Here is a 112,478-nt window from a genome sequence, read left to right on the forward strand (position 1 = left end):
GATCTGCAGCTCGGCACTGGGGCTGCCAAAGTGCGGGCCTCCGCGCCCGGAACAGCTCACGTACACCGCACCGGCAATGCGCCGGGCCGGGTGCGGTGCGGCATCGGGTTCTGAGGCGGCCAGCGCCGTGGCCATGGACAGGCTCAGCTCTTCCGGCTCCAGTTCTTCGCGCACCTCGGCGCACACCCGCGTCAGGTCGGCCCGGGCGGCCTGGACGTTGCGCTCGCAAAACGCCAAGCGGGTGCCCACAGGCGCCAGGTCGGCAATGGCCACGCCGCGCCGGCCAGGATCCAGACCAATCAGGTGGCGCACGATGACCTCCGGCCCAAACTGGCCGCGCCGTGGCGCCGCCACGCTATCTGCCGCATCGCCCGTGGGCAGCGTAAGGCCCACCAAGGTGGCGCGCAGGCGGGGCATGGCCAGCTCCGGCAGGTCCAGCGAAATGTCCAGCTCGCGCAACAGCACGTCCAGCGCCGGCTCGCCATCCAGCGTCAGCACCAGATTGCCGTCGGCTTCGGTCACGGTGCGCTCGCGGTCCACCGGCTGCGCGCCCTGGGTCACGCGCGACACCATGCCCACCGCCGGCCCAAACGCCACACCACTCAAGCCCCCATGAAACACACCGCTGGCCGCGCCCTGGCCGCTCAGGTTGCCGGTGCTGCTGAAGGCAAATTGCACCGTACTGCTGCGGCTGGCCGACAGGCCGCCAAACACATAGCCGCTGGCGGTGCGGTCGGCCACCTCGGCAATCAGTTCGGCCAGTTCGGGCGTGTTGCCGTCGGCATGCACCAGCGCGGTGTGGGCCACAAAACCGTCGGGGCCCGCCACGCGGCCACTGGCCGCCAACGGCGCCACGCCACTGAACACGCGGTACTGGTCGGGGCTTAGGTCACACAGCATCACGGCCATGGCGGGTTCGTCGAAGTACTCCACGTTGTTGGCCGCCACACCCACGCCCACAGTGCCGGTCCAGTCGGTCACCTCAGGCAGTTCAGCGCTCAGGTGGGCCAAGATGGCCTCGGCCTCGCTGGCGTAGTGGTCAGTGATATAGAGCAGCGCCAGCGACGGCGCCTGGGCGTGGTCGGGCAGCGCCATCTGGGCGCGCAACTGCGCGAGCACCAGCGCAGCGGCCATGCGCCATTGGGGGTGGGTTGCGTGGGCGTAAGGAAAGAGTTTCATGGGTGATCGACCGCGCCACGGTCCGGTGGGTTCCGTGGTGTCAGCGGCGCCGGCTGGGCGGTGACGATTTTTTGGCTGCGGCTTTTTTGGCAGCAGGTTTCTTGGCCGTTGGGGCTGACGCTTTTTTCTTTGGACTGGCCTTTTGCGGCGTCTCGGCCCCGCCTAGCGAAAAGCCGGGCACCTGGAAAAACGCGTTCGGCATGGTCCAGTCGCCCGGGGCCATGGGCTGGGCTGCAGCGCGCGCTTTTGGGGTGGCTGCCGGCTTGCGCGCCGCCGCCTTCTTGGCCGGCGGCTTGGCTGCAGCCCGGGGGGCTGGCTTTGCAGGTGGTTGGGGTGTGGCCTTGCCGGGTGTCACGGCGCGCGCAGCCGCCTTGCCCACACCGGCGGCCATACCCACGTTGCGTGCCACCGTGTCGGTGAGCCCCCGGGTGACTTTGCCGGCCATGCCGGTGGCCGTTTTAACGGCTTGCTCGGTCAGGCCGCTGGCCACTTCGCGGGTGCTGTCCAGCGCGGTTTGTTTGGCCACGTCCTTCATGGCGTTGGTGGCGATGTGCTGAAACTGCTGCGACAGGGCGCCCCACCACTGCATCGGGTCTACCACGCCACCGGCCGGGGCGCCCGCAGGCGCGTTGCCGCGCGGCTTGCGCGACGCGTCCTTGCCCGGCGGTGGCGCTGGCTCGTCTTCGGGTTCGTCTTCGTAAGCCTCGTCTTCCGCATCATCGCCGGCGTCAGCCTCCGGCTGCGCGGGCGCGGGTGTGCCATAGGTGCGCGGTGGAATTTCAAGGCCGGCAAACTGGGTGGTGGCCGGTGCCGGGGGCTGGCTGGCGCCAGTAAACCCCGCAAAGGTTTCGGCAGCTTTCACCTTCAGCGCATTGGCCACATCGCCCATGCTGAAGTTCATGTTTTGCAGCGTGGCCAGGGTCATTTTTTGCACCTCCAGCGCCTGGATGGTGGCCGCCAGGGCCTTGGAATTCTGGTCGAGCCAGAAATGCACCGCCTTCAATTCCTCGATGCGCTTTTCCAGGTCTTCCACGCTGAACGTGGGCGCCACCCAGTTGCCCAGGTTGGGCAACTGCGGGATGCTCTGGCCGAGCCCCTGCGCCACCCCACCGGCCGCCTGGCCCGCCAGGTTTTGCAGAAACTCAAAGCCCGGCACAAATTTGCCGAATCCACTGCCCGATGCGTCGCTCATGGCTTGTCTCCTGGAAGTTGTTTTGAAGGCCGGCCCACGGCCCAGTGGCTTACCCAGCGCTGCCGTCGCTGTCCACGCCGTAGCGGGGTGCCCGGCGCTCTCGCAAGGATGCCACACCTTCGCGCACATCGGGGCCGGCAAAACCCATGAATTCCAGCGCCAGCGAGGTGTCAAACGCCGGCCCAGCCTGGCGCAGCCAGTTGTTAAGCGAGTACTTGGTCCAGCGGATCGCGGTCTGGCTGCCGCTAGCCAGCCGGTCGGCCACTTCAAAGGCTTTGTCGATAAGGGCGTCGTCTTCCACCGCCAGCGAAACGAGGCCAATGCGCTCGGCCTCTTCGCCGCTGATGGGGTCGCACAGCATGAGGTAGTACTTGGCCTTGGCCAGGCCGCACAGCAGCGGCCAGACAATGGCCGCGTGGTCGCCGGCGGCCACGCCCAGGCGGGTGTGCCCATCCACAATCTTGGCGCTTTTGGCGGCAATCGAAATGTCGGCCAGCAAACCCGCCACCAGACCCGCGCCCACGGCCGGGCCGTGCATGGCGCTGACGATGGGTTTGTCGCAGTTGATCACGTTGTAGACCAGGTCGCGCGCTTCTTTCCACACCCGGGTGCGCACATCAAAGTCGGTGGCCATGTCTTGCACCAGCGCCAGGTCGCCGCCGCCTGAAAAGCCCAGGCCACTGCCGCGCAGCACGGCGCAGCGCACGCTGTCGTCGCGGCCTACGTCGCGCCAGATCTCGCTCAGTTCCCAATGCCCTTCGTGGCCGGCGGTGGGTAACTTGCCGTTGCCGCCGGGTCCGTCGGCGCGCATCTGGATGTCGAGCACCGACGGGATACCGCCCACCAAAGGGCCGCGGCGGGTGATGGCAAGGGTCTGGTAGCGGCTGTAGTCCACGGTCTGCATGGGGTCTCCTGTTGTTGAAGGCATTGGGGTGAGGGGTCTGCTCGCTGCGGCCAGCCAGCGGCTGGTCGTCGTGCGGCACACACCACCTGATTTTCGTCTCAATCGAAGAAGGTTTCATCGACTGTTTTCAGGGTGGTTTTTGATCACTTTGCCCTCGCTACCGCACGTGTCGCGCGCGCAGATCTGGCACGCATTGACGTGCGTCAAAACCCCGCACAGCGGGCGGGGGGATCATGTTGGGGAGGTTTGCAGCCATTTGCTGCAAGCGTTTCGACACCCGAGGACAGACCATGAGCCAGAACATTTCAGACAGTTTTGCCGAGCAATTGAAGCAAATGCGCCATGAGACTTTGGCCCAACTGCACGCCCAGCGCGGCGGTGCGGTGGGCAGGGCAGAGGCCGCAGCCAACCTGCGGTCTACCGAAAGCGACGACTGGGCGCAAGCCGGCTCCGAACGCGATCTGGCCTTTGCGCTGGACGAGCGCGAGTCGGCTGAGCTGGTGGCCATTGACGCGGCATTGAAGCGTATTGCCGATGGCAGCTACGGCCTGTGCCTGGACTGCGGCGTGGGCATTGCCACGGCCCGCCTGCATGCCAATCCCACCGCCATGCGCTGTGTGGACTGCCAGAGCAAGCTGGAGCAGGCCCAGGGCGGTGCCCGCCCAGCCACGATGTAATTTTTTTCAAAACCACCGGAGAAACCCTTGACCACTTTTCACGCCGTTGTCTGGATCGATCACAGCGAAGCCCATGTGGTGATGTTTGATCGTGAACACGTTGAAGCACAACGCATCAAATCGCGCAGCCACCACAAAGCCAAAGGTGGGCATGTGGGTTCACACCAGCTCAAGCACGGCCGCGGCCCGGCCGCCAGCGGCAGCCACACGCCCCAGGGAGGCCACGCCACGGTAGACGATGCGTTCTATCACGAGGTGGCCGAGGCATTGACCGGGGTGCATGAGATTCTGGTGACCGGCCCGGCCCAGGCCAAAACCGAGTTTCGGGCCCACTGCCACCGGCACGACCCGGCGGTGGACAAAGCCATCGTGGACGTGGTGACCAGCGACCACCCGAGCGACGGACAGCTGGTGGCCATGGCCCGCCAGTATTTTCTTAAGTACGACCAGACCACCGCAGACCCTTCGCAGCGCTGAGACGATGCTGAACAAGTCCCCGCAAATACGTGCGGGCCTTGTTCAGGGTTGCCTCAATTCACTGGGTCTTGAACGCCACCGTTTTCTGGACCGCCATGCCGTCTACCGAGCCCGTGAGGGTGAATTCGTACCAGGTGCCGAACCCCAGCGGCTGGACTGGCTTGAACAGCACAGCACCGGTACCCTCGCTTTTCCAGGGCTCAACGGCCACAACGGCGCCCGTGGTCTGCTCGCGCAGATCGAAGCTGGTCACCATCACCCGACCTGCCAGCGAACCAGAAACGGAAAGAGTCACCGAGGTGTACACCGCCTCCTGGCCGTCGTAAGGAAAGGTCGCGGCGACGCGACGCATGTAGCCCCCTGAACGCCCCAGTACCGTGGTGAGTGGTGTGCCACCCACACCGAACTCGTCCAGGTCCGACGCGAGCAGGTACGCGCGATGCCCAGGTGAATACAGCAATGCATCAAGGTAGCTGCGCCCTTCTTCGTAGGTGGTCGCGTTGCCGTGGATGATGGTTTCGCCCATGGCGTGCGGGTAACCCACGTGGTTGGCCCGCTCCCAGTAGCCGGCACCCGTGAAACCGGCGAGGGCGGGGTCTTCGGCGTGGCCAACGACCCCGTGCTGGGTCAGGTAGTTGGCGTGGTTCTGGGCTGCTCGTGCGAGCAGGCCATCCCAGCTCATCGGTGGCAGGCCAATGCGCGCGCGGATCTCCTGGAGTCGGTCAACATGACCAGCCACCGGACCCGCAAGAGATGCGGGAGCGGCCGCGGGGTATTCCCGCTCGGCGTCGGCACCGTCCGATCCACCGCCACAGGCGGTCAGCACCGCCAACACTGCACTGGCCACAGCCCAGCGCGCAAAAGACGACAAAGCGGTAAGGCGTGTTTTCATCGGGCACTCCGTGAAAGCCGGACTGGCTTCCTTGTCAGATGTATCGGCACCCCCCCGCACCAACCTAAGCCCCGAAATGGCCGCTTTCCCCCAAGCAGTTCTTTCTTTGACGCAGCGCAACCCGATCGACCTGGCGAAGCCGTGAACCGCCGCAGCGCATGCCCTTTGCGTATCGGCTTTGCTATGCTGCGCACATGAGCACAAGCCCGCCTACCACCCTGCCCGCCCGCAGCCTGTTTCACTTTGCCTTTCATGTGACCGACCTCGACGAGGCGCGCCGCTTTTACGACGGTGTGCTGGGGTGCACCGAAGGACGCAGCACCGACACCTGGGTCGACTTTGACTTCTTCAGCCACCAGATTTCGCTGCACCTGGGCGAGCCGTTCAAGACCAGCCGCACAGGCCGGGTGGGCGACCACCTGGTGCCCATGCCGCATTTCGGCCTGGTGATGTTGCTGCCGGCCTGGCAGGCACTGGCTGAGCGGCTGCAAGCCGCTGGCGTCGACTTTGTGCTGCCGCCGCAACTGCGCTTTGCGGGGCAACCCGGCGAACAATCGACGATGTTTTTCTGCGACCCGTTCGGCAACCCGATCGAAGTCAAGGGCTTCGCGTCGCTCGACGGGGTGTTTGACATCTGACACCCACAGGGCAGGCTGCTGACGCCGAAGGTTGTGCCGCCTGCGCTCAGAAAATAGGTGTGATGTGTGCGCCAACTCACATTCAGCAGCCTCCATCCAACGGTTCCAACGCTACCAACGGTCGCATCGGCGAACCCAACGGCGCCGCGCCGCGCACGGGCTGCACCAGAATCAGGGCGCAAGACACATTCGAAACCTACCGGCCCTGCCGTTTTTTGTGCCCCCTATGCCAAGCTTGTCCACGCCGTCCTCTCAACCCGCACCGGCCCGCGGTCTTTCGCGCCGCCAGTTCACCACCTGGGCTGCCGGTGCGGCGGTCTTGGGCGCCCCGGCGCTGAGAGCGCAGCCAGCCAACCGCCTGGTGCTGGGGCAGTCGGCCGCCTTCAGCGGGCCCGCGGCGCAGCTGGGTATTCAGTTCCATGCCGGTGCCAAGCTGTTCTTTGACCAGCTCAACGCCAAGGGCGGTGTGAACCAGACCCTGGTGGACATCAGCACGCTGGACGATGGCTACGAGCCCGATCGCTGCGCAGCCAACACCCGCAAGCTGCTGGACGACGACGTTTTCGCCCTGTTCGGCTACATCGGCACGCCCACCAGCGTGGCTGCCCTGCCGCTGGCCACCCAGGCGCAAACGCCGTTTTTCGCCCCCTTCACCGGTGCCATGGGCTTGCGCCAGCCCTTCAACCGCATGGCGTTTCACATGCGGGCTTCGTACAACGACGAGACCGCCCTGATCGTCAAGCAGCTGACCAACTTGGGGCTCAAGAAAATCGCGGTGTTTCACCAAAACGACGCCTACGGCAAAGCCGGTCTCGATGGCGTCACGCTGGCGCTGAATGCGATGCAGCTCAAGCCTGTGGCGGTGGCCACGGTAGAGCGCAATTCGGTGGACGTGGCGCAGGCGGTGAGCACACTCAACGCGGCGAAGCCCGATGCCGTGGTGCAGATCAGCGCTTACACCTCGTGCGCGGCCTACATCCGGGCGGCACGGGCCGCGGGCTACGGTGGCACGTTTTACAACGTGTCTTTTGTGGGCACACAGGCCCTGGCCGACGCCCTGGGCAAAGAGGGCGCGGGCGTGGCCGTTTCACAGGTGGTGCCCACGCCCTACAGCACCTCGCGCCCCATCACCCGCGAGTTTCTGGCGGCCATTGCGCAAGGCGGCAGCAAAGTGCAGGCCAACTTTTCCAGCATGGAAGGCTTCATGGCGGCCAAGTTGTTTGCCGAAGGCATGCGCCGAGCCAGCGGGCGCCTGACGCGCGACAGCCTGATTGGCGGACTGGAAAGCATCCGCGACTATTCCATCGGCGGCTTCAACGTGTCGTTCAGCCCCAGCAACCACGTGGCGTCGAAGTTTGTGGAGCTGTCCATGCTGACGGGCGACGGCCGCGTGCGCACCTGAAGCGCCGCCCGGCCGCACCCGGTCAATCGCTCAGCCTATCAGGCGCCTAGCGGCGCGATGGTCTGGTCAATGGCACCAAAGATGGTCTGCCCGTCTTTGCCCTTCATCTCAATGCGGATGGTGTCGCCAAATTTCATGAACGCGGTGGACGGCTGGCCGTCCAGAATGGTTTCAATGGCGCGCTTCTCAGCGATACAGCTGTAGCCCTTGGGCCACTCTTTGCGGCCGTCCACTTCAACCGCCTTGTTGCTCACCGTGCCGCTGCCCACGATGGAGCCGGCGCGCACGTTGCGCGTCTTGGTGATGTGGGCAATGAGCTGGCCGAAATGGAAGGTCATTTCGGGGCCGGCCTCGCACATGCCCACCTTGCGGCCATTCCAGGTGCTTTGCAGCGTGAGGTGCACGCGCCCGCCCTGCCAGGCGTCACCCAGCTCGTCGGGCGTGACCGCCACCGGACTGAAGGCGCTGGCCGGCTTGCTCTGGAAGAAACCAAAACCCTTGGCCAGCTCGGCTGGAATCAGGTTGCGCAACGAGACGTCGTTGACCAGCATCAGCAAGCGAACGCCATCCAGTGCCTGAGCGGGCGTGGCACCCATGGGCACGTCGCCCGTCACCACGGCAATTTCGGCCTCGAAGTCGATGCCGAAGTCTTCGCTGGGCACCACCACGTCGTCGCAGGGGCCCATGAAGTCGTCGCTGCCACCCTGGTACATCAGCGGGTCGGCGTAAAACGACGTGGGCACCTCGCTGTTGCGGGCTGCGCGCACCAGCTCCACATGGTTGATGTAAGCCGAACCATCGGCCCACTGGTAAGCCCGCGGCAGCGGCGCCATGCACATGGCCGGGTCAAACGGGAACGCATGGCGCGCCTTGCCCTGGTTGAGCGTCACGTACAGGTCGTGCAACTGCGGGCTGATGAAATTCCAGTCGTCCAGCGCCTGCTGGAGCTTGTTGGCGATGCCGGTCGCATAATGCGCGGTCGAGAGGTCGCGGGAAACCACCACCAGTTGTCCGTCGCGCGAGCCGTCTTTGTAAGTGGCGAGTTTCATGCATTTCTCCTGCTAAAGCTTCATTGATTGGCCATGATGGCACCCCGGGAACCTGAGCAGCACCATCGTGCAAAAATTACGAATAGTGAAACAAGTTCACCTATTCGTAAAATTTGAATTTTAGACCAAAGCCCTGTCCACCGTTGACCGATCTTCCAACACCATGCCCGTAGCCACGCCCTCCAGCGCCGACACCCCCCGCCACACACCGACGGCCACCGACAGCCCGGAAGACGGCGAGCACCTGCGGGCCGGCATCCAGTCGGTCGAGGTCGGGTTTGAGCTGCTGAACGCGCTGTCCAACGCCCCCGGCGCGCTGATGCTGCGCGACCTGGCTGCGGCGGCCGGCATGAGCGCGGCCAAAGCACACCGCTACCTGGTGAGCTTTCAGCGCATGGGCTTGGTCATGCAAGACCCGGTGAGCACCCGCTACGACCTGGGGCCAGCCGCGCTGCGCCTGGGCCTGGCCAGCCTGAGCCGCATCGACGCCGTGAAGCTGGCGCGCGAGCGCGTGCCCGCGCTGCTGCTGGAAACCGGCCACACGCTGGCCATTGCGGTGTGGGGCAACCAAGGGCCCACCATGGTGCACTGGGCCGAAGCGCCGCAAACCGTCCCCGTGACGCTGCGCCTGGGCGACGTGATGCCGCTGCTGACCTCGGCCACCGGCCGCTGTTTTGCCACCTTTATGGGCACCGAGGGGCGCGACGCCGAGCGCATTGCGCCCATGATCCGTGACGAACTGGCCCGCCTGAAAAAGCTGCCCAACAACGCGATGCCGCTGCTGGACGTGCCGCAGTCGCAGCAGGCCGTGCAGGCCATGTTGAACGAGACCCGCCAGCAAGGGCTGGCGCGCGTGGTGCACAGCCTGGTACCGGGCGTGGGTGGCTTTTGCGCCCCGGTGTACGACGCGCAGGGGCGTCTGGCGCTGGGCCTGGTGGTGCTGGGCTCGGTGGCCACGCTCGACACCCAATGGGACGGTGCGCCAGCCCAGGCCTTGCTGCGCTGCGCCCGCCAGCTCAGCGCCGACCTGGGGCACCAGCCCCAGACCTGACACCCCGTGAGCCAGCCACCTCCACGCACCACCGCCACACCACGCTGGACCACCTTGGCCCTGCTGGGCGCCGCGGTGCTTGGCCTGCACCTGCTGCTGTTGTCGGGTGGCTGGACGCCACTGGCCGAACCCTGGCCCAACGGCACCACCACTTCCCTGAGCGCGCCCGAAGCACACGACTCCACGCAAGCGGCAACACCGCTATCGCCACCGCCTGCGACCGCAGCACCACCGCGCGCCACCGTCAGCACGGTGCGCTGGATCGTTGCGGCTCCCGCAACAACAGCCCCCGTCGCCAAGCCCCGGCCCGCAGAAAAGCCAACACCCGCCGCAAAGCCGCTGCCGGCTGCGCCGCCCCCGCGACCGCAGCGCCCAGTGGACGCAGTGATCGCTATCGCCCCCCTCGATGAAACCCCGGACGCCGCCCAGGCGGTTCGGGTTGAAGAGCCCGCCGCTGGCAGCGCACTGCAGCCCGAGCCGGAACGCGCTGAGGCAGCACCCACAGCGGAGGTTCTGGCCAAGGCTGCACCCGAAACCGACCCAGGACCGCAAGCTCTGCCCCAGCCCTCAGACGCGAGCACCCCACCCGTACCACCCGAAACCGCAGCGGTGCGCGGTGAAAACCTCCCGCCGGCGAGCCTGCCCGCCAGCACGCAACTGGCGTACGACGTGTCGGGCACCATCAAAGGCCTGAATTACCGCGCCAGCGGCGCGCTGACCTGGACCCTGGCCGACGGCCGCTACGGTGCCCGCATGGAATTGCGCGTGCCCTTGCTCGGCAGCCGGGTGCAAACCAGCGCCGGGCGCGTGGAAGCCAGCGGTCTGCTGCCTGACCGCTTTTCTGACAAAAGCCGCAGCGAGCGCGCCGCCCATTTCGACCACGCCCAGCAAACCATCCGTTTCAGCAACAACCGGCCCGAAGCCGCCCTGCAGCCGGGTGCCCAGGACCGGCTCAGCCTGTTCATGCAACTGGCCGGCATGCTCCAAGCCCAGCCCGCCGCGTACCCCGCCGGGCAGCTGATCAGCCTGCAGGTGGCGGGCACCAGCGACGCTGAAACATGGCGCTTTCGGGTCGGCGAGGAGGAGACTCTGGCGCTGCCGGCCGGCAACCTGCCAGCCCGCCGGCTGGTGCGCGAGCCGCGCGAGCCCCGCGACAGCCGCATCGACATCTGGCTGGCGCCCACACTGGCTTACCTGCCGGTGCGCATCCGCATCACACAAGACAGCGGTGACCGCGTGGACCAGCAGCTCAGCCAGATGCCCTGAAACTGCGGCCCGCTGTGCCAAAAATGACACGCATCTTGAAACCACCCGGAACGTATCCACTTAAAAGGCAGTCTGAACTCCATATCGGCGACCGATTGCCGATATAAGGTCATCAGGAACACAGGTTTCTCTCTTAGAAGGATATTTCAGTCATGCACATGCTTTACGACTCGGATGCCTTTGCCGTGGTCCACATCCTGGCCAACGCGCCCACCGACGGTGACAACGTCATTACTGACGGTCCCCAGATTCCCCGCCACGGTTTTGAAATCGTGGACAAACGCTCGGGCAAAGAGGTGTACCTCGACGGCTCCTGGGCAGAAATGTTCCAGATCCAGATCACCGCCTGGCAGCAAAGCACCCCTTCGCAAGAAGAGGTGGAAGACACGCTGGAAGGCTACGCTTCGCTGGCGCAGATGCCGGTGGTCATGCACTAGACGCTCCCCCCGCGCCGCGCCCAAGGACGCGTCACCCCCAGAGGGCTGCGCTGGCGGCTTGGCAAGGCCAGCTCCGCGGCGCCCTCGGTTGGACCACCCGTCGCGCCCCCGTTGCATCTCCCGCTCGCCCGGCACTTGCCGGGCTTCGTTTTTTCAGGTGGCTCTTTTCGCCTGCAGCCACAGGAACACCGGCTCGGCCAGTACCAGCACCGCCACCAGCCGGCACACCTGAAAAGCGGTGACCACGGGCACGCCCAGTTGCAGCACCTTGGCGGTGATGGCCATTTCAGCAATACCGCCGGGCGATGTGCCCAGCACCAAGGTCGCGGGATGCAGTCCGGTCAGGGCAGCAAGCACCCAGGCAAAGACCGCACACAAACCCATCATCACCCCGCTGGCCAGCGCCACCGAAGCCATCCAGCGCGGCGCGGTGTGCACAAAAGCGGGCGTGAAGCGAACCCCCAGGCTCACCCCGATCACCAACTGGGCCGCGTTGGTCAAGCCAACGGGGATGGCCGTCAACGCCACACCCGACAAGGTGATGCCCATGGTGACCAGCAAAGCCCCCATGAACCAGGGGTTGGCGCGGCCCAGGTGCCGCATCAGCAGCGCACCCGCCAGCGTCAGCCCCGCCAGCCAGAGCAAGCCCTGCGCATGCACTTCACGCAGCGCATCCGGCAAGCGGTCAATGCCCTGCACGCCCCAAAATTGCAAGGCAAACGGAATCGTCAGCGTAACCATCAGCACCCGCAGGCTGTGGGCGGCGGCCACCAGGTCGGTGCGGGCACCGTGGCGCTCGGCGATCAGCGTCATTTCAGAAGCACCGCCAATGGCAGCCGCAAAGTAGGTGGTGCTGCGCAGCTGGGCCGGGGTGAGCGACGACAGGTGCGCGCCGTGCTGGTGGCGCAGCCAGGCGCCAAACCCTAGCCCGAGCGCCAGCGCCCAGGCAATGCCCAGCGCAATCGCCCACCACAGGCCCGCCACCAGGGCGCCCACGGCAGGCGTGAAATACAGCCCCAAAGCGGCTCCAATGACCCACTGCCCCGCGTTGCGAAACGGCACCCAGCTTTCGGTGCGAGCGCCCAGCACCGACACCAGCGAAGTCGCCACCAGCGGGCCGATCATCCAGGGGATTGGGGTTTGCAGCCAGACACACAGACGTGCCGACGCGTAGGCCAGCAGCAGGGTCAGGGCCACGCGGCGCCAGGATGTGGGCGGGTGAGGAAACAAGGGCGGCACTCGGGTTTTGAAACAGGGCGACCGCCGTTCAAAGCGGGCCGCGTAGTATCCCTGCATGAACTGTCGACGCGCTGTCACACAGCCCTGCAAAAAGATCGCCATCGGCATCCTGCTCGGCGCTGCGCTGGCGGGCTGCGGCAGCACCACTCACCCTGGCGGCACAGCGCCTGCTGCGTCGGTGCAAGTCAAGCAGTTGCCGGCTGCGCCCTTGCTGCTGCTGGGTGAGCAACACGACGCGCCCGAGCACCAGGCCCTGCAGCGTGAAACCGTGGCGCTGCTGAGCCAGCGCGGCCAGCTGGCCGCCGTGGTGATGGAGATGCTGGAGCAAGGCCGCCAGACCACCGGCCTGCCCCCCAGCGCCACCGAAACCGAGGTGCGCCAGGCTCTGCACTGGAGCGGCGAAGCCAACAGCGGCTGGCCCTGGGCGGTGTACGGCCCAGTGGTGATGGCGGCGGTGGCGGCGGGTGTGCCGGTGCTGGGTGGCAACCTGCCTCGTGCCAACATGCGCACCGCCATGAGCGACAGCACGCTGGACCAGCGGCTGGCGCCAGAGGCCCTGGTGCAGCAGCAAAGCAACATTCGCGAAGGGCATTGCCACCTACTGCCCGAACGCCAGATTGCGCCCATGACCCGCATCCAGATCGCCCGCGACCGCAGCCTGGCCCAAGTGGCGGTGGCCGCGCTGCAGCCAGGCAAAACGGTGCTGTTGGTGGCCGGCAATGGCCATGTGCGACGCGACCTCGGCGTGCCCCAGCACCTGCCTGCAGGCGTGGACCACCATGTGGTGATGGCGCAAGCTGGGTCCAACCCCGCGAGCGAACCCGGTAACCACGCCGACACGGTGTGGACCACGCCCCCGCGCCCACCCACCGACCACTGCGCCGAGATGAAGACGCAAATGGGGCGCTGAAAGCGTCCCTGTCAGGGTCGAATCAGCCGATCAAGCCACGCGCTTGATGGCGTCGGCCAGCACGCCGACCATGGTCTCAATGTGCGGCTTTTCCACAATGAAGGGCGGCGCGAACACCAGGTTGTCGCCCGCGTTGCGCACCAGCACGCCTCGGTGGTAGCAGTCCATGAACACATCGAACGCGCGTTTGCCCGGCAAGCCTGGCAGCGGCGCCAGTTCCACCGCGGCCGCCAGCCCCAGGCTGCGGATGCTGATCACGTTGGGCAGGCCTTTGAGCGCGCTGTGCATGGCATCGCCCAGCACCGGGCCCATGGCGCCCGCGCGCTCAAACAGCTGTTCTTCGCGGAACAGGTCCAGCGTGGCGATGGCCGCCGCGCAGGCCACCGGGTGGCCCGAGTAGGTGTAGCCGTGGAAGAACTCGATGGCGTGCTCGGGCGCGCTGCCGTGAGCGCCCATCATGGCGTCATAAATGCGGTCGGTGCAGACCACGCCGCCCAGCGGAAACACGCCGTTGGTGACCGCCTTGGCGAAGTTCAGCATGTCGGGCTGCACGCCGTAGTAGTCGGACGCGAAGGCGGTTCCCAGGCGGCCAAAGCCGGTGATCACCTCGTCAAAAATCAGCAAAATGCCGTGCTTGTCGCAGATCTCGCGCAAGCGCTTCAGGTAGCCCTGCGGCGGCACGTACCAGCCCGCGCTGCCAGCCACCGGCTCCACGATCACGGCGGCAATGTTGCTCGGATCGTGCAGCGGCAAGATGCGGTTTTCCAGCTCCAGCAGCAGGTCTTCGTTCCACACCGGCTCGGCGTTGTGGATGTAGGCATGGTTCACCGGGTCGTGGATGAAGCGCATGTGGTCCACCCGCGGCAGCAGGCTGGTGCCATACACCTTGCGGTTGGCCGGAATGCCGCCCACGCTCATGCCCCCAAAGCCCACGCCGTGGTAACCGCGCTCGCGGCCAATGAACATGTTGCGGTGGCCCTCGCCGCGTGCGCGGTGGTAGGCCAGCGCCACCTTCATGGAGGTGTCTGCGGCCTCTGAGCCCGAGTTGCAAAACAGCACCTTGTTCAGGTCGCCCGGCGCCATGGCCGCAATCATTTCGGCGGCGCGAAACGCTTTGTCGTTGCTCACGCTGAACGCCGTGGCGTAGTCCAGGGTGTCCAGCTGCTTCTTGATGGCTTCGTTGATGGGCTTGCGGTTGTGGCCGGCGCCCACGCACCACAGGCTGGAAATGCCGTCGATCACCTGGCGCCCGTCGTGGGTGGTGAAGTGCATGCCGTCGGCGGCCACAAACACCCGGGGGTCTTTCTGGAAGCTGCGGTTGGGGGTGAAGGGCAACCACTGGTTGTCCATGCGTAGCGTGTTGTTGTCCATGGTGTTGGCTCCTGTGCTGCCCTGTGAAGCTCGGGCGATCCGCGATTTTGGCACCACACGCCATGGCCGGTGGCTCCACTGCTCAAGGCGCCGGCAGGCCCACCGGCAGCCATGCTGCGACAATCAGCGCGCCATGCAACACACCTACGTCCTCACCCTTTCCTGCCAGGACCGCCCTGGCATCGTGCACGCCGTCTCGGGTTTCCTGCTGGAAAACGGCGGCAACATCGAAGAAGCAGCCCAATACAACGACCCGGCCACCGGCCTGTTTTTCATGCGGGTGCAGTTCGCCTGCGGCCAGCTCACCCAGGACGACCTGCGCTTGCGCCTGAAGCTGTTTGCCGAGCCCTTTGCCATGCAATGGACCCTGCACCCCATGGCCGAGCCGGTGCGCACCGTCATTTTCGTCAGCAAAGAAGGCCACTGCCTCAACGACCTGATGTTCCGCTGGAAGAGCGGCCTGCTGCCGCTGGACATTCGCGCCATCGTCAGCAACCACCGCGACTTTTACCAGCTCGCGGCCAGTTACAACGTGCCGTTTCACCACATCCCGGTGACCGGCGCCACCAAGGCCCAGGCCGAAGCCAAGCAGCTGGAGATCATCCGCGGCGAAGGCGCCGAGCTGGTGGTGCTGGCGCGCTACATGCAGATTTTGAGCAACGACCTGTGCCGCGAGCTCTCAGGCAAAGCGATCAACATCCACCACAGCTTTCTGCCCAGCTTCAAGGGCGCCAAGCCTTATTACCAGGCACACGACCGGGGCGTGAAACTGATCGGCGCCACCGCCCACTATGTGACGGCCGACCTGGACGAAGGCCCGATCATCGAGCAGGACGTGGCCCGTGTAGACCACACCGACACCGTGGAAGACCTGACCGCCCTGGGCCGCGACACCGAAAGCCAGGTGCTGGCCCGCGCTGTGAAATGGCACAGTGAACACCGCGTGCTGCTCAACGGGCACAAGACCGTGGTGTTTAAATGAGGACGCCCCCCGATGCAGCCTTGCAGGCTGCTTCCCCCCACTGGGGGGCGCACGTCCGCTTCGGGGCGGCCGTGCGCGCCGTGCCCGGATCACTTCCCCTCAGCCGCAGCGTTTAAGGTGACGCCATGACGATTCGCATCCCGCCGATTCAATGCCTGCTGACCTTTGAGGCGCTGGCGAGGCTGCGCAGCGTCACCCAGACCAGCGAAGAGCTTTGCGTCACGCCCAGTGCGGTGAGCCATCGCATCAAGCAGCTGGAACAAATCTTGGGCACCAAGCTGTTTGGCCGGGCCGACTTTTCGCTCACCACCGAAGGCAGCGAATACCTGGCCCATGTGCGCGAGGGCTTGGCCACCTTGCAGAAGTTTCCCAGCCACGTGGCCACGCCGGGGCGGCGCAAGCTCAAGCTGGCGGTCACGCCCACGTTTGCGCGCTCCATTTTGCTGCCGCGCCTGAAGCAGTTCAGCGAAACCTACCCCGAGATCGACCTCACGCTGCAGGTGAGCATTCCGCTGCTGGACGTGGTGGCCGAAGACGCCGACCTGACCATCCGTTTCGGCACCGGCCGCTACGCCGACGTGGAACACGTCTGCCTGATGAAGGACGAGGTAACCCCCCTGGCCTCGCCTGCGTTTGCACGCGAACACGGCCCGTTTGACGCGCCGGAAGACCTGGAAGGCGTGCCGCTGCTGCGCAGCCCGCTGGAGCCCTGGCGCACCTGGTTTGCCGCCCACGACCTCGACTGGCCCGAGCCCGTGGACGGCTCGCAGTTCAACGACATTGGCCTGATGTGCGATGGCGCTGCCGCCGGCATGGGCGTGGCGCTGGTGCGGCTGAAGCTAGCCGCGCCCTGGCTGGAGCACGGCACGCTGGTGCCGCTGTACGAGCGCCATGTGCCCAGCCCGCACGCCCACTACCTCTGCTGGCGCACCGGCACCATGGACCGGTGGGAATGCGCGGCTTTTGCGGAATGGCTGAAGAAGGCGGTGGGCTGACGGCGGTCCAGACCCGCGTTTGGGTGCGGCGGGCGGGATAGGCGCGAAACCCTTCACTGCCCAAACCCAAAACCCAAAACCCCAAACCCCAAACCCCAAACCCGCTCACAACCTGCTGCAAGTTTCTTCAAACGCGGCAAACCGCTTTGGCCTAAACTGACCCTCAGCCCAGCCAACGCACCCAACGAGCCGCCATGAACGCACCCACCGCCCCCGCAGAAGTTGCCCAGTTCAACCGCGCCAGCCGCCAGGCCGAAGTGGTTCGTGCCCTGAGCGCGGTGGTGCCGGCCCACGCCCTGCTCTGGCAGTCCGAAGACACCGTGCCCTACGAGTGCGACGGCCTCACTGCCTACCGCGAGCGCCCGCTGGTGGTGGTGCTGCCCGAAACCGAAGCGCAGGTGGCCGGCGTGCTCAAGGCCTGTCATGCGCTGGACGTGCCGGTGGTGGCGCGTGGAGCCGGTACCGGCCTCTCGGGCGGCGCCATGCCCCATGCCCTCGGTGTCACGCTGTCGCTGGCCAAGTTCAACCGCATCCTCAAAATCGACCCCCGTTCGCGTACGGCGCTGGTGCAAGGTGGCGTGCGCAACCTCGCCATTTCTGAAGCGGCCGCACCGCATGGCTTGTATTACGCCCCCGACCCGAGCAGCCAGATCGCCTGCACCATTGGCGGCAACGTGGCCGAAAACTCCGGCGGGGTGCATTGCCTGAAGTACGGACTGACCGTGCACAACGTGCTGGCCGTGCGCGGCTACACCATTGAAGGCGAGCCGGTCACGTTTGGCGGCGAGGCGCTGGACACGCCCGGCCTGGACCTGCTCTCGCTCGTGATCGGCAGCGAAGGCATGCTGGCCGTGACCACTGAAGTGACCGTCAAACTCGTGCCCAAACCCATGTTGGCGCGCTGCATCATGGCCAGCTTTGACGACATCCGAAAAGCCGGCGACGCGGTGGCTTCGGTGATCGCGGCCGGCATCATTCCAGCCGGCCTGGAGATGATGGACAAGCCCATGACCGCGGCCGTGGAAGACTTCGTGCATGCCGGCTACGACCTGTCGGCCGAAGCCATCTTGCTGTGCGAAAGCGACGGTACGCCCGAGGAAGTGGAAGAGGAAATTGGCCGCATGAGCGACGTGCTGCGCCGCTGCGGCGCCACCGCCATCGCCGTGAGCAAAGACGAAGCCGAACGGCTGCGCTTCTGGAGCGGGCGCAAAAACGCGTTTCCGGCCAGCGGGCGCATCAGCCCCGACTACATGTGCATGGACTCCACCATTCCGCGCAAGCGGCTGGCCGACATCCTGCTGGCCATTGCCGAGATGGAAAAGAAATACCAGCTGCGTTGCGCCAACGTGTTTCACGCCGGTGATGGCAACCTGCACCCGCTGATTTTGTTTGACGCCAACGACCCCGACCAATTGCACCGTTGCGAGCTGTTTGGCGCCGACATTCTGGAAACCAGCGTGGCCATGGGTGGCACTGTGACGGGTGAACACGGCGTGGGTGTGGAAAAACTCAACAGCATGTGCGTGCAATTCAGCGCGGCAGAAAATGAGCAGATGTTTGCCGTGAAGCGGGCTTTTGATACCAAAGAGCTACTCAACCCCGGCAAGGTCATCCCCACACTGCAACGTTGTGCTGAATACGGGAAGATGCTGGTGCGTGGTGGTCGCCTCTCGCACCCGGAATTACCCCGGTTTTAACTGTCAACTTTCACAGTTGCACCTTGACACACTGGGGTACAGTGGTGCGACATGAAGGCGTTTTACCCCCTGAACGATGCGCCCCCGCCGCCTTTGACGCGTGACGGGGAGCTTTCTGCACGTGAGCAGGAACTGCTGCGCCAGATCCAGGCGCTGCGCGAAGAAAACGCCCACCTCCGGGCTGGTTACGCAACCAGTCTCGCCCAAACACGCACCGAGGAACACACCTCGCCATCCGCAGCCCAGTTGCCTCTGGGGCTCAACACATCACTGGGCGAACTGAGTACCGCTCCCACCACCGTGGCGGCGCGGCTGGAGTACGAGGCGCTGTTCGAGGCGCTGGCCAGCGTATTTCCGATTGGCATTTTTCGCATCGACCACGCGGGTGTGCTGACCCACGTGGACGACAAATTGCAGCAGCTGTTCGGCCTGACGCGGCCAGACTTCCCCAATTTCGGCTGGCTCTCGCGGGTGCACCCAGACGATCTGGAGCAAGTGCAACAGCACTGGGTGCAAGGGGTTTCACAAGGCAAAGCGCTCAATGTCGAATGCCGACTGATGCGCCCAAACCAGCCCATTTGCCACGTATTGGTGCGCAATGTGCCGCAATACGATGCCAGCGGCAACATCACTGGCCAACTGGGGTTTGTGCAAGACATCACCCTCCTGCGCACACTGGAAGCCGACGCGCGGCTGAAGGAAGACCTCAACCGACAAATCATTGCCAGCAGCCCCGATTGCACCAAAGTGCTGGATCTGCAGGGTCGCGTGCTGCAAATGACGGCCAAGGGCTGCGAACTGGTCGAGGTGGACGATTTCGAACAGGTGCGACTGAGCGACTGGACCCAATGGTGGCCCGAAGACAGCGTCCCGCTGGCTGTCGCGGCCATCGAGGCGGCCGTGCGCGGCGAAAGCGCGCGCTTCCTGGCACCGGCGGACACCTTCAAAGGCACGCCCAAGTGGTGGGACACCGTGGTGTCCCCCATCTGCGACGTCCAGGGGCAGCCGGTGATGCTGTTGGCTGTCTCGCGCGACATCACCGAAAGCCGGCAGCAGCAGGACGAGATTCACGAGCTGAACGTCCAGCTCGAAACGCGGGTGCAGATGCGCACCCAGGAACTGGCCAACGCCAACCAACGCATCCGCGTCACGCTGAATGAGGCCCAAACGCTCTACAACCAGGCGCCCTGCGGTTACCACTCGGTGAACGCCCAAGGCGCCTATGTGTTGATCAACCAGACCGAACTGGACTGGCTGGGCTACACCCGCGAAGAGGTGGTCGGCCAGCAGCATTTCCGCGACCACGTCTTGCCCGAATACAAGGAGGTGGTTCGAGACCGGCTGGCCCGTCTGAAGCGCCACGAAAAACTGGAGACGGTGGAAGTCGGCATGCGGCGCCGGGATGGCAGCCAGTTTCGCGTCCTGCTCAGCAGCACCGCCGTGTACGACGACGAAGGAGCGTTTGTACGCACCAACAACACGCTGGTCGACATCACGGCCCGCAAAGCGGCAGAGCTGGCGCTGGAAGCCCAGCGCAACTTCCTGCAAGCCATCACCAACTCGGTACCGGTACAGCTCGCGTTTTACGACACCGACCTGATCTGCCGCTTCGCCAACGCCAGCTACGCACGCTGCCTCAACGACCACCCCGAGCGCCTGATAGGTCTGCACCTCAGCCAGGTCGCACCGGCCGAAAATTTCAACAACGGTCTGCCCCGGCTGAAAGCCGCTTTGGCTGGCGAGACCCAGCGCTTTGAGGGCCGGCGAGTCTTCCCAACCGGCGGAACCTTTTACGCCAGCATCGAATACACGCCTTACCGCCAAGACGGTGCTGTAACGGGCATCATCATTCAGTTGGTGGACATCACCGAGCGCAAAGCCGCCGAAGACCACGAACGCGAGGTCAATAGCCAGCTCAACGAAGCACTGGGCCAGGCTCAGGCGCTCTACCACCAAGCGCCTTGCGGCTACCACTCCCTGGACAAAGATGGCTTCTACGTGTCCATCAACGACACAGAGCTGGCCTGGCTGGGATACAGCCGCGAGGAAGTGGTCAACCAAAAACGGTTCGCCGACTTCATTTCGCCCAAGCACCACCACCTGCTGGAAACCCGGATGCAGGAGGTGCTGGAAGACAAAGCGATTGAGGGTGTGGAGTACGAAATGCGCCGCCGCGATGGCAGCGTCTTCTTCGCACTCCTGTCGTCCACGGCTGTGCGCGACGATCAGGGCCGCTTCCTGCGCAGCAACACCACGGTGGTCAACATCACCCACCGCAAGCAGGCCGAAATGGCCCTGCACGACAACCAGCGTTTCTTGCGCACCATCACCGAACACGTGCCGGGCTTGATCGCCTACCTCGATGCCATGCTGCGGTTCCGGTTTGCCAATGCCGAGCACCTGCGCGTGTACGGCATGGACCCCCAACACATCACGGGGCTGCACATCAGCGAATGCCTGCCCCCGGAAGTCTGGGCCGAAACCGCACCCCGCATGCGTGCCGCGCTGGGTGGCCAGAAACAGCAGTTTGAAGCCTGGCGCCGAACGGTGGACGGCACACCCATCTTCATCAACGCGACCTACCTGCCCGACGTCCATGAGGGACTGGTGCAAGGTGTCTTCGTGCAGATCATCGACATCACCGAGCGCAAGCGCATTGAAGAACGGGTGAGCCAGCTCAACGACGAACTGGAGCGGCGCATCCAGGAGCGCTCGGCCGAGCTGCTGGAGAGCGAACAGCGCTTTCGCCTCATGGTGGACAACCTGCGCGAATATTGCATCTTCTTTTTGGACGCCGACGGGCTCATTACCGACTGGACCGACAGCGCCCAGCGCCTTGAGGGTTACTCGCCGACCGAAATGCTGGGGCGCCATTACGCTTTGCTGTTCGACCGCAGCAACCCCGAAAAAGGCCTGGCCAAGGCGACCCAGACGCTTCGGCTCGCCGCTTCGCGTGGCCAGCACGAACTGAGCGACTGGCACACCCGCAAAGATGGCTCGCAGTATTGGTCGCACTCGCTGCTGATTGCGCTGCGCGACGACAGCGGCGAACTGCGCGGGTTCGCCAAGATCAACCGCGACATGACCGACGCCAAACGGCTCGACGACCTGATGCGCAACATCAACGACGAGCTGGAAAACCGGGTGGCCGAGCGCACCGAACAGTTGCTGGCCGCGAACAAAGACCTGGAGTCTTTTTCGTATTCGGTCTCACACGATCTGCGTTCACCGCTGCGCCATATTTCCAGCTTTGTGAGCCTGCTCGAAGAGCACCTGGGCCTCCAGTGCGACGAAGTCAGTGCGCGCTACCTGAGCACCATTGGCAGCTCGGCCCGGCACATGAGCCAACTGATCGACGGCTTGCTGGCTTTTTCTCGGCTGGGGCGCTCGGCCGTGAACGTGGCACCGGTGGACTTTGCCCTGTTGGTGGGCGACGTGGTCAGCCAGCTTGCTCACGACACCGAAGGACGCGTCGTGGACTGGCTGGTCGCTCCCGACCTGCCACTGGTGCAGGGCGACGCCTTGTTGTTGCGCGAGGTCTGGGCCAACTTGCTGGGCAACGCCTACAAATACACGCGGCCCAGGGAGCGTGCACTCATCGAGATCGGCTGGAGCGTCGACCCAGCGGTGGGCTACACCTTCTTTGTCCGTGACAATGGCGTGGGTTTTGATACAAAATACGCAGGTAAACTTTTTGGTGTATTTCAGAGGTTGCACCGAGCTTCTGAATTCGAAGGAACTGGCATCGGGCTGGCGCTCACGCGCCGTATCGTAGAGCGCCACGGCGGCAGCATCTGGGCTGAAAGTCAGCTGGGTGAAGGCAGTGTGTTTTACTTTTCGCTACCTTTTGAGAACATGCAGTCACCGGACGTCACCAAGGATTCGCTGTACGCGTCTCTGGAACCATGAACAAAAACGCCAACGCCATTCTTCTTGTTGAAGACAACCCCGATGACGCAGAGTTGACCCGGCTGGCGCTCGAGCGGCACGGTCTGGACGGCCGCGTCACCCATGTGTCCGATGGCATGCAGGCCCTGGACTACCTTTACAGGCGCGATGCCTATGCCAACCGCCCAAGCGGCAACCCCGTGCTGGTGTTGCTGGACCTGAAAATGCCTTTGCTGGACGGCATTGGTGTGCTCAAGGAAATCAAGGGCTCGGAGCACTTGCACAACATCCCCGTGGTCGTGCTCACGTCGTCCACAGAGCCCAGCGATCTGCAACGGGCTTACGACGCTGGCACCAACGCCTACATCGCCAAGCCCACCGAGTTTTCGCAGTTTCTCAGCGCCATGAAGCATGTGTGCGAATTCTGGATCAACATCAACCAGACCGCGCCCCAAACCTCACATGCGGGCGTGCGCACCTCTGGGTTTGGCGAACTGATGTGACAGCTGGCCTGCGCCAAGCACGCGGGCACACGCTGCACCCCATGCACCGTTAAACAAACCCCCAGCTCGGATCGCTTGCGCCTAGGCTGGCGTGGGCCATGCTACCAGGTGTCAACAAAGCGGCTGGCACCATGGGGCCTCACCCGCGCACTGGCCAGCCCGCGCACCAGCCAGGTCCGGGTCTCAGCCGGGTCAATCACGGCATCAATTTCCAGCGTGGCGGCCATCTGTGTCGCTGCGCCATTGGCGTATTGCTGAGCCAGCAAGCGTTCAAACAAGGCTTCGCGCTCAGGGCCTTGGGGCAGCGCCTCCAGCTCCTTGCGAAAGCCCAGCCGGACCGCCCCCTCCAGCCCCATGCCACCAAATTCGCCCGTGGGCCAGGCCACTGTGAAAGCCGGTGCATGGAAACCACCCGCAGCCATGCCCATGGCGCCAAGCCCGTAGCCCTTGCGCAACACCACGCAGAAGGTGGGCACGCGCAAATGGGCCGCCACCACAAACAAGCGGCTGACATGCCGCACCTGGGCTTGCGCTTCCGCAGCCGGACCCACCATGAAACCAGGTGTGTCCACCAGGCTGACAATGGGCAAGCCGTGCGCATTGCACAACTGCATGAAGCGCGCGGCCTTGTCGGCTGCATCGGCGTCGATGGCGCCGCCAAGATGCGCCGGGTTGTTGGCCAGCAGCCCCACCGGGCGCCCCTCGATGCGCGCCAGTGCCGTGTGAATCCCGACACCGAACGCGGTGCGCAGGGGCAGCAAGCTGCCACAGTCCACCAAGCCGTCCATGGCCGCGCGGGTGTCGTAAACGCGCAAGCGATTTTCGGGCACCACCGCGCGCAAGGCCATCGAGTCGGGCGGCTGCCAGCTCGACACCGTGCCCTGAAAAAATGACAGGTAGTGGCGGGCCACTGCGGTGGCTTGCGCCTCATCGTCCACCAGCACATCGATCACGCCGTTGGCATGCTGAACGGCGCTCGGCCCAATTTCCTCCGGGTGAAACGTCCCCAGACCGCCCCCTTCCACCATGGCTGGCCCACCCATGCCAATGTTGCTGTTGCGGGTGGCGACGATCACATCGCTACACCCCAGCAGCGCGGCGTTGCCCGCAAAGCAACGGCCACTGGCAATACCCACCACGGGCACTTGGCCGGACAAACGGGCGAAGGACGCAAATGTCGGCACATGCAGGCCGGCCACGATGGGCATGTCGGTATCCCCCGGCCGACCGCCGCCACCCTCGGCAAACAACACCACCGGCAACTGGTTTTCAAGCGCAATGCCGAGCAACCGGTCGGTCTTGGCGTGGTTGCGCATGCCCTGGGTGCCCGCGAGCACCATGGCGTCGTAGGCCATCACAACCACGCGGCAGGCCTGAGCACCATCGGGCGCGACCGACGCGCTGCCGAACAGCGCCGCATTGACCGAACCGATGCCGGTGACCATGCCATCGGCCGGGGTGTTGGCGATCAAGTCCTCTTCGGTGCGGCGGCTGCGCTGCGCGGCCACGGCCAGGGCGCCGTATTCCATGAAGCTGCCCGCGTCGCAGAGGTCGGCAATGTTCTCTCGGGCGGTGCGCTGCCCCTGCCTGTGCCGCCGTGCCACTGCGGCAGGGCGTGCCGCATCGAGCGTGAGAGCCTGGCGGGTCAGCAGGCGCTGGAGGTCGGCGCGGGGCGCGGGCGGGCCAGAAGGATCTTGCGCAGCCTGTGCCAAGCCCAAAGCTTCGGGAGCGATGCCCTCGGCCTCGGACGGGCTCGCGTTGGCGGGCACGGGTGCGGTGTGCAACAACACATCGCCCATCTGCACCGTTTCATCCACGCCAAACAACAGCGCCACCACGCACGCATCGGCCTCGGCCCGCAGCTCGTGTTCCATTTTCATGGCCTCCACGACCACCACCACGGCACCCGCGCGCACCAGGTCGCCAGGTGCGACCTGCCATTGCACGATGCGGGCTTGAAGCGGGGAGCGCAGGTCTTTCATGCGCGGATTCTGCAGCGGCGTGTGGGTTCAGCCCGGTCAATCGGGCGACAGCCGCGCGCAACGCACCTCTGCCGAGGTGGCAAAGGTTACTCGTACAGGTTGGAGTCTGCCCACTGCGAGGAAGGGCCAGGGTCTTCGGCGGTGACCGGCACGTTGAGGTTCAACACAAACACGACTTCACCACCAAAACGCCCGACACCCAGCGTTTTCATGAGCTGCTTCTCTTGCTCAGGGTGCTCCATGCGCAGAAAGCAGATGGCCTGCTTGGTGCCTTCGTGCATGGCCGTGAGGATGTCCAGCCGTGTGATGCGGCCGAACTCACTGCACAACTGGTACAGGGCGGATTTCAGGCTGCTCACATCGCTGTGCTGCCGGAGTTCTGACAGTGCGCTCACGTTCACCCCCTATGAATTTCAGTCCGGCTCCACGCCATTGGATCGGCGGTTGCGGTCTGACTTTGTATGGACTGCGATGGTAGTACAGATGCTACAAATGATAACAAGTTTGTTACAAAATACCTTTTCAAGCGCCCTTCAATTGCCCAGAAGTTCCTAAAAGCCAGGAACAATGCCACGTTTTCCCAGGCAAGTTGTTACAGGTGGAGCGGTATGCTCGAACCCCACACCGACGAAAGCGGATGCCCCATGCCACACGGATACCGTGCCGAAGATTTCGAAGAAGCCGCGCCCTTGACCAACTCCCTGCAGGCCGCACAACCGAGCATGGATTGGGCGCAACTGGCGCAGCTGGCCACCCATTTGGGCCCGGTACCGTCAGCCCTGTGGGTGCAAGCCCTTCCCAGCGGCCCAGTGGTGTTGGGCGCCTGCGGCCTGCCGCCCGATCAGCAGGCCGCTACCCTGGCGCTGTGCACCCAAGTAGCGGCAGACACCGCGCTGAAAGGCTGCCTGCTGGACGCCGCAGCGCATCCCGCCTGGGCGGTCCACCCTCTCGTGCGTTTGCAGCCCCCCGCCCGGTTTTGCCTGGTGCTGCCACTGCCTTGCAGCAGCGCGCCCCACCCCATCTGGCTTGCGCTGCTCGACCCGGCGCCCCGCAGCCCAGAGGCACTGGCGGCGCGCTTGCCGGGCTTGCAAGCGCTGCTCAACCACGCCGGGCGGCTGTTCGATCAGAGCTGCGAGCAACAGCGCTCGGCCCACCTGACGCAAGGGCGGGAAGAACGCTTGGGCAAAGCGCTGCACGAGAGCGAAAGCCGCCTGAACCTGACCGAACACACGGCGGGTGTGGGCAGCTGGTCGGTCAACATCGCCTCCGGGCAAATTCAGCATTCGGACGAATACGCCAACATTCTGGGCCTGGAGCCCGGGGAATCCGTGGGCACATTGGCGGCCATGGTGCAGCGTTACACGCCGGAATGGCGCGCCGGCATCCAAGACCGGCTGGAGCGCTGCGCCCAAACCGGCGAGGCGTTCGACGAAGAAATACAGGTGCAGGTCCCCGGCATGAGCCCCAAATGGGTTCGCACGGTGGGCAACGCGGTGCGCGATGCCGCCGGAAACATTCTGCGCATTCAGGGCGCGGTACAAGACATTTCAGCGCAAAAACAGGCGCAACAGGAAACCCTGCGCCTGGCCATGCGCCTGACCACCACGCTGGCCAGCATCACGGAGGCCTTTGTGACGCTGGACCGGCAATGCTGCTTCACCTACCTGAATCAGGAGAGCGAACGCCTGCTGCAAAAAACCACAGCCGACCTGCTGGGCCTGGAACTCTGGCACGACTTCAGCGAGGGTCTGGCACAGCGGCTGCGCGAGCAGCTCAGGCGTGCGCTCAAAAGCAACCGCCGTATCGAGCTGGAAGATTTTTTTCCCTCGCTGGGCAAATGGCTGGAGGTGCGCGCTTATCCGTTCGCCGAAGGTTTGGCGGTGTACTTTCGCGACGTCACCGAACGCCGCCGCTCACAAGAACAGCTCATGCTGCTGGAAACCAGCGTGGCCCGACTCAACGACATCGTGGCCATTGCGGAAGCGGGCTCAGGCCCGGACGACGAACCACGCATGGTGTTTGTGAACGATGCATTTGAAAAACAGACCGGCTACAGCCGCGACGAGGTGCTCGGCCAGACGCCCCGCATGCTGCTGGAACTGGACCCGGCGATGCTCAAGCTGCGGGACATGGCCAAAGGCCTGCAAGAAGCCCGCCAAGCGCGCACCGAACTCATGGTGTACCGGAAAAACGGCGCCTCGTTCTGGGTCGAGCTGGAGGTGGTTTCGGTGCAGGCCAGCGCCGAAGAGGTGACGCACTGGGTGGCGGTGGGGCGTGACATCACCCAGCGCAAGACAGCCGAAGACATGATCCGGCACCTGGCGTTTTACGACCCGCTGACCGACCTGCCCAACCGCCAGCTGCTGCTGGACCGGCTGCAAAAGGCGTTGTCGCAAAGTGCCCGCACGGGCCAGCACGGCGCCCTGATGTTCATTGACCTGGACAACTTCAAGATCCTCAACGACACGCTGGGCCACCACATGGGTGACCAGTTGCTGCAGCAAGTAGCCCTGCGCCTGACCAAGAGCGTGCGCAAGACCGACACCGTGGCGCGCCTGGGCGGCGACGAATTTGTGGTGATGGTGGACGACCTCAGCACCGACCCGGAGGCAGCGGCCTACAAGTCGCGCGCGCTGGGCGAAAAGGTGTTGAACATGCTGCGCGAGCCGTTCCAGATTGCCGGGCACCAGCACTTTGCCACGCCCAGCATTGGCGTCACCGACTTCAATGGAGACCAGAGCGATGTGAGCGAACTGCTGAAACAGGCCGACCTGGCCATGTACCAGGCCAAAGGCCTGGGCCGCAACACGCTGTGCTATTTCGACCCCGACATGCAGGCCACGGTGAGCGCCAACGCGGCGGTGGGCGCCGCGCTGCGCGTGGGCCTGCGCGAGAAACAGTTTGTGGTGCACTACCAGCCGCAGGTGGACCGCCAAGGCGTGATCACGGGTGTGGAAGCCCTGGTGCGCTGGCAGCACCCCGAAAAGGGGCTGGTCAAACCGGCCGACTTCATCCCGGTGGCCGAAGACACGGGGCTGATTCTGCCGCTGGGCATGTGGGTGCTGGAGACCGCCTGTGAACAGCTCGCCGCCTGGGCCGACTGGCCCCAGACCGCCAGCCTGAGCATTGCCGTGAACGTGAGCGTGTACCAGTTCCGCCACCCCAACTTTGTGGACATGGTCATGGCCTCGATTGCGCGCACCGGTATTCGCCCGCACAAGCTCAAGCTGGAGCTCACCGAGAGCCTGCTGGCCGACCGCATGGAAATCACCATCCAGAAAATGGGCATGCTCAAAGACCTTGGGGTCACGCTGTCGCTGGACGATTTCGGTGTCGGCTATTCGTCGTTGTCGTGCCTCAAACGCCTGCCGCTGGACCAGCTGAAAATTGACAAGGGCTTTGTGGCCGATGTGCTGACCGACCCGAACGATGCGGCCATTTCACGCGCCATCATTGCGCTGGCGCAGAGCCTGAGCTTGCAGGTGGTGGCCGAGGGCGTGGAAACGCACGAGCAGCGCGACTTTCTGGCCTACCAGGGTTGCGACCAATTCCAGGGCCATCTGTTTGCGCCCGCGCTGCCCATCGAAACGCTGGACGCGTTTTTGCGCAACCCCTCGTCCGGCATGATGGTGGCGGGCTGAAGCGGCGAAGGCTCTCCGCTGCACAGTCTCAGCCGATGGCGTTCAATGCGCCGGTCCGGCAAACAGCGCCACATTGCCGCCCGCAGCGGTGGTGTTGATGGTCAGGGTCTGCTCGGCGCAGAAGCGCATCAGGTAGTTCGGTCCGCCCGCTTTGGGGCCGGTGCCGCTCAGGCCCTCGCCACCGAAGGGCTGCACACCCACCACGGCGCCAATCATGTTGCGGTTCACGTAGACGTTGCCCACCCGGGCCGCAGTGGCTAGCGCTTGGGCGCGGCTGTCGATGCGGGTCTGGATACCCAGCGTGAGGCCGTAGCCCAGCGCGTTGATCTGCTGCATGACGGCCATCGGGTCGCCACCCCAGCGCACCACCTGCAGCACCGGGCCGAAGATTTCGGCCTGCACGTCGGCGATGGCGTTCACCTCGAACATCTGCGGCGGGATCAGGTTGGGCAGCGCCGAAGCCGAGGTGGCGGCAGGCAGCAGCGGCTTCGCCTCGGCGTGCAAGCGCTGCAGGTGGCGGCCGATGCCGTCAAATGCCTCTGTGTCGATCACCGGCCCGAGATCGGTGGCCAGCTCGGCGGTAGCGCCGGCCACCAACTCTTTCGCGGCGCCCTGGACCATCTCGATCACATGGTCGGCAATGCCTTCGTGCAGACACAGCAGTCGCAGCGCCGAGCAGCGCTGCCCCGCGCTGCGAAACGCGCTTTGCACCACCGCGTCGGCCACCTGCTCGGGCAGGGCCGTGCTGTCCACCAGCATGGCGTTGATGCCACCGGTCTCGGCAATCAGCGGCACGATGGCGCCGTCTTTGGCAGCCAGCGCGCGCTGGATGATCTTGGCCACCTGCGTGGAGCCGGTGAACACCACGCCCGCAATGTCGGGTTGCGCCACCAGCGCAGCGCCCACGGTTTCGCCCGGGCCGTGCAGCAGTTGCAGCACGTTGGCTGGCACACCGGCGGCGTGCAGCAGCTTCACCGCTTCGAGCGCCACCGCCGGCGTTTGCTCGGCGGGCTTGGCCAGCACCGTATTGCCGGTGGCCAGCGCGGCCGCCACCTGGCCCATGAAGATGGCGAGCGGGAAGTTCCAGGGGCTGATGCAAACCCAGGCACCCCGGCCCTCCATGCGCAGCGTATTGCTCTCGCCGGTAGGTCCGGGCAGGGTTTGCGGTGCCATCACGCGTTCGGCATCGTTCGCATAAAAGCGCAGAAAATCCACCGCTTCCCGCACCTCGGACACGGCGTCGCCCCAGGTCTTGTGGGCTTCTTTCACCAGCAACGTACAGAAACGCGGCAACTGCTGCTGCAGCGCATCGGCCGCCTGGCGCAGCACGGCGGAGCGGTCGACCGCGGGGGTGTGGTTCCAGCCGGCAAAAGCGGCCATGGCACGGGCGCAAGCCGCTTCGGCGTCGGCGGCTGTCGCTTCCTGCACGGGCACCACCAGGGTGCTGGCCAGCGCAGCCAGCAAGGTGTCGCGGTGGGCGACCACCGCCAGATCGAGGCCCTGGCTGTTGGGGCGCTGCGGGCCGTACAGGTGCAGCGGCAAAGGCAGGGCGGGTTGGGGCTCCAGGCGCAGCGGCGAAATCAGCAGCTCGTCCATGCCCACCGACTCGTCGGCCAACTGGTGCACGAAAGACGAGTTGGCACCGTTTTCCAGCAGGCGGCGCACCAGGTAGGCCAGCAGGTCGCGGTGAGCGCCCACCGGCGCATACACGCGGCAGGCCACCATCGGATTCTTCAGCACCTCGCGGTAAATGCCCTCGCCCATGCCGTGCAGGCGCTGCAGTTCAAAAGGCACGCCCTGACGGGCTGCCAGCTGCAGGATGGCTGCAATGGTGCCGGCGTTGTGCGTGGCGAACTGCGGGAAAATTGCGTCGGGCGCGGCCAGCATGGCCCGGGCGCAGGCGAGGTAGCTCACGTCGGTGTGGTGTTTGTGGGTGAACACCGGGTAGGTCGGCAAACCCATTTCTTGCGCGCGCTTGATCTCGGCGTCCCAGTAAGCGCCCTTCACCAGGCGGCACATGAAGCGGATCTTGTACTGGCGGGCCAGCGCAGCCACGTGCTCGATCAGCTCCACCGCGCGGGTCTGGTAGGCCTGCAAGGCCAGGCCCAGGCCGGTCCACTGCGGGCAGTGCTCGGCCACCAGCTGGGCCAGCGCCTCGAACACGTCGAGCGACAACTCCAGCCGGTCCACCTCTTCGGCGTCAATGGTGAGGTTCAGGTTGGCCGCCGCTGCGGCGCGGCACAGCGTCCACACACGCGGCACCAGTTCTTCCATCACCCGCTCATGCTGCACATCTTCGTAGCGTGGGTGCAAGGCGCTGAGCTTGATGGAAATGCCGTCGTTTTTCACCGGTGAGGCTTTCGGGTCAGCTCCCCGGGCAATGGCAGCCAGGGCGTTCTGGTAGCTGGCCAGGTAGCGCAGCGCATCCGCGTCGGTGCGGGCGCCCTCGCCCAGCATGTCAAAACTGAAGCTCAGGTTGCCCTGTTTCTTGCGGGCTGAAACCGCTTCTTTCATGCCCTCCTCAATCGTCTGCCCCAGCACAAACTGCCGGCCCAGCAACTGCACCGCCCGCAGCGTGGCGGCCACCACGGTCTTGGCACCCAGCTTGGCCATCAGGCCGGCTTCGCCGTCCGACTCGGGCAAAAACTTCTTCGACATCGCGATTGCTGTAGACGACAGGCGCGCCAGCGTCGAATCCGCCGCACCGTCAAAGTCCGCCCGGCCCAGCTGGTCTGCGGTCAGCGCAATGGCCGTTTCGGCGTCGGGCACGCGCAGCAGCGCCTCGGCCAGGCGCATCAGTGCCAGACCTTCAGCGCTGGAAATGGGGTATTCCTTGAGCAGGCTTTCCATGGCCCAAAACGGCGGCGGGTTGTTGCGCACCGCACGCACCCAGGGCGCCGCCACCGTGGCGGCTGCGGCCCAGTCCAGCGCGGCTTGCAGCGCAGCCAGCCGCTGGGCAACGATGGCGTTTTCGGGCCGGTAGGGAAAGGGCAGTCGGTCTGTGGTGCGGGGCATGTCGGTCTCCGAAAATCGGGGGTATTGGTGAATACCGAGATATTGACCTCCTCCCTGCCGAATTTTTATCGGTATTTTTTGCTTTAACCGGATAATTCACCAACCATGACCGACACCAGCCACGAACTCGACCGCATCGACCTGCGCATTTTGAAGGTGCTTCAAGCCGACGGCCGCATCGCCAACCTGAAGCTGGCCGAAGCGGTGGCGCTCTCGCCCACCGCCGTGCTCGCCCGCACCCAGCGCTTGCAGCGCGACGGCTACATCTTGGGCTACGAGGCCCGGCTCAACCCGCTCAAGCTCGGCCGCGGCATGATGGTTTTTGTGGAGGTGTCGCTGGACCGCACCACACACAACGTGTTTGACGAGTTCAAGGCCGCGGTACAGGTGCACGACACCATCATGGAATGCCACATGGTGGCCGGCGGCTTTGACTACCTGCTCAAGACCCGCATGGCCGACATGGCCGCCTACCGCGACTTTGCCGGCAGCGTGCTGTGGCAACTGCCCGGCGTGCGCGAAACCCGCACCTACGCGGTGATGGAAGAGGTGAAGAACAGCACACGGCTGCCGCTCTGAGGCGGCGCTGTCCAAGCGGGCAAACGGAGGGCAGGTCAGGCGCGTGCGGCCCGGCTGCCAAAAATCGCCCGCCCCACCCGCACCATCGTCGAGCCGGCCGCCACCGCCGCATCCAGGTCGTCGCTCATGCCCATGGACAAGGTGTCCAGCCCCAGGCCTTGGGCGTTCAGGTGGTCAAACAGGGCTTTGGCCTGCAAAAACACCGCCCGCTGCGCTTCAAAGCCGTCGGCTGGCTCGGGTATACACATCAAGCCACGCAGCTTCAGGTGCGGTAACTGCGCCACCGCCTCGGCCAGCGCGGGCAGCTCGGCGGGCGACACGCCCGATTTGGTGGGCCCCCCGTCCACATTCACCTGCAAACACACCTGCAACGGCGGCAACTCTGGCGGGCGCTGCTCGCTCAGCCGCTGGGCAATCTTGAGCCGGTCCACCGACTGCACCCAGTCAAAATGCGCCGCCACCAGGCGCGTCTTGTTGCTTTGAACCGGCCCGATGCAATGCCACTGAAAAACTGCGCCGGGGTGCGAAACACGCAGCGCCTGGATTTTCTCCACGCCTTCCTGGATGTAGTTTTCCCCAAAGGCGTGCTGCCCTGCGGCCAGCGCCTGGGCCACCGCATCGGGGCCAAACGTCTTGGAAACCGCCAGCAACGTGACGGCGTTCACGTCCCTGCCCGCCTGTGCACAGGCGGCTGCCATCTGGCGGTGTACCTGTTGGAGATTGTCTTCAATCGTCGTCATAATCAGTCCGTCTTACCAATACAGCACGGGACCCCGGGATGGATATCACGCAACTGCTCGCCTTCAGCGTCAAGAACAAAGCATCGGATCTTCACCTCTCGGCCGGTCTTCCGCCCATGATACGGGTGCATGGTGACGTGCGCCGCATCAACGTCGAGCCGCTGGACCACAAGATGGTGCACAGCATGGTGTACGACATCATGAACGACAGCCAGCGCAAGCAATACGAAGAGTTTCTGGAATGCGACTTCTCGTTTGAGATCGAAGGTCTGGCGCGGTTTCGGGTCAATGCCTTCAACCACAACCGCGGCGCCGGTGCGGTGTTCCGAACCATTCCCAGCAAGATCCTGACGCTGGAGCAGCTCAACGCGCCCAAGATTTTTGGCGATCTGGCGCTGCGTCCGCGTGGCCTGGTGCTGGTCACCGGCCCCACCGGTTCGGGCAAGTCCACCACGCTGGCGGGCATGGTCAACCACCTCAATGAAACCGAATACGGGCACATCCTGACCGTGGAAGACCCGGTGGAATTTGTACACGAGTCCAAAAAATGCCTGGTCAACCAGCGCGAAGTGGGCCCGCACACGCTGAGCTTTTCCAACGCCCTGCGCTCGGCGCTGCGCGAAGACCCCGACGCGATTCTGGTGGGTGAAATGCGCGACCTGGAAACCATTCGCCTGGCCATGACGGCGGCCGAAACCGGCCATCTGGTGTTTGGCACGCTGCACACGTCGAGCGCAGCCAAGACGATCGACCGGATCATTGACGTGTTCCCGGCGGAAGAAAAAGACATGGTGCGCGCCATGTTGTCCGAATCACTGGTGGCCGTGATCTCGCAGACGCTGTGCAAGGTCAAAGACGGTAGTGGTCGCGTGGCGGCGCACGAAATCATGCTGGGCACCAGCGCCATTCGCAACCTGATCCGCGAAGCCAAGGTGGCTCAGATGTATTCGGCCATCCAGACCGGCAACGGCGTGGGCATGCAAACGCTGGACCAAAACCTTTCCGAACTGGTCAAGCGCAACGTCATCAGCCCGGCTGAAGCGCGCAGCAAAGCCAAGATACCTGAAAATTTCCCGGGGTGAACATGCCCCACCCCCGTCGCTTGCCCACTGCGTGTGGCCGCATCCCCCCTCAAGGGGGCAACGCGAGTGGCCCGGCAAAGCCGGTTCCACCGCGTTCTGGGTTGGCGTGTTTGCTTCCAGCATCTCCCTCTCTCCGGAGCAAGGGTCTCGAATTTCTCACAAGGTAGCTCTTCATGGAACGCGACCAGGCATCCAAGTTCATCAACGATCTGCTCAAGCTCATGCTGAGCCGGGCCGGCAGCGACCTGTTCATCACCGCCGACTTCCCGCCCGCCATCAAGGTGGACGGCAAGGTGGTGAAGGTGTCGCCGCAGCCGCTGAACGCTTCGCACACCCTGGCGCTGGCGCGCGCCATCATGAACGACAAGCAGGCTGCAGAGTTCGAGCGCACCAAAGAATGCAACTTCGCCATCTCGCCACCGGCCATCGGCCGCTTCCGCGTGAGTGCTTTTATTCAGCAAGGCAAGGTCGGCATGGTGCTGCGAACCATTCCTGCGGTGCTGCCCACCATCGACAAGCTCGGCCTGCCCCAGGTGCTGAAGGACGTGGTGCTGTCCAAGCGCGGGCTTTGTATTCTGGTGGGCGCCACCGGCTCGGGCAAATCCACGTCGCTGGCTGCCATGGTCGACTGGCGCAACGAAAACACCCACGGCCACATCATCACCATTGAAGACCCGGTGGAGTTTGTGCACCCGCACAAGAACTGTGTGATCACGCAGCGCGAAGTGGGCCTGGACACCGACAGCTGGGAAGCCGCCCTGAAAAACACACTGCGCCAGGCGCCCGACGTGATTCTGATGGGTGAAATCCGCGACCGCGAGACCATGGAACACGCGATCCAATTCTCGGAAACCGGTCACCTGTGTCTGGCCACGCTGCACGCCAACAGCGCCAACCAGGCGCTGGACCGCATCATCAACTTCTTCCCGGAAGACCGCCGACCGCAACTGTTGATGGACCTGTCGCTCAACCTGCGCGCGCTGGTGTCGCAGCGGCTGATACCACGCCAGGACAACAAGGGCCGCCACGCTGCCGTGGAAGTGATGCTGAACTCGCCCCTGATCTCCGACCTGATCTTCAAAGGCGATGTGGCCGAGATCAAGGAGATCATGAAGAAGAGCAACAACATGGGCATGCAGACCTTTGACCAGGCGCTGTTCCATGCGTTTGAGGCCAACCTCATCACCTTTGAAGACGCGCTGCGCAACGCCGATTCGCTCAACGACCTGCGTCTGCAAATCAAGCTCAACAGCCAGCGCGCGAAGACGCAAGACCTCGCCGCTGGCACCGAGCACCTCACGATCGTTTGACCCCCCGCGCCGCGCCTGCGGCGCGTCACCCCCCACGGGGGCAACGCGACCGACCCGGCAACGCCGGTTCCATCGCGTTCTGGAGCAACTCCCCCTCTCTCTTGCAGGACCCTTCTGATGAGCAGCATCGCATCCAAAACCTACGAATCCGCCCCGCTGAAAAAAGTCGCGTTTCTGGGGCTCGGCGTCATGGGCTACCCCATGGCCGGTCACCTCGCGCGGGCCGGGCATGCCGTCACGGTCTACAACCGCTCGCCCGCCAAGGCCCAGGCCTGGGTTGCCGAGTTCGGTGGCGCCGCCAAAAGCTCACCGCGTGAGGCCGCAACGGGCGCCGACATCGTGTTTTCTTGCGTGGGCAACGACGACGACCTGCGCTCCATCGTGCTGGGCGCCAATGGCGCTTTCGCCGGGATGCAGCCGGGCGCCGTGTTGGTGGACCACACCACCGCCTCGGCCGACGTGGCGCGTGAACTGCATGGCGCCGCCAAAAACCTGGGGCTTTCGTTCATCGACGCGCCCGTGTCGGGTGGCCAGGCCGGTGCACAAAACGGCGCCCTGACCGTGATGTGCGGCGGCGATGAGACAGGTTTTGAAGCGGTCAAGCCAGTGGCGCTGGCGTTTTCACGCGCGTTCACCCTCATGGGCGCCAGTGGCTCGGGGCAACTGACCAAAATGGTCAACCAGATCTGCATTGCAGGGCTGGTACAAGGCCTGTCCGAAGCCATTGCGTTTGGCCAAAAAGCCGGCCTGGACATGAACCAGGTGCTGGACGTGATTGGCAAGGGCGCCGCGCAAAGCTGGCAGCTCGACAACCGCGGCAAGACCATGGTGGCCGACCAGTTCGACTTCGGTTTTGCGGTGGACTGGATGCGCAAAGACCTGGGGCTGGTGCTGGATGAAGCCAAGCGCAACGGCGCCCGCTTGCCCGTGACGGCGTTGGTGGACCAGTTTTATGCCGACGTGCAAGCCATGGGCGGCAACCGGCTGGACACATCCAGCCTGATCAAACGGCTGAAGTAAAGCCCCCCCCGCGCCGCCGGCGGCCTCACCCCCAAGGGGGCGGCGCTGGTGGTCCTTACTTGGCGGGCGCTGCTTTTTCGCTTTCAGCTGGCTTGGGCAGCAGACGCGCCAGCTCTTCTTCGCTGATGATTTCCAGCACGCGCACCACACGCTGCACGCCTTGGGTGTTGCGGGTGATTTCGGTGGCGCGGTCGGCTTCGCGCTGGGTCAGGCGCCCCATCAGGTACACCGTGCCGCGGGTGGTCAGCACCTTGACCGCCGACGCGGGCAAATCGCGCGCGTCAATCATGGCGGCTTTGACACGGCCAGTGATCAAGGTGTCTGACGAACGCTGGGTGAGCGACGAAGCCCCCAGAACATCCAGCTCATTGACGACACTGCGCACGTTTTCCACGCCCGCCACGGTGGTTTCTGCCAGCGCTTTGTCTTGCTCGCTAGCGACCTCGCCGGTGAGCAGCACCTGGCGGTTGTAGCTGGTCACGGACACGTTGCCACGCTGGCCAATTTGTTCACGCAGGCGGTTGCCCGCGCGCAGCTCGATACCCTGGTCTTCCACCTGGGCGCCTGAGGTGCGGCGGTCGGTTGCCATCAAGGCACCGGTCATGGCGCCACCCACGATGAGCGGTGCGCAGGCAGACACCGCCGCCCCCAGCAACACAGCGCTCAGGGTGGTGGTGGCAACGCGGCGCCAGCGGTTTGGCTTCAAAGACTTCATGCGGGGTTCTCCTGTTCGTTGCTGACCGCGTCGGGCAGGCCCAGCAACTGGGCGTCCACACCGTCGCAAATACAGTGCAACACCATGTGGTGCACCTCCAGAATACGGGCCGGCACCTCGTGAGGCACACACACCAACACATCGGTGTCGCGGAGCATTTGGGCCAGGCGGCCACCGCGCCCACCGGTGAGGGCCACCACGGTCATGTCACGTTCGTGCGCCGCTTCCACCGCCGCCAGCAAATTGCCCGAATTGCCGCTGGTGGACAGCACCAGCAACACGTCGCCGGCCTGACCCAGCGCACGCACCTGGCGGGCGTACACGGCACGGGCATCGAAGTCGTTGGCAATGCCGGTGAGCACGGCGGCGTCGGCCGAGAGCGAAAACGCGGCCAGCTCGGGGCGCTCGCGGTCGTAGCGGCCCATGAAGCTGGCGGCAAAGTGCTGTGCCGCAGCGGCAGACGGGCCGTTGCCACAAGCCAGCACCTTGCCGCCGCCCGTGACGCTGACCAGCACTGCGGTGGTGGCGGCTTCGACCACCGGGGCCAACGACTGCGCGCACTGGTATTTCAGGTCGGCGCTGTCGATGAATTGTTGTTGTATTCGTTGCAAAAGCATGGGGCGATCATAGCGGTCAGGGGGTGTATCAAAAGCTTGCGGATGCATCAAAAGCCGCACGCAGCCAGTCGATGTGCAGGGGCTCTGGCGCTTCGGCTGGCTGGGCCAGCCGACCCTGTATCAGCACCACATCAAACCGGCATGGGGGTTCTGATCCGAGTTGCAGCAAAAAGTGCCGCGCCGCCAGCACAATGCGGCGCTGTTTGGTGGCGGTGATGCTGGCAGCGGCGCCGCCCTGGCGGGCGCTGGCGCGCTGGCGCACCTCCACAAACACCAGCGTGCCATCGGCCTCGCGCATAATCAAATCGACCTCGCCGCCGCCCCGGCCCGGGGTTTTGAAGTTGCGCTGCACCAGCGCCAAACCGTGGCGCTGCAAATGCGCCAGTGCCATGTCTTCTGCGGCGTCGCCCAGGCCCTTGGTTGTGGGCTGGGCGGGCACCGGTGCCACCTGTTTTCTGGAAAACCACATTGTCTGCAAGCACTCCATCCCTGTTGGCCGCCGCGCGCGAGGCAGCCGCTCACCAGCATTATCCGCAGGGCGCGCTCTATATGGTCGCCACCCCCATCGGCAATCTGGCTGACATTGGGCTGCGCGCCTTGCAGGTGCTGTCGCTGGCCGACACCGTGGCCTGCGAAGACACGCGCCACACCGCTGGCCTGCTGCAAGGCTACGGGCTGCACAAGCCGCTGATGGCACTGCACGAACACAACGAAGCCGAGGCCGCACAAACCGTGGTGCAGCGCCTGCAAGAAGGCCAGCGCGTGGCCTATGTGAGCGACGCTGGCACCCCTGGCGTGAGCGACCCTGGCGCGCGCCTGGTATCGGCCGTGACGGCCGCGGGCCTACGCTGCGTGCCCATTCCGGGCGCGAGCAGCATCACCGCGCTGCTGAGCGTGGCGGGCTCACCGCGCACCGGCGGCTGGGACGGCCGGTTTGTCTTTGCCGGTTTTTTGTCGCCCAAGGCGGCCGAGCGGCAGCGGGAAGTTCAGCAGATGGGCGGCGACGCACGGGCCTGCGTGCTGCTGGAAGCACCCCACCGCATTGAAGCACTGGCCAAAGACCTGGCCGCCCTGGGCGAGCGCATGCTGACCGTGGGGCGCGAACTGACCAAGCAGTTTGAAGAGGTGGCGCACCTGAGCGCGGCATCGTTTCCGGCCTGGCTGCAGGCCAATGCCCACCGCACGCGGGGCGAATTTGTGTTGCTGGTGCACCCGCAAGCGGCCGACAAGGCCGACACGGGCACGCTGGACGCTGCCACCCAGCGCACGCTGGACGTGTTGCTGGCTGAGTTGCCGCTGAAAACCGCCGTGAAACTGTGTGCCGAGATCACCGGCCAGCCGCGCAACACCTTGTACGAAACGGCCCTGGCGCAGCGCAAAAGCCGGCAGGCTGAAGAAGACTGAAGGGCCGCAAGTCGTGTGCGGCGCATCAAAGCACCGCACACACCGCCGTTTCAAGGCAGCATGCGCGCCATGGGGTCGTTGCCCGAGCGCGGTGCGCCAGTGGTGCCAGGCGCGGCGGCCTCGGGCACTTCGTGGGCCTGCACGTCCACCACATCACCCAGGTCGGCCCCACGCGCAGCGGGGTGGCCGGCGCCCGCGCGGCCTGGCCACACACCGCCCGCGTAGCGCTGCGAGGTTTGCCGAAAGTGGTTGAACATGACCACGGGCGCTGGCTTGCGCCCGGTCACCAAGGCCCATAGCGAAGCCACCAGCACCACAACCAGCACCGCCAGCAAGAGGCTCAGCACAAAAACGGCGAGCGCCAGGCCCAACGCCAGTTTGAAGATGCCGCTGACCACACGGCCCAGAAAATCAGAAAAACCATTCATAGTAGAAAGAGCCCGACGGGCCAGTGGAGTTCCACAAGGATCGGCACAAAGCGAGCCGATTTGTCCAACAATGGACCGCTCAGAAGCCCAAACGGGTATTACATGGGGACAAGCGCCCCGGTTGCAAGCATTTTCTGGAATCTGCCATGGCCCTTGCCCACCCCGAACGCCTTTACCGGCCACTGTTGCTGCTGGCCTTGGCCCTGCCCCTGGCGGCCCAGGCGCTGGAACTGTCCGACGTGGCGCTGGAAGGCGAGTTGCGCTTTTTGAGCGAACGCCCCGATCCCGGCGCCTACCACTACGCCTCGCAGGTGCAGATCAGCGACGACAGCCTGTCCAGCGGCGTGGTGCAACTGACCACCTGCCACCACCAGCTGGACCCCAACGCCAAGATCGTGATCGCCTTCAACCCCCAGCGGGTGCAGCGCATTGAAATTGCGTCCACCGAGGGCGTGGAGCGTGCGCAGGTGCAAGGCCACATGGTGGAACTGACCCAGGTCAAACGCGGCGGCAGCGCCTGCATCAACCTCACGTCCAAAGCCCTGGAGCAGGTGGACGCACACACCTGGCGCCTGCACGCCGGGCCACTGATGCGGCGCTACCTCGACGGCTACCTGCCCATGCAGGCCCGCCTGGCCTTTCAGTGGCCCGACGGCCTGCTGCGCCTGAAAGGCACCCAACCTGCCGGACAACCCGGCGTCACGGTGAACAACAGCAGCACCGGCGCGCAGCTCGACCTGGTGTTTGCCGGGCGCATGACCGCCACCCTCGACCTGGTGCGCGGCACACCCTGAACACGCCGCGCTGCGGCGTGTCATGCGGTTGCGGGTGCCGGCTGCTATGCTGAGAAATGCCGCACGCATTCGACGTGTGGCTTTTTACTGCCCGTCATGAAACCGATTTACCAATACTTCTTCCGCGGCCTGATCACGTTTTTGCCCTTGGCACTGACGATCTACGTGCTGTTCCTGTTTGTCACCTGGACCGAGGGCGTGGCCATGGCCCTGATCCGCCCCGTGATTGGTGACTTTTACCTGCCCGGGCTGGGCATTGTGCTGGGCGCCGGACTCATCATCGGCTTGGGCTTTCTCATCTCGCAGCCCTACACGTCGCGCCTGCTGTCGTGGGTGGAACTGCCGTTCACCAACCTGCCGGTGGTGAAAAGCATCTATTCGTCGCTGAAGAACTTTGCCGACTATTTCGCCCCCCACGAAAAAGACGCCCAGCAAGTGGTGCTGCTGCGCATGCCCGGCGGTGAACTCTCCACCGTGGGTCTGGTCACGCGCCAGTCCATGAAAGGCCTGGCCCGGGGGCTCAACGAACTGGAAGACCACGTGGCGGTGTACCTGCCCATGGGCTACATGATCGGCGGCTACACCGTGTTTGTGCCGCGCAGCTGGACCACGCCCATTGACATGACGGTGGAAGAAGCCATGCGCTCGGCGCTGATCGCCTTCATGTCGTCCAACCGCAGCGAAAAAATCGCCGACAAAACACCTATCCAGGAAAGCGCCCAACCATGAGCATCCGCCACCTCGACGCCCTGTTTGCCCCCGCCTCGGTGGCCGTGTTTGGCGCCTCCGAGCGCCCGGGCAGCGTGGGTGGCACGGTGTGGCGCAACCTGCTGGGCGACGGCACCAGCGGCTACCGCGGCCGGCTCTACCCGGTCAACCCCAAGCACAGCCACCTGAACGGCAGCACCGCCTACCCCAACGTGGACGCACTGCCCGAGGCGCCCGACCTGGCCGTCATTTGCTCCCCACTGGCCACCGTGGCGCCGCTCATTGCAGCGCTGGGCGCGCGTGGCACGCGGGCGGCCATTGTGGTCACCGCCGGGCTCAGCCAAGCGCAAAAGCAGGCCATGCTGGACGCGGCCAAGGTGCACACGCTGCGCATTCTCGGCCCCAACTGCATCGGCATGCTGGTGCCCCACCTGGGCCTGAACGCCAGCTTTGCCCACATCGGCGCGCTGCCGGGCGACCTGGCTTTTGTGTCGCAGTCGGGCGCGCTGGTCACGGCCATGCTCGACTGGGCGGGCTCGCGCGGCATCGGGTTTTCGCACTTTGTCTCGCTGGGTGAACGCGCCGACGTGGACTTTGGCGACATGCTCGATTTTTTGGGCACCGACCCCAAAACCCGCTCCATCCTGCTTTACATCGAAAGCATCGACGAGGCACCCAAATTCATGTCGGCAGCCCGCGCAGCCGCCCGCAACAAGCCGGTGATCGTGGTCAAGGCCGGGCGCTCGGCTGCTGGCCAGCAGGCCGCTGCCTCGCACACCGGCGCGCTCGCCGGTTCTGACGCGGTGTTTGACGCGGCCATTGCCCGCGCCGGCATGCTGCGCGTGGACACGCTGCACGAGCTGTTTCTGGCCGCTGAAACCCTCTCGCGCTTTCGCGACGGTCCTTCTGGCCAACTGATCGTGCTCACCAACGGCGGCGGTGCCGGCGTGATGGCGGCCGACGCCGCGGCCACCGAAGGCGTGCCGCTCGCGCCGCTGGACAGCGCCATGCTGGCCCGGCTGGACGCCGTGCTGCCCGCCAACTGGTCGCGCGCCAACCCCGTGGACATCATTGGCGACGCACCCGCCGCGCGCTACCAGGCCGCGCTGGAAGCGCTCTCGCACGAGACCGACAGCGCCGTGCTCTTCATCCACGCGCCCACCGCCATCGTGCCCAGCGCCGAGATTGCGCAGGCACTGCTGCCGCAAGTCACCGCGCAGCCCCGGCGCGTGCTGGGCTGCTGGCTGGGCGACGCCGCCGTGGCTCAGGCCCGCCACACCTTTCGCCAGGCCGGCGTGCCCGACTTCAACACCCCCGAAGAAGCGGTGCGCGCGTTTTCTTTTCTGCGCACCTACCGCCTGCACCAAGAAGCGCTGCTGCAAACCCCACCGGCACGCAGCGCCGCCCAGCCGGTGGACTTGCCGCGCCTGCGCGCCATCGTGGACGCCGTGCTCAGCAGCGGGCGCGAACTGCTGACCGAGCCCGAAGCCAAAGACTTTCTGGCCGCCGCCGGGCTGCCGGTGGTACCCACCCAAATCGTCGGCACCGACCCCACTGAAGCCGTGGCCGCCGCCGACGCCATGGGCTACCCCGTGGTGGTCAAAATTTTGTCGCACACCATCAGCCACAAGAGCGACGTGGGCGGCGTGCGCCTGAACATTGGCAGCGCCAACGAACTGCGCGAGGTCTGCACCAGCATGCTGGCCCGGGTACGCGAACTGCGGCCCGACGCCGACGTGCAAGGCTTCACAGTGCAGCCCATGGTGCGCAAAAAGCACGCCCACGAACTCATCATCGGCGCCAGCGTCGACCCCATTTTTGGCCCCGTCATCTTGTTTGGCGCCGGCGGTACGGCGGTGGAAGTGCTGGCCGACCGCGCACTCGCCCTGCCCCCGCTGAACACCCCGCTGGCGCTGGCGCAAATCAACCGCACCCGCATCGCCAAGCTGCTGCAGGGCTACCGCGACGAACCCGCCGCCGACACCAACGGCATCGCCCAGGTGCTGGTGGCCGTGTCGCAGTTGCTGGCCGACGTGCCCGAGCTGGCCGAACTCGACATCAACCCCCTGCTGGCCAACCACGAAGGCGCCGTGGCGCTGGACGCGCGCGTGCGGGTGTCGGCCGCGCGCCCGGCGGGTGCGGCCCACTTCGCCATCCAGCCCTACCCGCAGCATCTGGTGGAAAGCTGGGCCTGGCAGGGTGAGGCGATCACGCTGCGCCCCATTCGCCCGGAAGACGAAGCCCAGCACCGCCGTTTTCTGGAGCAGCTGGACCCGGAAGACATTCGGCTGCGCGTGTTTTACAGCCGCCGCAGCATCGAACACAGCGAGCTGGCGCGACTCACGCAGATTGACTACGCCCGCGAAATGGCCTTCATTGCCACCCGGCCCCTGTCCGATGGCAGCGAAGAAACGCTGGGCGCGGTGCGCGCCTCGGTGGACCCGGACAACGAAACGGCCGAGTTCGGCGTCATCGTGCGCTCCGACCTGAAAGGGAGCGGCCTGGGCCACCGGCTCATGAGCAAAATGATCGAGCACCTGCGCGCGCGCGGCACACAGCGCCTGGTGGGCACGGTGCTGCGCGTCAACACCGGCATGCTGGAACTTGCGCAGTCCCTGGGCTTCCAAGAACGCAGCGACCCTGGCGACCCGGACGACCACCAGGTGCGCTACGTGTCGCTGGAACTGCAAACCAACACGGAAGCCCGCGCTGTTTGAACCTGAACGGCCGCGGTGAAACCCATTGAAGGAGCCCGCCATGCCGACATTGCCCAGCCCCTCGCGCCGCCACCTGCTGGTGGGTGGCGCTTCCGTGCTCGCCGCCACGGCCGCACCCGTCTGGCTCACGCCTGCACTGGCACAGCCCAGCTTGCGGCCCACGCCCAGCCAGACCGAAGGCCCGTTTTACCCCGTGGCCCTGCCCGCCGACAACGACTTTGACCTGCTGAGCAACGGCCGCGCCGCCTACGGCAAAGGCCAGCCCGCCTGGGTCGAAGGCCTGCTGACCGACACGCGCGGCGTGCCCGTGTCGGGCGCCGTGGTGCAAATTTGGCAGTGCGACCAGGCCGGCCACTACCACCACCCCGGCGACGGCAGCAAAGCCGACCCCGCCTTTCAAGGCTTCGGCCAGGTCACCGTGGGGCGCGACGGCCGCTACCGCTTTCGTACCCTGCGCCCCGCGCCGTACAGCGGGCGCACGCCGCACATCCACTTCAAGGTGCAACTGGACGGCCAAGACCTGCTCACCACCCAGCTTTATGTGGCCGGCGACCCCGGCAACGAACGCGACTTTCTGTGGCGCCGCCTCAATGCCGAAGGCCGCGCCGCCTTGACGGTGCCGTTTGTGCCCGGCGATGACGGCGCGCGGGCCACGTTTCCCATCGTGGTGCAGGCTTAGGGACTCCCCCCGCGCCGCCTGCGGAGGTTCTATGCTTTTGTCAAGTGCAGGCAAGCACCCGCGAAGGATCAAACGGCTTGCCGGTGCGCCATATGGCAAAGGCAATGTGCAACAGCTTGCGCGCCAAAACCACCAAGGCCTCTGTCGTCTTGAGTCCCCGATCCCGCAGCCTGCGGTACGTCGGCGCAAAGGTCTTGGTGTGACAAGCAGACATTGCCGCGAGGTACATCTGCCACCTCAGCGCTGGTTGCCCTCTCTTGGACAGCCGCCGGCGCCCCTTGCTGCGCCCCGAATCACAAGCCCGCGGGTCCAGTCCGCTGTAGGCCACCAAGGCCTCGGCACTGGCAAACTCCAGCTGCGCGAGCAAACTGGTGAGCAGCGCACTGGCCTGCGGACCAACCCCCACGATGCTCTGCAACAACTCACGCTGGTGGCTCAACTGCGCATCAGCGTTGAGCAACTCGGCGATGCGTCGATCAATCGCCTTGAACAACGCAGCAAAGGCCGCATCGAGCTGGGCCACTTCGTTGGCTATGGTGGTGTCGCAGCCTTGCAAGGACTCACGCAGCGCGGTGCGCTTGGTCACCGCCGTCCAGCGCTGGCCCAGCAACTGCTGCACCTGGCTGAGCAGTGCGCTGGGGGCGCGCCATGGGCGCAAGCGGCTGTGCTGTTCAGCCAGGTAGCGGGCGATGACGTGCGCGTCGACCCGGTCGGTCTTGGCGCGTGCGCCCAACGCCTTGGCGTAAAAGTGAACGTCCCGGGCATTGAGCACGTAGACGTGCAGGCCCGCTGCACTGGCGAGCTGGACCAGCAGCTGGTGATACCGGCCGGTGGACTCCACCGCCAGACGGGTGTGAGGGGGTAGCTCACGCAGCCAGGCGCTGATGGCCTGGGTGTTGTTGGGAATACAGCGGCAACCCGCTTGAGCGTGGACGGCGACCACCAGTTCGGCTTTGGCCACATCCGCGCCGACAAACATCATGGGTACTTGCATGGAAGGCTCCTCCAAGAAAGAATGACGAATGTTGGGGTGGATATTCCCGCCAGCCGCGTTGGCTTGCTCAAAGATCGGCGCTGCGGTGCCGCTCAGTTCCTTATCGACGCTGGAAGGCGGGGTGGGGGCAATCTCCGCCAGTCGGTCTGCGCCGAAAGCCGGTCGTTCAGGCCCTCCACCCCAACACCTCAACCATACAAGCCGGTTCCGCGGCATCCTGGATATGGGCACGTCGCGCCGGTCAGGCGTTCAGCCGCCGAAGGCTCAGCGCCTGAACATCTCCCGCTCCCACCCAAGGCTTTGCACCAGCCACTAAGCTCGCCCCCATGGATTCTTTGACCCAAATCGCCCTCGGCTCGGCCGTCAGCGTGGCCGTGATGGGCCGGCGCACCGCTGTGTGGAAAGCCGCCCTGTGGGGCGCTGTGGCGGGCACCTTGCCCGACCTCGATGCGTTCATCGACCACGGCAACGCCATCCTCAACATGACGCGCCACCGCGCCGAAAGCCATTCGCTGCTCCTGCTCACCCTGGCATCGCCGGTGCTCGCGTGGGTGGCGTCGCGCGTCCACCGAAACCCCAGCACGCCAGCAGCAAGCGGCACCCTGCAACACAGCCCACAGCAAGGGCCAACGTTTTTGCGCTGGTGGCTCGCCCTGTGGCTGGTGCTGTTCACCCACCCGCTGCTCGACACCATGACGGTGTACGGCACCCAGTTGCTGCAGCCGCTTTCAGACTATCCGTTTGGCGTCGGCAGCATCTTCATCATCGACCCGCTCTACACCGTGCCGCTGATCGTGGGCGTGGTGGCTGCGTTGCGGCTCAATAGCGTGCGTGGCCTGCGCTGGAACCTGGCCGGTGTGGCCCTGAGCACGCTCTACCTGGCTTGGAGCTTCGGCGCCCAGCAATACGCCACCCAGTTGGCCCGCGCCTCACTCGCCACGCAAGCCATCAGCGCCCAAGGCCTGCTCGTCACGCCGTCGCCGTTCAACACCGTGCTCTGGCGCCTGGTGGCCACCACGCCCACGCAATACCTTGAAGGCCACTATTCGCTGCTCGACAACGGCCGGCGCATCACCTGGACCGCGCACGACCGCGGTGCAGCGCTCATAGAGCAACACCGCAACGAACCGTCGGTGGCCCGCATGGCGGCGTTCACGCACGGGTTTTACAGCCTGTCAGAAACCGACGGCCGCCTGTTTGTGACCGACCTGCGCATGGGCCAGGAACCGGCCTACACCTTCCGCTTTGACCTGGGCAGCGCACCCGCCCGCGCCAACGGACAGCACCTGCCGGTGCAGCAAAGCATGCGCCCCGACCTGGGCACCGCCCTGCCCTGGCTGTGGCAGCGCATGTGGGGCAACGACGTGGCGCTGCCGCGGTTGTAGGGGCTGGGGCGGCAGCTGCAGTTTTCATAAGCTTCGCAAGCGCAGAGCCCCCACCCCAACCCTCCCCCAGAGGGGGAGGGAGCGAACCGCTCTTCACCCTTCATGCAGCCAAGGGACGGTTTCTGCGCATGGGCCCCTTCCCCCTCTGGGGGAAGGCTGGGATGGGGGCCGTCAGCTCAACAGCCCATCGATTCAAAACCGCTGCCGCACCGCCTCAAGCCATCCAGAACGTGACCGCAATGATCACCACGCCCAGCGCCAGGTTGATGCCGACCGCCGTGCGGATGCTGGTGAGCGCGGCGCCGCCGGCAGGCCAGTCGCTGGCGGCCACGGCCTTGGTCAGGCGCTTGAACAGGGCAAACCGGATGTGGCCAAAGATCAGCATCATGATGATGCCGAGCGTGGCCATGATGGTCCAGTTCAAAGGCATGGCGAAGCCCAGACCGGCTTGCACCGACTCTTTGGCCACGCGCCCGATCATCCACAAGCCGCTGGCCAGCACCACCCCAATGGCCACCAGCACGGCGGCAAAAAAGCGCTGCAGCGTGGCGTGCATCAGGCGCACACGCACCGGCGCTTCAAGCTGCATGGCGGCCGGGCGCAGGAAGAAGTGGGCAAAAACCATGCCACCGATCCACACCACAATGGCCAGGACGTGAAGCAGCTTGAGGGTGGCGTAAATCATGTGAAGGCTCTCGTTGAGGGTGAAACAGGTTTTTCAAATCGCACGACATGTGCGGCGAACAAGAGGGACCCACGCGCTGGCAAAACGTTCAACGGCGCGGTCCCAAAGGGGGGTTCAGGCGCTCACGTCCGTCAGCACGCCGTCCTGGCGGCGCTGCAGCCGGTACGGTGGCAGGCCCTTGAGCATGCGACGCCCATACGACTGGCGCAGCAGCCGCGCATCGTAGCAAACGACCACCGCTTCGTCGGTCTCGGCGCGGATGGCCCTACCCGTCCACTGCAAAAGCCGAGCGCCGGTGGCGGGCACCACCAGTTCGCTGAACGGGTCGCGGCCCTGGCTTTTGAGCCAGTCGGCGCGGGCCTGGCCCACCGGGTCGCTGGGCGAGGCAAACGGCAGCTTGGTGATGAACACCCATTCGCACAGCTCGCCCGGCAAATCGAGCCCTTCGCCAAACGACTGCAGGCCAAACAAGATGGATGCGCTGCCCGCCGCCACGCGCTCGCCGTGTTTGCGCAGCAGCTGGGTGCGCGAGGCATCGCCCTGCACCAGCACCTTGTCGCGCAGGTCTCTGTGCAGGCCGCGTTCCAGCAGCTCTTGCGCGCGCCGCATCAACGCTTTGGACGTGAACAGCACCAGCGCCCCGCGCCGCACCTCGGCCAGGTCGGTCATCAGCGCGTCGAGCATTTCGCGGGTGTAGGCCTCCACGTCTTTCGGGTCGGCCTGGGTTTGCACCACCACCAGGCGGCCCTGGCGGGCGTGGTCAAACGGGCTTTGCACTTCGCGCGCCACCACCGCGTCGTCGTAGGCCAGGCCCGACTCGTGCAGAAAATGGTCAAACCCGCCACAGGTCACGAGCGACGCCGACGTGACCACCGCCCCGCGCACCTTGCTCCAGAGCTGGTTGCGCAGCAGGCTGCCAGGCTGCAGCGGGCAGGCGTGCGCGGTGAGCGTCACCAGCCCGTGGCTGATGCCCGCTTCAAGCCACTTGGCCAGCGGCGCCTGCCGGGGCTGGCCGGGTTCGCCAGACGCCGGCTCTTGCAGCCACAGCGTGGCGGTTTCTTGTGCGCTTTGCAGGCGCGGCGCCAGCACGCCCAGGCGGCTGTAGAGCTTGGCGCAGCGGGCGGCGTCGCCCGGGTTGTCGCGCGCGTTGGCCTTGAGCTGGGTGGCCAGCGCTTCAAACACCTTCAGCAGCGCGCTGGCGTTGGCTTGCAGCCGGGCCACGGTTTCCAGCCAGTCGGGCGGCAGCGCGCCGCCTTCAAAGCGGTCCACCACCGGGGCGCCGCCGTCGGCAAAACCACCCTTGGCGGGCCCGCCGGCAAAGCCACCGCGCCCAGCCGCCCGCGCCGGGGCGCGGCCGGTCAGGGCCAGCCAGTCGGGGTTGTCGCCCATGCGTGCCATGGCCATGCGAGCCAGCTCACCTTGCGCAGCTTTCAGTTCGCGCGCCAGCGAGGCCACGTCGGCATTGGGCGTGTGCTGCAGCGCGCCGGCCACCTCGTCCACCGCGCGCGGCAGGCGGTCGAGCCACTGGGTGCGCATCAGGTCCATCGAGGCGGTGAACTGCCCCTGCGCCACCGCGCCCAGGTGGTGCGCCTCGTCAAACACCAGGTAGCAGTCTTCCGGGGCGGGCAGCGCGTGCAGGCCCAGCGTGGCCAGCAGCAGGTCGTGGTTGACCACAATCACCTGCGACTGCGCCAGCTTGGCCCGCGCCTGGTAGTAGCTGCAGCTGTTGTAGCTGGGGCAATGGCGCGCGGTGCAGCTGTGGCGCTCGGCCGCCACGGGGCTCCACACATCGCCCTCGGGCGGCTCATCCAGACGGTCGCGGTCGCCGTCCCAGGCGCCGCTGTCAAGCTGGTGCGTCCACTGCAGGTATTGCTTGGCGCGCTCGCCCCAGCGCTCGGCCATGCGGGCGCTGGCCGCCGCCTGCGCCACGGTGTGCGCCGCCACGCCCGCGGCCGATTCGTCGGCAGCCGCCGGCGCATCGTCGCTCTCAAACAGGTCGGCGCTGGCCGCGTCGCCGCCGCTCAGCTGGTCCAGCTTGAGGCGGCACACATAGCGCCCGCGCCCCTTGGCCAGTGAAAACGTGAACGGCTCGGGCAGCGCCGCCGCCAGCGCCGGCAGGTCTTTGGCAATCAGCTGCTCTTGCAGCGCCACCGTGGCGGTGGAAATGATCACGCGCTTTTGCTGCGCCAGCGCCAGCGGGATCACGGTCGACGCATACGCCGCCGACTTGCCCACGCCCGTGCCGGCCTGTACCACCGCAATGCCGCGCTCGGGCAAACCGGCCTCGCCACTCACCGAGCCGTCGCCCAGGCTCACGCCGCTGAGCGTGTGGGCAATGAGTGCGGCCATTTCACGCTGCCCGGGCCGCGCCCGAAAGCCGCTGGCGTGCGACACCATGTGGTCAAACGCGGCCAGCGCCAGCGCCTCGCGCGCCAGCGGGCCAGACGGCAGCGCCTCAGGCGTTTCAGAGTCAGCGGGGGTGGCGGTGGGTTCAGGGACTTGAGACATGCGGGGCTGACAACGGGGCGAACGAAAAGGCGAAACGCCGGACGGCGGGTCGAGCGCGCATTGTCCCAGACCCATGCCAGCGCTGCTCCCGGGAACGCCAGGTCAGCCCAAGGCTTCCAAACGCTGCGCTGTCAAATGAGCACCGTCCAGGTATTGGACCAACACGGCCAGGTCCGCCGCGCGCACACCCAAGCCTTGAAACACCGTTTTCCATTGCGCCACTTGCTGGCCAATGTTGGCGGCCATGCTGCGCGCAGCAGCGGCGCTGAGCCCAAACGCATGGGCTTCGGACAAGGCGTTGGCGAGGCTGGCCTCATGGCCTCGCTGGCCCACGCGCATCTGCTGGTAGCCCAGACCTTGCGCGGCGGGCAGCACGTCGAAGGCCGCAGACAAGGCATAAAAACCATCTGTACCGCGCACCAACGCATGGTTTTTTTCGTGGTCGTCCGTGTTGTCGATCAAGATATTGAACACCATGCGCCTGAACAGCTCCTGCTGCTGTGCGCGCACCTGCTCCGGGCGGCCCAGGCGCCGCAGCAACTGCGCCAGCTCGGGGTACCCCATGGGCTCACCCGCTGCACGCAGCGCCACAAAGGCCGACTGCACATGCAGGCGGCGAGCGCCCTCGCGGTCAAACCGGCGCACGGCCACTGCGTGCCCTTGCGGCAAAGGCAGCGCCCGGGTCTCGGCCGTTTGAATGCCGCACAGCTGGGCCAGTTGCATGCTGGCGTGCTCAATCAGCGGCGCGTCCAGCTCACCGCCGTCTGAAAACTTGACCACCCAGGCGTGTCCGTCCATGTGCATCAAAGACTTGGGCCGCGCCCCGCCCATGCTCACACCCGGCTGCAACAGGCGGCGCTGTTGTTCGTTGAGGGCGTCCCCCGCCATCACGCGCTGCACGGTGCGGTGCAAGTCGCTCAGCGCATCAAAGTTCGCCATCACCGCCGTGGGTGCGGGTTCATACACCCCGTCCTGCAACGAAACGCCCAAGGCCCCAAACCGGTCATCGCCCGCGAAATACAAATACTCGAGCAACGACAAGCGGGCAGGCCGCTCAAGGAGCCGAATCACGCGCTCGCCCCATTGGTCTGGCCGGGCGTCGTCCACCGCACCGGCAGCCGTGTCGCGCTCTGCGGACAGGTGCAAACCGGGCTGCAACGGCAGGTCTTCGCTCAAGGCAAAACCGTGCGGCCCCGCCAACCAGCCCGGTGCGTAGCTCAGACCCACCTTGCGGCGGTTGTCCTGCAAACTTAAGGTGCCGATGCGCTGCGGGGCCGCCGGGTTGGCCAGGTACCACAGGCTCATGCTGTCTTGGGCTTGGTACGGCATGCTCACACCACCTCTGCCGGTTTGCGCGACATGCGCCGCCCCCGCTGGCGCACGGCTTCAAGGTCTTGCTCCAGGGCATTCAGATCGTGCGCAGGCGCAGCCACTTCGGGCAAGGCGGCGTGGCGGCCCATGAGCCACAACGCCGTGGCGTACACCCCTATGCCCACCGAAGGGTCGCCTTTTTCCATGCGGATCAATGTGGGCACCGACACCGCCATGCGGCTGGCCCAGGCGCGCAGGCTTTCCCTGCGGCGCTGGCGGGCCAGCGCCAGGTTTTCACCCAGGTCGCGCAGCGCCTTGGCGGCCGACGCGGGCAGCTGTTCGGCCGCAGCAGATGGTTTTGGCATAACGCAAACTTTAACAGAATACGTTTTTTGTGTCGTTTTGATTTTTCAGAAAAACCATAAGGCCGAACCATGCGCATTCATAATGCACACACCCGCAGCCCCCTCCCGCATGACGCTCAACCCCCTCGTCCTCTCCCTCGCCCTGGCAGGCCTCGCCCTGCTGGGCGCGCGCCAGCTGCTGCGCTGGGGCCTGGCGCCCACCGCCACCGTGGCCGGCACCCAGCCCGCCGAGCTGGGCTTGCCAGCCCGCAGCGTGCACCTGAACGGGCCCAACGGCCTGCGCCTGTTTGCCTGGTACCTGCCGCCGCTGGCGCAAGCCGGCGCAGCGCCCGCCGTGGCGCTCATGCACGGCTGGGGCGGCAACGCCAGCACCCTGCTGCCCGCCGCGCAGGCCCTGCACGCCGCCGGTTATGCCGTGCTGCTGCCCGAGTCGCGCAACCACGGCCGCAGCAGCCGCGACGACCACAGCTCCCTGCCCCGCTTTGCCGACGACCTCGACCGCGCCCTCGACTGGCTCGCCCAGCAACCCGAAGTGAACGCGCAGCGCCTGGCCGCGCTCGGCCATTCGGTGGGCGGCGCGGCGGTGTTGCTCGTGGCATCGCGCCGCCCCGGGCTGGCCGCCGCCGTGAGCGTGGGCGCGTTTGCCCACCCCGAACAAGTCATGCGCCGCTGGCTCGCCGCCTACCGCGTGCCCTACTGGCCGCTGGGCTGGCTCATCAACCGGTATGTGGAATGGGTCATCGGCACCCGCTTTGACCGCATCGCCCCGCAGGCCACCCTGGCGCAAGCGCGCTGCCCGGTGTTGCTGCTGCACGGCGCACAAGACACCACCGTGCCCCTGGCCGACGCACAAACCCTCATCGCCCAGCGCGGTGATGCCAACGCCCGCTTGCTCACCCTGGACGGCACCCACGAAGCCTTTGCAGACCCGGCTGCCGCTGAACGGGCGGTGCTGGGGTTTCTGGCTGAAAAGATGGCGGCGTAACGATTCAACCTACCAAGAGCCTGCACGGCATCGGTTTCAACCATTGCATAGATGTAGCCCAAGAGCTACACTTTGCCGATGCAAGTGGAAAAGACCGACCAGTACCGCGACTGGATTGACGATCTGAAAGACCGAACCGGGCGGGCGAGGGTGCTCATGCGCGTTGATCGCTTGATCCATGGCAATGCGGGCTCTCACCGCCATTTGACGGAAGGCGTCTCGGAACTCAAGATCGATGTTGGTCCCGGCTACCGGGTGTACTACTCGCAACGCGGTAACAAGATCCTTTTGCTCATCGCAGGCGGCGACAAGTCAAGCCAGACCAAAGACATCGCGCTTGCTCTGGAACTCAACCGAAAATTTGTGGAGTCGTCATGACAAAAAATGCCACCAAAGCGCCTGTGAATCCAAAGACCTCGGCCTACGACGTATCCGAACACCTGCGCACACCCGAAGAGATGGCCGCCTACCTCGACGCGTGGTTGGATGAAGCACCGGAAGACGCAGCCGGCATTGCCCGCGCTTTGGGCGACATCGCGCGGGCAAAAGGTATGTCACAAGTAGCCAAAGACGCCGGCCTGAGCCGCGAGAGCCTTTACCGCGCCCTCAGTGCTGAGGGCAACCCCAGCTTCGCTACGGTGCTCAAGGTGGCCAAGGCTCTTGGCGTCAGGCTTCACGCACAGGCAGTGCCCACGGGCACTTGATCCAGCAGGCCGCTGCGCCAGACACCGCCCGCCGAAGCGCCGGGCCGGGCTCCCTTCCCCACTGTAGGAGGGCTGGGGTGGGGGCTCTCCCCGGTTGGCGGCTTCAGCGCGCCAAAACCAACCCCTTAAGCCTACCGGCCACCGCGCCTGCACGGCCCGGGTGGCTACCGCCTTTCAAGCCAACAAATCAGCGCGGCACGCGGTGCAGCGCACAAATCTTGTTGCCATCGGGGTCGCGCAGGTAGGCCAGGTACATCTGCGCGCCGGGGGTGCCGCGCAGGCCCGGCGGGTCTTCGCAGGGGGTGCCGCCATGGGCCACGCCGGCTGCGTGGAAAGCGTCGGCCTGCTCGGGGGAATTCGCATTAAAACCAATGGTGCTGCCGTTGCCGTGGCATGCGCTCTCGCCGTTGATGGGCGTGGTGATGCCAAAGGTGCCCGTGGGGCTGCGGTAGAAAAAGCGGCTGCCGTTGGCCACGCCGGGGCCAATGCCCAGCGTGCCCAACACGGCGTCGTAAAACTGGCGGGATTTTTCGAGGTCGGCCGTGCCGACCATGACGTGACTGAACATGGGTCTGTCTCCTGTTGTTGGCCCACAGCGGGGCGGTGTGAAAACGCGGCCCGATGTTACCCGCCAACCCCACGCACCCCCTGCCCGCCAGCGCCTTGTCCCCATAGCCCGGCGGCCTTGGTAGCCTCACTGCCCCTGGCCGAGGGCGAAGCCTTTCACGCCATCAAAGGTGCACAGGTTTTCGGTCTTGATCACGTCCACGCCGGCGTCGGTCAGCGCACCCAGCAGGGCCACAATGTCGCGCTGCGCCACCTCGCCGCCGTCGCTGGCCGCCACGAAACGGCAGCGCCAGTGGTCGGTGCAAAAGGTTTCGGGGAAGCCGCCCGGCCACACCTTTACACCCCGGTTGGTGATCATCTGCAACGCCAGCGCGGCGGTGTTGCTGGCCTGAAGCTGCACGGCCAGGGCGTCGGCGCTCAGCGCCGACTGGTGCACAAACACGTCCACCCCCACCACCGCTTTGCGCGCCGCTGGCGCCCGCACATACAGGGGTTTGGCTGCCGTGCCCGGCGGCAGCGCAGCAGCCTGCTGGTAACGCACCGGCTTGAACTGCTGGGGCAAACGCCCCAGGCGCTCAATGATCGCGTCGGCAAAGTCCATGCTGCCAAACGGCAGCGGCAGCCCGGTCTTGACCGCACCCGCTTCGCCGCCCTGCAAGTCGGCGGTGAACACGCCGTCTTCCAGCGTGCTCAGCCAGGCGTTGTGGATCTGGGCCGCCACCTCGGGCTGGCCAATGTGCACCAGCATCATCACCGCGCCCAGCAGCAGACCGCTGGGGTTGGCAATGCCCTGGCCGGCAATGTCGGGCGCGCTGCCGTGGATGGCCTCAAACATCGCCACATGCTCGCCAATGTTGGCGCTGCCCGCCAGGCCCACGCCGCCGGTCATTTCGGCGGCAATGTCGCTGATGATGTCGCCGTACAGGTTGGGCGTCACGATCACGTCAAACAGCTCGGGCCGCGTGGCCAGCCGCGCCGCACCAATGTCGATGATCATGTGATCGGTTTCTATTTCGGGGTATTCCACCCGAATTTCGTCGAACACCTGGTGAAACAGGCCGTCGGTCATCTTCATGATGTTGTCCTTGCTCATGCAAGTGACCTTTTTACGGCCGTTCGCCCGCGCGTACTCAAACGCGTAGCGCACGATCTTTTCGCAGCCCGGGCGGGTGATGAGCTTCAGGCACTGGAACACCTCGTCGGTCTGGCGGTGCTCAATGCCCGCGTACAGGTCTTCCTCGTTTTCCCGCACGATCACCAGGTCCAGCTTGGGGTGCTTGGTGGCCACAAACGGCGCGTAACTCACGCAAGGCCGCACGTTGGCATACAGTCCCAGCGTCTTGCGGATGGTCACGTTCAGGCTCTTGTAGCCGCCGCCGCTGGGCGTGGTGATGGGCGCCTTCAAAAACACCTTGGTGCGGCGCAGGCTGTCCCACGACTCGGGCGCAATGCCGCTGCTGTGGCCCGCCTGGTAAAGCCTTTCACCAATCTCGATGGTTTCGGGCGCAATGCGCGCGCCGGCCGCCATCAGCACCTTGAGCGTGGCGGCCATGATCTCCGGGCCAATGCCGTCGCCGTGCGCCACGGTGATCGGCACCAGCGTGTCGGCCGGTGTCTGAGCGGTGGCCTCGGCTTGGTTCAGCAGGTCTTGGGGGGTGTCGTTTTTCATGGTGTGTCCTGGGTTGTGCCCAGCGGCTGCTAGGGGGTAGCCGCACTGTAGGCAAGACCACGCATTAAGAAAAATACTTTTTTTTCATTGAACACATAGACCAAAATCTATGCATTCAACCCACCGATCCACCCCGCCACCCGCCCCATGCCCACCGCCATCAAACGCCTGCTGCGCACCTCGCCCCAGCAACTGCGCGCCTTCGAAGCCACCGCCCGGCTCATGTCGGTGACCCAGGCCGCACGCGAACTGCATGTGAGCCAGCCCACCGTGAGCGTGCAGCTGCGCGAGCTGGCCGAGCTGGTAGGTGAACCGCTGTTCGAGCCGCTGGGCCGGGGCATTCGCCTCACGCCGGCGGGCGAAGCGCTGCAAGCCACCGTGACCGACATCGCCGCCTGCTGGCAGCGCTTTGAAGACCGCCTGGGCGACCTGCACGGCCTGCTGCGCGGGCGCCTGCGCATCGCCGCAGTGACCACCGCCGAATACTTCGTGCCCGACCTGCTGGGCCCGTTTGCCGCGCTGCACCCCGGCGTTGAAATTGACCTGGCCGTGGAAAACCGCGACCGCGTCATCGCCCGCCTGCACCGCCAGGCCGACGACCTGGCCGTGATGATGCTGCCGCCCGCCGAACTGCCGCTGCAAAGCCTGCCGTTTCTGGACAACCCGCTGATCGTCATCGCGCCCAGCAGCCACCCGCTGGCCCACAGCCCGCAACCCCTGCCCCTGAGCGCGCTGAGCCAGGAACGCTGGCTCATGCGCGAAGCCGGCAGCGGCACCCGGCTGGTGGCCGAGCGCCACTTTGCCGACCACGGCTTCGCGCCCCGCATCGCCATGAGCCTGGGCAGCAACGAAGCCATCAAACACGCCGTGGGCGCCGGCCTGGGGCTGGCGGTGGTGTCGGCCCTGGCGGTGGAACCGGCCGGCGCGGCCTCAGCCACCGCCGCCGGCGCGCCCTGGGTGCGCCTGCCGGTCGAAGGCTTTCCCATCGAACGCCAGTGGTCGCTGGTCTGGCGCAGTGACGCGCCGCTGGCCGCGCCGGCCCGGCAACTGGTGGCCTACCTGCAAAGCGCGCAAGAGCCCTTGGACAAGCGCGCCGCCGGGCGGCAGCCGCACTGAGCGCTCAGCGCCCGGCCAGCCGCCCCGTCGCGCATGGGTGCCACACGCGGGCCAAGAGCGGCTGATGGGGCATGCCCTGCTGCAGCGCCTTGGCCTGAAGGTCTTGCCAGTCGCCAGTCGCCCGAAGACAGGCGGGTGCTCACCAGCTCACCAGCTCGCCTTGCAAGGCGGTGGCGCGCGCCGCCGCTTTGAACTTCGCCAGCTCGGCCTTGGTGGCGACCGACCTCAGCGCGCCCTTGTCGAAAGCGGCCATCAGTTCGAGTTCACAGGCATCAGTCTTGGACATGGGGTCGTCCTTTGTCAAATGGTCTCTGGTGTCATTGCTGCGGCAGGGGGTTGTGATTTAGTCACCGCATCGAACATACGGGGCCGTCTGGCATGACTGGCTTACCATGCACTGCGTTTCCGCACGGTCGCGGAAAGAATCCAGGGAGGACCAAACATGAACACACTCAGCGTGCACCGCATCGAACCGCGCATCCAGCTAGTGCGCGGCGTCAAAGTCATCATCGACGCCGATCTGGCCGAACTCTATGGCGTGCCCACCAAAGCACTGAATCAAGCGGTCAAACGCAACGCCAGTCGCTTTCCGTCCGATTTTCTTTTCCAGCTAATTGAGGCTGAGAAAACGGAGGTGGTCACAAACTGTGACCACCTCGCCAAGCTCAAATTTTCCAAAACGCTGCCCCACGCCTTTACCGAACACGGCGCCATTCAGGCCGCCAACGTGCTGGCGTCGGCCCAAGCCGTTGAGATGGGCATCTATGTCGTGCGTGCTTTCGTCAAGCTGCGCGAAGCGGCCATTGAACACCGCGACCTCTCCAAAAGGCTTGATGGGCTGGAGGAGAAAACCGATGCGCTCGCGATGGACCATGACAGCTTTAGCCGCAACACCCGCCTCCAGCTCAGGCAGGTGCTCGACGCTCTGCGTGAACTGACCACGCCGCCCGAAACGCCCAAGCGGCCCATTGGTTTTGTGCCGCCCGAGGACAAGGGCGCCGTCAAGACGCCCAAGGCCCAGCGCAAAGCCTAAGCGTCAGCAATTAGTCCCAGTTGAGCAGACCCGCAACGTTTCGCCTCAAGCCTCAATAGTGACCACCTCCCGGACCCACGTCAGCGGATTTCGAACAACGCGCTTGAGCGCAATATCTGGTCGAACTTTCTTCACACGAGAGGCGAATTTCTCGACCGTTTCCTGTGGTGTACTCACACCAAATATCACTGCGGCGACTGCACCTTGGATTTTGATTTTGCAGTTGGCTTGCCAATTGCCCTCAAACGGCGGAGCGGTCTGCAAGACGGACGAAATGCGCCACTCTTCCTCACCGCGCCATTCACGAGATTTCATGTAAAGCACTTGTGCAAAGGCCTCTTCGTTCCTATCGACCGGATTGATTTCCGGCACATCGTCCGAGTAGCGGACCGGGTGAAGAGCCCCAACGTGCCACGACTTGTCGCATCGATATTCAATGCAAATTCCCGCGTGATCTGCAGCATGGCCGTCTGCGTCTTTGTGCTTCGCGTAGTTGGCCCACATGGAAAAGTTTGTCGGACTGGTTGTAAAGCAGGCCACACGAAGGACGTGCATCAGACAGTGCCTCGTGTAGTGAAAAACGTGATCTGGGGGAACAAAATTGTTGTCCCGCAATTCTTGAAAGTTCTTCTGCGCGATCGCCATCACGGCCTCGTCAGACAAGAACGGCTGTGATTCACGAATTCCCCGCCAAAAGTACGCGACCATGTCCTCGCCGTTCCCTGCGAAGCGCAGGTGAAATCGGGCCTCATCTGGATCGTTCAAGTCCTTCAAAGCGGACAGGTAGATCCCGTCCTGAGCGATCTCGAAATCGATGAGTCGATCCAACGTGTCCGGCGCTACCGTCCTGTACCGGAACAGTGCAAATGGAAACTCCCCTTGATAGGTCAGGTACGACTTTTGATAGGTATTTCGCTCAGTCCACTGTGTCATTTTTTCCATATTTTTTTTCGAAAACCCTAGCCCGGCGCATCACCCGCGCCAGGCGCCGCCCACTTCGGTGTCCACCCGCTGCGCACGGCCCAGGGCTTCCAGCGTGTCCAAAATGCGGGGCAAGCCTTTCTTCCACGGGCCTTTGCCTTTGAAGCTGGCTTCAATGGCCGCCAGCGCCAGCGGGGCCGGGCTGGCGCCCAGCAGCTGCGCCACCGCGCGCACCTGCTCGGGCAGCGTGGGCGGCCAGGGCTGGGTAATTGTGGTGGTGGCGGCTGCGGGCGGGAGCGCTGCGGCGGGCTGGGCGCTGTCGTCAGCGCTCTCGCGGGTGTCTGCGCGGGTAGCTTCGGCGCGGGACTGTGCTTCGGCCTCGCTCTCCACACCGTCAATGCCCGCCTGCTCGCCGCCCCTTTCGGGCTGAGCCTGGATCCCCGATCGCCCTGAGCCTGTCGAAGGGAGCCCTTGCGCCGTTTCGGCGGCCGCGCGCCGCGCCGGGTCTTGAAACTCGGGGCGCAGCCAGCGCACGGTGCCCGCCGCTTCTTCCGCCGCGCGTTTCGCGTTCAGCGCCACCAGCCGCTCCAGCAGCGCCTCGGTCCACGCGGCGCGGGCGGTTTCATCGGCCCACGGCACGGCGCCCAGGTCGCTCCATCCGTAGGCCATCAACACCGCCGCGTCCAGCTCGTCGTGCAGGCTTTGCAACACGCTCACCAGGCCCTGCTCGTGCAGGGTTTTGTCTTTGGCGCTGAGCGGCTCGTGGCGGCGCAGTTTGTCGAGCACGTTGTACAGGCCCGTGAGCGTGACGGTTTCAAACCCCGCCTGCCGCGCCTTGCGGTGCGCGTCCAGCTGCTCGGCGAGCTGGCGGATGCGCTCGGTGAGCGCGGGCGTGAGGCCGGTGTCGTCGCTGGGGAAGGGAAATTTCTCGAAGCAATCGCTGTGGTTGTACGTGGAGTCGTTGCCAACACCCAGCCAGCCACCCACCCGATTGGCGAACGCGACATGAGTCTCGGACTGCAAGATGCCCAGACTCAAAGCGTCTTCAAGCGCAACGATCAACACCTTCGTTTCTGGCAGAGCATCTGCACTGACCAACTGAAAGACGCGATGCCGTGCGGTTCTTGAGGTCACGATGAAATGACGGAGCCCGTTCAACGCATCTCGAAACTTAGATCGCGTTTCGGCATGGCGCCACCAATTCACGCGATAGGTCTCTCTGGGGTTGTGATCGCGTTCAGGCTTCACGCGATCCATCAACCATTGGTAAGCATCTGGGTACTTGCCCCGCAGCTCCTGCTGGTCAAGTCCGAACGTGTCGATCACGTACTGCTCGCGCATGTTTTGCGTGAGGTCCCGGCCGGTGAAGTAGCGTTTGAGTAGCGATGCAGATGAAGTGGTCTTCATCGCAACCGCATCTTCTGCCAATACCAAGAAGCCTTGCCCTGACAACTGAACACCCGGACAAGCCAGCCCCTTGTTGGCTCGCAGTGACTGCATGGCCGTCGTGTCTGCGCCCACAGCGAGGTCCGCTGCAACCTTGCCTTCCAGGCGATCAAAGCTCACATCGAAAGCGCCGTCATCGAGCGGCTGTTCAGCGGTCGAGCGAAGTTCCACGCCTGGTTCACCGCTCCGTCGATCCACCACCGACATGGCGACCCGAACTTGTGCGCCGTTCCCGCTGTCCACCCATGGGTGATCGGCGATCACATAGCTGAGTCGCAGCTCCTGCGCGAGCGCATTCTCAATCACGGTGCGATTGAACGACTGCGTGATGGAGTTCGTGGTGATCAGTCCGCTTACACGTGTCTTTGCGCCAGCCACCAGCGCCGCAGCACGGCTCCACCAATACATGACGAAATCGGCGCTCTCGGGCACATCCGGCCACGCTGCGCGCAGCGACTCCACATAACCGTCGCCCAACGCGGCGCGCATGCGCTTGTTACCTATGAACGGCGGATTCCCAACGATGAATTCCGCCGCCGGCCACACGGCGGGGCGCGGGTTCACATAGGCCCACTGCACCACCTGCGCGGCTTCATCGGGCACGGGCTCGGCGGTGACGGGGTGGGTTTTGAACGTGGTGCCGTCCCAGCGGGTGATGGTGTTGCCCGCAGCGTCCAGCGCGGGTTCGGCGCGCTCAAAGGCCAGCACGGCGTCGCGGTGCTCGATGTTGCCGTAGTCGTGCACCACGGGCTCGGCCACGCTGGCCAGGCCGCGCGTGCGCACATGCCATTGCAGCCAGCCGATCCACAGCACCAGCTCGGCCAGGGCGGCGGCGCGCTGGTTCAGCTCGATGCCGCGCAGCTGTTGCAGGGTGACGGTTTCGCCTTCCAGACCCAGCTTGTCTTGCGTTTCGCCAAAGGCTTCGAGCTGGTTCATCACCTCGCCTTCCAGGCGCTTCAGGTGTTCCAGCGTCACATACAAAAAGTTGCCGCTGCCACAGGCCGGGTCGAGCACGCGGGTGGTGCAGAGCTGGTGGTGAAAGCGGCGCAGCTCGGCGCGGGCTTCTTCCAGTTTGGCTTCGCGCTTTTTGCCGTCGAGCCCGTCGGCCTCGCGGGCGAGCACCACGGCGGCGGCCTGGGCGTTGGCCCAGTCGGCGCGCAGGGGCTCCACCACGGTGGGCAACACCAGCCGCTCCACATAGGCGCGCGGCGTGTAGTGGGCGCCCAGGGCGTGGCGCTCGGTGGGGTTCAGCGCGCGTTCCAGCAGGGTGCCAAAAATGGCGGGCTCCACCTCTTTCCAGTTGGCGCTGGCGGCGCGCAGCAGGCCGTCGATCTGCGTGGTGTTGAGCGGCAACACGTAGCCGTCCACCCCGGCGCCTTTGAAGAGCTTGCCGTTGAAGCGCAACACGTCTTGCGCAATGGCCGCGTTGAAGCCGCCCACGTCCATGCCTTGCCAAAACACCTTGAGCATTTGCGCCAGGGTGGCGGGCTGTTCGCGGTAGGTTTTGAGCAGGTGGGCAAAGCTGCCGGTGTCCGTGGCGCCGGGCTGCTGGTTGTCGGGGAGCAGGCCCACGTCTTCGGCAAACATGCTGAAGAGGCAGCGGGTGAGAAAGGCGGCCACGGGCTCGGGGCGGTGGCCGGCGGCTTCCAGGCTTTTGGCCAGGTTGGCCAGCTCGGCGGCCACGGCGCGAGTCACCTTGGCGCTGACGCGCGAAGGGTCGAGGCTGAGCGGGTCGGTCCACAGCGCTTTGAGCCGCGCGCGGATGGCGGGGTCGGCCAGCTGCGCCAGGCGGATGCGGTGGCTGCGCGGGTCGGGGTAAGGCGTGTAGGTGGCGCCGCTGCGGGTGAATTCGGCGTAAAGCTCGATGACGTGGCCCACGTCGACCACCACCACAAAGGGCGGGCGGCCCTCGGTGGCCGGCAAGGCTCGGGCGTAGTTTTCGGCCTGGGTTCGGGCTTTGAGCAGCGCGTCGTCAAAGGCTTTGGTGGGCGCTGCACCGGCTTGCTGGGCGGTGATGCCGGCCTTGAGTTTTTTGCTCTCCCAAACAAAGTGGCCGCGCTTGTAGCAGTCCACCCGCCCGGCGCTGGTGGAGCCGTCGCCATGCTGGAAGGTGATGGGCCGCTCAAACTGGTAATGCGGCTCGTGCGTGGGCGGGGCCACGCCCAGCAGCGCGCACAGCTCAATGACAAAGCTCTGCGAAGTGGCCAGCTCAGAAGCGGCCACGCCGTGCCAGCGCTGAATGAAGCCTGCGGCCGCTTCGGTGGCGGCAGCGGTGACAGCGCTGTCGTCGGTGGTGGGGGTCCCTGGGGGGTTTTTGTGGTGCATGGGCTCCGATGATAGAAGCCGGGCACGGTGGTTAGCCCTTGTACGGGGCTGCGTTCAGCGGGTGAACACTTTCAGCGCGTCAATCCACAGCGCCAGCGCACCCAGCGCAAAGCCCAAAACACCCAGCACCAGACCCAAGCCCGTGGCACCGCCACCCAAAGCCATCACGGTCAAACACAGGGTGAAGAGCGTCAGCTTGTACATAAGACCCATGGTATGCGATGACCATGAAAGGCGGAACGGAGCGGAGGTATGGGCGCGGCCCCCATCCCAGCCTTCCCCCAGCGGGGGAAGGGGCAAGATGGGCTACGCGGAAATCAAGCGCCGGGTTTGCGTCGACGGGTGGACGGGGCGAGCGGCGGTGTGGCGGGTGCAGCTTTGGGCCAACGCGCTGCGGCCGACCCGTAGACCACACCGTCTTCACGCTTGTCCACCGCGAGCACGAGCACGACGAGCTGGTGGTCTTCGACTGCATAAACCAAGCGCACGCCCTGCTTCAGCAGCTTGATCTTGTGGCAACCAGCCAGCGTGCCGTGCAGCTCACCGCCAGGAACATGAGGGTTGTCCAGCCGCTTGGCGAGCAGTTTCTTGAGTGGGGCTCGTACGGACCCGTCCAGCGCGTTCCATTCGGCCAGCGCTTCGGCTTTGAAGCGCAGCGTGTAGCGGTGGGTGGTGCAGCCCTCAGAGCTGGTCAAGGCTGACCTCGACCGATGGAGACTTGTCGGCCAGACGGGCCGCAGCTTTGCGGTAGAGATCGCTGTCGGCCAGCTCTTCCATCATGGCTTCGAACAGCTGGGGTTCGATCATGTAGAAGGCGGGTCGATTGTGGTTAAGCACTGCCACGGGGCGGTTGCGGGACTCGCGCAGGATGGCGGCCGGATTCTTTTTGAACTCGGACATGCTCACAGACAAATTGGCGTGGACGGATTCCATATTTAGCTCCAGTAATGACGCTAATTTTGGCGCTTAAAAAACACAGCGTCAACCGGGACGCAAAGCCAATACGGGTCGCTGCCTCAGCGCCCCAGCGTGGGCGAGGCCCATTGCTTTTGCTGGCGCTCGTCGCTGGCGGCTTCGGCTTCTATGCTGTCTTGGGGCAGTTGCTTCAGGCACTCGGCGTAGGCGGCCGGGTCGAGCGGTTGTGCTGGCGCTTCGGCAGCGGCAGCGGCAGCGGTTTGGGGCGAGCGGCCGTCCCACACAAAGCGGTTGCCGTGCTGCACCGGGTCGGGCTCGCAGTCGTTTTTGTACAGCGGTGGGGCTTCAGCGGTGTAAGCGTCAAAGACGATGGTTTTTTCAAACACCAGGGGCTTGCCGTTGGGCGTGGGCGGCAGCGACGGCATGCGCTGCACGGCCTGGCGGGCGCGTTGTTCGACAGCGGGCGAGGTGGTCCACAGGGTGTCGAGCTGGGCGAGCTGGCCGCTGGGCGCGATTTCGATGCGAAAGCGCACGGCCCCTTGCTCGGGGCCTTCCAGGGCGGTGCCCATCATGCTGCGCACTTGCTGGCCCCAGTTGTGGCGGTAGCGCTTGGCGTTTTTGAGGGTGTAGGCGGCGGCCATGGCCCACTCTTCGGCGGTGGGTGCGGGCGGCGCGTCCATGTAAGCCTGGCCGGGTTGCGGGGTGGCCAGGTCGGGCGCGTTGGGGGCGGGCGGCTCTGGCTTGGCGGGGGTCGCCAGGTTGGGTGGGGTGGCTGGCGGCGCGGGCTTGGGCTCGGGCTCGGCCGGGGGCGGCTCGGCGGGCAGCATGTTGGCCAGAAAGACGACCGCTTCGGGTGGGGGCTCCGGGCGGTCGGGCACGGAGGGGCCGGAAGCCCGAATGAGCAGCCCTGCGGCGGCGATGTGCAGCGCCAGCGACAAGCCCAAGGCCCAGCGCTGGTGCTTGCGTTCGGGCGCGGGGGCGTCTGGGTCAGCCATGCAAGGGCGTGCGGTCACTGGCCGGCCCTGGGCTGTGCGGCGCGCAGGCATGTGAAGGGCGTTGGCCAAGCGCCGGTGCGGCGCAGCGTGGTGGGGACATAAAATGGCAACATTCTAACGATCATTGGATTGTATTCATGGATGAACGCGGCCTGAAAACAGCCTTGTACGAACAGGTGGCCCGGATCGGCAAAGCCTTGGCAAGCCCCAAGCGGCTGGAGCTGCTGGAGGCGTTGGCACAGAGCGAGCAAACCGTGGACGCGCTGGCGCAGCAGCTGGGCATGGACATCCGCCTGACGAGCGCCCACCTGAAGGCGCTGCGCGAGGCGCAGCTGGTGGAGGGCCGGCGCGAGGGCAAGTTTGTGGTGTACCGGCTCACGGGGGCCGATGTGGCGGTGCTGGGCGTGCAGTTGCGCGCGGTGGCCGAGGCGCATTTGCTGGAATTTCAACGCGCTTTTGCGCAGCTCGTGCAGGCGCCGGAGCAGATGGAACCGTTGGACCGCAAGGCCCTGATGGCACAGGCGCGGCGCGGCGAGGTGGTGGTGATTGACGTACGGCCCGCGCACGAATACGCCAGCGCCCACCTGCCGCATGCGCGCAGCGTGCCGCTGGACGAGTTGCGCCAGCGCCTGGCCGCGCTGCCCAAAGACCGCGAGATCGTGGCGTATTGCCGGGGGCCGTTTTGCCTGATGTCGGACGCGGCGGTGGAGCTGCTGCGCGCCGAGGGTTTCAGGGCCCGCAAGATGCTGGACGGCGTGAGCGAATGGCAGGCGGCCGGGCTGGCGCTGGCGGTTTGATGGACTTCATCGACTTGGGAGAAACCGGCATGGCATTTGAAACCTGGGTGATGGCCAACGAGCCGCTGATCCGCATGGGGTTTTTTGTGGGGGTGTTTGCGTTGGTGGCGTTGTGGGAAACAGCGTCGCCACGCCGCGCCCTGCTGCTGAGCCGCAGGCAGCGCTGGACGGCCAACCTGGGGCTGGTGCTGCTGAACACGGTGGTGGTGCGCCTGATGTTCCCGCTGGCAGCGGTGGGCGTGGCGGCGCTGGCGGCCGAGCGGGGCTGGGGCTTGCTCAATCTGTACGCCGTGCCGCTCTGGCTGGCCGTGCCGCTGGCGGTGGCGGCGATGGACTTTGCGATCTGGCTGCAACACGTGATGGTGCACGCCGTGCCCGCGCTGTGGCGGCTGCACCGGGTGCACCACGCCGATGTGGACTACGACCTGACCACCGGGGCGCGCTTTCACCCGCTGGAGATCGTGCTGTCGATGGGCATCAAGTTCGCCACCATCGTGCTGCTGGGGGCGCCGGTGTTGGCGGTGCTGGTGTTTGAGGTGCTGCTCAGCGCCTGTGCCATGTTCAACCACGGCAACATCCGGCTGCCCACGCGGGTGGACCGGGTGTTGCGCTGGTTTCTGGTGACACCGGACATGCACCGCGTGCACCATTCGGTGGAAGACGACGAGAGCAACAGCAATTTTGGCTTCAACCTGACCTGGTGGGACCGGTTGTTGGGCACCTACCGCGAGCAGCCGCGCGCAGGCCAGCTGGGCATGACCATCGGCATTCATGACCACACCGACCCGCACGAGGTGGCGCGTCTGCCGGGCCTGCTGAGCTTGCCCTTCAAGGGGCCGGTTACCGACTACGCCGTCAACCGCCGCCAATACGGTCCCAAAGCGGCACCAGACGCCTCCGCGCCCACAGCCCCACCCCGGCAAAAAACGCCATGAAGCGGAAGCCGACCCGCGCGTGTTGAGACAGAAACGCGTCGAAGCTGCACCGCTCGACCGCGTGCGTGATGTCCGCGCCGGGGATGTCGTAGGGCGTGGCGCCCGTTCCAGCAGCAAACCTCAGCACACCGGCTGCCGGCGCCTACAAAAATCCAGCGGCCGGGTTGATGATGCCGCTGATGAGCCACAGGCAGGCGATGCGGTCGATCTTCGGGCGTTTGCGGGTGATCCATTTCATGGTGCGGCTCCTTTGGATTGGGTCGGGCGGCCATCGGCCTGCCAGCTGTGAATGCCGCCGCGCAGGTAGCGCGCGTCCATGCCGGCCGCGCGCAGGCGCAGCGCTGTGGCACGGCTCACCTCGTGTCCATGGACGCAGTAGACGATCACGGCGCGGTCGGTCGGCAGCTCGGCGGCCCAGGTGCCCACGGCGGTAGGGTCGCGCCAGCGGGCGCCGGGGATCACCGTGCCCGCCTGCTCGTACACGCCGGCTCGGCGCACATCGATCATCACCGCGTCACCCACCGCGTCGGAGGTCACGCTGTGAGCCTCGCTCGAGGCGTGCACCGCCAGCTGGTAGCGCGCGTACACCAACGCCCAGTCGATCTGGGTCATGAAGGCTTCGACCTGGGCCGCTGCGTCTGGCGAGGGCTTGGGATCGTCCATCTCCAGCATCAGGATCGGCGAGCCCTCCTGCGCTGGCGTTTTGTCCGTCACCCACCAATTGATCAGCGTGCCATCGCATGGCTGAAATACCAGCTGCATCTTGCCAGCCCTGCCCGCAGAGCCCTTGGCGCCAGCCGCAAATGCCTCGCGCCATCTTTGGACGCTACCGAAGTTGGCGCTCAGGGCCAGGGTGCATGCGGGTTCCATGGAAGCTCCTTGGGTGAATCAAGAAAACAAATGGCTGGCTGCAAGCCCGGTCACCGCACAGGCGCCGAGGAGCTGCAGTACACCCACCTTGTAGCGAAACAAGGCCACCGCAGCGCTCGCGGCGATGGCGGCGGACACGGCATCGAAGCGCCCGTTAAAGCCCTGCGGCCACAGCACGTGGTACGCGAAGAACATGGCGAGGTTCAGGATCACGCCGACCACCGCGGCGGTGATGGCCGAGAGCGGCGCGGTGAAGCCCAGCTTGCCGTGGGTGGCCTCGACCACCGGGCCGCCCACCAGGATGAACACGAACGACGGCAGGAAGGTGAAAAACGTCACCACCGTGGCGGCCAGCGCACCACCGAGGAACAGCGCATCGGGCCCGAGCACTTCTTTGAGCCAGCCGCCCACGAAGCCCACAAAGGCCACCACCATGATGAGCGGGCCGGGGGTGGTCTCGCCCAGTGCCAGGCCGTCGATCATCTGCGGGCCGCTGAGCCACTGGTGGGTCTCGACCGCACCCTGGTACACGTAGGGCAGCACGGCGTAGGCGCCGCCGAAGGTGAGCAACGCGGCCTTGGTGAAGAACCAGCCCATGAGCGTGAGCGTGCCTTGCAGGCCGTTGACGGCCACCAGCAGCGCCATGGCCAGCAGCCACAGCCCCAGGCCGACCGCGAGCACCTTGGCCAGGTGGCTGCGCGAGAAACGGGCGTGGGCCGGCGTGGGCGTGTGGTCGTCGATCAAGGCTGGTCCATAGCCTTGTTTGGCACTGCCATGCCCGCCACCCAGGGCAAACACGGCCGGCCAGCGCTGAGCGCCGTAGTGACCGATGAGCGCTGCGGCCAGCACGATGGCGGGGAACGGTGTGTCGAACGCAAAGATGGCTACGAACGACGCGGCAGCGATGCCCCACATCCAGCGGTTCTTAAGCGCCCGCGTGCCGATGCGGTGGGCGGCGTGCAGCACCAGGGCGGTCACGGCCGGCTTGAGCCCGTAAAAGAGCCCGGCCACCAGCGGCACGTCGCCAAAGCGCAGGTAGATCCAGCTCAGGGCGATCAGGATGAACAGCGAGGGCAGCACAAACAGCGCGCCGGCCACGATGCCGCCCCAGGTGCGGTGCAACAGCCAGCCGATGTAGATGGCGAGTTGCTGCGCCTCGGGGCCGGGCAGCAACATGCAGTAGTTCAGCGCGTGCAGGAAACGCTGCTCGCTGATCCAGCGGCGGCGCTCCACCAGCTCGGTGTGCATGATCGCAATCTGCCCGGCCGGGCCGCCGAAACTGATGAAGCCGAGCTTGAGCCAGAAGCGGAAGGCCTCAGCGAAGCTGACGGCGGCGGGTGCGGCCAGCGCTTCGATGCCCGCTTGGGCGGGTGGGGTTGTGGGGGTCATGGTGCGGTTACCGTCGAAGGCGAAGGCGCGGCGTACAAGGCATCGAACACGGCAGCTGCGGCGGCGACCAGCGCGTCGTCGTCGGCGTGCAGTTCGCGCAAGCCGCCCAGCACACCTTCCAGACCCGGCGCCTCCGGCACCGGAATTCCGCCCGCGTCCAGGTAGTGCACGGCGCCGGCGATGCGCTGCAGGCGGGCGTCCGCATCGAGGCCGAAGGCGGCGATCAGCACCTCGAAGCTGACGCGTGCGCCCACGTGGGTGAAGCGGGCGCCGTCGAAGTCGAAGCCCAGCGCACCGCGCGGCGCGGGCGTGCTGCCCGCCGGGTCGGGCAGCCAGACGAAACGGGCCTGCGGATCGATGAATCGCCGGATCAGCCAGGCGCAGGCGAGCCGGTCCACCCAGGGCCGGGCGCGGGTGGCCCAGCGCTTGCCCTGGAACTTGCGCCGGTCGAGCCGCTCGATGCCGTGGTCGCGCTGGGCCTGGGGCTCACCGCGCGAGAACCGCGCGTCCAGCGCGAGCCGCAGCGCATCCAGCTCGGACTGGGCCTGTCCGGCGGCCGCGCCGGGGTAGTAGTCAATCCGGCGCAGCGCTTGCAGCGCCTCGGCCACCGCGCGGCCACGCCGGCGCGCCTCGGTTTCGCTCAGCGCGGGCAGCTCCTCCTGCAGCGCGGTGGCGGTGTCGCGCCACAAGGCATAAACCTCGGTGCGGTCGAACAGCGCCAACAACTCGTCGCGCTGAGCATCGCCTTGCGGCGAGAGCGACAGCACCATGGCCGAGCCGCCGTGTTCGCGCACCTCGGCGGCGAGCGGCTCAAACAGCGCCGCGTGTTCTGCAGGGAGCAGGTAGGCACCGTCGCGCAAAGCACCGCAGCCCAGGTTCTTGAGCGCACGCCAGACGCGCACGCGCACCGCGTTGGGCTGGGTCGGAAGGGTGAGGATAAGGATGGCCAGCATGGATTGAAATATATATCACAAAAAAAGTAACGTATATATTAATACCTCAGGCAAGAGAAAAGCACTGAAGCTACGGTGTCACTCGCACCGCCGCCCCCGGAGGGACTCGCGCGAAGCGCGGCGGGTGTATTTCTCTCAATGCCGGTGCGTGTGGTGCACATCGGGCATGTGCGGGTGGCTGTGGCGCAGCGGGCTGTGGTGGTGCGGGTGGCTGTGTGCCCCGGTGGGCATGGGGCTGTGGGTGTGCAGGTGGTGACCGTCGTCGTGGGTGTGGGCGTGCTCGTGGTCGAGCGCTTCGTGGCTGTGTGGGTGGGCGTGTTTTTCGGCCAGGTGCAGCACAATGCCGGCGGCCATGAGGCACCCGCCCGCCAGCAACAGCCCGCTGCCAGAGCGCTCGCCCAGGGCAAAGGCACCCAAGGCGCCCACAAAGGGGGCAAACGCAAACACCGAGCCGGTGCGCGCGGCGCCAAAGTTGCGCTGGGCCAGCAAATAAAACCGCAGGCTCAGCCCATAGCCAGTGGCGCCCACGGCCAGCAAGGCCAATGCGGGCAGCAGCGCAGGCAGCGGCTCGCCCCAGGCGAGCGCGAGCGCGGTGGTGACGCTGGCGCCCAGCGCGGCTTTGACGAGCACCACTTGGCCGGGGTCGCGGTCCGCCACGCCGCGCGAGAGGGTGTTGTCGACCCCCCAGGCCACGGTGGCCACGGCCACGGCGAGCAGGCCGAGCAACTGCACCTGGCCGGTGAGACCCTGGTCAATCACCAGCAGCGCGCCACCGGCCAGCAGCAGGGCCACGGCGGTTTTCACCCGCCCGTCCAGCACCTCGCCATACCAGCGCCAGGCCAGCACGGCGGTGAACACGGCTTCAAGCGTGAGCAGCAGCGAGGCGCTGGCGCCGCTGGTGCGCTGCAAGCCCCAGGCCAGCGCCACCGGCCCCACGACGGCCCCGGTGGCGACCATGGCGAGCAGGCGCGGCATGTCGCTGCGGCGCAGCGGGGCTTCGGCCGCCGCGCCCCGGCGCAGCCACAGGGCCACCAGCGCCGCGCCGGCGTAAAGCAGCGCGGCCGTGCTGAACGGGCCGAGCCCTTGGCCAAAGCGCTGCACCAGCGGCGTGCTGAGGCCAAACAGCGCGGCGGCCAACAGGGCCAGCGCGCCGCCGCGCAGGGCGGGCGAGGCGCCGACGTTCACTGGCCGGTGTGGTTGGCGGCAATGAAGTTGCCGGGCTGCGAGAAGAAGATGTAGAGCGTCTGTTTGGTGGCGTCAGCGGCGGCGGGGTTTTTGAAGGACAGCTTCCATTCCTTGCCCTTTTTGCCGTCGACCAGTTCGGCCTTTTCCAGCTTGACGGCCTGCCAGGAGGCTTCGAGCTTGCCGGCTTTGATGAGCGCGGCCTTGCGTTTGTCGCCGCAGGCGGTGACCACGGCTTCGGTGGCGGGCTTGTTGCCGTGGAAGTGGCAGCTGCCGCCCACGTCGGCCAAGGCGGCGGGGGCGGTGAACAAGGAGGCCAGCAGAGCAGCGGCGGTGAAGATGGTTTTCATGATGGGTTCTTTCAAGGTGTTGGGGTGTGGGACTGGAAAAAGGGACCGGGGTTCAGAGGCCGTTGCGGCTGGGGTCTTCGGTGTTTTCGACATCGAGGTCTTCGTGCGCGTGACGGTGTTCGGCGGCGGGGAAGCGGAAGTCGTCCGGGTGGACGTCGTGCTGGTAGCCGTGCAGCTGGGTGAACAGCAGGTAGAAGCCAGCATAAAACAGGGCGAGGTTAGCGGCGTAACTGAAGCGCTTGAACGAAGGCCGGTGGCGCCACAGCGACAGCGCACCCACCATGACCACCAGCGCAGCGATTTGGCCCAGCTCGACGCCGAGATTGAAGCTGAGGATGCGCCCCAGGATCTCGCCTTGGTCGTCACCCAGCGGCAGCTGCTGCAAGCGGGTAGACAAGCCAAAGCCGTGCAGCAGGCCAAAGCCAAACACCATCCACAGCAGGTTGGGTGACGCCATTTGAAAGTGCTTTTGGAAGCCGCCGTTGTTGTCAAACGCCTTGTACATCACGCTCAGCGCAATGATGGCGTCCACCAGGTAGTAGTTCCAGGTGATCTGCAACAGGGTGGCCAACACCAGGGTGATGCTGTGCCCGATGGTGAAGATGGTGACGAACTTCACCACGTCTTTGAACGTGGCCAGGAAGAACAGCACACCGAACAGAAACAGCAGGTGGTCGTAGCCGGTGAGCATGTGGCTGGCACCCAGGCCCACGTATTGCAAATAACCGCCGTCGAGCATGCGCTGTTTGTCGGCGTCAGAAATGCCGTGGGCCAGCAAGGCCAGCGGCGCGAGGGCGAGCGACAGCCAGACGGCCGCGCTGCGCAGATGAGAAAAAGTCATGGGAATCCTGTGGAATCTGAAGGGGAAGCCCGCCGCCAAGCGGGCGGCAAGGGCACACCGCGCGAACAGTGCCGCGCGAAAACCGATCAGACCCAGCGCTGGGGCGGCCGCAGCAGGCCCGCCAGATCGGCCGAAGGCGGCTGCACCGTGGCCCGGGCCTGTGGTGCACTGCGCGGCAAGCTCAGCACCGCCAGCGGTGCTGCCACCGGCAAGCCCTGAAACTGCGCGCCTTCGCTGGCGTGCGTGTGGTGAGGGCCGTGGCTGGCGTGGGCGGGTGCCTCGGTGAAATCACCGGCCAGTTGCAGGTTGGCGTCCACGTCATGGCCGCGCGCATCGTGCTGGCTGTGGTGCTGGTGGTGCACGTGGTCCAGGCCATGCGCCACCTGGTGCGCCAGGCGCTCGGCCTGCCCCGCCCGCTGAGCGGGCAGCGCCCATGCCACCGACTGCAGCAGCAGACCGAACAGCAAGAGCCAGGTGGTGAGGGTGGTTTTCACAGCGCGCAATTCTATCGGTGCATGGCCCGCTTGAATATAAGTAATTACTCAATTACATTAACGCCATGTCCCACAAACAACCCACCCACACCCGCCAGGCCGAACTGGTGGCGGCGGCGCTGGCGCTGGCAGCCCACCGCAGCCCCGCCACCGTGACCACCACCGAGCTGGCGCAGGCGGTGGGCATCACACAGGGCGCGGTGTTTCGGCACTTTGAAAACAAAGAGGCCATCTGGCTGGCGGTGATGGACCAGGTGAGCGAGACCTTGCTGGCACGGCTGCGCGAAGCCGCCAGCGCACACGCCCAGCCGCTGGCGGCACTGCGCGCGGTGTTCATGGCGCATGTGGACTTTGTGGTGGAACACCCCGGCGTGCCGCGCCTGATTTTTCAGGAGCTGCAGCAGCCGCAAGACACCCCGCTGAAAGCGCGCGTGCGCCGCCTGATGCACGAATACCGCTTGCTGCTGATGCGTTTGCTGCAACAGGCGCAAGACCAGCAGGCGCTGCAAGCCGGCACCGACTTGCAAGCGGCGGCGGTGCTGTTTGTGGGCTCGGTGCAGGGGCTGGTGATGCAGTCGCTGCTGAGCGGCCAGGTGGGCGCCATGCGGGCGCAGGCGCCAGCGGTATTTCAACTTTTGCAACAGGCCGTGGCCGCCACAGGCCACACCCCCAGTCACCAGGAAACCCCATGACGATGAAACCCCAAAACACCCGCCGCCTGCTGCTGGGTGGCCTGGCGCTGGCCCTGGTGGCTGCGCTGGCTTATGTGGCGCTGCGCACCGGGCCGCTGGCGCCCATCAAGGTGCAAGTGACCACGGTGAAAAAAGGCAGCGTGGCGCCCGAAATTTTTGGCATTGGCCAGGTGGAAGCCCAGCGCAGCTGGATGGTGGGCCCCACGGTGGCCGGGCGGGTGCGCTCGGTGCAGGTGGACGTGGGCGACACGGTGCAGCCCGGCCAGCCGCTGGCTGACATGGACCCGGTGGACCTGGACCAGCGCCTGGCCGCGCTGGACGCTGCCGCGGCGCGGGCGCAAAGCGCCTGGCAGGCGGCGGCGGCTCAACTGGCCGACGCGCAGGCCCGGCGCGCCCTGGCCGCCAACAACCTGCAGCGCAACCAGGACCTGGCGCGGCAAAACTTCATCAGCAGCGGGGCGCTGGAAGCGCGGGTGCAAGAGGTGGCTTCGGCCGACGCGGGCGTGCAGGCGGCCCAGGCCAACCTGAGCGGCAGCGCGCAAGACGCCACGCGGCTGCAGGCCGAGCGCGCGGCGCTGGCGCAGCAGCGCGGCAACCTGCGGCTGGTGGCCCCGGCCCAGGCGGTGGTGGCCACGCGCGAGGCTGAAGCGGGCAGCACGGTGGTGGCGGGCCAGGCGGTGGTGCGCCTGGTGGACCCGGCCAGCCTGTGGGTGAAGCTGCGGGTGGACCAGGGCCGCAGCGCCGGGCTGGCGCCGGGGCTGGTGGCGCGCATCGCGCTGCGCTCGCGACCGGGCGAGATGGCCCAAGGCCGGGTGGCGCGGGTGGAGCTGCTGGCCGACAGCGTGACCGAAGAGCGGCTGGCGATGGTGGCGTTTGACACCCTGCCGGCGGGCGTGTCGGTGGGCGAAATGGCCGAGGTGACTTTGCAGCTGCCGGCCACGGCCGAGAGCCTGCTGCTGCCCAACGCAGCGGTGGTGCAGCACGAAGGGAAAACTGGCGTGTGGCGGCTGACCAATGGCACGCTGGCCTTTGTGCCGGTGACGCTGGGCGCTCAGGGGCTGGATGGCTCGGTGCAAGTGCTCAGCGGGCTGGATGAAGGCGACACCGTGGTGCTGTACAGCCAGAGCGCTTTGAAGCCCGACGCCCGCATTGCGGTGGTAGACCAATTGGTGCCCGCCGGAGGCGCCAAGTGATCAGCCTGGCGGGGCGAGACATTCTGCACGGCTGGAGCAAGTACGTGCTGACCGGACTGGGCCTGGGGCTGCTGATCGGCGTGACGCTGACCATGGCCGGCGTGTACCGCGGCATGGTGGACGACGCGCACGCGCTGCTGAGCAACAGCCGCGCCGACCTGTGGGTGGTGCAAAAGGACACACAGGGGCCTTACGCCGAGTCGTCGAGCATCAAGGACGATGTGGTGAAGAGCGTGCGCGGCATGCCCGGTGTGGCGGCCGCGGCCAACGTGACCTACTTCACCATGCAGGTGGCCCACAAGGGCCGAGAGAACCGCGTGATGGTGGTGGGCATGGAGCCCGGCATGCCCGGCGCGCCGGGCTACCTGGTGGCTGGGCGGCACCACACCCGCAACCACTATGAGGCGGTGGCCGACGTGAAAACCGGCTTTGCGCTGGGTGATGTGGTGCGCATCCGCCGGCACGATTACACGGTGGTGGGGCTGACGCGGCGCATGGTGTCGTCGGGCGGCGACCCGATGCTGTTTGTGCCGCTGAAAGACGCGCAGGAAACGCAGTTTTTGAAAGACAACGACGCCATCGTCAACGACCGCGCGCGCACCGCCACCAACCCGGCATTCAACCGCCCGGGCAGCCCCGGCCTGCTGGAAGCGGTGCAAGCCCTGCAGACCAGCAGCCGAAGCGTGAACGCGGTGCTGGTGCAGATCGCACCGGGCTTCACGCCCGAGCAGGTGGCCGAACCGATCCGGCGCTGGAAGCACCTGAGCGTGTACACCCGCGACGGCATGGAAGACATCCTGATCGTCAAGCTGATCGCCAACTCGGCCAAGCAGATCGGCATGTTCCTGGTGATTCTGGCCATCGTGAGCGCGGCGATCGTGGCCTTCATCATCTACACCATGACCATGGGCAAGCTGCGCGAGATTGCGGTGCTCAAGCTCATCGGCACGCGCGACCGCACCATCGCCGGCATGATCCTGCAGCAGGCGCTGGGCCTGGGCCTGATCGGCTTTGCGGTGGGCAAGGTGGCGGCCACGGTGTGGGGGCCGGCGTTTCCGAAATACGTGTTGCTGCTGCCGGGCGACGCTGTGACCGGCCTGGTGGTGACGCTGCTGATATGCGCGCTGGCCAGCACGCTGGCGATTCGTGTGGCGCTGAAGGTGGACCCGGGCGCAGCGATTGGATGAACCACCCCCCCGTTCGGGCTGAGCCTGTCGAAGCCCCGTTTTCCGATCATCCTGAGCATGTCGAAGGACAAGCTCAGGACGAACGGATTCTTTTGAGCAACCAGACGAAGCCATGAACACCCCTACCCAAGGCGGCATCCTCATTGAAGGCCTGCGCAAGGTCTACGGCAGCGGCGACACCGCCGTGGAAGCGCTAAAAAACGTGAACATGCAGGTGGCCCCCGGCGAGGTGGTGGGCCTGGTGGGGCCGTCGGGCTCGGGCAAGAGCACGCTGCTGAAATGCCTGGGCGCCATCATCGAACCCACCAGCGGCCGCATGACGCTGGGCAACGACGTGATTTACGACAACGGCTGGATCGCGCGCGACCTGCGCGCGCTGCGGCGCGACCGCATCGGCTTCGTGTTCCAGGCGCCCTACCTCATTCCGTTTCTGGACGTGACCGACAACGTGGCCCTGCTGCCCATGCTGGCGGGCATGTCCAATGGTAAGGCCCGCGAGCGCGCACTGGAACTGCTGACCGCGCTGGACGTGCAGCACCGCGCGCGCGCCGAACCGTCGCAGCTCTCGGGCGGTGAGCAGCAGCGCGTTTCCATCGCCCGCGCGCTGGCCAACAAGCCGCCCGTGATCCTGGCCGACGAGCCCACCGCGCCGCTGGACAGCGAGCGCGCACTGGGCGTGATGCGCATCCTGAACCAGATGGCGCAGCACGCGCAAACCGCCATCATCGTGGTGACGCACGACGAAAAAATCATCCCCACCTTCAAGCGGATTTACCACATACGCGACGGGCAGACGGTGGAAGAAGCGGGCGAAGGCCGCAGCCTCTGAGCTGTCTGCAAAACCACCCAAAGACAGCACCATGAAAACCTCACGCTCCCTCAAGGTCTTGGCCGCCACAGCGGTGGTTTTTGGTGGGCTAACGGTATTCAGTGGCGCCAACGCCTTGTTTGGCGACGCAGCCGCCCGCGCCAGCGTGGGCCAGGCGGTGGGCTTCGTTTTGTGGTTCAACTTTCTGGCGGGCTTCGTTTATGTGCTGGCCGGGCTGGGCCTGTGGCTCGGCCGTGGCTGGGCGCGTGCCTGGTCTGCATTGCTGGCTGGCAGCACCGCGCTGGTGGCCACCGCCTTTGCCGTGCATGTGGTCAGTGGCGGTGCGTTTGAAATGCGCACGGTGGGTGCGCTGCTGCTGCGGGTGGGCTTTTGGGTCGCGGTGGCGGTGGTGGCGTATCGCGCGGGCAAGCATCCCGACTGATCCCTTCTCGCAAAGACCCACGCAGGGACCGCGTGTGGGCGTCTTGGCCTTGAATATGCTGCAGTGCACAATGGCGCTTGCCCACGACTTCCGCAGGACCGCCCATGACACGCCCGACCCGCCCACGCACGCCAACCGCCCCCGCCCGCGCGGTGGGCACCAAGCTGCAACTGGACCTGGCCTTGCAAGGCGGTGGCTCGCACGGCGCCTTTACCTGGGGCGTGCTCGACCGGCTGCTGGAAGAAGAATGGCTGGAAATAGCGGCGGTGAGCGGTACCAGCGCGGGCGCCATGAACGCAGTGGCGCTGGCCGCGGGCCTGATGGACGGCGGGCGCGAGGGCGCACGCGCCACGCTGCGCCGGTTTTGGCAGCGGGTGGCCGAGCTTTCACCGTTTCACCACATACAGAGCAGCCCGCTGGGTGGCCTGATGGGGTCGGCCACAGCCTGGATGGCGCCGTGGGTGGAGCCCTGGCAACAAGCCGCCAGCGCGCTGGGCAGCCAGCTCTCGCCCTACCAGCTCAACCCGCTCAACCTGAACCCGCTGCGCCAGATACTGGTGGACACGGTGGACTTTGAGCGGGTGTGCCGCTGCGACAAAACGCAGCTGTTCATTGCGGCCACGCAGGTGCGCACCGGCGCGCTGAAGGTGTTTGACCAGCACGGCCTGACGCCCGACATGGTGCTGGCCTCGGCCTGCCTGCCGCTGCTGTTTCAGGCGGTGGAGATTGACGGCGAAGCCTACTGGGACGGCGGCTACGCGGGCAACCCGTCGCTCATGCCGCTCATCACACAAAGCAATGCGGACGACCTGTTGCTGGTGCAGATCAACCCGATCGAGCGCGCCGATCTGCCCACCCGCGCCAGCGACATTCTGGAGCGCATCAGCGAGGTGACGTTCAACGCCAGCCTGCTGAAAGAAATGCGCTCGATTGCGCTGCTCAAGCAACTGATTGAAGACGAAGGCCGACCGGGCCACCAGTACCGCAACCCACTGTTTCAGCGCGTGGAGGCGCTGCGCGTGCACCTGATCGACGGCGGCGCTTCGCTGAGCGAGCTGGGTGCGGCGAGCAAGAACAACACGCAGTGGAGCTTTTTGCAGGAACTGCATGGGCTGGGCCGCGCAGCGGCCGGGCAGTGGCTGGAACAGCATGGCGCCGACATGGGCCAGCGCAGCAGCTACGACCTGGCACAGGTGCTCGCGCCATGACCAGCATTGCAGGCATTGTGTTGGCGCTGGTGCTGCTGATGGCGCTGGCCTACCGCGGCGTGAGCGTGCTGCTGCTGGCGCCGCTCATGGCGCTGCTGGCCACCTTGTTCAGCCCGCAGGCGCCACTGCTGGCCAGCTACACGCAGGTGTTCATGCCGGCGCTGGGCGGTTTTGTGATCGCGTTCTTTCCGCTGTTTTTGCTGGGCGCGGTGTTTGGCAAACTCATGGAAGCCTCGGGCGCGGCGCGCGTCATTGCGCACGCCATCGTGGCCTGGCTCGGGACGCAGCGCGCCATTTTGGCCATTGTGCTGGCCTGCGCGGTGCTCACCTACGGCGGGGTTTCGCTGTTCGTGGTGGCGTTTGCGGTGTACCCCATTGCGGCGGCGCTGTTTCGCCAGGCCGACCTGCCCAAGCGGCTGATCCCCGGCACCATTGCGCTGGGCGCCTTCACCTTCACCATGACGGCGCTGCCCGGCACGCCCGCGATTCAAAACGCCATCCCCATGCCCTACTTTGGCACCACGCCGTTTGCAGCGCCCGGCCTGGGCCTGATCGGCGGGGCCGTGATGCTGGTGCTGGGCACGCTGTGGCTGGTGCGCCGCGCGGCCACCGCCACGGCCCGGGGCGAAGGGTATGGCGAACACGACGAGCCCGCAGCCCTTAGCGACCCGGCTTCGGCCGCACCCGCTGCTGCACGGCCCGCGCCACCCAACCCCGCCTCAGAGGTCGGCTTCAACGGCCGCGCCTTTGCGCGCGCCATCGCGCCGGTCGTGCTGGTGATTGCGCTGAACTACCTGCTGGCCACCTGGCTGCTGCCGGCACTGGACACCGCCTACCTGGCCGAGCCGCGCTTTGGCGCCACGGCCATTGGCAACGTGCGCGGCATCTGGGCTGTGATCGCTGCGCTGGCGGCGGCCATTGTGTTGCTCGTGGTGCTGCAGCGCCCGCACCTGCCCCACTTGCGCCACACGCTGGAGCAAGGCGCCAGCGGCTCGGTGTTGCCACTGCTCAACACCGCGTCCCAAGTGGGCTTTGGAGCGGTCATTGCGTCGCTGGCGGGGTTTGCCATCATCCGCGACGCGGTGCTGGCCATTGCCCCAGGCAACCCGCTGGTGTCGGTGTCGATCGCAGTCAACATCTTGGCGGGCATCACCGGCTCGGCATCGGGCGGCATGAGCATTGCGCTGCAAACCCTGGGCGACACCTGGCTGGCCATGGGCCAGGCCGCCGGCATTGCGCCCGACCTGCTGCACCGCGTGACCGCCATCGCCACCGGCGGACTGGACGCCCTGCCGCACAACGGCGCCGTGATCACGCTGCTGGGCATTTGCGGCCTGAGCCACCGCCAGGCCTACGCCGACATTTTTGTGGTCGCCGTGGCCATTCCGGTGCTGGCGCTCGTGGTGGTGGTGGTGCTGGGCAGCGCCTTGGGTTCGTTCTAAACAGCGCCACCGGAAACGACAAAGCCGCCCGCAGGCGGCCTTGTTGGGTCGGCTCAGACTCAGATCTTCACGCCGGCGATGTAGCTGTCGTAGCGCCACTCCGAGAAGCGGCTCCACAAGATCTGGTCGCGCTGGAAGGCGCGCATGTCCTGGTGGATTTTCTTGAACTCGGGCGACTTGGCTTCGTGCTCGGCAAACACCGACATGGCGGCCTTGAAGCCCGCGTCCATCACGTCTTTGGAGAAGGGCTTGAGCTTGGTGCCCGCTGCCACCAGGCGCTTGAGCGCCAGCGGGTTCTGCGCGTCGTACTTGCCGGTCATGTCGCGCGCAGCCACGGCGCCCGCGGCACGCACGATGGCCTTGTTCTCGGCCGACAGGGCCTCAAAGGCTTTCTTGTTGATGAAGAACTCCAGCTCGGCGCCGCCTTCCCACCAACCGGGGTAGTAGTAGAACGGCGCGACTTTGTTGAAGCCGAGCTTTTCGTCGTCGAACGGACCCACGAATTCGGTGGCGTCCAGCGTGCCTTTTTCCAGCGCCTGGTAGACCTCACCAGCCGGCAGGTTTTGCGCCACCACGCCCAGCTTGGCCATGGTTTCACCGAACAAGCCGCCGCCCAGGCGCATTTTCAGGCCCTTCAGATCGGCCACGGTCTTGATCTCTTTGCGGTACCAGCCGCCCATCTGGGTGCCGGTGTTGCCGCTGCTCATGGAGACGATGTTGTAGTTGGCGTAGAACGCGTCCATCAGCTTGCGGCCGTTGCCGTGCTCCATCCAGGCGTCCATGTGGCGTGCGGTCAGACCAAAGGGCACGGCGCAGCCGAACGCGAAGATGGCGTCTTTGCCGGTGAAATAGTAGGGCGCGGTCTGCGCCATTTCAACGGTGTTGCCCTGAATGGCATCGACCACGCCGAAGGCCGGCACCAGCTCGCCAGCCGCGTGCACAGACACCTCAAACCGTCCACCCGACAGGGCCTTCACGGTTTCAGAAAATTTCTCGGCGGAGCCAAAGATGGTCGGCAGCGACTTGGGAAAGCTCGACGTCAGGCGCCAGCGAACAGCAGCTTGCGCGTGCACAGCCGGTGCGATACCAGCGGCCAGGACGCCGGCGATGCCGGTGTTTTTGATGAGGGAACGACGATCCATGGAAACAGCACTCCTAATTGATGACATCGGCGCACACGGGGCAGATGGGCCTGCACGTGTACCCCTTGGAAAACACAAGGGGCATAACCATAACCCACCGGGTAAACCCTCAACGGGTTCCAACGCAAAAAAGTGTCAGGGATGCGACCCATGAACAACCGGGCGCACCCCACCGCAGCACACAGCGCGGTTGATCGCAAATTCCAGGCGAGCACCTGAAGACCGTCAGAGATTGCCCCAGGTGGTGGTGTCTGGCTCAACCGCCTGCACGGGCAGCGTGAAGTAAAACGCAGCGCCTTTGCCCACGGCGCCCTCGCCGCGCACGCTGCCGCCGTGGCGCTGAACGACACGGTGCACCGTGGCCAGGCCCACGCCGGAGCCCTCGAACTCGTGGTGTGCGTGCAAGCGCTTGAACGGTTGAAACAGCTGCTGCGCGTAGGCCATGTCAAAGCCGGCGCCGTTGTCGCGCACGCAAAATTCCAGCATGCCGCGCTCGGCGCGGGTTTGCTCGAGCGAGATGTGGGCATCGGGCACCAGCCCGGTGTATTTCCAGGCGTTGCCCAGCAGGTTTTGCAGCACCGCCCGCATCAGGCCCGGGTCGGCCTGCACCTGCAGGCCTTCTTGTATGTGCCAATGCACTTGGCGCTGGGGGTCGCTGCGGTCCAGCTCGCTGGCGACGGACTTGGCCATGTCGCTCAGGCCCACGGGCTCCTGGCGCAGATGGGCGCGGCTGAGGTGGGCCATGGACAGCAGGTCGGAAATGAGTTGCCCCATGCGTTTGGCGGACTCCTGGATGCGCAGCAGGTAAGAGCGGCCTTCGGCCGAAAGGCCCTCGGCGCCCTCTTCTTCCAGCAGGCTGGCAAAGCCATGGATGCTGCGCAGCGGCGTGCGCAGGTCGTGCGACACGCTGTAGGCAAACGCTTCGAGCTCGCGGTTGAGGGTGGCGAGTTCGCGGGTGCGGTCGGCCACGCGCAGTTCCAGTTCGTCGTTCAGCCGCTGCAGCTCGGCCTGCGCGGTGCGGATTTCGGTGATGTCCTGCACCGTGCCCACGCTGCGCACCGGGCGGTCGTCGGCGTCAAACTGGATCACGCACAGCTCACGCACGTACTTGCAGCGGCCGTCGGGAAACAGCAGGCGGTGCACCACGTCGTAAGGCGTGCGGGTTTGCATGGACGCCACGTAGGCGGCTTGCACGAGCTTCCGGTCGTCCGGGTGCACGGCCTGAATGAAACCTTTGTAGGTGGGCACAAAAGTGGCCGGGTCGAGTTCAAAAATGCGGTACACCTCGTCTGACCAGATCAGCCGATCGTTGAGCAGGTCGCCTTCCCAATTGCCCAGGCGCGCAAGCCGCTGGGCTTCTTTCAGCCGCGCTTCGCTGTCTTGCAGAGCGGCCTGCGTGCGCTTGCTTTCGGTGATGTCTTGCAGGGTGAACTGCACCAGCGGCTGCCCGTCAGAATCAAATCTCATCAGGTGCACTTCGGCGTCCCACAGCTCACCGCTGGGTCGCTGGTGGCGCCATTCAAACACGATGGACTTGGACGCCATGACCTGCGCCAGGTGTTCGTCCACCAGTTCGGCCGAGGGTCTGCCGTTGGGCTGGACGGGGGCCGACACCGACTCGGGCGTGGCGGCCAGCACCTCGGCGCGGTTGTTGAAGCCATAGATGGCGCTGGCGGCGGGGTTGCAGTCGATGAAACGCCGGGCCACGGGGTCAATGACCACGGTCGGCACGTGGGAGCTGTCAAACAAGCGCATGCGCAGGGCTTCGCTGGCGGCCACGGTGGCCTGGTTGCGCGCCAACCGCAGCTGCAACCCAATGATCAGAGCGCCACCCGCCAGCACCAGCAAGCTCAGCGCAGCGGCCACACTTTGGTTGCGCTGCAAAGCGGGCGCCAAAGGCCCCAGCACCGATTCATCGGCCAGGCCAATGACGACAACCAGGTCGGACACGGGTGAACGCTGCCAGCCGTAGGTGCGGGACGCACCGTCCAGCAGGCCCTTGAGCTTGAAGATGCCGCTCGCCAGGGTGGTGTCCACAAGGAACGGGCGGTCGGGTGGCAGGCGCTTGCCCATGGCACCTGGGTTGTCCCGGCTGCGCGCCATAAAGTGGCCGTCTTTGTGCACCAGGGTCACCACGTCCTGGGGGGACAGTTGCAGCGCCGCGAGTTTGCTGGCCATGAAGTCGGACGAGACCACCATGTTCAGCGTGCCGTCAAAACGGCCATCGCGCAGCAGGGGGCGGCTCACAATGAACAACCAGCGGTTGGTGAGCCGAGAGGCCACCGGCGCCCCGATGTGCAGCTGGTCCGCACCCGAGCGCTGGGCCTTGAAGTGCTCGCGGTCGCCCACGTAGGTACCGGACTCCAGGCCCAGACTGTTGTAAACGACGTAGCCTGCGGCGTTCGCCACCGCCACGTGCGACACGAGCCCGGCCGGCAAGGTCTCGATCACATCGCGGGTCTGGGCGGTGAAGCGGCCCACATCACCCCGCAGCCACTGGCGGCGCAGGTCTTGCAAAGCCAGGTCCACGGTGCTGAGCAGACCGTCCACCTGGCCGGCCATGGCATCGGCCAGGTGCAGACTGCGCTGCTCGGCTTGCAGCAGCACCTGTTCGCGCAGCAGGGTCTGCGAGCGAACCGACTGCCACCACAACACGGTCGCCGCCAGGCAAGTGAACAAAGCCACCAGCACCGCAAAAAAATGCAGACGGTTCTTCAAGGCCACGTTCCCCAGTGAAACCGGTCAGCAGTCAGCCAGGACAGATGCGCTTGGACCATTATTTTTTTTGGGGTGGCGTGGGTACCTGCCGACGACCCGGGTGGGGGTCTGAGCGGGCGAATGGGTGCATTCTCTCAAGAATCGCGGTTTGCTGAAGCCGCGATAACCCCCGAAGAGCCGCCCCATTTTGAGCCGTGAAAAGCCCTGGAGACCTTACAGGCTGCGCGTGCGCTGCGGGGCGCGGCAGAAAAGGCAAGCCAGCGCAAACCAGAGCCCAACGGCTGAGCGGGGGTGTTTTGGGGTGGTGAGCGGACACGCCCGAAAGCCTTCGCTCTCAGTGCGCCGCAGCCAGAAAATCGTCGCGCAAATTGCACAATATTTTCTTGCCCTGCGAGCCTCGACTGGATGCCGCCAGCCCTTGCGCCAGCAGCGCGTCGTAACCCTGGCGGCCTTGCAAGGCGGATGCACCGGGCGCCACAAAGCCCATGGCCCAGCCGCTGAAACTGCGCTCGGCAATCGGCCCTTCCCACATCTTGTACATCTGCTGGTGCCGCGGGTCTTTCCAGATAGCGTCATACAGCGCCGTCACCTCGGCCTCTTCGCCCTCGATCAGCTGCAAAAACTCTTGCCCGTGATAAAGCAGCATGCCGGTGATGCCGTGGCGTTCGTTGTAGACGCGCGCCTCGTCCAGCAATTGGGTGAGGGCAACCGTGTCCATGGACTGGCTGGCCAGACTGACATAAATGATTTCGTGCAATGCCATCGCTTGACTTTCGTTGAAACGCCAGACCCGGCCGCGGCTGGACGCCGCTCTGTCCATCCATGAAATATGGGCAGCGAATAATCGCACCCGCTCAATACCCCTGTTTGCGCCAGATCAAATGGGTCTGCCGGGCTCAAAAAAAAAGAAAAACCCGTGCAAAACATGCAAACTTTTGATGGATAGCGGGCACCGCATGAATACCTATGCATGACGTATCGGCCATTGGCCCGCAAGATTGAGCCGCAAGCCCGGGCGGCTACCATCTAGGCATGCTCACCTTGACCTCTGAAGCCGCTCGGGCGGCCCTGCCTTTTGACCGCCTGATTGCTGCGCTGCGCGAACACTTCACCAGCACCTGCGAGGTGCCGTTGCGCCATGTGCACGAGATCGCCAGCCCTGGGGGCGGCAAGATCACCTCGCTCATCATGCCGGCCTGGTTGCCTGGCCGTTACTACGGCGTGAAGATCGTCAACATCGCGCCGGGCAATGCCGCTGAAGGCCTGCCGGGCCTGCATTCGGCCTACCTGCTGTTTGACGCGCGCACCGGCGTGCCGCTGGCCCAGATTGACGGCGACCAGATCACCACACGCCGCACGGTGGCGGCCTCTGCGCTGGCCGCCTCTTACCTGGCGCGTGCCGACGCACGCCACCTGCTGGTGGTGGGCGCGGGCGCCGTGGCGGCCTTGCTGCCCGAGGCCTACCGCACGGTGCGCCCCATTGACCGCGTAACGGTGTGGGCGCGCCGCGCCGAAGAAGCCCAGGCGCTGGCGGCGCGCTGGCGCCAAGAGGGCCTTGACGCCAGCGCCACCACCGATTTGCCCGCGGCATGCGCACAAGCCGATGTGGTGAGCTGCGCCACACTGGCCACCGAACCGGTGGTGCGCGGCGCGTGGCTGGCGCCCGGCTCGCACCTGGACCTGATCGGCAGCTTCACCCCGGCCATGCGCGAGGCGGACGACGTGTGTTTTGAAGACGCGCGCGTGTTTGTGGACACCGAAGAAGCGCTGCAAAAAAGTGGCGACCTCATTGGCCCGCTGTCGCGCGGGGTGCTGCGCGCCGACGACGTACGCGGCACCCTGACCACGTTGTGCAAAGGCATGGCCACTGGCCGCAAGACGCCCACCGAACGCACGGTGTTCAAGTCGGTGGGCACCGCGCTGGAAGACCTGGCGGCGGCGGTGCAGGTGTACGAGGCGGCACGCGGCTGAAGGCGCCAGCAGGCACCGGCATGCAGCTCAGAGCGGCCAGGCCACCAGCAGCAGCGGCAGGCTCACGGCAATCACCAGCAGCTCCAGCGGCAGGCCCAGGCGCCAGTAGTCGCCAAACTGAAAACCGCCCGGCCCGAGGATGAGGGTGTTGTTCTGGTGCCCGATGGGGGTGAGGAAGGCGCACGACGCGCCGATGGCCACCGCCATGAGGAAAGCATCGGGATTCACGCCCAGAGCGCCCGCGGTGCCGATGGCGATCGGGCACATCACCGCCGCCGTGGCCGCGTTGTTCATGAGGTCGGACAGCGTCATGGTGACCACCAGCACCAGGGCCAGCGCCACCACCGGATGGCCCTGCGCCACGCCGTCCATGAGCGCGTGCGCCAGCAGGTCGGCGGTGCCGGTGGTGGTCATGGCGCCGGCCACCGGAATGAGTGCCGCCAGCAAGGTGATGACGGGCCAGTCGATGTGCTCGTACACGCTGCGCGGGGGCACGGTGCGCAGCACCAGCGAGGCCAGCACGCCCAGCGCAAACGACACAGCGGCCGGCAGCCAACCCAGCGCCGCACCCAACACCGCGAGCGCCATCACGCCCACCGCCAGCCGGGCTTTGCGGGGGCTGGGCATGTGCAGCTCGCGTTCGGCCAGCGGCACGCATCCCCGGTCGGCGGCAAACGCCAAAATAGCCTCGGCCGGCCCTTGCATCAGCAGCAGGTCGCCCACATGAAAGGGCCATTCCCGCAGCCGGCGCCGGGCCCGGCTGCCCTGGCGTGAAACCGCCAGCAGGTTGATGCCGTAGCGCGTGCGCAGCTGCAGGTCGCTGGCCGACAGCCCTTGCAAACTCGCGCCGGGCAGCACCGCAAGCTCCATCAGCACAATGTCGCGCGCTGCGTCGGACGGCGCCACGGCGGGTTCAGCCGGTTCGGCCGCAGGGCCTTCTGCGGTGCTGTCTGCAGACGAGGCCGCTGGCGCCGCCAGCGCTGCGGCCCGGGCTTGCGGTGCGTCGGCCTCGGGTTCGGCCGCGTCCTGCACCGGGCGCTTGGCCTCTTCCAGTTTCAGGCCCAGGCTCGTCAACAGGGAGGACAAGGCGTCGGCCTCGGCCTCCACGATCAAAATGTCGCCGGCCTGCATGTGCCGGCTCGGCGTGGGCGCGTTCACCCGCACCTCGTTTCGCACCAGGCCCACCACCTGCGCACCAGCGTCGTCGAGCTGCTGTTCGATCGCGTGCAGCGTCAGGCCCACGCATTTGCTCTCGGCGGGCACGCGCACTTCGCTCAGATAGGCGCCGGTTTCAAAGCCTTCCAGCGCCACCCGCTGACGCGCCGGGACCAGGCGCCACCCCACCAGCGCCACAAAGGCGGTGCCGAGCAAGGCCACCGCCAGCCCCACCGGGGTGAAGTCGAACATGCCGAAGCTGCCCACCCCGTTCTGCGCCCGAAAGGCCGACACGATGAGGTTGGAGGGCGTACCGATCAGCGTGGTCATGCCGCCCAGGATGGTGCCGAACGCCAGCGGCATCAGCACGCGGCCGGGCGGCATGTCCAGGCGCCGCGCCAGCTGCAGGGCCACCGGCATCAGCAGCGCCATGGCGCCTACGTTGTTCATGAAGGCCGAGAGCATGGCGCCCAGAGCCACCAGCGCCGCCAGGCTGAGTGTGGGGCCGGCCTGGCGCGGGAGCACGTAGCGGGCCATCGCGTCCACCGCGCCCGAGGTCTGCAAGCCCCGGCTGAGCACCAGCACGCAGGCCACCGTGATCACCGCCGGGTGACCGAAACCGGCAAACGCATCGTCCGCAGGTACCAGCCCGCTCAGCACACAGGCCAGCAGCCCGCCCACCGCCACCATGTCGTGGCGCCAGCGCCCCCACAGAAACAGGCCGATGGTGACGGCCAAGATGACAAGAATGAGGACCTGGTCCTGGTGCATGAAGCTCCCGTCTGGTGTGGTGTTTCGCGCTGGATGGAACCTAGCAAACCAATGGATGTTGGACCCTGACTCGGCGCAAGGCAGCGCCGTGCCGCCGTCCAACGGGCGGTTTCACGACCGGTCCGGCGGGGCGCTGGCGCCAGGCTGCTGGCCAAGCATGTCCCGCATGCGCCGGCGCAGCGCTTTGTCGCGCCGCTGCTCTTCGTCCCAGTCGTCGCGCACGCCGCGCCACAGGGCCACGGCCATGAGCACGATCACCAGCGTGAAGGGCAGCGCAAACACGATGGTGGCGGACTGCACCGCCTTGAGTCCACCGGCCAGCAGCAGGCTGATGGCGATGCCCGACACCAGCACGCCCCAGATGATTTTGACCCGCGCACTGGGATTGGCCTGGCCGCCGGTGCTCATCATGCCCAGCACCAGGGTGGCGGAATCGCCCGAGGTGACGAAGAACACCAGCACCAGCACGGTGGCAATGCCCGAGAGCAAGCCAGACAGGGGCAGCGTGTCGAACATGGCGAACAGGGCGGTGGACACGTCCGCGCCCACCGCCTCGGCAATCGGCAGGCCCTGCATGATCTCCATGTTCAGGGCGGTGCCACCGAACACCGAAAACCACACAAAGGCGGCCAGCGTGGGCGCCAGCACCGTGCCCAGAATGAATTCGCGGATGGTGCGCCCGCGCGACACACGGGCGATGAACAGCCCCACAAAAGGCGACCAGCTGACCCACCAGGCCCAGTAAAAAACCGTCCAGCCGCTGACCCAGCCGCTGTCGCGAAACGGCGTCATGCGCAGGCTCATGCGCACGAACTCGCTCACATAACTGCCCAGCGTGTTGGTGAAGGTGTCGATGATGGCCACGGTGGGGCCCATCACGAAAATGCCCAGGGTGAGCAACGCGGCCAACGCCAGGTTGGCACTGGACAACCACTTGATGCCCTTGGTGACGCCGGTGACGGCCGACGCCAGAAACAGCACTGTGGTGACCACAATGATGCCCACCTGCGAGGCCTGGCCGACCGGAAGGCCAAAGACGGCATTCAGGCCGCTGTTGATTTGCAAAGCCCCCATGCCCAGCGAGGCCGCCACCCCGAAGGCGGTGGCGATCACCGCCAGCACATTGACCACGGGGCCCAGCTTTTGCAGCGGCGCCCAGGGCAAGGCTTGCACCGCGGTGCTGACGAGCGCCGGGCCACCCCGGCGAAACTGGAAAAAGGCAATGGCCAGGGCCACGATGCTGTAGACCGCCCAGGGGTGCAGCCCCCAATGGAAAAAGCTGTAGCGCATGGCGGCGGTGGCCGCCTCAGGGGTGTTGGGGGCGATGCCGGGCGGTGGTGCGCCGTAGTGCGAGATCGGCTCGGCCACCCCCCAGAACACCAGGCCAATGCCCATGCCGGCCGCAAACAGCATGGCAAACCAGGCCCCAATGGAGAACTCGGGCTCGTCGTCTTCGCCGCCCAGCTTGAGGTCGCCATAGCGGCTGAACGCCAGCACAACCGCCATGATCACCAGGCCCAGCACCACCCACAGGTAGAGCCAGCCGAAGTCGCGGGTGATGGCGGTGAGCGCGGTGTCAAACACCGTGCCCAAAGAGGCGGGCGCGATCACGCCCCAGAGGACGATGGCCAGAATGAGCCCGGCCGATATGACGAGTTGCATGGGAAAGCTCCTCCTGAAAACTTGCCGCCTGTGGGGCGCTTGGCAGGGCGCTTTGTACGGCGCCCTGTGCTGCGCTTTCGCGCGCGGCGGTGATGGGAAAAGTCGAGGGCAGCCCGGCCCGATGTGGCCAGCTCAGCCAGCGCCCGCGCCGTGCGAGCCGTTGAAGGGGTGCCGTTGAAGTAGCGCCCCACTTTACCGGATGCGCGCGTACAAAAAACCCACTGCGCTCAACCGACCATGAAGAGCCGCTGGGGAGCGACCGTCAGGTAGCCCAACGGCTCACTCGCCGCTGTCGATCGGGGGCAGCCGGTGTGTGGAGGCGGCCACCATGCCCTGCACGCGCGCCTGCAGCTGGTTGATGGCGTGGTCCAGTTGCTGGCGCTCGGCGGGTGACAGCGCGCTGGCGATGTCGCGGTTGATGGCGGCGACCCGCGGAAAGATGGCCTGGTACACGCGCCGCCCCTCGTCGCTGAGAAACACATGCACCTCGCGCCGGTCAGACAGCTTGGGCTGGCGCCGGATGAGCTTTTTCTCTTCCAGTCGGGTGAGTGTGCGCGAGGTGCGCGCGCGGTCCAGCATGGCGTGTTCGGCCAGCTCGCTGGAGAGCGCGCCCTCGTGTTCGGACAAAAAGGACAGCACCCGCCACTCGCGCCGCGTCAAACCAAATTCGTGCTCGCACACCTGCACCACCAGGCGGCTGGCGGTGATGTGCACGCGGTAGAGCCGGTACAGCAGCAGGTCGGTCTGAACCTGGGGGTCGGTAAGGCGGTCTGGAATGGTCGGCTCCTGAAGGCAAAACGGTGCCTGGGCACCCGTCAGGGAAAACACCTGCTTTGATTGATTTCTGCAATTGATTGTCCCTGCATAGCATCGGGGTCTGCACCGGGTAACACCCGATTTGTCCAAGCCACCCAGGAGACATCCCCCATGAACCGACACTGGATACTTTGCGCTGCCCTGGCGTCGACCGCGCTGCTGGCCCCCACCCACGCCACGGCCCAGGACAAGACGCCGCTGAAGATCGTGGTGGGCTTCCCGCCCGGCGGGTCGGCCGACACGCTCACCCGGCTGGTGGCCGAGGCCCTGCGCGAGCGCTATGCCCCCGTGGTGGTGGAAAACCGACCCGGCGCGGGTGGGCGCATTGCGCTCAACCAGGTCAAGCGCGCCGACCCTGACGGGCAGACCGTGATCCTGCTGCCGAGCGGGCCCATGGTGCTGTTTCCCCATGTTTACAAAAAGCTCGACTACAACGCCGTGACCGATTTTTCGCCGGTGTCGCTGCTGGCGCGCTTTCAGTTTGGCGTGGTGGCTGGGCCGTCCACACCGGCCAAGTCGGTGCAAGACATGATTGCCCGCGCCAAGGCCGAACCCGGCAAGAGCAGCTACGGCACGCCCGGCCTGGGCACGCTGCCGCACTTCATGGGCGTGCTGTTTGAGCAAAAGGCCGGCGCACAGCTCAACCATGTGCCGTTCCAGGGCGGCGGGCCAGCCAACAACGCGCTGCTGGGTGGCCACATCGACTACAAGTTCGACGTGGTGTCGGAAACCGCAGAGTTCCACCGCTCGGGCAAGGCCCGCATCATCGCCGTGACCGGCAGCCAGCGCGACCCGCAGGTGCCCGAGGTACCCACGCTGCGCGAAGCGGGCATCGACATGGAGGCCACCGCCTGGTTTGGCGTGTACGGCCCGGCCGGCATGAACCCGGCCGCCCAGAACCGCCTGAGCCAGGCGTTTGCCCAGGCACTGAAGCAGCCGGCGCTGCGTGAGCGCTTGCTGGGCCTGGGCTACGAGCCGGTGGGCTCGACCCCGGCTGAGCTGGCCAGCGCCCAGGCGAGCGACCTGAAGCGCTGGGAAGGGCCGATCAAAGCCACCGGCGTGCAACTGGACTGAGCGCCCGCCGGCATGGGCCGGCCGCTGAACCTAAACGCCCAAAACACCCCACCTACCGATCCGTTTTCACCCGCATTGGACCCCGACATGAACCGCTTTCGCCGCACCACACTGGCCACCCTCACCGCTTCGCTGGCGCTGACGCTGCTGGCCCCGCACGCACTGGCCCAGCCGGGCTACCCGGCCCAGACCGTCACGTTCGTGAACAACTTTCCGCCCGGCGGGCCGTCCGACATCCTGGCGCGCTCGGTGGCCGCGGTGCTGCAAGAAACGCTGAAGCAGCCCTTTGTGGTGGAAAACAAGGCCGGTGCTGCCGGCAACCTGGGCGCGACCGCCGTGGCCAAGGCACCCGCCGACGGCTACACCGTGCTGTTTGGCATCGACACCGTGTTCACCGTGAACCCGCACCTGTACCCGGCTATGCCGTTCAAGGGGACCGACTTCAAACCGGTGGTGATCATGGCGTCGTCGGGCTTGCTGCTGGGCGTGAACCCGCGCACGGGCATCAAGACCTTTGGCGACCTGCTGAGCCAGGGACGCACCAAGACCCTGAACTTCAGCTCGGCCGGCAACGGCAGCCCGGGCCACCTGGCCGCGGCCCAGCTGGGCACCAGCACGCCGGTGAAGACGTCACACATTCCCTACCGGGGCAACACTCCGGCGGTCACCGCGGTGCTGAGCGGCGAGGTGGACGGCGGCATTCTGGCCACGCCGGGCATGCTGCCCCACGTGCAAGCCGGCAAGATCACCGCGCTGGCCGTCACCAGCGCCCAGCGCTCGCGGCTGGCGCCGCAGCTGCCCACCGTGGGCGAACTGGGCCTGAAAACGCTGGAGCAAGAGGTGCTGTACGTGGTGATGGTGCCCGCCGCCACGCCCGATGCGGTGGTGCAGACGCTGGCCAACGGCATCAACGCCGCGCTCAAGCGCCCCGAGCTGCAGGCCCGCATGAACAGCCTGGACCTGTTTTTTGAAGGCACCACCGGTGCCGCCGCTGCCCAGCGGCTGGCCAGCATGTCGGCACGTTACGGCCAGATTGTGCGCAACACCGGCATGCAAGCGAACTGAAAACTGGCCATGCCCATGCAACGACCCAACATCATCTACATCGTCTCGGACGACCTGGGCTTCGCCGACCTGGGCTGCTACGGCGGCCGCGAAGCGCCGTTTGGCGCCGTGTCGCCCCACATCGACGCGCTGGCCGCCGGTGGCCTGCGCCTGACCGAGGGCTACGCCAACTCGCCGGTGTGCTCGCCCACACGCTTCGCGCTCATGAGCATGCGCTACCAGTACCGGTTGCGCGGTGCGCTCGAAGAACCCATCAACAGCCGCAGCAAAGGCAGCGCCACGCTGGGCCTGCCGCCTGAGTTGCCCACCCTGCCCTCGCTGCTCAAAGAGGCCGGCTACCGCACGGCGCTCATCGGCAAATGGCACCTGGGCTACCCGCCGCATTTCGGCCCGTTGCGCTCGGGCTACGAAGAGTTTTTCGGCATCATGGCCGGCGGGGTGGACTACTTCACCCACTGCAGCAACAACGGCGACCACGACCTGTTCATCGGCGAAGAGACCCACAAGGAAGTGGGCTACCTGACCGACGTGTTTTCCCAGCGGGCGGTGGAGCACATCCACCAGCGCGCCGCCGACGCCAAGGCCGGTCAACCCTTTTTCCTCAGCCTGCACTACACCGCGCCACACTGGCCGTGGGAAACACGCGACGACGCCCATGTGGCGCCCGAGGTGGCCAAAAACCTGTTTCACCTGGACGGCGGCAACGTGAACAGCTACCGCAAGATGATCCACCACATGGACGAGGGCATTGGCTGGATCATGGCGTCCCTGCGCGAACACGGGCTGGACGACAACACGCTGGTGGTCTTCACCAGCGACAACGGCGGTGAGCGCTTCTCCGACAACTGGCCACTGGTGGGCGGCAAGATGGACCTGACCGAGGGCGGCATCCGCGTGCCGTGGATCGCGCACTGGCCGGCCGTGGTGGCGCCTGGCAGCACCAGCGCACAGCACTGCATGACGATGGACTGGTCGGCCACGATGCTGGCGCTGGGCGGCGGCCAGCCCCACCCCGACTACCCGCTGGACGGTGTTTCGCTGGCGCCGATGCTGCGCGACCCGGCGCACCGCTTCGAGCGGCCCATGCACTGGCGCATGAACCACCGCGGCCAGCGCGCCCTGCGCGACGGCGACTGGAAATACCTGATGGTGGACGGCCACGAATACCTGTTCAACATACCGGCCGACGAACGCGAGCGCGCCAACCTGGCCCAGCGCGAGCCCGAGCGGCTGGCCCGCATGCGGGCCCAGTGGCTGGCCTGGAACGGCACCATGCCGCCCATTCCAGAAGACGCCAGCGTGAGCCTGGGCTATTCCACCCAAAACATGCCGCAACGCTGAAACGCTGACATGGCCCGGCCGGACGCTACGATCAGCGCATGACCCGACTGCGCCGTTTTCTGCCGTTTCTGTCTTGGCCCCGCCCCAGCGGGGCCGTGCTGCGCGGCGATGCGCTGGCCGGCATCACGGTCGGCCTGATGGTGATCCCGCAGGGCGTGGCCTATGCGGCGCTGGCCGGCATGCCGCTCATCACTGGCATTTATGCGTCCATGCTGCCAGCGCTGATCGCGGTGCTGTTCAGTGGCTCCATGCGCCTGTCGGTGGGGCCCACCGCCCTCACCTGCTTGCTGGTCAGCGCCTCGCTCACCGGCATGGCCGCGCCGGGCAGCGCGCAGTGGATCGAGCTGGCGGTGTGGCTGGCTCTGCTGTCGGGCCTGGTGCAGGTGGTGCTGGGCTTTGTGCGTTTTGGCTGGCTGCTCAACCTGGTCAACGCGCCGGTGCTGATGGCCTTTACCCAGGGCGCGGCCGTGCTCATCATCGCGTCGCAATTGCCGGCTCTGCTGGGGCTCACCGGTGGCTGGGCCGCGCTGGCGCAGCCGCAGCAGATGCACCTGCCAGCCATTGCCTTCGGGCTGGGTTCGGTGGCTTTTTTGCTGATGGCCCGGCGCTGGCGGGCCACATTTCCGTCGGTGTTGCTGCTGGTGGTGGTGTCGGCCGGGGTCAGCGCCTGGGTCGGGTTTGAGGCCCATGGCGGCGCGGTCATTGGGCAGCTGCCGCAAGGGCTGCCCACCTTTTACACACCGGCCTGGCCCGGCTGGACCACGCTGGGCCAGCTGCTCTTGCCCACGCTGGTGATCAGCCTGGTGAGTTTTCTGGAAACCGCGTCCAGCGCCAAGGTGGACAGCAGCCGGCGCGGCCAGCGCTGGGACCAGGACCAGGACCTGATTGGCCAGGGGCTGGCCAAACTGGTGGCCGGGTTTTCGGGTGCTTTTCCCACCAGCGCATCGTTTTCACGCTCGGCGCTGCTGCTGCACAGCGGCGCCCAAACCGGCTGGGCCACGGTGTTTTCGGTGGCGCTGGTGGGGGTGGCGCTGGTGCTGCTGACACCGCTGCTCAAGCATGTGCCGCTGGCCGTGCTGGCGGCGGTGGTGGTGGTGGCCGTCATGGGGCTGATTCAGCCGGTGGCTTTTGTCCGGCTGTGGGCCCTCTCCCGGGTGGAAGCGGTCATTGCGGGCACCACGTTTGTGGTCACCGTGCTCACCGCGCCGCAGCTTTACTGGGGCGTGCTGGCCGGTGTGTTGATGGCGCTGAGCCATTTTCTGTACCTGCGGCTGCACCCGCGCATTATTGAAGTGGGGCTGCACCCGGACGGCAGCCTGCGCGACCGCCACCTGTGGCACCTGGCGCCACTGGCACCGGCCACCTACGCCCTGCGGATGGACGCCGCGCTCGACTTTGCCACCGCCAGCGCCTTTGAACACGCCGTGACCCGCTACCTCACCGAGCACCCAGGCACACAGCATGTGGTGCTGATTGCGCACCCGATCAACTGGATCGACGCAACCGGCGCCGAAGGGTTTGGGCGGCTGCAGTCGGTGCTGAATGAGCAAGGTGTGACGCTGCATGTGGTGGGCATCAAGCTGCCGGTGGAAACCGTGCTGCGCGCGGCGGGGCACCTGACCGATGGGCCCCGGCTGCGCCTGTACCGCACCGAGGCCGACGCGTTGCGGGCTGCGCCCACCTGGCACTCAACAGCTGAAGGCCGTGCGGCCGCGCCGCTCACCCCAGCCTGAGAACACATTCGCCGCAACAGCGCCCGTCAGGCAGCGAGTGGCTGCGCCATGGCGTGGCGCACAGAGGCGCTGCGCTTGGCCATAGGCCGGCGTGTGCGCGACACGGCGGGTTCGTCCAGGTGGCGGCGGGTGCTGCGGGCAAAGCGCTTGAGCCCTTCCATGTCCAGTATCTCGACCTCGCGGTCCGACACGTCGACCATGCCCAACGCGGCCAACGCACTGAACGAGCGGCTCACGGTTTCGTGCGCCACGCCCAGCAGGCTGGCGATTTCACGGCGGCCCATGCGCAAGTGGAACCGGCGTGGCGACTGCCCGCAACCCGCCATGCGGCGCGACAGCTGAATCAGAAAACGTGCCAGCTTCACTTCAGACGCCACCGCCGCCAGCAACTCGACCAGCTCGCGGCTGCGCGCCAGCGTCATGCTGCCAGCGCGCTGCAGCGACAAACCAAACGACGGCATGAGCTGCGAGAGCGCAAACACGTCGCGCTTGAGCACCACGTACACACTGGACTCTTCGAGCGCCGACACAGCCGTGGGGTAGCTGTCCATGCACAGCGCGTCAAAGCCCAGCACCTCACCGCGAATGGCAAAGGCCAGCACCTGTTCGTAGCCGTCTTCGTTGGTGCGGAAGATCTTGAAGGTGCCTGCACAGACGAAAAAGAGGGCGTCGGCCGGCGTGCCTTCGTGGGCCAGGCTTTCACCGGCATGCACCCGGCGCAGCACCATGGGCATCTGGGCGGCGGCACTCAGGTCGGCCCCCTCCACACCCAGCAGCTGAAGCAGGTCGGCAAAGCTGGTGTGGTGGTTCTTGAGCGGCGTGCGGCACACACCTGCTTCACCCAAGGGCTTTCCGGTTCCGTTCTGCAGACTGACTGACATGGTGGTTCTCCGATAGGTTTGCGGCTCATGCCCTACACACAACCCCTAGCATGTGTGAAACCTCACGCGCCATCCATCGGAACATCCCACAGCGAAGCACCAGAAAACCGCCCGGTCAGGCGTAAGAAAAATCCTACAAAACGACAGCAACCACCCGATTTTTTGAATCACAACGTGTGAATTTGAGCGGCAAATCGCATTATTTCAGGTCGACCGATCTATGATGAAAAAATGCCCTGGGCAGTATGACGCTGTCGGGGCGGGACTGCTTTGGCGCCTGGTGCCTGGCGCCCGACCGAACCGCCTTGGCACCACGCAACCGACCAACCCGCATGCAAGCTCTTTTCGCCCACCCGACGTTGCACGACCTGGCTTTGCGCGCGCAATTCAGTGCCCTGCACGCTGCGCTGGAAGGGATCGTGACCTTCGACGCGGCGATGCGCATCGTCATGATCAACCCGGCCGCGCAGCGCATGTTTGGCCTCACGGTCAACGAAGCCCTGGGCCGAGACCTGTCCACCCTGATTCCCGAGCGGCTGCGCGCTGCCCACGCTGCGCATGTGCGGCATTTTGCGCAGTCGGACGTCATCGAACGCCCGATGGGTCAGGGCGGCAAACTCTTCGGCCTGCGAGCCAACGGCGAAGAGTTTCCCCTGGAAGCCGCCATCTGCAAGGTGACGCTGGCCCACGGCGGCAGCCACACGCACCACTACACCGCACTGCTGCGCGACCTGAGCGAAGAGCACAAGCTCACCGCCGTCATTGAGCAACTGAACCAGCGGTTGCGGGCGCTTTTTGACCGGGCACCCGTGGCCATCTGGATCACCGAGGGCGAGCGGGTGGTGTTTGCCAACCATGCGTGCGCCACGCTGTTTGGCGTGGACAACCGAGAGTCGCTGATTGGGCTGCCCATTTACAGGCTGCTCAGCCCACCATCGCACCCCGGCGTGCGCGAAAAGGTGGCGCAGGCCTTTGCCAGCCAGCAAGAGGTGTCAACCGTGCACAGCGAAATCGTGCGCCCCGACGGCAGCCTGCGCGAGGTGGAGCTGGTGGTGGCCGCCCTGCCCGACCACGAGCGCACCTTTGTGCAAATGGTGATCACCGACGTAACTGCGCGCCTGCAGGAAAAGCGCGACCTGCTGCACTCGCGGCGCACCCTGCGCGAGCTCTCAGCCAGCCTGGTGGAAGCGCGCGAAGAAGAGCGCCGGCGCATTGCGCGCGAACTGCACGACGAACTGGGCCAACGGCTGACCGCACTCAAACTGGAGCTGGCCGCGCAGCAACAAGACAGCGGCACCGAAGCACCCGCCGAGCGCCTGCAAGCCATGATGGACATGTTGGACGACACGGTGAGCGCGGTGCGCCGCATTGCCATGGACCTGCGCCCGCCGATGCTGGACGACCTCGGTCTGCACGCGGCCATTGAATGGCTGACGCGCGACTTCGAACGGCGTTCGGGCATCCAGGTGACGCTGCGCCTGGTGGAAAGCCCCGAGCCGATTCAACAAAACATTGCCACGGCGGTTTACCGCATCGTGCAAGAGGCGCTGACCAACATGGCGCGCCACGCGCGTGCTTCGCAGGCCGTCATCTCGATTGAAACCCGAGGCCGGCGTCTGCAGCTGGTGGTGGAAGACGACGGCCAGGGTTTTCCGAAAGACCCGTCCACAGCGCCGCGCGGCTCGTTTGGGCTGATCGGTATGCGCGAGCGCGTGCATATGCTGGGCGGCCAGATCACGCTGAAAAACGCAGCCTCGGGTGGCGCCCGGCTGGTGGTGCGCCTGCCGCTGCAGCCCAATGGCGCACTTGACCCGGGAGCCCCGCTGGAGGAGCATGATTCCCCAGCGCAAGACGACCCGGTGACGGCCCTGCGCGACATTCGGAGCTGAACCATGCGACGCCATTCCACCCACCCCAGCCCCCACAAGACACATCCGACACACGACCTGGAACAGGCGCTGCAGCAGCACCAGGTGGAGCTGGAACACCAGAACGACGAACTGCGCCGCACCCAGAGCGACCTGGCCGCCGCGCGGGACCGCTACCTGGACCTGTACGACTTTGCCCCGGTGGGCTATCTCACGCTGGACACCGATGGCCGCATCCTGGAGGTGAACCGCACCGGCGCCGAGCTGCTGGGCATGGCGCCGCAGGCGCTCAAGGGCAACGGCCTGGGGCGCTTCGTGATGGCGGGCGACAGCGACCGCTGGCAACAGTACCTGCAGCATGTGCTGGCCACCGACGGCCTGCAGCGCGTGGACCTGGGCCTGGCGGCAGAGGACGGGCACCAGTGGTACGGCCAGATCGACAGCCTGCGCACGCCCCTGGCCGATGGCACGCACGCGCTGCGTGTGACGCTGACCGACATCACCGAGCGCCTGCGCGCCGACATGGAACGCCGCATTGCCGCGCTGGACAACGATGCGCGCGAGGCCGAACGCCGCCGTGTGGCACTGGAACTGCACGAAAACCTGGGCCAGACGCTGAGCGTGCTCAAGCTGGACGTGGCCCACATGGCGAGCATGAGCGACTCGGCCACCTGCCGCGAATGCGCCAAAACCACGCTGGCCGCGCTGGACGAAGCGGTGTCCACCGTGCGCCGCATCACCGCCGACCTGCACCCGCCCATGCTGGACGACCTGGGCCTGAACGCAGCCCTGGAATGGCTGGCCAACGACACCGCCCGCCGTGTGGGCCTGCAGCTGAGCCTGGCGCTGGGGCCAGAAGCGCCGCCCCTGGCACCGGCCACGGCGCTGGCGGTGTACCGCTTTGTGCAGGCGGCTTTGTCGCACCTGCTGCAACACACCGACAGCACCGACGTGCACCTGGAAATGCAACGCCAGCCCAATGCGCTGAAGCTGGTGATGCAGGCGCGCGGTACCGTAGGCCCGCTGACCCCGCACACCGAGACGCAGCCCCACGATGGCCAGATTCTTCAGCACCGCGCCCGCTTGATGGGCGGGCGCTTGATGATCGACGCCGCACGCGACCGCTCGGGCTGGCTGAGCCTGTACCTGTCGTTGCCCATGGCGCAGAACGAGCAGGGCCTGTGCCAACACATGGAGGCCTTGGCATGAACGAAGACACGTTGCAACCCACGCTGCGGCTGCTGCTGGTGGACGACCACACGGTGGTGCGCGAGGGGCTCAAGCGCTTGCTGGATCCGCAGGTCCGGCAATGGAGCATCACCGAAGCGGGTACCGGCTTTCAGGCGCTGGAATGCCTGCGCCGCCAGCCCTTTGACCTGGCCATCGTCGACCTGTCCATGCCCGGCATGACGGGCATGGACCTGATCGCCCGCATCAAGGCCGAGTTTCCTGCGGTGGCGGTGCTGGTGCTCACCATGCACGGCGAAGAGCAATACGCCATGCGCGCGTTTCAGGCCGGCGCCAAGGGCTATGTGACCAAAGACAGCGCGTCCACCGAGCTGGTGGCGGCGGTGCGCAAGGTGGCCACAGGCGGGGTGTTTGTGTCGGCGCACCTGGCCGAGCGGGTGGTGCAGCAGCTCAATGGCCAGCGCAGTGCACCGCGCATCAACGTGTTGTCCAACCGCGAGCTGGAGATCTTGCAGCGCATCGTGGCCGGGCAGCGGCCGGTGGACATTGCCGAGTCCTTGCACCTGTCCATCAAGACCGTGAGCACACACAAGCGCCGCATTCTGGAAAAGCTGCAGCTTGACAGCACGGCAGCTCTGATCCGTTTCGGCCTGGAACACAACCTGGGCAAAAACGACCTCGGCATGGCCCTGCACCCCGAGGATTGACCCTGTGTTCAACGCGCGCCGTGCGCACTTTCAAGGCCGGCGCGACGGCGCGAAATGCTGTTCAAACCAGCTGCCCGCAAAAGCCGCCACGCTGCCCAGCGCGCCGGGCTCGGCAAACAGGTGCGTGGCGCCCGGCACCACCTCCAGCCGCTTGGGGGCGCCCAGGCGGCGAAACGCCTGGCGGTTGAGTTCGAGCACTTCCTGGTCCAGCCCACCCACAATCAGCAGAGTGGGGGCTTGCACCTCGGGCAAGCGGTCCATCACCAGGTCGGGGCGGCCGCCGCGCGACACCACCGCCGCCACCCGCTGCGGCATCTCGGCCGCCGCCAGCAGCGCCGCTGCGGCCCCCGTGCTGGCGCCAAAAAGGCCCAGGCGCAAACCCGCCAAGTCAGGCCGCTGGTCCCCCCAGCGCACCGCCTCCACCACACGCCGCCCCAGCAGGGGAATGTCAAACACCAGGCGGCGGTCTTCGGCTTCGCGCACGGTGAGCAGGTCAAACAGCAGCGTCGCCAGCCCGTGCTGGTGCAGCGCCCGCGCCACCCACCGGTTGCGCGGGCTGAAGCGGCTGCTGCCACTGCCGTGGGCAAACATCACCAAGCCTTTGGCATGGGGCGGTACCGACAAATCACCTGGCAAAGACGGGCCTTGCAGGTTGACCGACTCGACCGGCGTCTCGCTGTCCGGGCTGTCGCCGGTGCCCGTGCCCCACCCCCGGTCGGTGTCACGAAAAAACAGGGACTCTGCTGTCATGTTGGTTTCACTCCCGGGGGTGAACAGACCACCGCAGCCACCCCCAAGCAGCGATTTTTCTCCTCAGCACCACCCGGCCATTGATTGCGCGCAACGCACAAGCAGTCTTTCAAAAACAGCCCTCCAGACCGCCCGTGGTGCCGTTACCGTGTCGGTGTGAAACGCCATACCGTTGTGCCACCACCTCTCTTCAGGCCCATGCCACGTCCAGACCCTCTGCCCCCGAGCCAGCTCTACAACACCTGCGACCCGGCTGCGCTGGGTTTTGCCACCACCAGCGAGCTGGGCGAGCTGGACGCCGCGCAACTGCACCCGCGCGCGCTGGAAGCCCTGCACCTGGGGCTGGACATTCGCAACCATGGCTACAACCTGTTTGTGCTGGGCGAAACCGGCAGCGGGCGCCATGCCATCGTGCAGCAGCTGCTGCAGGCCGAGCGCCGCGACGGTGTGCCGCCCAACGACTGGTGCTACGTCTACAACTTTGACAACCCCAGCAGCCCCAACCTGCTGCACCTGCCCTGCGGGCGGGGTCCCACGCTGCGCGACGACATGCAGCACTTTGTGCAAGAGCTCACGCCCGCCATCAACGCGGTGTTTCAGGGCGACGAATACCGCAGCCGCGTGGAAGCCATGCAGGAGGAAGAAAAACGGCGCGAGGTGAGCGCGCTGCAAAACCTGGGCGACGAGGCCAACAAGCTGGGCGTGGCGCTCATGCGCACCCCCGCCGGCTTTGCCTTTGTGCCCATGAAAGACGCTGAAAACACCATGACGCCGGAGGACGTGGAGAAGCTGCCCAAGGCACGCCAGGACGAGCTGGCCGAACACATCAAGCACCTGCGCGAAGCGCTGCACCAGCTCTTCAACACCTTCCCGCGCTGGCGCCGCGACACGCAAAACCGGCTCCGGCAGGCCGGCAGCGAAGCCCTGCGCGAAACGGTGGCCCACATGGTGGACGAGCTGCGCCCGCGCTACGCCGACCTGCCCCACGTGAGCGCCTACCTGGATGCGGTGCTGCAAGACATCATTGAGTCGGGCGAGTCGCTGCACGAGACCTCGCACGCCGAAGGCGACACCGAAACGACCACGCTGTCGGGCACCATTTCCGTGCAGCGCTACCTGGTGAACCTGCTGGTGGACAACCCGGCCGACGGCCAGCGCCCGGTGGTGTTTGAAGACCACCCCACGCTGCAAAACCTGGTGGGGCGCATTGAGCACTACATGCACATGGGCACGCTCATGAGCAACTTCACCCTGATCCGCGCCGGCGCGCTGCACCGGGCCAATGGCGGCTTTTTGCTGCTCGATGCGGTGAAAGTGTTGTCGCAGCCTTACGCCTGGGAAGGGCTCAAGCGCTGCCTCAAGGCGGGGGTGGTGCGCATCGAATCGCTGTCCGACCTGATTGGCCTGAGCAGCACCGTGCAGCTGGAGCCTATGCCCATGCCGCTGGACCTGAAGATCGTGCTGATTGGCGAGCGGGTGGTGTATTACCTGCTCAGCCAGTACGACCCCGAATTTGTCTCGCTGCTCAAGATCAACGCGGACATGGAAAGCGAGATTGCGCGCAACCCCGACAACACGGCCGCCTACGCCCGCCTGATCGCCACACTGGCACGGCGCGAGCAGTTGCGCCCGCTGTCGGCCGGGGCGGTGGCGCGGGTGATTGAACACGCCTCCCGCCTGGCCAGCGACGCCCAGCGCCTGACCACCCAGACCCAGCCCATGGACGACCTGATGCGCGAGGCCAACCACTTTGCCGCGCGCGACCAGGCGCTGGTGATCGAGCGCACGCATGTGCAAGCCGCCATCGACGCGCACCGCCACCGCCACGAGCGCATCCAGCTTCGCTACCGCGACGACATTGTGCGCGGCCAATTGCTGGTGGACACCGACGGCGCCCATGTGGGCCAGGTCAACGGACTGGCCGTGGTGCCCCTGGGCGACAGCAGCTTTGCGCACCCGGTGCGCATCACCGCCACCGCGCGCGTGGGCGACGGCGAGGTGGTGGACATTGAGCGAGAGGTGAAGCTGGGCGGACCGATCCACTCCAAAGGCGTGTTGATCCTCTCGTCTTTCCTGGCCTCGCGCTTTGGCCGGCAGGCGCCGCTGTCGCTCAAAGCCAGCCTGGTGTTCGAGCAGTCGTATGGCGGGGTCGAGGGCGACAGCGCTTCCCTGGCCGAGCTCACGGCGCTGCTGTCGGCGCTGGCCGAACTGCCGCTGAACCAGGCACTGGGCGTCACCGGCTCGGTGAACCAGTTTGGCCAGGTGCAGGCGGTGGGCGGCGTGAACGAAAAGATTGAAGGCTTCTTTGACATTTGTGCGGCGCGCGGTCTGACCGGCGCACACGGTGTGCTGCTGCCGGCCAGCAACGTGTGCCACCTGATGCTGCGCCAGGACGTGGTGGACGCGGTGCGCGCGGGGCGGTTCAACGTGTGGCCGGTGCGCACGGTGGACGAAGCGCTGACGCTGCTCACCGGCGTGGACGCCGGCACCCTGGACGCCCAGGGCCAGTGGTCCACGCCCGATTCGGTCAACGCCCGCGTGGCGGCCGGGCTGGCCCAGCTGGCGCAGGTGCGCCAAGCGTTTCTTCATCCCAAGGAGGCGGCCAAAGCAGCTGAGAAGGCCGCCGAGCAAGAAGCGATGCACGAAGCCGTGCAGCACATGGGCCAAAAACCGGGCGCCGGCTGAACGATGCCCGTGGCGCCCCCCGGCAGCGTCACACCCGGGTGTAGGCCAGGCCCGAAGCCACCCCCCCAAACAGGTCGCCTTCCACCAGCGGCACGCTGGGGAATTCGGCCTGCAAGGCCCGCTGAAACGGCCGCAAGGCCGACGAACCGCCGGTGAGGTAGATGGCGTCGAGCGACGCATCGGTGAGGCCCGCGCGCTGCACACAGGCGCGGGCGCAGGCCACGGTGCGCGCCAGCAGCGCGCCCAGGTGCTCGCGCATGTCGGCCGTGTCCAGCGCGGCCAGCAAGTCGGGTTCCACGCACGACAAGTCCACCTGCGTGGCGCCGTCACTTTGCGAACACCGGATCTTGGCCTGCTCCACCTCGTGCGCCACATGGTGGCCGGCGCGCTCTTTCAGCACCGTCATCAGCCGCTCGTGCAAACGCGGGTCGGTGTAGTTCACGCGCAGCCCCTGGGCCTGGCTCAGCGCGCGGGGCAGGTACAGCCACTGGATCAGGTGCCAGGTGGACAGGTCAAAAAAGGTTCGGCTGGGCACTTCGCGCTGCTGCGGCCCCAGGTGGCGGTAACCCAGCAAAGGCATCACCCGTTCCAGGCTGAGCTTCTGGTCAAAGTCGGTCCCGCCAATGTGCACGCCGGTGGTGGCCAGCACATCGCTGGCGCGGTTGGCCAGCGCCATGCGCTGCGGGCCCAGGCGCACCACGGTGAAGTCGGAGGTGCCGCCGCCCAGGTCGACCACCAGCACCAGGCTCTCGCGCGCCAGGCGGCGCTCGTAGTCCAGCGCCGCCGCAATCGGCTCCAGCTGAAACGACACTTCGTCAAAACCGACCGACTGCGCCGCCTGCAGCAAGGAAGCCTGCGCCAGCGCGTCGCGCTCGGGGTCGTCGTCCACAAAATGCACCGGCCGGCCCATCACCACGCGGGTGGGCGCTTCGCCCAGCGCGTGGGCGGCGCGCTCGCGCAGCGCGTCCAGAAAGGTGGCCACGATGTCCAGAAAGCTCACCTGCTGGCCGTTCACCTCGGTTTTTTCCATCAGCAGCGGGCTGCCCAGCAAGCTCTTGAGCGAGCGCATCAGCCGGCCTTCGGTGCCGCTCAGGTACTGCGCCACCGCATCGCGACCGAAGTGGGTCAGGTGGTCTTCGCCGTTGTAAAACACCGCCGTGGGCATCGACACCGCATCGCCTTCCAGCGGAATCAGGTGCGCCGTGTCGTGCACATCGGCCCAGGCCATGGCCGAGTTGGACGTGCCGAAATCAATACCAAGCGTGCCGTTGAGCGAAAGCGTCATGTGGAAAATGAAGAAGCAAGAGAAAAGCCCGCAGCTTTTTCAAGCTGCGGGCTTTCTTTTTTGGTGCGGCTGGCAGGAATTGAACCCACGACCCCTTGGTTCGTAGCCAAGTACTCTATCCAACTGAGCTACAGCCGCGAAGCACGCAATTCTACACAGGAATTGGCCCAGGATGATCTGGACATGCGCTTGAGCGCTCTGCAACGTGCACACGGCACGTGGAAGGACCTGAGTCGACAGGCAGGAAAGGCGCAGCGCATGAGCCCGTCGCGGCGCATCGGCGTTGCGCTGCGATCGATTGGCAGCCTGCGTCTCGACGCGGACGAAGGCGCTGTGTTGCGTGTACTCAATCGGCAACCCCCGGTCCATCTGGATGATGTCGATTGGATTGACAGCAGCAATGCAGGGCTTGGGCCGGCCCCATGCGCGCACATGACCCCCAAAGCGACACACATTCGGCACATCGAAGGGCCCGCCAGTTGGCGCAGCCGGGCGCTCACAACGCTGCTGCGCGTCGCCTCACACGGTCGCTTGCGGCAAGACGTTGACTTGGCAGCCTTGCGCCAGCGCTATGAAGCGTTCGATGCCCGGCATGCGCCGGTGGAGCCTGGCATGGTGCGCGAGGCGGTGCAGTGCAACGGCGTCGCAGCCGAGTGGGTCAGCGTGCCAGAGAGCCGGCCCGACCGCACGCTGCTTTACTTGCACGGTGGATCGTTCGCCTTTCGGTTCCCCAACACCCATGCGGCTTTTGCCGCCCGCATGTGCCGACTCTTGGGTGCCCGCGCATTGGTGCCCGACTACCGCCTGGCACCCGAGTACCCCTTTCCCGCCGCGCCAGACGACTGCCAGACCGTCTACCGCTGGCTGCTGGCCAGCGGTTGCCCACCACACAGCCTGGTGGTGATGGGCGACTCGGCCGGCGGCTGCCTGGCGCTGGTCACGCTGACCCGCGCACGCCAGGCCCACGACCCGCAACCGGCTTGCGCTGTGTTGCTGTCACCCGCCGTGGACTGCACGTTCGACAGCCACAGCATGTCCGACAACGAAGGCCGCGACCCGATGTTCCGCCTGAGTGACCTGCTGGTGCTGCGTCGCCAGTATGTGCCGTCGCCCTACCTGTACACGCATCCCGAGGTGTCACCCCTGTTCGCGGATTTCGATGGCCTGGCGCCGCTGCTGCTGCAGGTCGGCAGCAACGAAATGCTGCGCGACGAGGCCATCCGCACCACGAACAAAGCCCATGCGGCGGGGGTCGCCCCCTGCGTCAGACTAGTTGTCGCCTCCCTTTTCACGCGGATGATCCGCGCCAAAGCGACACAACATGCAAAAGAATCAACATTCGCCAGAGTTCATAGAGCAGGCATTGAGCAAGGTCCGCACGCGCGGCTCGCGCACCTTGGAATCGGTGGCCACTGAGCTGAACATGCCACTGGGAACGCTCAAGGGCTGGCTCAAGAGATCGCGCCCTGTGGGGGCAGCGTTGGCGCATGCGCCAACGCTGCCCAGCGATACGCCCGCAGCCCAGTGGAGCCCTGTTCAGCGGCTGTTGGCCTTGAACGAAAGCCACACCCTGGTGGGGCCGGCGCTGCACGCCTGGTGCCGCGAGAAGGGCTTATTCGAGCACCAGCTGATCCAGTGGCGCGAAGCCTTTTGCGCATCGACGCAACCCGCTGCTGCCAGCGCCGCTGAGCAACGCCTGGCCAACACTGCGCTGCGCGAGTTGCAAGGCCGGCACGACCAGCTGGAGCGCGAGGTGCGCCGCAAGGACCGCGCGCTGGCCGAGGCCGCCGCTTTGCTGATCCTTCAAAAAAAGTTCCAGGCCTTGGTTCTGAAATCGCAGGGCGAGGACACATGAGCACCCTCGCACAACGCGCCACCGTGCTGGAGCTGATCGCCGAAGCTTGCATCGCTGGCGCCCGCTTGCACAGGGCCTGCGAGATCATCGGGCTGGCCGCACGCACTGTGCAGCGCTGGGTGGATGCTGGAAAAAATGCGCTGTATGTGGGCGACAGGCGCACCCCTGATCAACGCAGTCATAACTGCCCGCCCAACAAACTGAGCGACGCTGAACGCCTGGCGGCTCTGGCTGTGCTCAACAGTGAGGAGTTCAAGGACCTGCCACCCAGCCAGATCGTGCCCCGTCTGGCTGACAAGGGCATGTACGTGGCGAGCGAGTCAACCCTGTACAGGCTGCTGCGTCAGGCTGGGCAACTGGCTCACCGCCGCCTTGAACGCGTGCCGCAAAAGCGCAGCAAACCCCGCGCCTTGGTGGCGAGAAGGCCCGACCAGATCTACTGTTGGGACATCACCTACTTGCCCACCCAGGTGCGCGGCCTGTTCTTCTACCTGTACCTGTTCGTGGACATCTTCAGCCGCAAGGTGGTGGGCTGGCAGGTCTTCGATTGCGAGAGCGCCGAGCGGGCTGCAGCGCTGCTGGAGGACATCTGTCGGCGCCAGGGCGTTGGTGCGGATCAGGTCACAGTGCATTCGGACAACGGCAGTCCGATGAAGGGCGAAACGATGCTGGCCACCATGCAGCGCTTGGGCGTGGCACACAGCCGCAGCCGCCCCGCGGTGAGCAACGACAACCCATACGCCGAATCGCTGTTCAAGACCTTGAAGTACCGCCCGCAGCTGCCGCTCAAGCCGTTTGCCGATCTGATGCAGGCCAGGCGCTGGGTGACCGAGCTGGTGCACTGGTACAACGAGCAGCACAGGCACAGTGCAATCAGCTTCGTGACCCCCGCGCAGCGCCATGCACAGACCGATGAAGCTTTGCTGCACGCACGTGCTGCGGTCTATGAAAAAGCCAGGCAACAACATCCAGCGCGTTGGTCAGGAAACACCCGCAACTGGACCTTCATCGACGAGGTTCACCTAAACCCAGACAGCCCACAAACCAAGGAGTCCGATCAGAAGGCAGCTTGATTTGACAACCTCAGGCGACAACTAGCTTGACAACTTCCGGTGACGAGGTGGACGTTCGCTACAACTTCCATACGCTGAGCCACCGCTACAAAAAGACCGACCACTACTTCGGCACCATCTTCGCCACGCTGCGCAAGGGCGGCGAAGCGGGCTACCTGTTCGCCCGCAAGAAGGTCGTGCTGAAGGATGACTACATCAGCCAGGTCGTGGACATCTACCACCTCTGAAGTGAAACGCCCCCCGCGCCGCTTCGCGTCACCGCCCAGGGGGCGGCACTGGCCGTCTGGCAAAGCCAGCCCGGCGTTGCCCCCGGTTGGCGTTGTTTCATGCGTCGCGGATGGCGCTCCGGCGCCATGGAAAACTGAGATGCACGAACAAGCAAAAGGAGACACACGATGAACCACTACCGCATTGCGCTGAACTTCGAAGACGGTGTGACCCGCTTCGTCGACTGCGGCGCCAACGAGAAGGTGCTTGATGCCGCGTTTCGCAACCGCATCAACCTGCCCATGGATTGCTCCGACGGCGTGTGCGGCACCTGCAAGTGCCGCGCCGAGACCGGCAGCTACGACCTGGGCGACGACTACATCGACGAGGCGCTGACGGCCGACGAAGCGGCCGAAGGCCTGGTGCTGACCTGCCAGATGATTCCCACGTCGGATTGCGTGATCGCGGTGCCTGTGCCATCCACCGCCTGCAAGACCGGCACCGCGCAGATCGCAGCCGTGGTCGGTGAGGTGACGACGTTCGCCGACGCGGCCTACGAGCTGGTGCTCGACAGCCCGACCGAGGCGCCGGTGTTCCTGCCCGGCCAGTACGTCAACATCGGCGTGCCGGGCAGCGGCCAGCACCGCTCGTATTCGTTCAGCTCGGCGCCGGGCAGCCGCCGCATGACCTTCATGATCAAGCAGGTGCCCGGTGGGCTGATGAGCGGCTGGCTCGGGTCCACTGCCGCTGGCCAGCCGCTGCAGATGACCGGCCCGCTGGGCAGCTTCTACCTGCGCGCCGTCACGCGGCCGCTGCTGTTTCTGGCGGGTGGCACGGGCTTGGCGCCGTTCCTGTCCATGCTCGAAGTGCTGGCCGCCCAGGACCTCAAGCAGCCCGTGCACCTGATCTATGGCGTCACACGCGACCAGGACCTGGTGATGGTGGACCGGCTGGCCGACTACGCCCGCCGCATTACCGGCTTCACCTACGCCACCTGCGTGGCCGACCCGCAGACCACGCACCCGCAGCAGGGCTACGTGACGCAGCACATGCCCCCGCAGGTGCTGCACGCCGGGAATGTCGATGTGTACCTGTGTGGCCCGCCGCCGATGGTGGACGCGGTGCAGAAGTACTTCAAGGCCGAGGGCCTTGCGCCGGCCAGCTTCCATTACGAGAAGTTCACACCCAACCCAACAACGGTGACAGCATGAGAACGACACAACGATTTGAAGGCAAGGTGGTTCTGGTCACCGGCGCGGCCCAGGGCATCGGACGCGGCGTGGCGCAGGGTGTAGCCGCCGAGGGCGGTAAGGTGGTGCTGGTCGATCGCGCGGACTTCGTCGCCGAGGTGGCACAGGAGATCGCGCACGAGGTGGCGGCCGACGGTCGCACGGCGGGCTTCGTGGCCGATCTCGAGACCTACGAGGGTGCGCACGCCGCCATGGCTTTTGCCGCACAGACCTTCGGCGGCATCGACATCGTGGTCAACGGCGTCGGCGGTGCGATCCGCATGCGGCCCTTCGCCGAGTTCGAGCCGGCGCAGATCGACGCGGAGATTCGCCGCTCGCTGATGCCCACGCTGTACGCCTGCCATGCAGCGCTGCCGCACCTCTTGGCGCGCGGCGGCGGCACCATCGTCAATGTGTCGTCCAATGCCACGCGCGGCATCCACCGGGTGCCGTACTCGGCGGCCAAGGGCGGCGTCAACGCGCTGACGTATTCGCTGGCGATGGAGTACGCGCAGCACAACATCCGCGTCGCCGCAACCGCGCCGGGCGGCACCAGTGCGCCACCGCGCCGCACGCCACGCAATCCCGCTGGCGACAACGCGCAGGAACAGGCCTGGATGGCCGAGGCTGTGCAGCAGGTGACCGAGTCCACTTTCTTCAAACGCTACGGCACGCTGGACGAGCAGGTGGCCCCGATCCTATTCCTGGCGTCCGACGAATCGAGCTATATCACGGGAACCGTGCTGCCGGTGGCCGGCGGCGACCTCGGCTGATCCCACGACACCCCACACGTGACAAACATGAGACACATCGACCTGCACAAGCTGGCGGACGAAGCCAAATTCAACGGCTTTCACCGGGGCGTCCTGCTCTGGTGCGCGCTGATCATCATCTTCGACGGCTATGACCTCGCGGTCGCCGGCATCGCGTTGCCGTCGATCATGAAAGAGATGGGCGTGAGCCCGACCAACGCGGGTTTCATGGTCAGCTCGGCGCTGTTCGGCATGATGTTTGGCGCGATCTTTCTCGGCACGATTGCCGACAAGATTGGCCGCCGCCGCGCCATCGCCATTTGCATTGCGCTGTTCAGCGTGTTTACGGCAGCGGCGGGCCTCACCAGCGACCCGGTGACCTTCAGCGTGATGCGCTTCCTGGCTGGCCTCGGCATCGGCGGCGTGATGCCGAACGTGGTCGCGCAGATGACCGAGTACTCGCCGCGCAAGATCCGCAGCACCATGGTCACGCTGATGTTCAGCGGCTATGCGGTGGGCGGCATGTTGGCGGCGGTGGTGGGCAAGGGCCTGATCGAGAGTCACGGCTGGCAGTCTGTGTTCCTGGCTGCGGCCCTGCCGGTCTTGCTGATCCCGGTGATCCTCAAGTCCATGCCCGAGTCCATGCCCTACCTGATCAAGACCGGGCAGAAGGCTCAGCTGCAGCCGGGCGATTCGTTCGACCTGCCACAGCAGGACCGTGACACCAGCGCACCCATCGGCAAGCTGTTCCAGGATGGCCGGGGGTTCAGCACCATCATGTTCTGGGTGGCATTCTTCATGTGCCTGTTCATGGTCTACGCGCTCAGCTCATGGCTCACCAAGCTGATGGCGGGCGCCGGCTACACGCTGGGCTCGGCACTGACCTTCGTTCTCGTGCTGAATTTCGGCGGCATGGTGGGTGCCATCGGCGGTGGCTGGCTGGCCGACCGCTTCCACATCAAGCACGTGCTGGTCGGCATGTACCTGCTGGCAGCGCTGTCCATCAGCCTGCTCGGCTACCCGGTGCCCACGTCGGTGCTGTTCGTTCTGGTCGGTCTGGCAGGGGCTTCGACCATCGGCACGCAGATCGTGACCTACGCCTATGTGGGCCAGTACTACCCGATGGCGGTGCGCTCCACCGGCATTGGCTGGGCCTCGGGCGTCGGCCGCAGCGGCGCCATTCTCGCGCCCATCGTCATCGGTAGCCTCGTGGCCATGGCGCTACCGCTGGAACGCAACTTCATGGCCATCGCCTTGCCGGCGGTGATTGCGGCGATGGCGGTGTTCTGCATTCGCCACAACCGTGCAGCGCAGGCGCACAGCGCAGTTGGCGCTGTGGTGCCGGGCGTCCCAGCAGCCGCCAAGTGACGCGGTCACGTCGATGCAACGCCATCATTTCCCCCTAGAGACTTTCTCATGATCAACAAGATCGCTCCATCGGTCGCCGACGCCCTGGCCGGCATCCAGGACGGGGCCACCGTCCTGATCGGCGGCTTCGGCACGGCCGGCATTCCCAACGAACTCATCGACGGCCTCATCGCTCAGGGCGCGAAGGACCTCACCGTCGTCAACAACAACGCCGGCAACGCCGACGTGGGCCTGGCCGCGCTGCTGCAGGCCGGCCGCGTGCGCAAGATCATCTGCAGCTTTCCGCGCCAGGCCGACAGCCAGGTGTTCGACGGCCTGTACCGTGCCGGCAAGCTGGAGCTGGAACTGGTGCCGCAAGGCAACCTGGCCGAGCGCATCCGCGCGGCGGGCGCCGGCATCGGCGCGTTCTTCTGCCCCACGGGCTTTGGCACCGAACTGGCCGGCGACCGCGAGACGCGTGAGATCGACGGCAAGCAGTACGTGCTGGAGTACCCCATCCATGGCGACGTGGCGCTGATCAAAGCCGAGGCGGGTGACCGCTGGGGCAACCTGGTCTTCCGCAAGGCCGCGCGCAACTTCGGCCCGGTGATGGCCATGGCCGCGCGTCGCACCATCGCCACCGTGCATGACATCGTGGAGCTGGGCGCACTGGACCCGGAGACCATCGTCACGCCCGGCATCTTCGTCAGCAAGATCGTCCGCATCGACCGCGTGGCCACCCAGGCCGGCGGTTTCAAGAAAGCAGCGTGATGAAGCTCACCCCCAGTCTTCGCGCACTTCGTGTCGCTTCGCCAACCCCCTGCCGGGGGCAACACCAGCGGCCCGGCAAAGCCGGTTCCGCGGTGTTCCTGGAACTGATTTCGCCCGCTTTCGGAGTTCTGCCATGACCGCTGCCATCTACCCACGTCGCACCAAGGACCAGCTCGCCGCGCGCGTGGCGCTGGACATCTTCGACGGCGCCGTCGTCAATCTGGGCATTGGCCAGCCCACGCTGGTGGCCAACCACCTGCCAGCAGGCCGCGAGGTGATCCTGCACAGCGAGAACGGCATCCTGGGCATGGGCGCCGCGCCCGCTGCGGGCAGCGAAGACTACGACCTGATCAACGCCGGCAAGCAGCCGGTCACGCTGCTGCCCGGCGGCGCGTATTTCCACCACGCCGACAGCTTTTCGATGATGCGCGGCGGGCACCTGGACATCTGCGTGCTGGGCGCCTTCCAGGTCTCGGCCACGGGCGACCTGGCCAACTGGAGCACCGGCGAGCCGGGCGCGATTCCCGCCGTCGGCGGGGCCATGGACCTGGCCATCGGTGCCAAGCAGACCTGGGTGATGATGGACCTGCTGACCAAGCAGGGCGCCAGCAAGATCGTCGATCGCTGCACCTACCCGCTGACCGGCCTGGCCTGCGTCAAGCGCATCTACACCGACCTGGCCACCTTCGCCTGCACAGCGCACGGCCTGCAATTGGTGGATGCCGTCGAGGGCCTGAGCCTCGAGGCACTGGAAGGCATCGTCGGCTTGCCTATTGCCGACGCTGCGCCTGCTGCGCCATGACTTTTGCCACTGCGAGATACCCCATGAGCGAATCCATTTTCATCTGCGACGCCGTGCGCACCCCCTTCGGCAAGTACGGCGGCGCGCTGTCGTCCGTGCGGCCCGACGACCTGGGCGCTGTGGTGCTCAAGGCCCTGGCCGAGCGCAACCCGGGCGTGGACTGGCGCGCGGTCGACGATGTGATCTTCGGCTGCGCCAACCAGGCCGGCGAAGACAACCGCAACGTGGCGCGCATGTCATTGCTGCTGGCCGGCCTGCCGCTGGAGGTGCCGGGCACCACCGTCAACCGGCTGTGCGGCTCGGGCATGGACGCCATCGGCATCGCGGCGCGCGCCATCAAGTCGGGCGAGACGGGCCTGATGGTCGCGGGCGGTGTGGAGAGCATGAGCCGCGCGCCCTTCGTCGTGCCCAAGGCCGAGTCGGCGTTCTCGCGCAGCAATTCCATCCAGGACACCACCATTGGCTGGCGCCTGGTCAACCCCAAGATGAAAGCGCTGCACGGCGTGGACGCTATGCCCGAGACGGCCGAGAACGTGGCGGACGACTTCCAGGTGTCGCGCGAAGACCAGGACCTCTTCGCCTGGCGCAGCCAGGCCAAGGCCGCGGCCGCGCAGAAGGCCGGCTACTTTGCCGCCGAAATCGTGCCGGTGGCCGTGCCGCAGCGCAAGGGCGATGCGGTGCATGTGACAGTGGACGAACACCCGCGCGAGACCACGCTGGAAGCGCTGGCCAAGCTCAAACCC

100 protein-coding genes, 1 tRNA gene and 3 pseudogenes (2 of these 104 running past the window's edge) are annotated in these 112,478 nt (G+C 66.0%); 57 read left to right on the top strand and 47 right to left on the bottom strand.

The annotated features are described in order from the left end of the window. The 3 genes in view from AC4QBL_RS15465 to AC4QBL_RS15475 are tightly spaced (at most 49 nt apart) and all read right to left on the bottom strand, a layout consistent with a single transcriptional unit that may run on beyond the window. Positions 1-1,179 carry the 5' portion of an FIST signal transduction protein gene (locus AC4QBL_RS15465; protein WP_472907381.1) on the bottom strand. 111 nt of this gene lie to the left of the window's left edge, so 1,179 of the gene's 1,290 nt are visible here — the first part of the coding sequence; its start codon is at positions 1,177-1,179; the stop codon falls past the left edge of the window. Between the two features lie 40 nt (positions 1,180-1,219). After that, entirely contained in the window at positions 1,220-2,371 is a 1,152-nt protein-coding gene (locus AC4QBL_RS15470) for a PhaM family polyhydroxyalkanoate granule multifunctional regulatory protein (RefSeq protein ID WP_472900783.1), read from the bottom strand. 49 nt (positions 2,372-2,420) lie between these two features. Further along, positions 2,421-3,266 (bottom strand): enoyl-CoA hydratase/isomerase family protein, encoded by an 846-nt coding sequence (locus tag AC4QBL_RS15475; protein ID WP_472900873.1) that lies wholly within the window; start codon positions 3,264-3,266, stop codon positions 2,421-2,423. A 299-nt stretch (positions 3,267-3,565) separates the two neighbouring features. Between AC4QBL_RS15475 and AC4QBL_RS15480 the strand changes: the two genes are divergently transcribed. Together AC4QBL_RS15480 and AC4QBL_RS15485 are read left to right on the top strand one after the other, a co-directional pair. After that, positions 3,566-3,952 carry a TraR/DksA family transcriptional regulator gene (locus AC4QBL_RS15480; RefSeq protein ID WP_472907380.1) on the top strand — a complete coding sequence of 129 codons (387 nt, stop codon included), beginning with the start codon at positions 3,566-3,568 and terminating at the stop codon, positions 3,950-3,952. Positions 3,953-3,979: 27 nt separating this feature from the next. Next, complete coding sequence (locus AC4QBL_RS15485; RefSeq protein ID WP_472900785.1) at positions 3,980-4,429, top strand: hypothetical protein; 450 nt, start codon at positions 3,980-3,982, stop codon at positions 4,427-4,429. Positions 4,430-4,487: 58 nt separating this feature from the next. Here AC4QBL_RS15485 and AC4QBL_RS15490 read toward each other — a convergent pair whose 3' ends face one another. Further along, positions 4,488-5,321: a CAP domain-containing protein gene (locus tag AC4QBL_RS15490; RefSeq protein WP_472907379.1), complete on the bottom strand. Its 834-nt coding sequence runs from the start codon at positions 5,319-5,321 to the stop codon at positions 4,488-4,490. Between the two features lie 194 nt (positions 5,322-5,515). Between AC4QBL_RS15490 and AC4QBL_RS15495 the strand changes: the two genes are divergently transcribed. Next, positions 5,516-5,959, top strand: a complete 444-nt coding sequence (locus AC4QBL_RS15495) for a VOC family protein (protein WP_472907378.1) — start codon at positions 5,516-5,518, stop codon at positions 5,957-5,959. Between the two features lie 226 nt (positions 5,960-6,185). Then, complete coding sequence (locus AC4QBL_RS15500; RefSeq protein WP_472900788.1) at positions 6,186-7,361, top strand: ABC transporter substrate-binding protein; 1,176 nt, start codon at positions 6,186-6,188, stop codon at positions 7,359-7,361. A gap of 38 nt (positions 7,362-7,399) precedes the next feature. On the opposite strand, the gene AC4QBL_RS15505 is transcribed toward AC4QBL_RS15500, so the two are convergent. Continuing rightward, positions 7,400-8,410: a fumarylacetoacetate hydrolase family protein gene (locus AC4QBL_RS15505; protein WP_472907377.1), complete on the bottom strand. Its 1,011-nt coding sequence runs from the start codon at positions 8,408-8,410 to the stop codon at positions 7,400-7,402. A 163-nt stretch (positions 8,411-8,573) separates the two neighbouring features. Between AC4QBL_RS15505 and AC4QBL_RS15510 the strand changes: the two genes are divergently transcribed. From AC4QBL_RS15510 to AC4QBL_RS15520, 3 genes are all read left to right on the top strand, one after another. After that, on the top strand, positions 8,574-9,461 hold the full coding sequence (locus AC4QBL_RS15510) for an IclR family transcriptional regulator (RefSeq protein WP_472907376.1): 888 nt from the start codon (positions 8,574-8,576) through the stop codon (positions 9,459-9,461). A gap of 6 nt (positions 9,462-9,467) precedes the next feature. After that, positions 9,468-10,727: a DUF3108 domain-containing protein gene (locus AC4QBL_RS15515; RefSeq protein ID WP_472907375.1), complete on the top strand. Its 1,260-nt coding sequence runs from the start codon at positions 9,468-9,470 to the stop codon at positions 10,725-10,727. A 152-nt stretch (positions 10,728-10,879) separates the two neighbouring features. Further along, complete coding sequence (locus AC4QBL_RS15520; protein WP_472900792.1) at positions 10,880-11,164, top strand: BTH_I0359 family protein; 285 nt, start codon at positions 10,880-10,882, stop codon at positions 11,162-11,164. 153 nt (positions 11,165-11,317) lie between these two features. Here AC4QBL_RS15520 and AC4QBL_RS15525 read toward each other — a convergent pair whose 3' ends face one another. After that, positions 11,318-12,394 (bottom strand): AbrB family transcriptional regulator, encoded by a 1,077-nt coding sequence (locus tag AC4QBL_RS15525; protein WP_492131603.1) that lies wholly within the window; start codon positions 12,392-12,394, stop codon positions 11,318-11,320. Positions 12,395-12,458: 64 nt separating this feature from the next. Here AC4QBL_RS15525 and AC4QBL_RS15530 point away from each other — a divergent pair, with 64 nt between their 5' ends. Continuing rightward, entirely contained in the window at positions 12,459-13,313 is an 855-nt protein-coding gene (locus tag AC4QBL_RS15530; RefSeq protein ID WP_472907374.1) for a ChaN family lipoprotein, read from the top strand. 30 nt (positions 13,314-13,343) lie between these two features. Here the strand turns inward: AC4QBL_RS15530 and aptA are convergent, their stop codons facing one another. Then, entirely contained in the window at positions 13,344-14,684 is a 1,341-nt protein-coding gene (aptA, locus tag AC4QBL_RS15535; RefSeq protein WP_472907373.1) for an omega-aminotransferase AptA, read from the bottom strand. A 133-nt stretch (positions 14,685-14,817) separates the two neighbouring features. On the opposite strand from aptA, the gene purU reads away from it, so the two are divergent. From purU to AC4QBL_RS15560, 5 genes are all read left to right on the top strand, one after another. Continuing rightward, positions 14,818-15,666 carry a formyltetrahydrofolate deformylase gene (purU, locus tag AC4QBL_RS15540; protein WP_472907372.1) on the top strand — a complete coding sequence of 283 codons (849 nt, stop codon included), beginning with the start codon at positions 14,818-14,820 and terminating at the stop codon, positions 15,664-15,666. Positions 15,667-15,791: 125 nt separating this feature from the next. Next, positions 15,792-16,661, top strand: a complete 870-nt coding sequence (locus tag AC4QBL_RS15545; protein ID WP_472907371.1) for a LysR substrate-binding domain-containing protein — start codon at positions 15,792-15,794, stop codon at positions 16,659-16,661. 194 nt (positions 16,662-16,855) lie between these two features. Continuing rightward, positions 16,856-18,358: an FAD-linked oxidase C-terminal domain-containing protein gene (locus AC4QBL_RS15550; protein ID WP_472907370.1), complete on the top strand. Its 1,503-nt coding sequence runs from the start codon at positions 16,856-16,858 to the stop codon at positions 18,356-18,358. A gap of 51 nt (positions 18,359-18,409) precedes the next feature. After that, positions 18,410-22,267 carry a PAS domain-containing sensor histidine kinase gene (locus AC4QBL_RS15555; RefSeq protein WP_472907369.1) on the top strand — a complete coding sequence of 1,286 codons (3,858 nt, stop codon included), beginning with the start codon at positions 18,410-18,412 and terminating at the stop codon, positions 22,265-22,267. After that, positions 22,264-22,749, top strand: coding sequence for a response regulator (locus AC4QBL_RS15560; RefSeq protein ID WP_472907368.1), 486 nt, complete (start codon positions 22,264-22,266; stop codon positions 22,747-22,749). Before AC4QBL_RS15555 ends, AC4QBL_RS15560 begins: the two co-directional genes overlap by 4 nt. 101 nt (positions 22,750-22,850) lie before the next feature. Here the strand turns inward: AC4QBL_RS15560 and AC4QBL_RS15565 are convergent. Next, positions 22,851-24,716 (bottom strand): annotated as a pseudogene (locus AC4QBL_RS15565) (carboxyl transferase domain-containing protein); the annotation flags it as partial. A gap of 101 nt (positions 24,717-24,817) precedes the next feature. Continuing rightward, entirely contained in the window at positions 24,818-25,126 is a 309-nt protein-coding gene (locus AC4QBL_RS15570) for an RNA recognition motif domain-containing protein (protein WP_472907367.1), read from the bottom strand. Positions 25,127-25,375: 249 nt separating this feature from the next. Between AC4QBL_RS15570 and AC4QBL_RS15575 the strand changes: the two genes are divergently transcribed. Continuing rightward, positions 25,376-28,372: a sensor domain-containing protein gene (locus AC4QBL_RS15575; protein WP_472907366.1), complete on the top strand. Its 2,997-nt coding sequence runs from the start codon at positions 25,376-25,378 to the stop codon at positions 28,370-28,372. 42 nt (positions 28,373-28,414) lie between these two features. On the opposite strand, the gene AC4QBL_RS15580 is transcribed toward AC4QBL_RS15575, so the two are convergent. Beyond that, entirely contained in the window at positions 28,415-31,387 is a 2,973-nt protein-coding gene (locus AC4QBL_RS15580) for an L-glutamate gamma-semialdehyde dehydrogenase (RefSeq protein WP_472907365.1), read from the bottom strand. 105 nt (positions 31,388-31,492) lie between these two features. Between AC4QBL_RS15580 and AC4QBL_RS15585 the strand changes: the two genes are divergently transcribed. Next, entirely contained in the window at positions 31,493-31,966 is a 474-nt protein-coding gene (locus tag AC4QBL_RS15585) for an Lrp/AsnC ligand binding domain-containing protein (protein WP_472900803.1), read from the top strand. Positions 31,967-32,001: 35 nt separating this feature from the next. Here the strand turns inward: AC4QBL_RS15585 and AC4QBL_RS15590 are convergent, their stop codons facing one another. Then, positions 32,002-32,706 (bottom strand): YggS family pyridoxal phosphate-dependent enzyme, encoded by a 705-nt coding sequence (locus AC4QBL_RS15590; RefSeq protein ID WP_472907364.1) that lies wholly within the window; start codon positions 32,704-32,706, stop codon positions 32,002-32,004. A gap of 38 nt (positions 32,707-32,744) precedes the next feature. Here AC4QBL_RS15590 and AC4QBL_RS15595 point away from each other — a divergent pair, with 38 nt between their 5' ends. The 3 genes from AC4QBL_RS15595 to AC4QBL_RS15605 all read left to right on the top strand — a co-directional run bounded on the left by AC4QBL_RS15595 (position 32,745) and on the right by AC4QBL_RS15605 (position 36,118). Beyond that, positions 32,745-33,788 (top strand): type IV pilus twitching motility protein PilT, encoded by a 1,044-nt coding sequence (locus AC4QBL_RS15595; RefSeq protein ID WP_472900805.1) that lies wholly within the window; start codon positions 32,745-32,747, stop codon positions 33,786-33,788. A gap of 173 nt (positions 33,789-33,961) precedes the next feature. Continuing rightward, on the top strand, positions 33,962-35,098 hold the full coding sequence (locus tag AC4QBL_RS15600) for a PilT/PilU family type 4a pilus ATPase (protein ID WP_472907363.1): 1,137 nt from the start codon (positions 33,962-33,964) through the stop codon (positions 35,096-35,098). 117 nt (positions 35,099-35,215) lie between these two features. Next, the gene (locus AC4QBL_RS15605) at positions 35,216-36,118 is read left to right on the top strand and encodes an NAD(P)-dependent oxidoreductase (protein WP_472907362.1); all 903 of its coding nucleotides are present in this window, start codon (positions 35,216-35,218) and stop codon (positions 36,116-36,118) included. A gap of 55 nt (positions 36,119-36,173) precedes the next feature. Here the strand turns inward: AC4QBL_RS15605 and AC4QBL_RS15610 are convergent, their stop codons facing one another. Genes AC4QBL_RS15610 through AC4QBL_RS15620 form a run of 3 tightly spaced genes read right to left on the bottom strand, consistent with a single transcriptional unit; the run spans position 36,174 to position 37,919 of the window. Further along, entirely contained in the window at positions 36,174-36,833 is a 660-nt protein-coding gene (locus AC4QBL_RS15610; protein ID WP_472900808.1) for a BON domain-containing protein, read from the bottom strand. Further along, positions 36,830-37,450: an SIS domain-containing protein gene (locus AC4QBL_RS15615; RefSeq protein ID WP_472900809.1), complete on the bottom strand. Its 621-nt coding sequence runs from the start codon at positions 37,448-37,450 to the stop codon at positions 36,830-36,832. The genes AC4QBL_RS15610 and AC4QBL_RS15615 overlap by 4 nt, the downstream gene beginning before the upstream one ends. Before the next feature lie 28 nt (positions 37,451-37,478). Continuing rightward, positions 37,479-37,919 carry a YraN family protein gene (locus AC4QBL_RS15620; protein ID WP_472900810.1) on the bottom strand — a complete coding sequence of 147 codons (441 nt, stop codon included), beginning with the start codon at positions 37,917-37,919 and terminating at the stop codon, positions 37,479-37,481. Between AC4QBL_RS15620 and rsmI the strand changes: the two genes are divergently transcribed. Continuing rightward, a complete protein-coding gene (rsmI, locus tag AC4QBL_RS15625; RefSeq protein ID WP_472900811.1) occupies positions 37,919-38,854 on the top strand; it encodes a 16S rRNA (cytidine(1402)-2'-O)-methyltransferase in 936 nt (311 codons plus the stop codon). The two genes, AC4QBL_RS15620 and rsmI, sit on opposite strands and share 1 nt — an antisense overlap. Positions 38,855-38,904: 50 nt before the next feature. Here the strand turns inward: rsmI and AC4QBL_RS15630 are convergent, their stop codons facing one another. Next, on the bottom strand, positions 38,905-39,282 hold the full coding sequence (locus tag AC4QBL_RS15630; protein WP_472900812.1) for a hypothetical protein: 378 nt from the start codon (positions 39,280-39,282) through the stop codon (positions 38,905-38,907). A 146-nt stretch (positions 39,283-39,428) separates the two neighbouring features. On the opposite strand from AC4QBL_RS15630, the gene AC4QBL_RS15635 reads away from it, so the two are divergent. The 4 genes from AC4QBL_RS15635 (at position 39,429) to AC4QBL_RS15650 (ending at position 44,180) form a co-directional block, all read left to right on the top strand. Beyond that, positions 39,429-40,076, top strand: coding sequence for a hypothetical protein (locus AC4QBL_RS15635; protein ID WP_472900813.1), 648 nt, complete (start codon positions 39,429-39,431; stop codon positions 40,074-40,076). Between the two features lie 96 nt (positions 40,077-40,172). Next, positions 40,173-40,805: a DUF502 domain-containing protein gene (locus AC4QBL_RS15640; protein ID WP_472900814.1), complete on the top strand. Its 633-nt coding sequence runs from the start codon at positions 40,173-40,175 to the stop codon at positions 40,803-40,805. Then, entirely contained in the window at positions 40,802-43,501 is a 2,700-nt protein-coding gene (locus AC4QBL_RS15645) for a bifunctional acetate--CoA ligase family protein/GNAT family N-acetyltransferase (protein WP_472900815.1), read from the top strand. Before AC4QBL_RS15640 ends, AC4QBL_RS15645 begins: the two co-directional genes overlap by 4 nt. Positions 43,502-43,541: 40 nt before the next feature. After that, positions 43,542-44,180, top strand: a complete 639-nt coding sequence (locus tag AC4QBL_RS15650) for a dioxygenase family protein (protein ID WP_472907361.1) — start codon at positions 43,542-43,544, stop codon at positions 44,178-44,180. A gap of 40 nt (positions 44,181-44,220) precedes the next feature. On the opposite strand, the gene AC4QBL_RS15655 is transcribed toward AC4QBL_RS15650, so the two are convergent. Next, positions 44,221-45,174, bottom strand: coding sequence for an IS110 family RNA-guided transposase (locus AC4QBL_RS15655; RefSeq protein ID WP_472907360.1), 954 nt, complete (start codon positions 45,172-45,174; stop codon positions 44,221-44,223). A 326-nt stretch (positions 45,175-45,500) separates the two neighbouring features. On the opposite strand from AC4QBL_RS15655, the gene AC4QBL_RS15660 reads away from it, so the two are divergent. Next, entirely contained in the window at positions 45,501-46,559 is a 1,059-nt protein-coding gene (locus AC4QBL_RS15660) for a metal-dependent hydrolase (protein ID WP_472907359.1), read from the top strand. 214 nt (positions 46,560-46,773) lie between these two features. On the opposite strand, the gene AC4QBL_RS15665 is transcribed toward AC4QBL_RS15660, so the two are convergent. From AC4QBL_RS15665 to AC4QBL_RS15680, 4 genes are all read right to left on the bottom strand, one after another. Continuing rightward, positions 46,774-47,244: a CopD family protein gene (locus AC4QBL_RS15665; RefSeq protein WP_472907358.1), complete on the bottom strand. Its 471-nt coding sequence runs from the start codon at positions 47,242-47,244 to the stop codon at positions 46,774-46,776. A 114-nt stretch (positions 47,245-47,358) separates the two neighbouring features. After that, positions 47,359-49,752, bottom strand: coding sequence for an ATP-dependent DNA helicase DinG (dinG, locus tag AC4QBL_RS15670; RefSeq protein ID WP_472907357.1), 2,394 nt, complete (start codon positions 49,750-49,752; stop codon positions 47,359-47,361). A gap of 102 nt (positions 49,753-49,854) precedes the next feature. After that, positions 49,855-51,081: a type II toxin-antitoxin system HipA family toxin gene (locus tag AC4QBL_RS15675; protein WP_472907356.1), complete on the bottom strand. Its 1,227-nt coding sequence runs from the start codon at positions 51,079-51,081 to the stop codon at positions 49,855-49,857. 2 nt (positions 51,082-51,083) lie between these two features. Beyond that, positions 51,084-51,428 (bottom strand): XRE family transcriptional regulator, encoded by a 345-nt coding sequence (locus AC4QBL_RS15680; RefSeq protein WP_472907355.1) that lies wholly within the window; start codon positions 51,426-51,428, stop codon positions 51,084-51,086. A 109-nt stretch (positions 51,429-51,537) separates the two neighbouring features. Between AC4QBL_RS15680 and AC4QBL_RS15685 the strand changes: the two genes are divergently transcribed. From AC4QBL_RS15685 to AC4QBL_RS15695, 3 genes are all read left to right on the top strand, one after another. Then, the gene (locus AC4QBL_RS15685) at positions 51,538-52,413 is read left to right on the top strand and encodes an alpha/beta hydrolase (protein ID WP_472907354.1); all 876 of its coding nucleotides are present in this window, start codon (positions 51,538-51,540) and stop codon (positions 52,411-52,413) included. Between the two features lie 78 nt (positions 52,414-52,491). Continuing rightward, the gene (locus AC4QBL_RS15690) at positions 52,492-52,791 is read left to right on the top strand and encodes a type II toxin-antitoxin system RelE/ParE family toxin (protein WP_472907384.1); all 300 of its coding nucleotides are present in this window, start codon (positions 52,492-52,494) and stop codon (positions 52,789-52,791) included. Next, a complete protein-coding gene (locus AC4QBL_RS15695) occupies positions 52,788-53,117 on the top strand; it encodes an addiction module antidote protein (protein WP_472900823.1) in 330 nt (109 codons plus the stop codon). The genes AC4QBL_RS15690 and AC4QBL_RS15695 overlap by 4 nt, the downstream gene beginning before the upstream one ends. A 187-nt stretch (positions 53,118-53,304) precedes the next feature. Here the strand turns inward: AC4QBL_RS15695 and AC4QBL_RS15700 are convergent, their stop codons facing one another. Then, a complete protein-coding gene (locus AC4QBL_RS15700) occupies positions 53,305-53,685 on the bottom strand; it encodes a VOC family protein (protein WP_472900824.1) in 381 nt (126 codons plus the stop codon). Between the two features lie 126 nt (positions 53,686-53,811). After that, complete coding sequence (locus tag AC4QBL_RS15705) at positions 53,812-55,353, bottom strand: NADP-dependent isocitrate dehydrogenase (RefSeq protein ID WP_472907353.1); 1,542 nt, start codon at positions 55,351-55,353, stop codon at positions 53,812-53,814. A 147-nt stretch (positions 55,354-55,500) separates the two neighbouring features. Between AC4QBL_RS15705 and AC4QBL_RS15710 the strand changes: the two genes are divergently transcribed. Then, a complete protein-coding gene (locus AC4QBL_RS15710) occupies positions 55,501-56,469 on the top strand; it encodes a LysR family transcriptional regulator (RefSeq protein WP_472907352.1) in 969 nt (322 codons plus the stop codon). Between the two features lie 139 nt (positions 56,470-56,608). Here the strand turns inward: AC4QBL_RS15710 and AC4QBL_RS15715 are convergent, their stop codons facing one another. Further along, positions 56,609-56,755 (bottom strand): hypothetical protein, encoded by a 147-nt coding sequence (locus tag AC4QBL_RS15715; RefSeq protein WP_472907351.1) that lies wholly within the window; start codon positions 56,753-56,755, stop codon positions 56,609-56,611. Positions 56,756-56,926: 171 nt separating this feature from the next. On the opposite strand from AC4QBL_RS15715, the gene AC4QBL_RS15720 reads away from it, so the two are divergent. After that, positions 56,927-57,502: an ORF6N domain-containing protein gene (locus AC4QBL_RS15720; RefSeq protein ID WP_472907350.1), complete on the top strand. Its 576-nt coding sequence runs from the start codon at positions 56,927-56,929 to the stop codon at positions 57,500-57,502. Between the two features lie 45 nt (positions 57,503-57,547). Here AC4QBL_RS15720 and AC4QBL_RS15725 read toward each other — a convergent pair whose 3' ends face one another. From AC4QBL_RS15725 to AC4QBL_RS15750, 6 genes are all read right to left on the bottom strand, one after another. Then, positions 57,548-58,444, bottom strand: a complete 897-nt coding sequence (locus tag AC4QBL_RS15725; RefSeq protein ID WP_472907349.1) for a DUF2971 domain-containing protein — start codon at positions 58,442-58,444, stop codon at positions 57,548-57,550. 30 nt (positions 58,445-58,474) lie between these two features. Next, entirely contained in the window at positions 58,475-62,194 is a 3,720-nt protein-coding gene (locus AC4QBL_RS15730) for a class I SAM-dependent DNA methyltransferase (protein WP_472907348.1), read from the bottom strand. A 54-nt stretch (positions 62,195-62,248) separates the two neighbouring features. Further along, positions 62,249-62,398: a hypothetical protein gene (locus AC4QBL_RS15735; protein ID WP_472907347.1), complete on the bottom strand. Its 150-nt coding sequence runs from the start codon at positions 62,396-62,398 to the stop codon at positions 62,249-62,251. A gap of 113 nt (positions 62,399-62,511) precedes the next feature. Further along, positions 62,512-62,889, bottom strand: a complete 378-nt coding sequence (locus AC4QBL_RS15740; RefSeq protein ID WP_472907346.1) for a type II toxin-antitoxin system RelE family toxin — start codon at positions 62,887-62,889, stop codon at positions 62,512-62,514. Next, positions 62,876-63,127, bottom strand: a complete 252-nt coding sequence (locus tag AC4QBL_RS15745; protein WP_472900833.1) for a type II toxin-antitoxin system Phd/YefM family antitoxin — start codon at positions 63,125-63,127, stop codon at positions 62,876-62,878. Before AC4QBL_RS15745 ends, AC4QBL_RS15740 begins: the two co-directional genes overlap by 14 nt. Before the next feature lie 83 nt (positions 63,128-63,210). Beyond that, the gene (locus AC4QBL_RS15750; RefSeq protein WP_472907345.1) at positions 63,211-64,104 is read right to left on the bottom strand and encodes an energy transducer TonB; all 894 of its coding nucleotides are present in this window, start codon (positions 64,102-64,104) and stop codon (positions 63,211-63,213) included. Between the two features lie 137 nt (positions 64,105-64,241). Here AC4QBL_RS15750 and AC4QBL_RS15755 point away from each other — a divergent pair, with 137 nt between their 5' ends. After that, a complete protein-coding gene (locus AC4QBL_RS15755; protein WP_472900835.1) occupies positions 64,242-64,901 on the top strand; it encodes an ArsR/SmtB family transcription factor in 660 nt (219 codons plus the stop codon). Between the two features lie 29 nt (positions 64,902-64,930). Then, positions 64,931-65,836 carry a sterol desaturase family protein gene (locus AC4QBL_RS15760; protein ID WP_472900836.1) on the top strand — a complete coding sequence of 302 codons (906 nt, stop codon included), beginning with the start codon at positions 64,931-64,933 and terminating at the stop codon, positions 65,834-65,836. On the opposite strand, the pseudogene AC4QBL_RS15765 reads toward AC4QBL_RS15760, so the two are convergent. The 8 genes and pseudogenes from AC4QBL_RS15765 to AC4QBL_RS15800 form a co-directional block, all read right to left on the bottom strand. Next, positions 65,757-66,074: pseudogene (locus tag AC4QBL_RS15765) on the bottom strand (chromate resistance protein ChrB domain-containing protein). The gene AC4QBL_RS15760 and the pseudogene AC4QBL_RS15765 overlap by 80 nt on opposite strands. Beyond that, positions 66,071-66,706 (bottom strand): rhodanese-like domain-containing protein, encoded by a 636-nt coding sequence (locus tag AC4QBL_RS15770; protein WP_472900837.1) that lies wholly within the window; start codon positions 66,704-66,706, stop codon positions 66,071-66,073. The pseudogene AC4QBL_RS15765 and the gene AC4QBL_RS15770 overlap by 4 nt, the downstream one beginning before the upstream one ends. An 18-nt stretch (positions 66,707-66,724) precedes the next feature. Next, complete coding sequence (gene chrA / locus AC4QBL_RS15775; protein ID WP_472900838.1) at positions 66,725-68,095, bottom strand: chromate efflux transporter; 1,371 nt, start codon at positions 68,093-68,095, stop codon at positions 66,725-66,727. Further along, positions 68,092-69,048, bottom strand: a complete 957-nt coding sequence (locus AC4QBL_RS15780; protein ID WP_472900839.1) for a chromate resistance protein ChrB domain-containing protein — start codon at positions 69,046-69,048, stop codon at positions 68,092-68,094. Before AC4QBL_RS15780 ends, chrA begins: the two co-directional genes overlap by 4 nt. 135 nt (positions 69,049-69,183) lie before the next feature. Further along, positions 69,184-70,233, bottom strand: coding sequence for a DMT family transporter (locus tag AC4QBL_RS15785; protein ID WP_472907344.1), 1,050 nt, complete (start codon positions 70,231-70,233; stop codon positions 69,184-69,186). Further along, positions 70,230-70,580: a DUF6488 family protein gene (locus AC4QBL_RS15790; protein ID WP_472907343.1), complete on the bottom strand. Its 351-nt coding sequence runs from the start codon at positions 70,578-70,580 to the stop codon at positions 70,230-70,232. The genes AC4QBL_RS15785 and AC4QBL_RS15790 overlap by 4 nt, the downstream gene beginning before the upstream one ends. Before the next feature lie 52 nt (positions 70,581-70,632). Beyond that, complete coding sequence (locus AC4QBL_RS15795; protein ID WP_472907342.1) at positions 70,633-71,421, bottom strand: HupE/UreJ family protein; 789 nt, start codon at positions 71,419-71,421, stop codon at positions 70,633-70,635. An 86-nt stretch (positions 71,422-71,507) separates the two neighbouring features. After that, positions 71,508-71,915 carry a hypothetical protein gene (locus AC4QBL_RS15800; RefSeq protein WP_472907341.1) on the bottom strand — a complete coding sequence of 136 codons (408 nt, stop codon included), beginning with the start codon at positions 71,913-71,915 and terminating at the stop codon, positions 71,508-71,510. A gap of 65 nt (positions 71,916-71,980) precedes the next feature. Here AC4QBL_RS15800 and AC4QBL_RS15805 point away from each other — a divergent pair, with 65 nt between their 5' ends. From AC4QBL_RS15805 to AC4QBL_RS15835, 7 genes are all read left to right on the top strand, one after another. Then, entirely contained in the window at positions 71,981-72,607 is a 627-nt protein-coding gene (locus tag AC4QBL_RS15805) for a TetR/AcrR family transcriptional regulator (protein WP_472907340.1), read from the top strand. Beyond that, positions 72,604-73,800 (top strand): efflux RND transporter periplasmic adaptor subunit, encoded by a 1,197-nt coding sequence (locus AC4QBL_RS15810; RefSeq protein WP_472907339.1) that lies wholly within the window; start codon positions 72,604-72,606, stop codon positions 73,798-73,800. Before AC4QBL_RS15805 ends, AC4QBL_RS15810 begins: the two co-directional genes overlap by 4 nt. Then, complete coding sequence (locus tag AC4QBL_RS15815) at positions 73,797-74,987, top strand: ABC transporter permease (protein WP_472907338.1); 1,191 nt, start codon at positions 73,797-73,799, stop codon at positions 74,985-74,987. The genes AC4QBL_RS15810 and AC4QBL_RS15815 overlap by 4 nt, the downstream gene beginning before the upstream one ends. Before the next feature lie 112 nt (positions 74,988-75,099). Continuing rightward, entirely contained in the window at positions 75,100-75,816 is a 717-nt protein-coding gene (locus tag AC4QBL_RS15820; RefSeq protein ID WP_472907337.1) for an ABC transporter ATP-binding protein, read from the top strand. A 31-nt stretch (positions 75,817-75,847) separates the two neighbouring features. Beyond that, the gene (locus tag AC4QBL_RS15825) at positions 75,848-76,237 is read left to right on the top strand and encodes a hypothetical protein (protein WP_472907336.1); all 390 of its coding nucleotides are present in this window, start codon (positions 75,848-75,850) and stop codon (positions 76,235-76,237) included. A 104-nt stretch (positions 76,238-76,341) separates the two neighbouring features. After that, on the top strand, positions 76,342-77,445 hold the full coding sequence (locus tag AC4QBL_RS15830; protein WP_472907335.1) for a patatin-like phospholipase family protein: 1,104 nt from the start codon (positions 76,342-76,344) through the stop codon (positions 77,443-77,445). After that, on the top strand, positions 77,442-78,887 hold the full coding sequence (locus tag AC4QBL_RS15835; RefSeq protein WP_472907334.1) for a GntP family permease: 1,446 nt from the start codon (positions 77,442-77,444) through the stop codon (positions 78,885-78,887). Before AC4QBL_RS15830 ends, AC4QBL_RS15835 begins: the two co-directional genes overlap by 4 nt. A 59-nt stretch (positions 78,888-78,946) precedes the next feature. On the opposite strand, the gene AC4QBL_RS15840 is transcribed toward AC4QBL_RS15835, so the two are convergent. From AC4QBL_RS15840 to AC4QBL_RS15850, 3 genes are all read right to left on the bottom strand, one after another. Continuing rightward, the gene (locus AC4QBL_RS15840) at positions 78,947-80,029 is read right to left on the bottom strand and encodes a TRAP transporter substrate-binding protein (protein ID WP_472900853.1); all 1,083 of its coding nucleotides are present in this window, start codon (positions 80,027-80,029) and stop codon (positions 78,947-78,949) included. Positions 80,030-80,254: 225 nt separating this feature from the next. After that, positions 80,255-82,747, bottom strand: coding sequence for an ATP-binding protein (locus AC4QBL_RS15845; protein WP_472907333.1), 2,493 nt, complete (start codon positions 82,745-82,747; stop codon positions 80,255-80,257). 334 nt (positions 82,748-83,081) lie between these two features. Next, a complete protein-coding gene (locus tag AC4QBL_RS15850) occupies positions 83,082-83,510 on the bottom strand; it encodes a BLUF domain-containing protein (RefSeq protein ID WP_472907332.1) in 429 nt (142 codons plus the stop codon). 269 nt (positions 83,511-83,779) lie between these two features. Between AC4QBL_RS15850 and lhpI the strand changes: the two genes are divergently transcribed. Continuing rightward, on the top strand, positions 83,780-84,718 hold the full coding sequence (gene lhpI, locus AC4QBL_RS15855; protein WP_472907331.1) for a bifunctional Delta(1)-pyrroline-2-carboxylate/Delta(1)-piperideine-2-carboxylate reductase: 939 nt from the start codon (positions 83,780-83,782) through the stop codon (positions 84,716-84,718). 27 nt (positions 84,719-84,745) lie between these two features. Here lhpI and AC4QBL_RS15860 read toward each other — a convergent pair whose 3' ends face one another. The 3 genes from AC4QBL_RS15860 to AC4QBL_RS15870 form a co-directional block, all read right to left on the bottom strand. Beyond that, complete coding sequence (locus tag AC4QBL_RS15860; protein WP_472907330.1) at positions 84,746-86,644, bottom strand: SLC13 family permease; 1,899 nt, start codon at positions 86,642-86,644, stop codon at positions 84,746-84,748. A gap of 111 nt (positions 86,645-86,755) precedes the next feature. Further along, positions 86,756-88,306, bottom strand: a complete 1,551-nt coding sequence (locus tag AC4QBL_RS15865; protein ID WP_472907329.1) for a BCCT family transporter — start codon at positions 88,304-88,306, stop codon at positions 86,756-86,758. Positions 88,307-88,585: 279 nt separating this feature from the next. Beyond that, positions 88,586-89,134 carry a MarR family winged helix-turn-helix transcriptional regulator gene (locus AC4QBL_RS15870; protein WP_472900859.1) on the bottom strand — a complete coding sequence of 183 codons (549 nt, stop codon included), beginning with the start codon at positions 89,132-89,134 and terminating at the stop codon, positions 88,586-88,588. A 99-nt stretch (positions 89,135-89,233) separates the two neighbouring features. Here AC4QBL_RS15870 and AC4QBL_RS15875 point away from each other — a divergent pair, with 99 nt between their 5' ends. The 4 genes from AC4QBL_RS15875 (at position 89,234) to AC4QBL_RS15890 (ending at position 94,335) form a co-directional block, all read left to right on the top strand. Next, the gene (locus tag AC4QBL_RS15875; protein ID WP_472900860.1) at positions 89,234-90,196 is read left to right on the top strand and encodes a Bug family tripartite tricarboxylate transporter substrate binding protein; all 963 of its coding nucleotides are present in this window, start codon (positions 89,234-89,236) and stop codon (positions 90,194-90,196) included. An 87-nt stretch (positions 90,197-90,283) separates the two neighbouring features. After that, positions 90,284-91,261, top strand: coding sequence for a Bug family tripartite tricarboxylate transporter substrate binding protein (locus tag AC4QBL_RS15880; protein WP_472907328.1), 978 nt, complete (start codon positions 90,284-90,286; stop codon positions 91,259-91,261). 15 nt (positions 91,262-91,276) lie between these two features. After that, positions 91,277-92,602, top strand: a complete 1,326-nt coding sequence (locus AC4QBL_RS15885; protein WP_472907383.1) for a sulfatase family protein — start codon at positions 91,277-91,279, stop codon at positions 92,600-92,602. Positions 92,603-92,640: 38 nt separating this feature from the next. Next, positions 92,641-94,335, top strand: a complete 1,695-nt coding sequence (locus AC4QBL_RS15890; RefSeq protein ID WP_472907327.1) for a SulP family inorganic anion transporter — start codon at positions 92,641-92,643, stop codon at positions 94,333-94,335. A gap of 26 nt (positions 94,336-94,361) precedes the next feature. Here AC4QBL_RS15890 and AC4QBL_RS15895 read toward each other — a convergent pair whose 3' ends face one another. Continuing rightward, entirely contained in the window at positions 94,362-95,216 is an 855-nt protein-coding gene (locus tag AC4QBL_RS15895) for a Crp/Fnr family transcriptional regulator (RefSeq protein WP_472907326.1), read from the bottom strand. A gap of 332 nt (positions 95,217-95,548) precedes the next feature. On the opposite strand from AC4QBL_RS15895, the gene AC4QBL_RS15900 reads away from it, so the two are divergent. Genes AC4QBL_RS15900 through AC4QBL_RS15910 form a run of 3 tightly spaced genes read left to right on the top strand, consistent with a single transcriptional unit; the run spans position 95,549 to position 98,979 of the window. Further along, positions 95,549-97,105, top strand: a complete 1,557-nt coding sequence (locus AC4QBL_RS15900; protein WP_472907325.1) for a PAS domain-containing sensor histidine kinase — start codon at positions 95,549-95,551, stop codon at positions 97,103-97,105. A 3-nt stretch (positions 97,106-97,108) separates the two neighbouring features. After that, positions 97,109-98,293 (top strand): PAS domain-containing sensor histidine kinase, encoded by a 1,185-nt coding sequence (locus AC4QBL_RS15905; protein WP_472907324.1) that lies wholly within the window; start codon positions 97,109-97,111, stop codon positions 98,291-98,293. After that, the gene (locus AC4QBL_RS15910; RefSeq protein WP_472907323.1) at positions 98,290-98,979 is read left to right on the top strand and encodes a response regulator; all 690 of its coding nucleotides are present in this window, start codon (positions 98,290-98,292) and stop codon (positions 98,977-98,979) included. Before AC4QBL_RS15905 ends, AC4QBL_RS15910 begins: the two co-directional genes overlap by 4 nt. Before the next feature lie 30 nt (positions 98,980-99,009). Here the strand turns inward: AC4QBL_RS15910 and AC4QBL_RS15915 are convergent, their stop codons facing one another. Next, positions 99,010-99,729 carry a dienelactone hydrolase family protein gene (locus AC4QBL_RS15915; RefSeq protein ID WP_472907322.1) on the bottom strand — a complete coding sequence of 240 codons (720 nt, stop codon included), beginning with the start codon at positions 99,727-99,729 and terminating at the stop codon, positions 99,010-99,012. Between the two features lie 198 nt (positions 99,730-99,927). Between AC4QBL_RS15915 and AC4QBL_RS15920 the strand changes: the two genes are divergently transcribed. Continuing rightward, entirely contained in the window at positions 99,928-102,414 is a 2,487-nt protein-coding gene (locus tag AC4QBL_RS15920) for a Lon protease family protein (protein WP_472907321.1), read from the top strand. 28 nt (positions 102,415-102,442) lie between these two features. Here AC4QBL_RS15920 and AC4QBL_RS15925 read toward each other — a convergent pair whose 3' ends face one another. Together AC4QBL_RS15925 and AC4QBL_RS15930 are read right to left on the bottom strand one after the other, a co-directional pair. Next, positions 102,443-103,699: an Hsp70 family protein gene (locus AC4QBL_RS15925; protein WP_472907320.1), complete on the bottom strand. Its 1,257-nt coding sequence runs from the start codon at positions 103,697-103,699 to the stop codon at positions 102,443-102,445. A 61-nt stretch (positions 103,700-103,760) separates the two neighbouring features. Continuing rightward, a tRNA-Arg gene (locus tag AC4QBL_RS15930) sits at positions 103,761-103,837 on the bottom strand. Positions 103,838-104,131: 294 nt separating this feature from the next. Here AC4QBL_RS15930 and AC4QBL_RS15935 point away from each other — a divergent pair. From AC4QBL_RS15935 to pcaF, 10 genes and pseudogenes are all read left to right on the top strand, one after another. Continuing rightward, positions 104,132-105,115 carry an alpha/beta hydrolase gene (locus AC4QBL_RS15935; protein WP_472907319.1) on the top strand — a complete coding sequence of 328 codons (984 nt, stop codon included), beginning with the start codon at positions 104,132-104,134 and terminating at the stop codon, positions 105,113-105,115. A 7-nt stretch (positions 105,116-105,122) separates the two neighbouring features. Continuing rightward, on the top strand, positions 105,123-105,554 hold the full coding sequence (locus tag AC4QBL_RS15940) for a transposase (protein WP_492131604.1): 432 nt from the start codon (positions 105,123-105,125) through the stop codon (positions 105,552-105,554). Next, positions 105,551-106,627 carry an IS3 family transposase gene (locus AC4QBL_RS15945; RefSeq protein ID WP_472900372.1) on the top strand — a complete coding sequence of 359 codons (1,077 nt, stop codon included), beginning with the start codon at positions 105,551-105,553 and terminating at the stop codon, positions 106,625-106,627. The genes AC4QBL_RS15940 and AC4QBL_RS15945 overlap by 4 nt, the downstream gene beginning before the upstream one ends. Positions 106,628-106,653: 26 nt before the next feature. Then, positions 106,654-106,854: pseudogene (locus tag AC4QBL_RS15950) on the top strand (aromatic-ring-hydroxylating dioxygenase subunit beta); the annotation flags it as partial. A 168-nt stretch (positions 106,855-107,022) separates the two neighbouring features. Next, positions 107,023-108,045: a benzoate 1,2-dioxygenase electron transfer component BenC gene (gene benC, locus AC4QBL_RS15955; protein WP_472908130.1), complete on the top strand. Its 1,023-nt coding sequence runs from the start codon at positions 107,023-107,025 to the stop codon at positions 108,043-108,045. Then, positions 108,042-108,836 carry a benzoate diol dehydrogenase BenD gene (gene benD / locus AC4QBL_RS15960; RefSeq protein WP_472908131.1) on the top strand — a complete coding sequence of 265 codons (795 nt, stop codon included), beginning with the start codon at positions 108,042-108,044 and terminating at the stop codon, positions 108,834-108,836. The genes benC and benD overlap by 4 nt, the downstream gene beginning before the upstream one ends. A 27-nt stretch (positions 108,837-108,863) precedes the next feature. Further along, complete coding sequence (locus AC4QBL_RS15965) at positions 108,864-110,183, top strand: MFS transporter (RefSeq protein WP_472908132.1); 1,320 nt, start codon at positions 108,864-108,866, stop codon at positions 110,181-110,183. A gap of 48 nt (positions 110,184-110,231) precedes the next feature. Next, positions 110,232-110,933, top strand: a complete 702-nt coding sequence (locus AC4QBL_RS15970) for a 3-oxoacid CoA-transferase subunit A (RefSeq protein WP_472908133.1) — start codon at positions 110,232-110,234, stop codon at positions 110,931-110,933. A 133-nt stretch (positions 110,934-111,066) separates the two neighbouring features. Beyond that, positions 111,067-111,735, top strand: a complete 669-nt coding sequence (locus tag AC4QBL_RS15975; protein WP_472908134.1) for a 3-oxoacid CoA-transferase subunit B — start codon at positions 111,067-111,069, stop codon at positions 111,733-111,735. A gap of 23 nt (positions 111,736-111,758) precedes the next feature. Then, on the top strand, positions 111,759-112,478 hold the 5' portion of the coding sequence (gene pcaF / locus AC4QBL_RS15980; protein WP_472908135.1) for a 3-oxoadipyl-CoA thiolase. It continues 486 nt past the right edge of the window; 720 of the gene's 1,206 nt are visible here — the first part of the coding sequence; it begins with the start codon at positions 111,759-111,761; its stop codon lies beyond the right edge, outside the window.

This window comes from Hydrogenophaga sp. L99, assembly GCF_058731905.1.

What these genes read in the sequence shown, in the direction of transcription:
- AC4QBL_RS15470 (WP_472900783.1), bottom strand. Translation starts at nt 2,371, where the DNA reads ATGAGCGACGCATCGGGCAGTGGATTCGGCAAATTTGTGCCGGGCTTT.
- AC4QBL_RS15480 (WP_472907380.1), top strand. Translation starts at nt 3,566, where the DNA reads ATGAGCCAGAACATTTCAGACAGTTTTGCCGAGCAATTGAAGCAAATG.
- AC4QBL_RS15490 (WP_472907379.1), bottom strand. Translation starts at nt 5,321, where the DNA reads ATGAAAACACGCCTTACCGCTTTGTCGTCTTTTGCGCGCTGGGCTGTG.
- AC4QBL_RS15495 (WP_472907378.1), top strand. Translation starts at nt 5,516, where the DNA reads ATGAGCACAAGCCCGCCTACCACCCTGCCCGCCCGCAGCCTGTTTCAC.
- AC4QBL_RS15500 (WP_472900788.1), top strand. Translation starts at nt 6,186, where the DNA reads ATGCCAAGCTTGTCCACGCCGTCCTCTCAACCCGCACCGGCCCGCGGT.
- AC4QBL_RS15505 (WP_472907377.1), bottom strand. Translation starts at nt 8,410, where the DNA reads ATGAAACTCGCCACTTACAAAGACGGCTCGCGCGACGGACAACTGGTG.
- AC4QBL_RS15510 (WP_472907376.1), top strand. Translation starts at nt 8,574, where the DNA reads ATGCCCGTAGCCACGCCCTCCAGCGCCGACACCCCCCGCCACACACCG.
- AC4QBL_RS15520 (WP_472900792.1), top strand. Translation starts at nt 10,880, where the DNA reads ATGCACATGCTTTACGACTCGGATGCCTTTGCCGTGGTCCACATCCTG.
- AC4QBL_RS15530 (WP_472907374.1), top strand. Translation starts at nt 12,459, where the DNA reads ATGAACTGTCGACGCGCTGTCACACAGCCCTGCAAAAAGATCGCCATC.
- aptA (WP_472907373.1), bottom strand. Translation starts at nt 14,684, where the DNA reads ATGGACAACAACACGCTACGCATGGACAACCAGTGGTTGCCCTTCACC.
- purU (WP_472907372.1), top strand. Translation starts at nt 14,818, where the DNA reads ATGCAACACACCTACGTCCTCACCCTTTCCTGCCAGGACCGCCCTGGC.
- AC4QBL_RS15545 (WP_472907371.1), top strand. Translation starts at nt 15,792, where the DNA reads ATGACGATTCGCATCCCGCCGATTCAATGCCTGCTGACCTTTGAGGCG.
- AC4QBL_RS15550 (WP_472907370.1), top strand. Translation starts at nt 16,856, where the DNA reads ATGAACGCACCCACCGCCCCCGCAGAAGTTGCCCAGTTCAACCGCGCC.
- AC4QBL_RS15555 (WP_472907369.1), top strand. Translation starts at nt 18,410, where the DNA reads ATGAAGGCGTTTTACCCCCTGAACGATGCGCCCCCGCCGCCTTTGACG.
- AC4QBL_RS15560 (WP_472907368.1), top strand. Translation starts at nt 22,264, where the DNA reads ATGAACAAAAACGCCAACGCCATTCTTCTTGTTGAAGACAACCCCGAT.
- AC4QBL_RS15575 (WP_472907366.1), top strand. Translation starts at nt 25,376, where the DNA reads ATGCCACACGGATACCGTGCCGAAGATTTCGAAGAAGCCGCGCCCTTG.
- AC4QBL_RS15580 (WP_472907365.1), bottom strand. Translation starts at nt 31,387, where the DNA reads ATGCCCCGCACCACAGACCGACTGCCCTTTCCCTACCGGCCCGAAAAC.
- AC4QBL_RS15585 (WP_472900803.1), top strand. Translation starts at nt 31,493, where the DNA reads ATGACCGACACCAGCCACGAACTCGACCGCATCGACCTGCGCATTTTG.
- AC4QBL_RS15590 (WP_472907364.1), bottom strand. Translation starts at nt 32,706, where the DNA reads ATGACGACGATTGAAGACAATCTCCAACAGGTACACCGCCAGATGGCA.
- AC4QBL_RS15595 (WP_472900805.1), top strand. Translation starts at nt 32,745, where the DNA reads ATGGATATCACGCAACTGCTCGCCTTCAGCGTCAAGAACAAAGCATCG.
- AC4QBL_RS15600 (WP_472907363.1), top strand. Translation starts at nt 33,962, where the DNA reads ATGGAACGCGACCAGGCATCCAAGTTCATCAACGATCTGCTCAAGCTC.
- AC4QBL_RS15605 (WP_472907362.1), top strand. Translation starts at nt 35,216, where the DNA reads ATGAGCAGCATCGCATCCAAAACCTACGAATCCGCCCCGCTGAAAAAA.
- AC4QBL_RS15610 (WP_472900808.1), bottom strand. Translation starts at nt 36,833, where the DNA reads ATGAAGTCTTTGAAGCCAAACCGCTGGCGCCGCGTTGCCACCACCACC.
- AC4QBL_RS15615 (WP_472900809.1), bottom strand. Translation starts at nt 37,450, where the DNA reads ATGCTTTTGCAACGAATACAACAACAATTCATCGACAGCGCCGACCTG.
- AC4QBL_RS15620 (WP_472900810.1), bottom strand. Translation starts at nt 37,919, where the DNA reads ATGTGGTTTTCCAGAAAACAGGTGGCACCGGTGCCCGCCCAGCCCACA.
- AC4QBL_RS15630 (WP_472900812.1), bottom strand. Translation starts at nt 39,282, where the DNA reads ATGAATGGTTTTTCTGATTTTCTGGGCCGTGTGGTCAGCGGCATCTTC.
- AC4QBL_RS15635 (WP_472900813.1), top strand. Translation starts at nt 39,429, where the DNA reads ATGGCCCTTGCCCACCCCGAACGCCTTTACCGGCCACTGTTGCTGCTG.
- AC4QBL_RS15640 (WP_472900814.1), top strand. Translation starts at nt 40,173, where the DNA reads ATGAAACCGATTTACCAATACTTCTTCCGCGGCCTGATCACGTTTTTG.
- AC4QBL_RS15645 (WP_472900815.1), top strand. Translation starts at nt 40,802, where the DNA reads ATGAGCATCCGCCACCTCGACGCCCTGTTTGCCCCCGCCTCGGTGGCC.
- AC4QBL_RS15650 (WP_472907361.1), top strand. Translation starts at nt 43,542, where the DNA reads ATGCCGACATTGCCCAGCCCCTCGCGCCGCCACCTGCTGGTGGGTGGC.
- AC4QBL_RS15655 (WP_472907360.1), bottom strand. Translation starts at nt 45,174, where the DNA reads ATGCAAGTACCCATGATGTTTGTCGGCGCGGATGTGGCCAAAGCCGAA.
- AC4QBL_RS15660 (WP_472907359.1), top strand. Translation starts at nt 45,501, where the DNA reads ATGGATTCTTTGACCCAAATCGCCCTCGGCTCGGCCGTCAGCGTGGCC.
- AC4QBL_RS15665 (WP_472907358.1), bottom strand. Translation starts at nt 47,244, where the DNA reads ATGATTTACGCCACCCTCAAGCTGCTTCACGTCCTGGCCATTGTGGTG.
- dinG (WP_472907357.1), bottom strand. Translation starts at nt 49,752, where the DNA reads ATGTCTCAAGTCCCTGAACCCACCGCCACCCCCGCTGACTCTGAAACG.
- AC4QBL_RS15675 (WP_472907356.1), bottom strand. Translation starts at nt 51,081, where the DNA reads ATGCCGTACCAAGCCCAAGACAGCATGAGCCTGTGGTACCTGGCCAAC.
- AC4QBL_RS15680 (WP_472907355.1), bottom strand. Translation starts at nt 51,428, where the DNA reads ATGCCAAAACCATCTGCTGCGGCCGAACAGCTGCCCGCGTCGGCCGCC.
- AC4QBL_RS15685 (WP_472907354.1), top strand. Translation starts at nt 51,538, where the DNA reads ATGACGCTCAACCCCCTCGTCCTCTCCCTCGCCCTGGCAGGCCTCGCC.
- AC4QBL_RS15690 (WP_472907384.1), top strand. Translation starts at nt 52,492, where the DNA reads ATGCAAGTGGAAAAGACCGACCAGTACCGCGACTGGATTGACGATCTG.
- AC4QBL_RS15695 (WP_472900823.1), top strand. Translation starts at nt 52,788, where the DNA reads ATGACAAAAAATGCCACCAAAGCGCCTGTGAATCCAAAGACCTCGGCC.
- AC4QBL_RS15700 (WP_472900824.1), bottom strand. Translation starts at nt 53,685, where the DNA reads ATGTTCAGTCACGTCATGGTCGGCACGGCCGACCTCGAAAAATCCCGC.
- AC4QBL_RS15705 (WP_472907353.1), bottom strand. Translation starts at nt 55,353, where the DNA reads ATGAAAAACGACACCCCCCAAGACCTGCTGAACCAAGCCGAGGCCACC.
- AC4QBL_RS15710 (WP_472907352.1), top strand. Translation starts at nt 55,501, where the DNA reads ATGCCCACCGCCATCAAACGCCTGCTGCGCACCTCGCCCCAGCAACTG.
- AC4QBL_RS15715 (WP_472907351.1), bottom strand. Translation starts at nt 56,755, where the DNA reads ATGTCCAAGACTGATGCCTGTGAACTCGAACTGATGGCCGCTTTCGAC.
- AC4QBL_RS15725 (WP_472907349.1), bottom strand. Translation starts at nt 58,444, where the DNA reads ATGGAAAAAATGACACAGTGGACTGAGCGAAATACCTATCAAAAGTCG.
- AC4QBL_RS15730 (WP_472907348.1), bottom strand. Translation starts at nt 62,194, where the DNA reads ATGCACCACAAAAACCCCCCAGGGACCCCCACCACCGACGACAGCGCT.
- AC4QBL_RS15735 (WP_472907347.1), bottom strand. Translation starts at nt 62,398, where the DNA reads ATGTACAAGCTGACGCTCTTCACCCTGTGTTTGACCGTGATGGCTTTG.
- AC4QBL_RS15745 (WP_472900833.1), bottom strand. Translation starts at nt 63,127, where the DNA reads ATGGAATCCGTCCACGCCAATTTGTCTGTGAGCATGTCCGAGTTCAAA.
- AC4QBL_RS15750 (WP_472907345.1), bottom strand. Translation starts at nt 64,104, where the DNA reads ATGGCTGACCCAGACGCCCCCGCGCCCGAACGCAAGCACCAGCGCTGG.
- AC4QBL_RS15755 (WP_472900835.1), top strand. Translation starts at nt 64,242, where the DNA reads ATGGATGAACGCGGCCTGAAAACAGCCTTGTACGAACAGGTGGCCCGG.
- AC4QBL_RS15760 (WP_472900836.1), top strand. Translation starts at nt 64,931, where the DNA reads ATGGCATTTGAAACCTGGGTGATGGCCAACGAGCCGCTGATCCGCATG.
- AC4QBL_RS15770 (WP_472900837.1), bottom strand. Translation starts at nt 66,706, where the DNA reads ATGGAACCCGCATGCACCCTGGCCCTGAGCGCCAACTTCGGTAGCGTC.
- chrA (WP_472900838.1), bottom strand. Translation starts at nt 68,095, where the DNA reads ATGACCCCCACAACCCCACCCGCCCAAGCGGGCATCGAAGCGCTGGCC.
- AC4QBL_RS15780 (WP_472900839.1), bottom strand. Translation starts at nt 69,048, where the DNA reads ATGCTGGCCATCCTTATCCTCACCCTTCCGACCCAGCCCAACGCGGTG.
- AC4QBL_RS15790 (WP_472907343.1), bottom strand. Translation starts at nt 70,580, where the DNA reads ATGAAAACCATCTTCACCGCCGCTGCTCTGCTGGCCTCCTTGTTCACC.
- AC4QBL_RS15795 (WP_472907342.1), bottom strand. Translation starts at nt 71,421, where the DNA reads ATGACTTTTTCTCATCTGCGCAGCGCGGCCGTCTGGCTGTCGCTCGCC.
- AC4QBL_RS15805 (WP_472907340.1), top strand. Translation starts at nt 71,981, where the DNA reads ATGTCCCACAAACAACCCACCCACACCCGCCAGGCCGAACTGGTGGCG.
- AC4QBL_RS15810 (WP_472907339.1), top strand. Translation starts at nt 72,604, where the DNA reads ATGACGATGAAACCCCAAAACACCCGCCGCCTGCTGCTGGGTGGCCTG.
- AC4QBL_RS15820 (WP_472907337.1), top strand. Translation starts at nt 75,100, where the DNA reads ATGAACACCCCTACCCAAGGCGGCATCCTCATTGAAGGCCTGCGCAAG.
- AC4QBL_RS15825 (WP_472907336.1), top strand. Translation starts at nt 75,848, where the DNA reads ATGAAAACCTCACGCTCCCTCAAGGTCTTGGCCGCCACAGCGGTGGTT.
- AC4QBL_RS15830 (WP_472907335.1), top strand. Translation starts at nt 76,342, where the DNA reads ATGACACGCCCGACCCGCCCACGCACGCCAACCGCCCCCGCCCGCGCG.
- AC4QBL_RS15835 (WP_472907334.1), top strand. Translation starts at nt 77,442, where the DNA reads ATGACCAGCATTGCAGGCATTGTGTTGGCGCTGGTGCTGCTGATGGCG.
- AC4QBL_RS15840 (WP_472900853.1), bottom strand. Translation starts at nt 80,029, where the DNA reads ATGGATCGTCGTTCCCTCATCAAAAACACCGGCATCGCCGGCGTCCTG.
- AC4QBL_RS15850 (WP_472907332.1), bottom strand. Translation starts at nt 83,510, where the DNA reads ATGGCATTGCACGAAATCATTTATGTCAGTCTGGCCAGCCAGTCCATG.
- lhpI (WP_472907331.1), top strand. Translation starts at nt 83,780, where the DNA reads ATGCTCACCTTGACCTCTGAAGCCGCTCGGGCGGCCCTGCCTTTTGAC.
- AC4QBL_RS15860 (WP_472907330.1), bottom strand. Translation starts at nt 86,644, where the DNA reads ATGCACCAGGACCAGGTCCTCATTCTTGTCATCTTGGCCGTCACCATC.
- AC4QBL_RS15865 (WP_472907329.1), bottom strand. Translation starts at nt 88,306, where the DNA reads ATGCAACTCGTCATATCGGCCGGGCTCATTCTGGCCATCGTCCTCTGG.
- AC4QBL_RS15875 (WP_472900860.1), top strand. Translation starts at nt 89,234, where the DNA reads ATGAACCGACACTGGATACTTTGCGCTGCCCTGGCGTCGACCGCGCTG.
- AC4QBL_RS15880 (WP_472907328.1), top strand. Translation starts at nt 90,284, where the DNA reads ATGAACCGCTTTCGCCGCACCACACTGGCCACCCTCACCGCTTCGCTG.
- AC4QBL_RS15885 (WP_472907383.1), top strand. Translation starts at nt 91,277, where the DNA reads ATGCAACGACCCAACATCATCTACATCGTCTCGGACGACCTGGGCTTC.
- AC4QBL_RS15890 (WP_472907327.1), top strand. Translation starts at nt 92,641, where the DNA reads ATGACCCGACTGCGCCGTTTTCTGCCGTTTCTGTCTTGGCCCCGCCCC.
- AC4QBL_RS15895 (WP_472907326.1), bottom strand. Translation starts at nt 95,216, where the DNA reads ATGTCAGTCAGTCTGCAGAACGGAACCGGAAAGCCCTTGGGTGAAGCA.
- AC4QBL_RS15900 (WP_472907325.1), top strand. Translation starts at nt 95,549, where the DNA reads ATGCAAGCTCTTTTCGCCCACCCGACGTTGCACGACCTGGCTTTGCGC.
- AC4QBL_RS15905 (WP_472907324.1), top strand. Translation starts at nt 97,109, where the DNA reads ATGCGACGCCATTCCACCCACCCCAGCCCCCACAAGACACATCCGACA.
- AC4QBL_RS15910 (WP_472907323.1), top strand. Translation starts at nt 98,290, where the DNA reads ATGAACGAAGACACGTTGCAACCCACGCTGCGGCTGCTGCTGGTGGAC.
- AC4QBL_RS15915 (WP_472907322.1), bottom strand. Translation starts at nt 99,729, where the DNA reads ATGACAGCAGAGTCCCTGTTTTTTCGTGACACCGACCGGGGGTGGGGC.
- AC4QBL_RS15920 (WP_472907321.1), top strand. Translation starts at nt 99,928, where the DNA reads ATGCCACGTCCAGACCCTCTGCCCCCGAGCCAGCTCTACAACACCTGC.
- AC4QBL_RS15925 (WP_472907320.1), bottom strand. Translation starts at nt 103,699, where the DNA reads ATGACGCTTTCGCTCAACGGCACGCTTGGTATTGATTTCGGCACGTCC.
- AC4QBL_RS15935 (WP_472907319.1), top strand. Translation starts at nt 104,132, where the DNA reads ATGACCCCCAAAGCGACACACATTCGGCACATCGAAGGGCCCGCCAGT.
- AC4QBL_RS15940 (WP_492131604.1), top strand. Translation starts at nt 105,123, where the DNA reads ATGCCACTGGGAACGCTCAAGGGCTGGCTCAAGAGATCGCGCCCTGTG.
- AC4QBL_RS15945 (WP_472900372.1), top strand. Translation starts at nt 105,551, where the DNA reads ATGAGCACCCTCGCACAACGCGCCACCGTGCTGGAGCTGATCGCCGAA.
- benC (WP_472908130.1), top strand. Translation starts at nt 107,023, where the DNA reads ATGAACCACTACCGCATTGCGCTGAACTTCGAAGACGGTGTGACCCGC.
- benD (WP_472908131.1), top strand. Translation starts at nt 108,042, where the DNA reads ATGAGAACGACACAACGATTTGAAGGCAAGGTGGTTCTGGTCACCGGC.
- AC4QBL_RS15965 (WP_472908132.1), top strand. Translation starts at nt 108,864, where the DNA reads ATGAGACACATCGACCTGCACAAGCTGGCGGACGAAGCCAAATTCAAC.
- AC4QBL_RS15970 (WP_472908133.1), top strand. Translation starts at nt 110,232, where the DNA reads ATGATCAACAAGATCGCTCCATCGGTCGCCGACGCCCTGGCCGGCATC.
- AC4QBL_RS15975 (WP_472908134.1), top strand. Translation starts at nt 111,067, where the DNA reads ATGACCGCTGCCATCTACCCACGTCGCACCAAGGACCAGCTCGCCGCG.